This window comes from Agrobacterium sp. LAD9, assembly GCF_003031125.1.
GTDB classification, from domain to species: Bacteria; Pseudomonadota; Alphaproteobacteria; order Rhizobiales; family Rhizobiaceae; genus Agrobacterium; species Agrobacterium radiobacter.
Genome location: NZ_PHGS01000025.1, coordinates 346029 through 461371, shown reverse-complemented (window position 1 = coordinate 461371; position 115343 = coordinate 346029). Strand labels below are relative to the sequence as shown.

At 59.7% G+C, this 115343-nt stretch carries 108 protein-coding genes (2 of these 108 cut by a window edge); 43 read left to right on the top strand and 65 right to left on the bottom strand.

Annotated elements, in window-relative coordinates; genetic code table 11:
• The 4 genes from DA915_RS23595 to DA915_RS23580 form a co-directional block, all read left to right on the top strand.
• Positions 1-431 carry the end of an LLM class flavin-dependent oxidoreductase gene (locus tag DA915_RS23595; RefSeq protein ID WP_107677468.1) on the top strand. It extends 898 nt beyond the left edge of the window, so only the last 431 of its 1329 coding nucleotides appear in the window; its start codon lies off the left edge, out of view; its stop codon occupies positions 429-431.
• Between the two features lie 149 nt (positions 432-580).
• Positions 581-1576 (top strand): aliphatic sulfonate ABC transporter substrate-binding protein, encoded by a 996-nt coding sequence (locus DA915_RS23590; RefSeq protein ID WP_020812836.1) that lies wholly within the window; start codon positions 581-583, stop codon positions 1574-1576.
• Entirely contained in the window at positions 1573-2442 is an 870-nt protein-coding gene (locus DA915_RS23585) for an ABC transporter permease (protein ID WP_107677467.1), read from the top strand. Before DA915_RS23590 ends, DA915_RS23585 begins: the two co-directional genes overlap by 4 nt.
• Positions 2439-3170, top strand: coding sequence for an ABC transporter ATP-binding protein (locus tag DA915_RS23580; RefSeq protein ID WP_107677466.1), 732 nt, complete (start codon positions 2439-2441; stop codon positions 3168-3170). Before DA915_RS23585 ends, DA915_RS23580 begins: the two co-directional genes overlap by 4 nt.
• 12 nt (positions 3171-3182) lie before the next feature.
• Here the strand turns inward: DA915_RS23580 and DA915_RS23575 are convergent, their stop codons facing one another.
• From DA915_RS23575 to DA915_RS23545, 7 genes are all read right to left on the bottom strand, one after another.
• Positions 3183-4010 carry a carbohydrate ABC transporter permease gene (locus DA915_RS23575; protein WP_003508186.1) on the bottom strand — a complete coding sequence of 276 codons (828 nt, stop codon included), beginning with the start codon at positions 4008-4010 and terminating at the stop codon, positions 3183-3185.
• Positions 4007-4891: a carbohydrate ABC transporter permease gene (locus DA915_RS23570; RefSeq protein WP_035213836.1), complete on the bottom strand. Its 885-nt coding sequence runs from the start codon at positions 4889-4891 to the stop codon at positions 4007-4009. Before DA915_RS23570 ends, DA915_RS23575 begins: the two co-directional genes overlap by 4 nt.
• A 64-nt stretch (positions 4892-4955) precedes the next feature.
• Complete coding sequence (locus tag DA915_RS23565) at positions 4956-6230, bottom strand: extracellular solute-binding protein (RefSeq protein WP_080864974.1); 1275 nt, start codon at positions 6228-6230, stop codon at positions 4956-4958.
• 75 nt (positions 6231-6305) lie between these two features.
• Positions 6306-7379, bottom strand: coding sequence for an ABC transporter ATP-binding protein (locus tag DA915_RS23560; RefSeq protein WP_107677465.1), 1074 nt, complete (start codon positions 7377-7379; stop codon positions 6306-6308).
• A gap of 7 nt (positions 7380-7386) precedes the next feature.
• Positions 7387-8898: an alpha-N-arabinofuranosidase gene (locus DA915_RS23555; RefSeq protein WP_107677464.1), complete on the bottom strand. Its 1512-nt coding sequence runs from the start codon at positions 8896-8898 to the stop codon at positions 7387-7389.
• 121 nt (positions 8899-9019) lie between these two features.
• Positions 9020-9949: a transcriptional regulator gene (locus DA915_RS23550; protein ID WP_020812829.1), complete on the bottom strand. Its 930-nt coding sequence runs from the start codon at positions 9947-9949 to the stop codon at positions 9020-9022.
• Positions 9950-10129: 180 nt separating this feature from the next.
• On the bottom strand, positions 10130-11422 hold the full coding sequence (locus DA915_RS23545) for an ABC transporter substrate-binding protein (RefSeq protein ID WP_003508176.1): 1293 nt from the start codon (positions 11420-11422) through the stop codon (positions 10130-10132).
• 112 nt (positions 11423-11534) lie between these two features.
• Between DA915_RS23545 and DA915_RS23540 the strand changes: the two genes are divergently transcribed.
• From DA915_RS23540 to DA915_RS23515, 6 genes are all read left to right on the top strand, one after another.
• Positions 11535-12599 carry a LacI family DNA-binding transcriptional regulator gene (locus tag DA915_RS23540; protein ID WP_003508175.1) on the top strand — a complete coding sequence of 355 codons (1065 nt, stop codon included), beginning with the start codon at positions 11535-11537 and terminating at the stop codon, positions 12597-12599.
• A complete protein-coding gene (locus DA915_RS23535; RefSeq protein WP_107677463.1) occupies positions 12592-14469 on the top strand; it encodes a DUF2264 domain-containing protein in 1878 nt (625 codons plus the stop codon). The genes DA915_RS23540 and DA915_RS23535 overlap by 8 nt, the downstream gene beginning before the upstream one ends.
• The gene (locus DA915_RS23530; RefSeq protein WP_107677462.1) at positions 14466-15482 is read left to right on the top strand and encodes a hydroxyacid dehydrogenase; all 1017 of its coding nucleotides are present in this window, start codon (positions 14466-14468) and stop codon (positions 15480-15482) included. The genes DA915_RS23535 and DA915_RS23530 overlap by 4 nt, the downstream gene beginning before the upstream one ends.
• Complete coding sequence (locus tag DA915_RS23525; protein ID WP_107677461.1) at positions 15479-16255, top strand: sugar phosphate isomerase/epimerase; 777 nt, start codon at positions 15479-15481, stop codon at positions 16253-16255. Before DA915_RS23530 ends, DA915_RS23525 begins: the two co-directional genes overlap by 4 nt.
• 94 nt (positions 16256-16349) lie before the next feature.
• Complete coding sequence (locus DA915_RS23520; RefSeq protein ID WP_107677460.1) at positions 16350-16610, top strand: DUF4160 domain-containing protein; 261 nt, start codon at positions 16350-16352, stop codon at positions 16608-16610.
• Positions 16607-17086, top strand: coding sequence for a DNA-binding transcriptional regulator (locus DA915_RS23515; protein WP_020810286.1), 480 nt, complete (start codon positions 16607-16609; stop codon positions 17084-17086). Before DA915_RS23520 ends, DA915_RS23515 begins: the two co-directional genes overlap by 4 nt.
• 41 nt (positions 17087-17127) lie before the next feature.
• Here DA915_RS23515 and DA915_RS23510 read toward each other — a convergent pair whose 3' ends face one another.
• From DA915_RS23510 to DA915_RS23495, 4 genes are all read right to left on the bottom strand, one after another.
• Entirely contained in the window at positions 17128-18201 is a 1074-nt protein-coding gene (locus DA915_RS23510; RefSeq protein WP_107677459.1) for an ABC transporter ATP-binding protein, read from the bottom strand.
• 86 nt (positions 18202-18287) lie between these two features.
• Complete coding sequence (locus DA915_RS23505) at positions 18288-19163, bottom strand: carbohydrate ABC transporter permease (protein ID WP_020810285.1); 876 nt, start codon at positions 19161-19163, stop codon at positions 18288-18290.
• A complete protein-coding gene (locus DA915_RS23500) occupies positions 19156-20109 on the bottom strand; it encodes a carbohydrate ABC transporter permease (protein ID WP_003508157.1) in 954 nt (317 codons plus the stop codon). The genes DA915_RS23505 and DA915_RS23500 overlap by 8 nt, the downstream gene beginning before the upstream one ends.
• Before the next feature lie 6 nt (positions 20110-20115).
• Entirely contained in the window at positions 20116-21405 is a 1290-nt protein-coding gene (locus DA915_RS23495; protein ID WP_035213205.1) for an ABC transporter substrate-binding protein, read from the bottom strand.
• Between the two features lie 117 nt (positions 21406-21522).
• Between DA915_RS23495 and DA915_RS23490 the strand changes: the two genes are divergently transcribed.
• The 12 genes from DA915_RS23490 to DA915_RS23445 all read left to right on the top strand — a co-directional run bounded on the left by DA915_RS23490 (position 21523) and on the right by DA915_RS23445 (position 29873).
• Entirely contained in the window at positions 21523-22221 is a 699-nt protein-coding gene (locus DA915_RS23490; RefSeq protein WP_107677458.1) for a TetR/AcrR family transcriptional regulator, read from the top strand.
• Positions 22222-22467: 246 nt separating this feature from the next.
• A complete protein-coding gene (locus DA915_RS23485) occupies positions 22468-23610 on the top strand; it encodes a Gfo/Idh/MocA family protein (RefSeq protein ID WP_162687302.1) in 1143 nt (380 codons plus the stop codon).
• Between the two features lie 10 nt (positions 23611-23620).
• Entirely contained in the window at positions 23621-24784 is a 1164-nt protein-coding gene (locus tag DA915_RS23480; RefSeq protein WP_107677457.1) for a dihydrodipicolinate synthase family protein, read from the top strand.
• A 24-nt stretch (positions 24785-24808) separates the two neighbouring features.
• Positions 24809-25630 (top strand): sugar phosphate isomerase/epimerase, encoded by an 822-nt coding sequence (locus DA915_RS23475; protein ID WP_107677456.1) that lies wholly within the window; start codon positions 24809-24811, stop codon positions 25628-25630.
• A 19-nt stretch (positions 25631-25649) separates the two neighbouring features.
• The gene (locus DA915_RS23470; protein WP_107677455.1) at positions 25650-26885 is read left to right on the top strand and encodes a Gfo/Idh/MocA family protein; all 1236 of its coding nucleotides are present in this window, start codon (positions 25650-25652) and stop codon (positions 26883-26885) included.
• 337 nt (positions 26886-27222) lie between these two features.
• Positions 27223-27393 (top strand): hypothetical protein, encoded by a 171-nt coding sequence (locus tag DA915_RS29030; protein ID WP_003508147.1) that lies wholly within the window; start codon positions 27223-27225, stop codon positions 27391-27393.
• A gap of 281 nt (positions 27394-27674) precedes the next feature.
• Positions 27675-27884, top strand: a complete 210-nt coding sequence (locus DA915_RS23465) for a cold-shock protein (RefSeq protein WP_003508146.1) — start codon at positions 27675-27677, stop codon at positions 27882-27884.
• Between the two features lie 109 nt (positions 27885-27993).
• Complete coding sequence (locus tag DA915_RS23460; RefSeq protein ID WP_003508143.1) at positions 27994-28284, top strand: hypothetical protein; 291 nt, start codon at positions 27994-27996, stop codon at positions 28282-28284.
• A gap of 28 nt (positions 28285-28312) precedes the next feature.
• Positions 28313-28549 carry a 30S ribosomal protein S21 gene (rpsU, locus tag DA915_RS23455; RefSeq protein ID WP_020810479.1) on the top strand — a complete coding sequence of 79 codons (237 nt, stop codon included), beginning with the start codon at positions 28313-28315 and terminating at the stop codon, positions 28547-28549.
• A 35-nt stretch (positions 28550-28584) separates the two neighbouring features.
• Positions 28585-28800, top strand: a complete 216-nt coding sequence (locus DA915_RS23450) for a hypothetical protein (protein ID WP_003508141.1) — start codon at positions 28585-28587, stop codon at positions 28798-28800.
• A 96-nt stretch (positions 28801-28896) separates the two neighbouring features.
• Positions 28897-29037, top strand: coding sequence for a hypothetical protein (locus DA915_RS29025; RefSeq protein ID WP_003508140.1), 141 nt, complete (start codon positions 28897-28899; stop codon positions 29035-29037).
• Between the two features lie 548 nt (positions 29038-29585).
• Positions 29586-29873 (top strand): hypothetical protein, encoded by a 288-nt coding sequence (locus tag DA915_RS23445; protein ID WP_020810478.1) that lies wholly within the window; start codon positions 29586-29588, stop codon positions 29871-29873.
• 380 nt (positions 29874-30253) lie between these two features.
• On the opposite strand, the gene DA915_RS23440 is transcribed toward DA915_RS23445, so the two are convergent.
• A complete protein-coding gene (locus DA915_RS23440) occupies positions 30254-31351 on the bottom strand; it encodes an acyltransferase (RefSeq protein WP_107677454.1) in 1098 nt (365 codons plus the stop codon).
• Positions 31352-31661: 310 nt separating this feature from the next.
• On the opposite strand from DA915_RS23440, the gene DA915_RS23435 reads away from it, so the two are divergent.
• On the top strand, positions 31662-31898 hold the full coding sequence (locus DA915_RS23435) for an acyl carrier protein (protein ID WP_020810476.1): 237 nt from the start codon (positions 31662-31664) through the stop codon (positions 31896-31898).
• Between the two features lie 13 nt (positions 31899-31911).
• On the opposite strand, the gene DA915_RS23430 is transcribed toward DA915_RS23435, so the two are convergent.
• From DA915_RS23430 to DA915_RS23405, 6 genes are all read right to left on the bottom strand, one after another.
• The gene (locus tag DA915_RS23430) at positions 31912-33048 is read right to left on the bottom strand and encodes a glycoside hydrolase family 105 protein (protein WP_107677453.1); all 1137 of its coding nucleotides are present in this window, start codon (positions 33046-33048) and stop codon (positions 31912-31914) included.
• Between the two features lie 8 nt (positions 33049-33056).
• Positions 33057-34610 (bottom strand): glycoside hydrolase family 28 protein, encoded by a 1554-nt coding sequence (locus DA915_RS23425; protein ID WP_107677544.1) that lies wholly within the window; start codon positions 34608-34610, stop codon positions 33057-33059.
• Positions 34611-34723: 113 nt separating this feature from the next.
• Positions 34724-35992 (bottom strand): ABC transporter substrate-binding protein, encoded by a 1269-nt coding sequence (locus DA915_RS23420; RefSeq protein WP_107677452.1) that lies wholly within the window; start codon positions 35990-35992, stop codon positions 34724-34726.
• A 43-nt stretch (positions 35993-36035) separates the two neighbouring features.
• Positions 36036-37136, bottom strand: coding sequence for an ABC transporter ATP-binding protein (locus DA915_RS23415; protein ID WP_107677451.1), 1101 nt, complete (start codon positions 37134-37136; stop codon positions 36036-36038).
• A 2-nt stretch (positions 37137-37138) separates the two neighbouring features.
• Entirely contained in the window at positions 37139-38023 is an 885-nt protein-coding gene (locus DA915_RS23410) for a carbohydrate ABC transporter permease (RefSeq protein WP_003508131.1), read from the bottom strand.
• Between the two features lie 4 nt (positions 38024-38027).
• A complete protein-coding gene (locus DA915_RS23405; RefSeq protein ID WP_004444977.1) occupies positions 38028-38909 on the bottom strand; it encodes a carbohydrate ABC transporter permease in 882 nt (293 codons plus the stop codon).
• 212 nt (positions 38910-39121) lie between these two features.
• On the opposite strand from DA915_RS23405, the gene DA915_RS23400 reads away from it, so the two are divergent.
• A complete protein-coding gene (locus tag DA915_RS23400) occupies positions 39122-40048 on the top strand; it encodes an AraC family transcriptional regulator (RefSeq protein WP_107677450.1) in 927 nt (308 codons plus the stop codon).
• A gap of 50 nt (positions 40049-40098) precedes the next feature.
• Here the strand turns inward: DA915_RS23400 and DA915_RS23395 are convergent, their stop codons facing one another.
• The 5 genes from DA915_RS23395 to kduI form a co-directional block, all read right to left on the bottom strand.
• Positions 40099-40977 carry an amidohydrolase family protein gene (locus DA915_RS23395; RefSeq protein WP_107677449.1) on the bottom strand — a complete coding sequence of 293 codons (879 nt, stop codon included), beginning with the start codon at positions 40975-40977 and terminating at the stop codon, positions 40099-40101.
• Entirely contained in the window at positions 40974-42110 is a 1137-nt protein-coding gene (locus DA915_RS23390) for a D-galactarolactone cycloisomerase (protein ID WP_107677448.1), read from the bottom strand. The genes DA915_RS23395 and DA915_RS23390 overlap by 4 nt, the downstream gene beginning before the upstream one ends.
• Positions 42111-42146: 36 nt before the next feature.
• Positions 42147-43058 carry a 5-dehydro-4-deoxyglucarate dehydratase gene (gene kdgD / locus DA915_RS23385; RefSeq protein WP_080867429.1) on the bottom strand — a complete coding sequence of 304 codons (912 nt, stop codon included), beginning with the start codon at positions 43056-43058 and terminating at the stop codon, positions 42147-42149.
• 114 nt (positions 43059-43172) lie between these two features.
• On the bottom strand, positions 43173-43916 hold the full coding sequence (kduD, locus tag DA915_RS23380) for a 2-dehydro-3-deoxy-D-gluconate 5-dehydrogenase KduD (protein ID WP_020812566.1): 744 nt from the start codon (positions 43914-43916) through the stop codon (positions 43173-43175).
• A complete protein-coding gene (gene kduI, locus DA915_RS23375) occupies positions 43913-44737 on the bottom strand; it encodes a 5-dehydro-4-deoxy-D-glucuronate isomerase (RefSeq protein WP_020812567.1) in 825 nt (274 codons plus the stop codon). The genes kduD and kduI overlap by 4 nt, the downstream gene beginning before the upstream one ends.
• Before the next feature lie 139 nt (positions 44738-44876).
• On the opposite strand from kduI, the gene DA915_RS23370 reads away from it, so the two are divergent.
• The 3 genes from DA915_RS23370 (at position 44877) to DA915_RS23360 (ending at position 46878) form a co-directional block, all read left to right on the top strand.
• Positions 44877-45674, top strand: coding sequence for an NAD(P)-dependent oxidoreductase (locus DA915_RS23370; protein ID WP_107677447.1), 798 nt, complete (start codon positions 44877-44879; stop codon positions 45672-45674).
• 110 nt (positions 45675-45784) lie between these two features.
• Positions 45785-46522, top strand: coding sequence for a FadR/GntR family transcriptional regulator (locus tag DA915_RS23365; protein WP_003508113.1), 738 nt, complete (start codon positions 45785-45787; stop codon positions 46520-46522).
• A gap of 38 nt (positions 46523-46560) precedes the next feature.
• Positions 46561-46878 carry a cupin domain-containing protein gene (locus DA915_RS23360; RefSeq protein ID WP_003499912.1) on the top strand — a complete coding sequence of 106 codons (318 nt, stop codon included), beginning with the start codon at positions 46561-46563 and terminating at the stop codon, positions 46876-46878.
• Positions 46879-46900: 22 nt separating this feature from the next.
• Here the strand turns inward: DA915_RS23360 and DA915_RS23355 are convergent, their stop codons facing one another.
• From DA915_RS23355 to DA915_RS23330, 6 genes are all read right to left on the bottom strand, one after another.
• Positions 46901-48133: a Xaa-Pro peptidase family protein gene (locus tag DA915_RS23355; protein ID WP_107677446.1), complete on the bottom strand. Its 1233-nt coding sequence runs from the start codon at positions 48131-48133 to the stop codon at positions 46901-46903.
• Between the two features lie 230 nt (positions 48134-48363).
• Entirely contained in the window at positions 48364-50367 is a 2004-nt protein-coding gene (locus DA915_RS23350; RefSeq protein WP_107677445.1) for an aldo/keto reductase, read from the bottom strand.
• A gap of 36 nt (positions 50368-50403) precedes the next feature.
• Positions 50404-51489, bottom strand: a complete 1086-nt coding sequence (locus DA915_RS23345; RefSeq protein ID WP_003510391.1) for an ABC transporter ATP-binding protein — start codon at positions 51487-51489, stop codon at positions 50404-50406.
• Positions 51490-51500: 11 nt separating this feature from the next.
• Positions 51501-52337 carry a carbohydrate ABC transporter permease gene (locus DA915_RS23340; RefSeq protein WP_026372464.1) on the bottom strand — a complete coding sequence of 279 codons (837 nt, stop codon included), beginning with the start codon at positions 52335-52337 and terminating at the stop codon, positions 51501-51503.
• Positions 52334-53194 (bottom strand): carbohydrate ABC transporter permease, encoded by an 861-nt coding sequence (locus tag DA915_RS23335; RefSeq protein WP_003523586.1) that lies wholly within the window; start codon positions 53192-53194, stop codon positions 52334-52336. The genes DA915_RS23340 and DA915_RS23335 overlap by 4 nt, the downstream gene beginning before the upstream one ends.
• Before the next feature lie 260 nt (positions 53195-53454).
• Positions 53455-54726, bottom strand: a complete 1272-nt coding sequence (locus tag DA915_RS23330; protein WP_065695348.1) for a sugar ABC transporter substrate-binding protein — start codon at positions 54724-54726, stop codon at positions 53455-53457.
• 92 nt (positions 54727-54818) lie between these two features.
• Here DA915_RS23330 and DA915_RS23325 point away from each other — a divergent pair, with 92 nt between their 5' ends.
• Positions 54819-55709 carry a helix-turn-helix domain-containing protein gene (locus DA915_RS23325; protein WP_003510385.1) on the top strand — a complete coding sequence of 297 codons (891 nt, stop codon included), beginning with the start codon at positions 54819-54821 and terminating at the stop codon, positions 55707-55709.
• A gap of 137 nt (positions 55710-55846) precedes the next feature.
• On the opposite strand, the gene DA915_RS23315 is transcribed toward DA915_RS23325, so the two are convergent.
• Positions 55847-56701, bottom strand: a complete 855-nt coding sequence (locus tag DA915_RS23315) for a helix-turn-helix domain-containing protein (RefSeq protein WP_107677444.1) — start codon at positions 56699-56701, stop codon at positions 55847-55849.
• Between the two features lie 124 nt (positions 56702-56825).
• Here DA915_RS23315 and DA915_RS23310 point away from each other — a divergent pair, with 124 nt between their 5' ends.
• Positions 56826-58022 (top strand): MFS transporter, encoded by a 1197-nt coding sequence (locus DA915_RS23310; RefSeq protein WP_107677443.1) that lies wholly within the window; start codon positions 56826-56828, stop codon positions 58020-58022.
• 99 nt (positions 58023-58121) lie between these two features.
• Here the strand turns inward: DA915_RS23310 and DA915_RS23305 are convergent, their stop codons facing one another.
• The 4 genes from DA915_RS23305 to DA915_RS23285 all read right to left on the bottom strand — a co-directional run bounded on the left by DA915_RS23305 (position 58122) and on the right by DA915_RS23285 (position 62623).
• On the bottom strand, positions 58122-59135 hold the full coding sequence (locus tag DA915_RS23305; protein WP_003510378.1) for a LacI family DNA-binding transcriptional regulator: 1014 nt from the start codon (positions 59133-59135) through the stop codon (positions 58122-58124).
• 116 nt (positions 59136-59251) lie between these two features.
• Positions 59252-60262 (bottom strand): D-altritol 5-dehydrogenase, encoded by a 1011-nt coding sequence (locus tag DA915_RS23300; protein ID WP_107677543.1) that lies wholly within the window; start codon positions 60260-60262, stop codon positions 59252-59254.
• A 16-nt stretch (positions 60263-60278) separates the two neighbouring features.
• Positions 60279-61049, bottom strand: coding sequence for a galactitol 2-dehydrogenase (locus tag DA915_RS23295; RefSeq protein WP_107677442.1), 771 nt, complete (start codon positions 61047-61049; stop codon positions 60279-60281).
• Positions 61050-61309: 260 nt separating this feature from the next.
• A complete protein-coding gene (locus DA915_RS23285) occupies positions 61310-62623 on the bottom strand; it encodes a sugar ABC transporter substrate-binding protein (protein WP_107677441.1) in 1314 nt (437 codons plus the stop codon).
• A 328-nt stretch (positions 62624-62951) separates the two neighbouring features.
• Here DA915_RS23285 and DA915_RS23275 point away from each other — a divergent pair, with 328 nt between their 5' ends.
• From DA915_RS23275 to DA915_RS23255, 5 genes are read left to right on the top strand one after another with little or no spacing between them, the layout of a single operon-like run.
• A complete protein-coding gene (locus tag DA915_RS23275; protein WP_107677440.1) occupies positions 62952-63941 on the top strand; it encodes a sugar kinase in 990 nt (329 codons plus the stop codon).
• Positions 63938-65215, top strand: coding sequence for a D-tagatose-bisphosphate aldolase, class II, non-catalytic subunit (locus tag DA915_RS23270; RefSeq protein WP_107677439.1), 1278 nt, complete (start codon positions 63938-63940; stop codon positions 65213-65215). Before DA915_RS23275 ends, DA915_RS23270 begins: the two co-directional genes overlap by 4 nt.
• Before the next feature lie 54 nt (positions 65216-65269).
• Positions 65270-66142 carry a carbohydrate ABC transporter permease gene (locus DA915_RS23265; protein WP_107676923.1) on the top strand — a complete coding sequence of 291 codons (873 nt, stop codon included), beginning with the start codon at positions 65270-65272 and terminating at the stop codon, positions 66140-66142.
• Positions 66143-66154: 12 nt separating this feature from the next.
• Positions 66155-66979, top strand: coding sequence for a carbohydrate ABC transporter permease (locus DA915_RS23260; RefSeq protein ID WP_107676922.1), 825 nt, complete (start codon positions 66155-66157; stop codon positions 66977-66979).
• A gap of 12 nt (positions 66980-66991) precedes the next feature.
• Positions 66992-67990 (top strand): ABC transporter ATP-binding protein, encoded by a 999-nt coding sequence (locus tag DA915_RS23255; protein ID WP_107677438.1) that lies wholly within the window; start codon positions 66992-66994, stop codon positions 67988-67990.
• A 10-nt stretch (positions 67991-68000) separates the two neighbouring features.
• Here the strand turns inward: DA915_RS23255 and DA915_RS23250 are convergent, their stop codons facing one another.
• The 7 genes from DA915_RS23250 to DA915_RS23220 form a co-directional block, all read right to left on the bottom strand.
• Positions 68001-69077: an ABC transporter ATP-binding protein gene (locus DA915_RS23250; RefSeq protein ID WP_107677437.1), complete on the bottom strand. Its 1077-nt coding sequence runs from the start codon at positions 69075-69077 to the stop codon at positions 68001-68003.
• Positions 69078-69081: 4 nt separating this feature from the next.
• Complete coding sequence (locus DA915_RS23245) at positions 69082-69912, bottom strand: carbohydrate ABC transporter permease (RefSeq protein ID WP_107677436.1); 831 nt, start codon at positions 69910-69912, stop codon at positions 69082-69084.
• A gap of 3 nt (positions 69913-69915) precedes the next feature.
• Entirely contained in the window at positions 69916-70860 is a 945-nt protein-coding gene (locus DA915_RS23240; protein ID WP_107677435.1) for a carbohydrate ABC transporter permease, read from the bottom strand.
• Positions 70861-71007: 147 nt separating this feature from the next.
• Positions 71008-72267: a sugar ABC transporter substrate-binding protein gene (locus DA915_RS23235; protein ID WP_107677434.1), complete on the bottom strand. Its 1260-nt coding sequence runs from the start codon at positions 72265-72267 to the stop codon at positions 71008-71010.
• Between the two features lie 38 nt (positions 72268-72305).
• Positions 72306-73478: a PLP-dependent transferase gene (locus DA915_RS23230; protein ID WP_107677433.1), complete on the bottom strand. Its 1173-nt coding sequence runs from the start codon at positions 73476-73478 to the stop codon at positions 72306-72308.
• On the bottom strand, positions 73475-74167 hold the full coding sequence (locus DA915_RS23225; RefSeq protein WP_162686919.1) for a FadR/GntR family transcriptional regulator: 693 nt from the start codon (positions 74165-74167) through the stop codon (positions 73475-73477). Before DA915_RS23225 ends, DA915_RS23230 begins: the two co-directional genes overlap by 4 nt.
• A gap of 309 nt (positions 74168-74476) precedes the next feature.
• Positions 74477-74950 carry a ribonuclease H gene (locus DA915_RS23220; protein WP_107677541.1) on the bottom strand — a complete coding sequence of 158 codons (474 nt, stop codon included), beginning with the start codon at positions 74948-74950 and terminating at the stop codon, positions 74477-74479.
• 200 nt (positions 74951-75150) lie between these two features.
• On the opposite strand from DA915_RS23220, the gene DA915_RS23215 reads away from it, so the two are divergent.
• The gene (locus DA915_RS23215; RefSeq protein WP_003510404.1) at positions 75151-75573 is read left to right on the top strand and encodes a GNAT family N-acetyltransferase; all 423 of its coding nucleotides are present in this window, start codon (positions 75151-75153) and stop codon (positions 75571-75573) included.
• A 129-nt stretch (positions 75574-75702) separates the two neighbouring features.
• Here the strand turns inward: DA915_RS23215 and aztC are convergent, their stop codons facing one another.
• From aztC to aztA, 3 genes are read right to left on the bottom strand one after another with little or no spacing between them, the layout of a single operon-like run.
• Positions 75703-76728 carry a zinc ABC transporter substrate-binding protein AztC gene (gene aztC / locus DA915_RS23210; protein ID WP_003510406.1) on the bottom strand — a complete coding sequence of 342 codons (1026 nt, stop codon included), beginning with the start codon at positions 76726-76728 and terminating at the stop codon, positions 75703-75705.
• Positions 76729-76757: 29 nt separating this feature from the next.
• Positions 76758-77624: a zinc ABC transporter permease AztB gene (gene aztB / locus DA915_RS23205; protein ID WP_077998654.1), complete on the bottom strand. Its 867-nt coding sequence runs from the start codon at positions 77622-77624 to the stop codon at positions 76758-76760.
• Positions 77617-78444, bottom strand: a complete 828-nt coding sequence (gene aztA / locus DA915_RS23200) for a zinc ABC transporter ATP-binding protein AztA (RefSeq protein ID WP_107677432.1) — start codon at positions 78442-78444, stop codon at positions 77617-77619. Before aztA ends, aztB begins: the two co-directional genes overlap by 8 nt.
• A gap of 299 nt (positions 78445-78743) precedes the next feature.
• Between aztA and zigA the strand changes: the two genes are divergently transcribed.
• Positions 78744-79949 (top strand): zinc metallochaperone GTPase ZigA, encoded by a 1206-nt coding sequence (zigA, locus tag DA915_RS23195; RefSeq protein WP_107677431.1) that lies wholly within the window; start codon positions 78744-78746, stop codon positions 79947-79949.
• A 204-nt stretch (positions 79950-80153) separates the two neighbouring features.
• On the opposite strand, the gene DA915_RS23190 is transcribed toward zigA, so the two are convergent.
• The 3 genes from DA915_RS23190 to DA915_RS23180 form a co-directional block, all read right to left on the bottom strand.
• A complete protein-coding gene (locus tag DA915_RS23190) occupies positions 80154-80591 on the bottom strand; it encodes a YqaA family protein (protein ID WP_107677430.1) in 438 nt (145 codons plus the stop codon).
• Positions 80592-80682: 91 nt separating this feature from the next.
• On the bottom strand, positions 80683-80961 hold the full coding sequence (locus tag DA915_RS23185; RefSeq protein WP_020813361.1) for a hypothetical protein: 279 nt from the start codon (positions 80959-80961) through the stop codon (positions 80683-80685).
• Positions 80958-82094 (bottom strand): GTP-binding protein, encoded by a 1137-nt coding sequence (locus DA915_RS23180; RefSeq protein ID WP_192886642.1) that lies wholly within the window; start codon positions 82092-82094, stop codon positions 80958-80960. The genes DA915_RS23185 and DA915_RS23180 overlap by 4 nt, the downstream gene beginning before the upstream one ends.
• Before the next feature lie 333 nt (positions 82095-82427).
• Here DA915_RS23180 and ugpB point away from each other — a divergent pair, with 333 nt between their 5' ends.
• The 4 genes from ugpB (at position 82428) to DA915_RS23160 (ending at position 86607) form a co-directional block, all read left to right on the top strand.
• Positions 82428-83738, top strand: a complete 1311-nt coding sequence (gene ugpB / locus DA915_RS23175) for a sn-glycerol-3-phosphate ABC transporter substrate-binding protein UgpB (protein WP_174014776.1) — start codon at positions 82428-82430, stop codon at positions 83736-83738.
• Between the two features lie 68 nt (positions 83739-83806).
• Positions 83807-84688, top strand: a complete 882-nt coding sequence (gene ugpA, locus DA915_RS23170; protein WP_003506735.1) for a sn-glycerol-3-phosphate ABC transporter permease UgpA — start codon at positions 83807-83809, stop codon at positions 84686-84688.
• A gap of 9 nt (positions 84689-84697) precedes the next feature.
• Positions 84698-85546, top strand: coding sequence for a sn-glycerol-3-phosphate ABC transporter permease UgpE (ugpE, locus tag DA915_RS23165; RefSeq protein ID WP_003506733.1), 849 nt, complete (start codon positions 84698-84700; stop codon positions 85544-85546).
• A complete protein-coding gene (locus tag DA915_RS23160; RefSeq protein WP_107677429.1) occupies positions 85546-86607 on the top strand; it encodes a sn-glycerol-3-phosphate import ATP-binding protein UgpC in 1062 nt (353 codons plus the stop codon). Before ugpE ends, DA915_RS23160 begins: the two co-directional genes overlap by 1 nt.
• 64 nt (positions 86608-86671) lie before the next feature.
• On the opposite strand, the gene DA915_RS23155 is transcribed toward DA915_RS23160, so the two are convergent.
• From DA915_RS23155 to odc2, 7 genes are all read right to left on the bottom strand, one after another.
• Positions 86672-87775, bottom strand: a complete 1104-nt coding sequence (locus tag DA915_RS23155) for an acyltransferase (RefSeq protein WP_107677428.1) — start codon at positions 87773-87775, stop codon at positions 86672-86674.
• A gap of 218 nt (positions 87776-87993) precedes the next feature.
• Positions 87994-88437 (bottom strand): glyoxalase superfamily protein, encoded by a 444-nt coding sequence (locus DA915_RS23150; RefSeq protein WP_020813365.1) that lies wholly within the window; start codon positions 88435-88437, stop codon positions 87994-87996.
• A gap of 209 nt (positions 88438-88646) precedes the next feature.
• Positions 88647-89345 carry an OmpW family protein gene (locus DA915_RS23145; RefSeq protein ID WP_107677427.1) on the bottom strand — a complete coding sequence of 233 codons (699 nt, stop codon included), beginning with the start codon at positions 89343-89345 and terminating at the stop codon, positions 88647-88649.
• 309 nt (positions 89346-89654) lie between these two features.
• Positions 89655-90950 carry an MFS transporter gene (locus DA915_RS23140; RefSeq protein ID WP_020813367.1) on the bottom strand — a complete coding sequence of 432 codons (1296 nt, stop codon included), beginning with the start codon at positions 90948-90950 and terminating at the stop codon, positions 89655-89657.
• An 87-nt stretch (positions 90951-91037) separates the two neighbouring features.
• Positions 91038-91439: a MarR family winged helix-turn-helix transcriptional regulator gene (locus DA915_RS23135; RefSeq protein ID WP_020813368.1), complete on the bottom strand. Its 402-nt coding sequence runs from the start codon at positions 91437-91439 to the stop codon at positions 91038-91040.
• Between the two features lie 141 nt (positions 91440-91580).
• Entirely contained in the window at positions 91581-92150 is a 570-nt protein-coding gene (locus tag DA915_RS23130) for a GNAT family N-acetyltransferase (protein WP_107677426.1), read from the bottom strand.
• A 193-nt stretch (positions 92151-92343) separates the two neighbouring features.
• Positions 92344-93477: an ornithine/lysine decarboxylase gene (gene odc2 / locus DA915_RS23125; protein WP_003506594.1), complete on the bottom strand. Its 1134-nt coding sequence runs from the start codon at positions 93475-93477 to the stop codon at positions 92344-92346.
• 537 nt (positions 93478-94014) lie between these two features.
• Here odc2 and DA915_RS23120 point away from each other — a divergent pair.
• Positions 94015-94908, top strand: coding sequence for a LysR family transcriptional regulator (locus DA915_RS23120; protein ID WP_003506591.1), 894 nt, complete (start codon positions 94015-94017; stop codon positions 94906-94908).
• A gap of 56 nt (positions 94909-94964) precedes the next feature.
• Here the strand turns inward: DA915_RS23120 and DA915_RS23115 are convergent, their stop codons facing one another.
• From DA915_RS23115 to DA915_RS23075, 9 genes are all read right to left on the bottom strand, one after another.
• Positions 94965-95918: a substrate-binding domain-containing protein gene (locus tag DA915_RS23115; RefSeq protein ID WP_020011756.1), complete on the bottom strand. Its 954-nt coding sequence runs from the start codon at positions 95916-95918 to the stop codon at positions 94965-94967.
• A gap of 72 nt (positions 95919-95990) precedes the next feature.
• Positions 95991-96992 (bottom strand): ABC transporter permease, encoded by a 1002-nt coding sequence (locus DA915_RS23110; protein ID WP_003506587.1) that lies wholly within the window; start codon positions 96990-96992, stop codon positions 95991-95993.
• A gap of 49 nt (positions 96993-97041) precedes the next feature.
• Positions 97042-98565 carry a sugar ABC transporter ATP-binding protein gene (locus DA915_RS23105; RefSeq protein ID WP_003506585.1) on the bottom strand — a complete coding sequence of 508 codons (1524 nt, stop codon included), beginning with the start codon at positions 98563-98565 and terminating at the stop codon, positions 97042-97044.
• Positions 98566-98766: 201 nt separating this feature from the next.
• Positions 98767-99390 carry a TetR family transcriptional regulator gene (locus DA915_RS23100; protein ID WP_031234023.1) on the bottom strand — a complete coding sequence of 208 codons (624 nt, stop codon included), beginning with the start codon at positions 99388-99390 and terminating at the stop codon, positions 98767-98769.
• Between the two features lie 118 nt (positions 99391-99508).
• Positions 99509-102643: an efflux RND transporter permease subunit gene (locus DA915_RS23095; RefSeq protein ID WP_107677425.1), complete on the bottom strand. Its 3135-nt coding sequence runs from the start codon at positions 102641-102643 to the stop codon at positions 99509-99511.
• Positions 102644-102654: 11 nt separating this feature from the next.
• Positions 102655-103845: an efflux RND transporter periplasmic adaptor subunit gene (locus DA915_RS23090; RefSeq protein WP_003506580.1), complete on the bottom strand. Its 1191-nt coding sequence runs from the start codon at positions 103843-103845 to the stop codon at positions 102655-102657.
• A 279-nt stretch (positions 103846-104124) separates the two neighbouring features.
• The gene (locus DA915_RS23085) at positions 104125-105627 is read right to left on the bottom strand and encodes a sensor domain-containing diguanylate cyclase (RefSeq protein WP_107677539.1); all 1503 of its coding nucleotides are present in this window, start codon (positions 105625-105627) and stop codon (positions 104125-104127) included.
• Between the two features lie 168 nt (positions 105628-105795).
• Positions 105796-106620, bottom strand: coding sequence for a bifunctional allantoicase/(S)-ureidoglycine aminohydrolase (locus tag DA915_RS23080; RefSeq protein ID WP_035213010.1), 825 nt, complete (start codon positions 106618-106620; stop codon positions 105796-105798).
• A gap of 91 nt (positions 106621-106711) precedes the next feature.
• Positions 106712-107758 (bottom strand): class I SAM-dependent methyltransferase, encoded by a 1047-nt coding sequence (locus DA915_RS23075; protein ID WP_161974198.1) that lies wholly within the window; start codon positions 107756-107758, stop codon positions 106712-106714.
• 316 nt (positions 107759-108074) lie between these two features.
• On the opposite strand from DA915_RS23075, the gene DA915_RS23070 reads away from it, so the two are divergent.
• Complete coding sequence (locus tag DA915_RS23070) at positions 108075-110069, top strand: bifunctional diguanylate cyclase/phosphodiesterase (RefSeq protein WP_107677424.1); 1995 nt, start codon at positions 108075-108077, stop codon at positions 110067-110069.
• A gap of 34 nt (positions 110070-110103) precedes the next feature.
• Here the strand turns inward: DA915_RS23070 and DA915_RS23065 are convergent, their stop codons facing one another.
• Together DA915_RS23065 and DA915_RS23060 are read right to left on the bottom strand one after the other, a co-directional pair.
• Positions 110104-111180: an Ldh family oxidoreductase gene (locus DA915_RS23065; RefSeq protein WP_060724698.1), complete on the bottom strand. Its 1077-nt coding sequence runs from the start codon at positions 111178-111180 to the stop codon at positions 110104-110106.
• 91 nt (positions 111181-111271) lie between these two features.
• Positions 111272-113974 (bottom strand): DNA translocase FtsK, encoded by a 2703-nt coding sequence (locus tag DA915_RS23060; protein WP_107677423.1) that lies wholly within the window; start codon positions 113972-113974, stop codon positions 111272-111274.
• A 375-nt stretch (positions 113975-114349) separates the two neighbouring features.
• Between DA915_RS23060 and DA915_RS23055 the strand changes: the two genes are divergently transcribed.
• Positions 114350-115343, top strand: partial view of an ABC transporter substrate-binding protein gene (locus DA915_RS23055; protein WP_060726856.1) — the 5' portion only. 617 nt of this gene lie beyond the right edge of the window; the window shows 994 of its 1611 coding nt (coding positions 1-994); its start codon is at positions 114350-114352; the stop codon falls past the right edge of the window.

The following is a 115343-nucleotide window of genomic DNA, read 5'->3' as shown; positions in this document are numbered from 1 at the left end:
ATGACAGCGCAATCGCCTCGCTTTCCATTGCGCTCGGCCACGATGTTTCGGGTTTCGATCCCGATAGCCCCCTGCCTGATATTCCCGAGACCAATGCCAGCAAATCCAGCCGCGAAAGGGTCATCGAGCTTGCCCGAAGCGAAGCCCTGACGGTGCGCCAGCTCGCCCAACGGCTGGGCGGCTATGCGGGTCTTGCCTTTGTCGGCACGCCAAAGACCATCGCCGACGAAATGGAGCAATGGCTCCACGAAGAGGGCTCGGACGGTTTCAATGTCACCTTCCCCTTCCTGCCAGCCGGCCTTGACGACTTCACGACGCAGGTGGTGCCGGAGTTGCAAAGGCGCGGGCTGTTCCGCAAGGACTATGAGGGGCCGACATTGCGCGACCATCTTGGCCTGCAACGACCGGCCAATCGTTTTTTTCCTGAATAACGCGCCATCGCGCCAATCGCACTCGCGGTAGGGAGATTTTCCACGCCGCTCGCAAAGTTTGGCATGGGGTTCCAGAACGGCGGATTGACCTTAAAAACACCCGCCCATACCCTTTAAGTACACAAATTACATAAACTAGGTAGATTAATATGAAAGCCGAACATTCCCGCCGCCAGATCCTCAAATTCGGTATTGCAGGCGCGCTCGCAGCACCACTTGTCACGGGCAATGCCCTGGCCCAGAGTTCGCCGGAATTTCCTGCGGAGCTGAAGCTGGACTGGGGGTTTTACTCCTCCCACACGCTGCTGATAAAGAACAAGGGCTGGCTTGAGGAGGCTTTCAAGGATGTGGGCACCAAGATCACCTGGGTGCAATCCCGCGGCAGCAACAATTCGCTCGAATTCCTGAAAGTCGGCTCGACGGATTTTGCCGGCTCGGCCGCACTATCAGCCTTTCTCGCCCGCGCCAACGGCGTGCCGCTGAAGGTGATCTATGTCGCGAGCTGGGGCGGTTCCTCCATCATTCAGGTGCGCCCGGACTCGCCGGTCAAGACCGTCGCCGATCTCAAGGGCAAGACCATTGCGGTGACCAAGGGCACCGCGCCCTATTTCACCCTCGTCCGCGCGCTAGACCAGAACAAGCTGTCCATCGACGACCTCAAGGTCGTGAACCTGCAGCATCCGGAAGGTTTCAACGCGCTTCAGCAGGGTCAGGTGGATGCCTGGGTCGGCATCGATCCGCATACCTCCCAGGCCGAGCTTGCGGGCGACCGGGCGATTTTCGATGAGCGCAGCTGGCGCGACGGCAGCGTCTTCAGCGTTTCCGAGGAGTTTCTGGCGAAGCACCCGAAAGCGGTCGACAGGCTTCTCGGCGTCTGGGTGCAGACGCAGAAATGGATTCGTGAAAACAAGGGCGAATTCATCGATTTTGTCACGCAGGTCACCGGCAACGATCCCAAGATCACCAAGCTGACGATCGAGAAGCGCGACTGGAAGGATCCCGTTCCCGGTGAGGAATTGCTGAACTCGATCCGCATCGTCACGCCGCTCTTGGGCGACGACGTCCTGCGCCCGGGCGTCAATGTCGACACTGTCCTGTCATCGCTGATCGATCCGGCACCGGCGAAAAAGGCACTTGGCGCATGAATTCCCATCCGCGCGAATTCCAGCGCGTGAAACAGACTGCGAAACAATTCCCTTCCCGGTTGCCACTTGCGCAAAGGGTGGGGAATTTCCTTGGCCGCTTTGATCTGCGCGGCGCAATCGTGCCGGTCGGGTCACTGCTGCTGCTCGAGCTTTTTGTCCGCCTCGACTGGGTCAGCCCCTATGTGCTGCCGCCGCCCTCCGAACTTTACGACACCTTCCTGCGGCTTGCGGAAGGTCCCCTGTGGACGAATGTTGCGGCCAGTACCGCGCGCGTCTTCGTCGGCTTCGTCATCGGCTCCCTGCTCGCCATCGTGGTCGGTTCGCTGGTGGGGCTGGTGATCGCCGCCGAGCGTTATCTCGAGCCGACATTTCAGGCGCTGCGGGCGGTCCCAAGCCTTGCATGGGTGCCGCTGCTGATGATCTGGTTCGGCATCGGCGAAACCTCGAAAATCGTACTCATCGCCAAAAGCGCTTTTTTTCCCGTTTACCTCAATCTTTTTTCCGGCATCCGAAATGTTGACCGCAAGCTGGTGGAGGTTGGCGAGATGTATCGTCAGCCGCTGCCCGTGCTGGTTTGGCGGATTTTCATTCCCGCCTCCCTGCCGCATCTCTTCACGGGCCTGCGTTACGGGCTGTCGCTTGCCTGGCTGAGCGTCGTCGCGGCCGAGCTTCTGGCCGCGTCCGAAGGTATCGGCTACATGCTGTCCGACGGGCGGGAGCTTTCCCGGCCTGATCTCGTCATGATCGCCATCATCTGCCTTGCGGTGCTGGGCAAGATTTCCGACAGCCTCTTCAAGATTGTCGAAGACCGCTGCCTGCGCTGGCGCGACAGCTATCCCCTTCAGCAGGAAGGACGCCTGCGATGAGTTTGCTCAATGTCGATGTGCGCGAAAAGGCTTACGGCGACACGGTGATCCTTCAGGATATCCAGCTCACGCTGGGTGATGGCGAAGCGGCGGTTCTCCTTGGCCCCAGCGGTTGCGGAAAGAGCACGCTGCTGCGCATCGCCGCCGGCCTCGACCGGCGTTTTTCAGGCGCTGTCAGAGTTCAGCAAGACGAGGAGAAGGCATCGGACTCACCGCCCATCGCCTTTGTCTTCCAGGAGCCCCGCCTGATGCCGTGGCTGACGGTTGCCGAAAACATCGGTTATGCGGCCGGCAGGAAATATGATGTCGAGCGCGTGAAGGGGCTGATTGACGATGTCGGTTTGAGCGGCCATGGCGGCGCGCTGCCGAAGGCCCTTTCGGGCGGCATGGCGCAACGTGTGGCGATCGCAAGAGCGCTCTATACAGAACCGCGCATCCTGCTGCTCGATGAACCCTTCAGTGCGGTCGATGCTTTCACCCGGATGAAGTTGCAGGACCTTGTGCTGAAACTCGTCGAACAGCGCGGCATTTCCTTCCTGCTCGTCACCCACGATATCGACGAGGCGCTCTATCTCGGCAACCGGATCTACATGATGGGCGCCCATGACGGCCGTATCCAGCAGCGGATAGAGGTGGACGTGCCGCGCCCGCGCGACCGGCGGTCTCCTGAGCTCGCACACCTCAAGAACGAGGTGCTGACCGCCCTACACAATGCCCACGTCATCTGAGCAGCGCCGGCCTCACCCTTTCACACCGGACGAGATCATGATCGCTTCCGTCACGCGCCGCTGAAAGATGACATAGGCGATGATGACCGGCAGGGCCGCCAGCATGGCGATGGCCATCAGGCGCGCATAAACAATGCCGAAAGTGTCGTTGACCTGGGTAATGCCGACGGGGATCGTCATCATGTTTTCAGAGGTGACGACCAGGAAGGGCCAGAAGAATGCGTTCCACACCGTAATGAAGGTCACGATCGCCATCGCCGTGGTGATCCCCCAGTTCAGCGGCAGATAGACCTTGAACAGGATCGTATATTCGCCGCCGCCATCCAGAACCACCGCTTCGCGCATCTCCTTCGGCACGCTGTCGAAGAACTGCTTGTAAACGATGATGACGATGGGCGTGATGAGCTGCGGCAGGATGATGCCCGCCCAGGTGTTGATGAGGTTGAGGTTCTTCATCAGGATGAACTGAGTGACGACGAGCGTCTGCGCCGGCACCATGAAACTCGCAAGCACGATGCCATAAAGCAGACGCCGTCCCGGAAAGCGGATCTGCGACAGGGCATAGGCGCACAGCATCGAAATCAGCAGCACGGAGACAGTGACGATTGCGGCGGTGCCGATTGAATTTACGTACCAGGTCAACAGCCGCGTGTTGAAGAGGGCGTTCACGTAAGCCCCCAGCTGAAACTCATCTGGCAGCAGTGACATGTTGCCGGCAACATTATTGTCCGAACGCAGCGACGTCACGAAACCCCAGTAGAGCGGAAAGATCCACACGAGCGCCGCTGAAAATGTCAGCAGGGTCAGAACGACGTTTTCTAGTCTTTTCGTGAAGCTCATGAGTTCCTCCGGATGCGCAGCAACTGGAACTGGAGAATGGAAACGGTGACGATCAGCAGGAAGAGCACGGTGGCCACGGCGGAAGCGTAACCGCCATTGTTCAGCTGGAACGCCTCGCGATAGACCTTGAGCAGAAGCACGAAGCTGGAATTGAAGGGCCCGCCGCCGCTCAGGAGATAGATCTGGTCGAATATCTTCAGCTGCAGGATCAGTTGCAGTGTGAGAATGAGCGCGGTGACGGGCCAGAGAAGCGGCCATGTAACCCGCCAGAAGCGCTGCCACGTCGTTGCGCCGTCAAGTGAGGCCGCCTCGTAAAGCTCCGCCGGAATATTGCGCAAACCGGCGATGAACAGCAGCACGTTGAAACCGTTCGTCCACCAGATGGTGACGACGGCGACCATTGGCATGACCCAGTAGGGGTTCTTGAAAACCGCGACCGGCTTGCCGGCAATCAGCGAAATCACCGGCTGGAGAATGCCGAACTGCAGATCGAGCATCCACGCCCAGATTTCCGTGACGACCGAAACCGGCAGCACATAGGGCAGGAAAAACAGGCTCATGGCGATCGTCTGCTTCACGCCCGAAAGGCGGCTGACGGCGAGAGCGATCATCAGGGCGATAACGGTCGTCGGCACGACGGTCAGAAGCACGAAATAGCCGTTGTTTTTCAGCGACGTGACGAAAAGGCGGTCGCTCAGCAGCTTTGCGTAGTTCGCGAACCCCACCCAGTCACCGTCGCCGATCAGCGGCGCATCGGTGAAACTGATGCGGACCATCTCGATCAGCGGGTAAAGGAAGAAGGTGACGAAGACCACGATGAACGGCGTCACCATCGACAGCGCGATCAGCGATTTCTTGCGCCGGTTTTCAATCATAGCCATGGAATGTCTCCGGGACCTTGCATTGCGTGCTGCCCTCCGGCCAGAAACCGGAGGGCAGGTTCTGTTACTTCAGCTTGCTTTGCAGCTCTTCCCTGATCTGCTCCACCGCATCCGTGCCGCTCATGAAGCCCTGAATGGCCGGGGCGATGACGTTGAGAGCCGCATCATAGGCGGGCGAAGCGACACCGGTGATCGTCGTCTTCGGATCGAACACCGCCGCTTCCGCCAGCGATGCATAGGTGGCGTTCGGCTGCATCGCCTTGTATTCGCTGCTTTCGGTGATCGATTTATAGGCCGGAATATGGCCGGCATCGGCCCAGCTGATGGCGTGTTTTTCCATCCAGCCGATCACCTTCATCACGGCGGCGCGCTTCTCGCCGGAAACGGTCTTGTCGCCCTGATTGGGGATGGCGAAAGCGTGCGAATCCGCCCAGGTGGCGCGTTTGCCCATGAAGGGCGGAACCTCGACCGCGCTCCACTTGAAGCCCAGCTTGCCGTTTTTCTCCAGGTCCTTGTAGGTCGGCACTTCCCAGACACCGTTCAGCTGGAAGGCGGATTTTCCGGCGGAGAAGAGCGCGACGGAGGCAGGATACTCAGCCTGTTCCGGCGCCCAGCCGTTTTCGCGCCATTTCGACATGGTGTCGATTGCCTTGGCGGCCTTTTCGGCATTGTCGCCGGCCAGCACCTCACCATTGGTGACGAGTTCGCCACCCTGTTGCGAGAACAAAGTGTAAAAGACGCGCCAGACACCGGCTTCGCCGCCGGACTGATAGGTGACCGGCGTTTGGACACCCTTTTCCTTCGCCCAGGCCAGCGCCTTTTCGAAATCATCCATCGTCTGGATGCCGGTCAACTTGCCTTCGGCATCGAGGTAGGGCGAGCCTTTCAGGAGATCGGCATTGTAATAAAGAACAAGCGCGTGAATATCGAAGGGCACGGCATAAAGCTTGCCGTCATGGGTCGCCGCTTCAAGCGGCGCGCCGAAGAAATCGTCTTTCTTCAGGCCGGCCTCCTCGAGATCCTTGTCGGTAATCTCGCTCAGCACCTTTTCCTGCAGGGCGAGCGGCGCACGCGACAGGTGGTAGGTCATGACATCAGGCCCCTCCCCGACGGCAGAGGCGGTCCGCACCTTGGTATAGAAGGGAACGCCCCATTCCAGCGTCGTCCCCTTGACCTGGATATCCGGGTGTTCCTTGTTGAAGGCATCGATCAGCGCCTTCATGCGCACGCCGTCACCGCCGGACAGAAAGTCCCACCAGACGATATCCTGTTTGGCCAGCGCCGGCAGGGCGGTCAAACCCAGAACCGTGCCAACAAGCAATGTCTTGATCAATCGCATCGTTCACTCCTCCCGTTTATGTGGAAACACCCCTTGAAGAGGCGGTCTACTGCATCGAAAGACGCCTCCTCGCGCCTATCGCAACCTTTTGCCATCCGTGTCGAAAACCAGAATATGGTCGGGCGAGGCGCTCAGCGACACGGACCGGCCGTCCAGACTTTCGCGCGAACCCTGCCGCTGCACGATGATTTCCTTGCCTGACGACGCGCGGGTATAGAGGTAGGAGACATCTCCCAGCTCCTCCGCCACCTCGACATTGACAGGCAGGGCACCGTCTTGCGAAATCATCAGATGTTCGGGCCGAACGCCTATTTCGACCCGCTGGCCGGCGGAAACAGGCTGCGAAAGCCGCGCTTCGAGATGTCTCTGGCCGCCATCGAGCGAAAGCGTCACCACGCCGTTTGCCTGCTCCACAATTTCCGCCTGCAGGAAGTTCATCGCCGGCGAGCCGATGAAACCCGCCACGAAACGGTTATCCGGATCGTCATAAAGGGTAAGCGGTGCACCGGCCTGCTGCACCACACCCCCCTTCAGCACGAAGATCTTGTCCGCAAGCGTCATGGCTTCCACCTGGTCATGCGTGACATAGATCATCGTGGCACCGAGCTTGCGATGAAGCCGGGTCAGCTCCAGACGCATCTGGACACGCAGTTCCGCATCGAGGTTCGACAGCGGCTCATCGAAGAGGAAAACCTTCGGCTGCCGCACGATCGCGCGGCCGATCGCCACACGCTGCCGCTGGCCGCCGGAAAGCTGCGAAGGCTTTTTATGCAGATGGTCTTCGAGCTGCAGGATGCGGGCAGCCTCGCCCACCCTCTCATTCACCTCCGCTTTCGGGCGGCGCGCGAGACGCAGGCTGAAGGCCATGTTCTCGAACACGCTGAGATGCGGATAAAGCGCATAGTTCTGGAACACCATCGCGACACCGCGATCGGCCGGTTCGACGGCCGTGACATCGCGGTCGTCGATGGCGATATGCCCGCCGCTGGTCTCCTCAAGACCAGCGATCATGCGCAGCAGCGTGGATTTTCCGCAGCCGGAAGGCCCGACGAAGACCGCAAAACTGCCGGTCGGGATTTCCATCGAGACATCCCGGATCGCAGCGAAGGAGCCGAAGGACTTGGCGATATTGTTGAGACGGACACCCATGGCCGCCTCACTGAACCTTCAGCCGCAGCACATGGTATGACAGCGCCGGCAGGGAACCCTTCAGCGCCCCGTCCTCAACGCCGACGCCGCTGCCCGGCACCGGCACGACGCGATCCGGCTGATCCGGACCGTTGCCGACACGCAGGTCATAGCCCGCCATGGCCAGATGCAGATCGAGCGTGGCCGAGGAGAACCCGGTGAGGCTGACATTGATCTCTGCCGCCTCGGTCAGATGACGATTGAGCACGAACAGCGTCACAATGCCTTGCGCCTCGTCATAGACACCGGCGACATCGAGATATTTGACGTCATCGGCCGCGTTGCAATCATAAGTCGGGCAATCGACCGCAACGTTCAGCGCAACGCCACGGCCATAAAGCGAGGCGAACTGATAGGGATAATAGATCGTCTGACGCCAGGCCGGCCCGTTCTTTTCCGCGCGGATGGGGGCGATGACGTTGACGAGCTGGGCGATGCAGGCGATGCGCACGCGGTCCGAACGGCGGATGAACTCGTTGAGCAGACCAGCGACAAAAAGCGCATCTTCGAAGTTGTATGTCTCTTCCAGAAGTGCCGGCGCTTCCGGCCAGTCCCAGCTCTTGATGCGTTTGCCGTCTTCTTCGCGGATGTGATACCAGACGTTCCATTCGTCGAAGCAGATGGAAACATCGTTCTTGGCGCGCTTCTTCGCTTTCACATAATCGATGACACCGGCGATGGTCTGGATGTAACGCCCGGTTTCCTCGATCTTGCCGAAATAATTCAGCGTGTCGCGGCTGTTATTGCCGAAATATTTGTGCAGCGAGATGTGATCGACATTCTCGTAGCATTCCTCCAGCACCTCGCGTTCCCATTCGGGATAGGTCGGCATGCCGTCATTGGAACTGCCGCAGACGATTGCTTCAATCGTCGGATCGAAGCCCTTGAAAGCCTTGGCGGTTTCGTTCGCCAGGCGGCCATATTCCACCGCGGTCTTGTGGCCGATCTGCCAGGGGCCGTCCATCTCGTTGCCGAGGCACCACATTTTCACGTCGTGGGGTTTTTCCGTGCCGTGGCTGCGGCGCAGATCGCTAAGCGCGGTGCCGCCCGGAAAATTCACATATTCAAGGAAATTACGGGCGTCATCCAGACCACGAGAACCAAGATTGACGGCGAGCATCATCTCGATACCAGCCATCTGCGCCCAGTCGGCGAACTCGTTGATGCCGATCTGGTTGCTTTCCTTGGAGCGCCATGCGAGGTCGAGGCGGATGGGGCGCTGGTCGCGCGGCCCGATGCCGTCTTCCCAGCGATAGGCCGAAACGAAGTTGCCGCCGGGATAACGGATAGCCGGAATTTTCAGGTCCTGAACAAATTTCAGGACGTCCTTGCGGAAGCCGTTCGCGTCCGCCTGCGGATGGCCGGGCTCATAAATCCCGCCATAGATCGCACGCCCCATATGCTCGATGAAGGCGGAATACAGACGATCGTCGATACGCCCAATCCGGAAGTCCCGGTGGACTGAAACCCGCGCTTTCATAGGCTCTCCTCCCTGCGCATTTATATCTTAAAATATGATATGAACCATATTTGATAATATAGTTGCCGAGGGAATCTGCGCCTGTCAACCGCGAAAATCATACTTTTGAAAATTGGCTGGATCAGTCAGCGGTGCGCAGGCGCAGGACGATGTCCTGATCGTAATTTCCGAAGCCGCGGCCAAAGATATTCAGCCCGCCCGGATGTTTTGCATCAGCCTTGACCTCGATGCGCAACCGGATGGAGCGGTGGCTGGCCAGATCGATATCCGCCAGCGTCACATCCGAAATCCGGGTTCCGTCGACATAGGTTCCCTGCGCGGTGATGCGCCAGGTCTTGAGCATGCCGTATTGGGAACCGGAGAGTTTCCACCAGTCTGGCGTAAATACGCCCCGCTTGTCGCCGAAGTCGCCGGGCGAGGTCCACACACCGATTTCCCTGCCGTTGACGGACAGCGTGATATCGGACGGCCAGTCACTGTGCGTTCCCGGCACCTCGGAACTGACCTCCATCGAAAACTCTATTTCCTCGACGCTACGCCCTTGAATCTTGGCATTATTGGGGAATTGATACTCCACAAAACCCGATGTCAACCACAGCAGCGCCGTCTTCATCCGGTCTGGATCCATGAAAGTATCGGGCACATCAAGAAGGCCGATAATGCCCTCCGGCGAGCAGATACCGCAGGGCGCAGTGACCGAACTCTGGGTATAAAGGCCGAGCGGCATGGCGACCGCGATGTAATTTGATGCCGCCGGCGCCTCGGGTTTGCGGAAGGAAACGATGAGTTCATCACAGGTGGCAAAGCAGATTTTCTGGTTGCCCTTGCGCGCCTTGCGCGTCTCGGTTCGCAGCAGCCCCGCCTCCTCGAGAACGGCCACGCCGGCGGAAACTGTGGACTGCGGCAAATCCAGCCTCTGCGCAATTTCGTTGACATTGAGGCCGCTCGCCTCGTGCAGCAGCTTCAATATCTGCACGCGGATCAGCGACGCCGCCGCTTTCAGGACATCAAACTCTTTTTCAGCATCAACGAGAAGGAAATTGGGCGCCATTTTCTAATCTTCAGATTTATCGATCCAGATCAGAATTTCTGGCTTAAATGCCATGCACTTGTCCAGCACTGTTTGTCGGACAGACAATTTTCAAAGGCGGGAAGCGCCATTCACCCTAGGCATGCCATAAAAAGCACCGCCACACGGCTTCGATTCCGTGTGGCGGCGCCCGTTTCGTCGTCAGCCGCGCTTGCGCAGGGTCCGCGTGCCGGTGTCGACGAGGTTTTGCGCCGCTTCATCCACGCTGGCGCGGCCGAAGGCAAGCGAATCGGCGATGGGACGCATCACGCCACGGTCAAACTCGTTGGCGCCGATCGGGGCGGGTTCCGGATAGGAATCGAGCTTGCCCGACAGGCTTTCGATATAATCCACCGTCTTGCGCTCGGTCTCGTTGAGGCTCGGCAACAATGCTTCCCGCACGACCTTGGCCGGCGGCACGCCACGCTCGACGCCGAGCACCTTGCCCGCCTCGAGATCATTGACGAAGAAGTTGATGAATTTCGCCGCCGCCTCCGCATTGGTCGAGGTGGACGAAATGGACCAGATAAGGCCCGGCCGGTAATAGTGCCCGGTCGGCTTGCCCGCCCCCTCACCCGGCAGCATACCGATGGACAGCGTCTGTTTATTGAGCTTCTGATAACCGACCAGCTGGTTGGAATAGGCAAAACCAATGGCCGAATTGCCAAGCGTCAGGGCGTTGGATTCGATGGTATTGTCGTCACGCGTCTGGATATCGGCGGAAACGCAGAGTTTGTTCTCGCGCAGGTCCTCCCAATAGGCGAACCATTCCTTCGCATCTTCCTTGTTGAAGCCGATGGTGCCGTCCTGAAACAGAAGCTTGCCGCGCTGGCGCAGCCAGACATCGAAAACATAATGATAACGCGCACCATAGGGCACAGCCCAATAGTTTCGTTTTGCCGGGCCGTTCTTCTTGAAATCACGCGCCAGTTCCGCCAGCGCCTTCCAGGTGATCTGATCCTGCGGCACGGAAACGCCGGCTTCCTTCAGCGTATCTGCGTCATACATCATGCAGAAGGAATTCAGCCCGAGGCCGATGCCGTAAAGCTTGCCATCGATACGGCAGAGATCGACCTCGCTTTTGCCGAAGGTGGAAAGATCAAGCGATTTGCCGACGAACTGGTCCAGCTCCATGCAGGCGCCACGGCCGGAATAATCGGCAATGGTGGAAGGTTCGAGCTGGAAGATGTCGGCGACGTTCCGTCCCGCCATCGATGTCGCGAGCTTGGTCCAGTAATCGGAACCGGCGATCATTTCACCGCTGATCTCCGTCTGCGGATTCGCCTTCTGGTAAAGGGCGATCACGTCATTGGTGCGCTTGCTGCGGTCGGCAGATCCCCACCATACGCAGCGAAGCCGGGTTTCGGCCGCAGCCGCGCGAAAACCGCCCGCCGCCACGCCGAGACCGGCCAGCGCCGCCGTCACCAAAAATCCACGTCTGTCGATAGTTTGCATCTGCTCCTCCCGCGTTTTGCAAATTTTTCACTGACTACTTAAATTCTTGCAAATTTTCTTAGTTTGCAATATTTGCATCATAATAGATTTTTTTGCAAGCGCAGGAGACGATATGAACGATACGCCCGACATCAGCCGCCCGCGCCAGTCGGATATCGCCCAGCGCGCCGGCGTTTCCATCAGCACCGTTTCGCGGGTTCTCGCAGGGGAAAAGGGTATCAGCGCATCCATCCAGACCAAGGTTCTGGGGGTGGCGGCGGAGCTTGGTTATCCATTGCGACCAGTCACGACCCAGACCGGGGGCGTGCCGCTGGAGGGCAAGAAAATCCTTGCGCTCATGTCCGCCGAAAGGGCGACCGGCGATATCGGCGCTTTTTATCACGATATTTTCGACATGCTGCGCAGCCTTGCCCAGACGGATGGCTTCGAACTCGATATCAGGCTTCTGCACCAGAAGCAGATCGACGACGCCCTGACCCAGCGGGTCTGCGAGGTGGACGGTCTTCTCGCCATCGGTCTCGATCCCGAGGACGAAATCATCCACCGCATCACGCAGGGTGTGCTGCAACCGGTTCTGGTCAACAGCGCCGATCCCTCGATGATGCTGGATTGCGTCTCGCCTTCCAATTTTTACGGCGGTGCGCTGGCGGCGCGGCGGCTTCTGGAACTCGGCCATCGCAAGGTCGCCTATATCGGCCCGCATCATCGCCACACCATAAGGGAGCGTATGCGCGGCTTTCGCCATACGATCCTCGAGGAAGAGGGCGCGACCTATGAGGAGTTTCTGCTTTCGACGGCGGATAGCGGTTTCGGACAGGCAGGCGATGCGGTTCGTCAGCTATTGGCCAAAAACCCTGAACTCACCGGCATTTTCTGCATGAATGACGCGATTGCGCTGGGTGCGCTTGGGGCGGCGCAGGAGCTTGGGCTCGGCGTGCCGGATGATCTTTCCATCATCGGCTTCGACGACCTGCCCTTTGCCGAACTCTCCACGCCCCGTCTCAGCACAATCCGGGTCGACCGTCGCGAAATCGCGCGCGAGGCGGTGGAACTGATGCGCCGCCGGCTGACGGAACCTTCCGCCAATGCCCGCCAGGTGCAGCTTGGCGTGCAGCTGGTGGAAGGACAGACGGCCGGCAAGGCGAAAAAGACGGGAAAGGCGACACGCGATGCATGACACCATGACCAGGCTCAATATGGCCAGATTTAATCCGCTGCATGGTAATCCGCTCAAAACCCGCGCCGATGTCCGGCGGGCGCTGGATGACAGTTTCGCGCCGCTTCTTCCCTATTTTTCGCAGGGCGGCGCAAGAGTGACGCTCAGCGGGGCCGCCGCGCATTTCGACCGGGCGGCGGCGGATCTGGAAGGTTTCGCCCGGCCGCTCTGGGGCATCGCCCCGCTTGCGCTCAGCGGCGATCATTTCGACCATTGGCCGCTTCTGGCGCAGGGAATAGCCAACGGCACCGATCCCTCCCATCCCGAATACTGGGGCGACGTGCGCCAGAAGGACCAGCGGTTGGTGGAGCTTGCCGCGATCGGGTTTGCGCTGCGGCTTGCGCCTCAACACCTGTGGGAACCGCTGTCCGACGTGCAGAAAGAAAATGTGCGCCGTTATCTGCTGACGGCGCGCGAGCGCAATTACGCCGATAATAACTGGAAGTTTTTCCGGGTGATGGTCGATATGGCCCTTGATCATCTCGGCATCGATTTCGACCGCAGCCGGACCGAGACATTCCAGAAGGAACTGGACGAATTTTATATCGCTGACGGCTGGTATCGCGATGGCAACTACCGCCGCATCGATCACTACATCGCCTTCGCGATGCATTTTTACGGCCTGATCTACGCGAAGCTCAGCAAGCCTGATGATGCCTATGCCGAACGCTACCGCGAGCGCGCTCGCCTCTTCGCCGGCGATTTCGCCAGCTGGTTCGATGAGGATGGCGGCACACTCGCCTTCGGGCGCTCCATGACCTATCGTTTCGCCTGCGGCGGCTTCTGGGCAGGTCTGGCCTTTGCCGAGGAGGAGGCATTGCCCTGGGGCGAGATCAAGGGGCTTTATCTGCAGCATCTGCGCTGGTGGGCGAAAAAGCCGATTGCCGACCGCGACGGCGTGCTCTCCATCGGTTACGCCTATCCGCAGCTCACCATGTCTGAGAGCTATAATTCGACGGGTTCGCCCTATTGGGCCTTTAAGGCCTTTCTGCCGCTGGCCCTGCCGGAAAGCCACCCCTTCTGGCTGGTGGAGGAAAAGCGGCCTGAAACATCCGCAAACCCAAAGCCGCTCGCGCATCCCGGCATGGTGATGATGCGGGCCGCCGGCAATGTCACGGCGCTTTCCAGCGGCCAGGAAAACCTTTCCATGCGTGGCGGGCCGGAAAAATATGCCAAATTCGCCTATTCCTCGCGTTATGGTTTCGGCGTGGAAGTGGATGAGCGCGGCTTCCGCACCAATGGTTTCGACAATATGCTGGCCTTTTCCGAAGACGGCCTGCATTACCGCGTGCGCGAGACCAACGAAAAGGTTCTGCTGGCGGGAGAAAGCCTGCGGGCGACATGGAAGCCGTTCCCCGATGTCGACGTTGAAACCACGCTGGTTGCGGCCGGTGACTGGCATGTCAGGCTGCACCGGATCACGTCGACCCGCCCCCTTTCGGTGACCGAAGGCGGCTTCGCCATCAACCGCAACGACGGCGACCGTGATGCCGTGAGCGAAGAGACCGGCCGGGCGACAGCCGATTGCGGCACCGACATATCCGCCATCATCGATCTCGGCTCCAGCATGACCCGTCACGGCGTGGCGCTGAAGGCGCTGCCCAACACCAATCTCATCAACGCCAAGACCACGGTGCCGCAATTGCGGGGCGAGATTCCGGCAGGCGAAACCCTGCTTGCCTGCGCGGTCTTTGCCGGGGTGGCCGGGCCAGAAAGCGAAAAAGCGCTGGCGATGGTTCCGGCACTTCCGGATATGGGGGCGCTCGACCGCCTGTTTGCGGAACAGGGTGTTCCGGTCAGCAGCATGGCGGCCACGGGAGAGCCGCAATGACGAGCCCGCTTCCGCGTCTCAGCCTCGCCATGGACCCGGAGCGAACCCAGCATGTGCTGACACCGCAGGCGTTCGAAAGGCTGTCACAGAGCGTCGAGATTCTCGACACAGGGCGAATCTGCGATTTCCACGCCGCTTCAGTAAAGGAGCAGCTGGCGCGGACGGATATTCTTCTGACCGGCTGGGGCTGTCCGGATATCGGCGCGCGGGAACTGGCGCTGATGCCGCGTCTCAGGCTGATTTCCCATGCCGCCGGCACGGTCAAATATTTCCTGTCGCAAGCGGTGTTCGATCGTGGCATTACCGTGTGCAGCGCGGCGGAGGCGAATGCGCAGCCGGTGGCCGAATTTTCGCTGGCAATGATCCTGCTGGCCGGCAAGCGCACTTTCGGCTTCCGACGTCTTTATCTGGAGCATCGCGACCGCGCGCCTGTCGAGCGATTGCAGGCGCAGGCCATCGGCAATCTCGGCCTGACGGTCGGCATCGTCGGCGCATCGCGCATCGGACGCCGCGTCATCAATCTGTTGAAACCGTTCGATCTCAACCTCATCCTTTTCGATCCGCTCCTGAGCGTCGCGGAGGCGGAAAAGCTCGGTGTGCGTCTTGTCTCGCTCGAGGAACTGATGGCGGTGAGTGATGTCATCTCCCTGCATGCGCCCTCCCTGCCGCAGACACGGCATATGATCGGCGCGGCAGCGCTTGCCCGCATGAAGGACGGCGCAACCCTGATCAACACGGCGCGCGGCGCACTGGTGGATGAAGACGCGCTTCTGGCCGAACTGAAAACCGGACGCATCGAAGCCGTCATCGACGTCACCGACCCGGAAGTGCCGCCACCGGAGTCACCCTTTTACAGCTTGCCGAACGTCTTTCTGACGCCGCATATCGCCGGTGCCACCGGCCTTGAACGTGCAAGGCTCGGCGACATGGCGATTGCCGAAATCGAACGCTTCTGCCGCGCAGCGCCATTGCAACAGCAGGTGCGGCCGGAACATCTGGAACTGATCGCATGAGAATGTTTGAGCCGGGCCTCTGCTCCGTCACCTTCCGCTCCCTGTCGGTGCAGGCCGTCATCGACCTTGCCGCCGCAAATGGCATCAGGGCAATCGAATGGGGGGCGGATATCCATGTGCCGTCAGGCGACCTTGCCAATGCAAGGGATGTGGCGGCGCGGACGGCGAAAGCGGGCCTCGTCGTCTCTTCCTACGGCTCCTACATTTTCGCACCCGATTTTTCGCCCGAGGACATGACCGCCGTGCTGGAAACAGCAAAGGCGCTCGGCACCGGCCATATCCGCATCTGGCCGGGCCAGCGCAAACGCCCCTCCACGGATTATTCGCCCTCGGAACGCCGCGCGGCAACGGAGGCGCTGGCGTCAATCGCCCGCCGGGCGGAAGACTATGGCATGACGATCGGCCTCGAATATCACCCCAATTCGCTGACCGACACCCTGCCCTCGGCCCTGCAACTGGCGCAGGATTTGGCCGCACCCAACCTTTTCTTCTACTGGCAACCCGCACCCGGCCTGCCGCTGGACGATGCACTTGCGGAAATATCCGCACTCGGCTCGCGCATCTGCCATCTTCACGTCTTCGCCTGGCTTGCCGACGCCAGCCGCCTGCCGCTTGCCGAGCGCACGGACTACTGGCGGGCCTGCATTGATGCGCTGCCGGAAAGCGCTTGGACAAAACCGACTTTCGCAATGCTGGAATTTGTCAAAGGTGACGATATCGATCAGTTCGCAGAAGATGCCATGATTCTCAGAGACATTCTTTATAGAACATAGAGCCCGCCTTCTGCCTGGCCAGAAATATGCTCCACTCCCACCCTTCACATAGTGAAATTTATGCACTATGTTTTATTGATGCCGTGGGGGCTGCATGGGCAAATTAATTCAAATCGGGAACATCATCATACGCGTCTATGCGAACGATCATTTGCCGCCGCACTTTCACATCATAACACCGGATGCTGATGCTCTTGTCGACATCGAAACTCTGGAAATCCTGCGCGGCAAGCTATCTCGCAGGTCTGAAGCCGAAGCTTTGGCATGGGCGAGAGCCAATGGGAACCTGATTGTCGATGAATGGAATCGGACGAACCCGCGCTTTCCCATTGTAGGAAAGGGAACAAAGTCATGACACCACGCATCAAAGCCATTCTTCCCAATCCACCTGGAACGCTTACCATCGACTGGGCCGATGGAAGCCGATCAACCGCCGATCTGACCGGATGGATAGCGACCGGAGGAGAGTTGCTCAATCCACTCTATTCGGCAGATATCTGGAAGACCGCGACAGTCGCCGACTATGGTGCGAGTGTGGAATGGGACGGAGACGACTTGGCGATCGATGCCTATCACCTCTACCAGATCGCAGAGGACCAGCGGGACTTCGATGTGGAGGATTTGCGCAAATGGCAGGAGGAAATCGGCCTTTCCAATAATGAGGCGGCGGATTTTCTCGGCGTCACTTTACGGACGTGGAACAACTATCGTGCAGGCACGCCTGTAAGCCACGCGGTAAAGATGCTGCTGCGGGTCACCCAACGTGACCCGCTTCTGATGCATGCGCATTTCCGGCCACGCCGTCCCGGACGCCCCAAACACGCCGCCTAAGAGCACGTCGCCCGGTTAACAAAACCACGACGGGCAACGGGCTATATCCGCCGCCCATCCGCCCCGAACAGATGCGTCTTCGAAAGATCAAAGGCAAAGGGAATTGTCTCGCCGATGCGGATTTGGCGCTGGCCGTCCAGCAGCACGGTGGCGGGCTGGCCGTCGGGGGTGCTGGTGTAAACCACCGTCGAACCGCCGAGATGTTCCACGAGTTGGATAGAAGCTTCGCCGAGCGAGGATTGCGCCTGCGGATTCACATGTTCGGGACGCACGCCGAAGGTAAGCGGTTCGCCCTGTTGCGCCGCCACCGGCGTTTCCAGCACGATGCGCTGGCCGGCCACCTCGATGGTGCGGTTGGAACTGTCCCCTGCAGCCACTTTTGCGGAGAGGAAATTCATCTTCGGCGAACCGATGAAGCCGGCCACGAACTGATTGGCCGGATTATTGTAGAGATCGAGCGGTCGGCCGACCTGCATGATGCGGCCGTCACGCAGCACCACGATCTTGTCGGCCATGGTCATGGCCTCCACCTGGTCATGCGTCACATAGATCATGGTACTGCCCAGCGTCTGGTGCAGCTTGGCGATTTCGACGCGCATCTGCACGCGCAGTTCGGCATCGAGGTTGGACAAAGGCTCGTCGAAGAGGAAGATTTTCGGCTCGCGCACGATGGCGCGGCCGATGGCCACACGCTGGCGCTGACCGCCCGAAAGCGCCTTCGGCTTGCGCTGCAACAGCGGGCCGATCTGCAGGATATCGGCGGCCTTCTGCACCCGCGCCTCGACTTCCGGTTTCTTGTAGCCTGCCGTTTCGAGACCGAAGGCGAGGTTCTTGTAGACGCTCATATGCGGATAGAGCGCATAGGACTGGAAGACCATGGCGATGCCGCGCTTGGAGGCGGCTGTTTCGTTGACCCTTTCGCCGTCGATACGAAGATCACCTTCCGAGATTTCCTCCAGACCGGCGATCATGCGCAGAAGCGTGGACTTGCCGCAGCCCGAGGGGCCGACGAAGACGGTGAACTCACCCGGCTCGATCTTGAGGTCGATGCCGTGAACGACCGGAAAGGCGCCGAACCGCTTGACGATTTTTTCCAGAGTAATGCTGCTTGCCATGCTGTTTCTCCCGACTGCCGCGCCGCATTCAGCGCGGCAGCGACAGTGTTGATTGTCTTAAAATGCGTTCCCGATCTCGGTTCCGTTCAGCGTTTCATGCCCGTGGTGGCGATGCCTTCGATGAGCAGCCTCTGGAAGAACAGGAAGAACAGGAAGACCGGCACCAGTGACAGGTTGGACATGGCGAAAAGCGAGGTCCAGTCCGAGCTGCCGGTGGAATCCACGAAGGATCTGAGACCGAGCTGCACGGTGTAGGTGTTGATGTCGTTCAGATAGATCAGCGGCCCGAAGAAATCGTCCCAGGTCCAGATGAAGGAAAAGATGGCGGCGGTGGCCAGCACCGGCAGCGACAAAGGCAGCATGATCTTCCAGTAGATGCGGAAGGGTGAGCAACCGTCCATGACAGCCGCCTCATCCAGCTCACGCGGGATGCCACGGAAGAACTGCACCATCAGGAAAATGAAGAAGGCGTCCGTCGCCAGATATTTCGGCACGATCAGCGGCAGCGAGGTGTTCACCCAGCCCATTTCCAGAAACAGGATATATTGCGGGATGAGCACGACGTGATAGGGCAGCATAAGCGTGCCGAGCATAAGCGCGAACCAGAAATTGCGCCCGCCGAAGCGGAGGCGGGCGAAAGCGAAGGCGGCAAGCGAGCAGCCGACGACATTACCGATGGTGGCGAGTATCGAGATGAAGAAGGAGTTCCAGAAGAACTGCCCGAAGCTCACCTGCAGCCCCGTCCAGCCGCGAATATAACCGCCGAAATCGACTGCCGAGGGAATGAGCGAGGAAGAGCCGAAAAGCTCGTCCTGCGGCCGGAAGGAACCTGATATCATCCACAGGATCGGATAGAGCATCGCGAAGGACGCGATGATCAGAGCCGTGTGGAGCATCACCGATTTCAGCGGTGAACGTTGCGGGCCTTGTCCCGGCCGGGGGGCGGTAACAGCATCAGTCATCGTAGTGCACCCAGTATTTCGCGCTGAGGAACGAGAAGGCCGTGAACAGCGAGATGATGATCACCAAAATCCAGGCAAGCGCCGAGGCATAACCCATGCGGAAGAAACCGAAGGCTTCCTGGTAGAGATAAAGTGTATAAAACAGCGTCGAGTTGATCGGCCCGCCGGTGCCTTCGGAAATGATGAAGGCGGGGGTGAAGGCCTTGAAGGCGTCGATCGTCTGGATGACCGCGTTAAAGAAGATGACAGGCGTCAAAAGCGGCAGCGTAATGCGGAAGAATTGCCGCACCTTGCTCGCACCGTCGATTTCGGCGGCCTCGTACATATCCTGCGGGATTTGTCTCAGACCCGCGAGGAAGATGATCATCGGAGAACCGAACTGCCAGACGGACAGGATGACCAGCGTGTAGATCGAGTAATCCGGATTGGAAATCCAGCTCGGCCCTTCATAACCGAAAGCCTGCCACAGGATCATGTTGACGAGACCATCAGAGGCGAAAAGCTGGCGCCAGAGCACGGCAATAGCGACGCTGGAACCGAGCAGCGACGGCAGATAGAAGATCGCCCGATAAAGCGTCAGGCCCTTGATGCCGCGATTGAAGGCGAGCGCCACCAGAAGCGCGAAGATCAGCTTCAGCGGCACCGACAGCAGCACGTAGGTAAAGGTGACCTGCATGGCGGCGGCGAATTTGGGGTCGGCGGTAGCGATGCGCACATAATTGGCCGCCCCCACCCAGTCCGGCGACTGCAACAGGTCGTAATTGGTGAACGACAGATAAAGCGACGCGAGCGCGGGGCCGAGGGTGAGGCCGAAGAAGCCAATCAGCCAGGGCAGGAGAAACAGATAGGCGTGAACGTTGCGGTCGAAAATCCGCTTCACACCGCCCCGTTTCGGGAGAGCCGCGCCACGGCTCTCCTCTACAAGAGTTTCAGATCGAAAGGCCATAAACCATCACTTCCGTTTGATAACGGTTTCGGATTCCTTGACGAGGCGGTCACCGCCCTCTTCCGGCGTGATCTTGCCGAAACCGACTTCCTCCGCCGTGCGTTTGAGGACAAAGGCGAATTCGCCCGCGCCCGGAGGCGGTGCCGGCGGCAGATCGCCGACGCCGGGGGTAATCTCGGCGATATAGTCCACCATGATCTTGCTGACCTCGTCGAGCTTGCTGCTCAGCTGGTTGCGCATGGATTCCGATGCCGGAACGCCGCGCTCGACGCCGAGAATGTCGATACCCTGTGGTTCCGCAACGAGGAAATTGATGAAGCCGACCGCCTGTTCGATGCCGGCACTGCCGTTTGCGACACTGATAAGCATGGAAGGTTTGAGGTAATGGCCGGAAGGGCCATCCTTCGTGCTCTTCGGATAGGAGCTTATGGCAAGCTTGGACTTGTTGAGCTTCTGATAACCGACGAACTGGTTGGAATGGGCAAATGCGGTTGCCGCCTTGCCCGTCGTCAGCGGGTTCGTTTCGATGTTGAGCTGGTCAAGCGCCTGCACATCGGCGGGCACACAGGCGCCGCTCTTGCGCAGATCCGCCCACAGGGTGAACCACTTGGTCGCATCGGTCGGATCAAAGCCGATGCCGCCATCCTGCGTGTAGAGCGACTTGCCGTTCTGGCGCAGCCAGTTTTCAAAGCTCGGCTCCACGCCGCTAGCGTCGGCCGTCGCGTAATAACCGGGCTTCGGCTTGTTCTTGCTGAGCTTGGCGGCGTTTTCGGCAAACTCTTCCCAGGTCTGGCCGATCGCCGGCGGCGTTGCGCCTGATTTTTCCCAGGCTGCCTTATCGAAGAAGACGGCGCTGGAATTGACCCCGAGATTGATGCCGTAGAGCTTCCCATCGACCCGGCCGGAATCGATGTTCATCTTGCCGAAATCTTCGATCTTCAGGCCCTTGCCGATATAGTCATCGAGCGGAGCAAGCGCGCCGCGGCGGCCATATTCGAAGATGTAGCGATAATCCATCTGGATCAGGTCAGGCGCATTGCGGCCGGCAACCTGCGTTGCAAGGCGCGGCCAGTAATCGCTCCAGCCCGCGAATTCACCGGCAATGTCGAGATCCGGCTTGACCTGCTTATAGGCTGCTATCGCCTTGTTGGTGCGATCGGCGCGCTCCTGCGAACCCCACCACAACATGCGAAGGCGCGCGGCCTGAGCCTGCGCCGAACCCCCTCCCAATGTTGCAAGCGACAGGGCCGCAAGCCCTGCTGAAAGCACACCTCTCCTCTGAAGCATCACGGGCATTGGCAACTCCTCCCTATTGACTGCCAATTGATGATGAACGTAAACGACACTTGCCGTTTTATAACTAATTGGTTACATGGGAACACTGATCGCAAACATTGTCAAGCGGGTGCTGAAATGGAAGAAACGACAAAAAACCAGCCGCTCGATCCGGCCGCGGAGAACACACCGTCCCCCAAGCGCAAACGCGCGACGGCACAGGTGCGAAACCCGGAAAGAACGCGCGCCGCCATTCTCGAAGCCGCCCGCCGTGAGGTGGCCGCCAAGGGGCTGGCAGGGGCGCGAATCGATGTTGTCGCCCGGCGCGCCGGCACCAACAAGCGGATGATCTACCATTATTTCGGCGACAAGGATGCGCTTTATCTCGCCGTTCTGGAAGACGCCTATCGCCATATCCGCCATACCGAAAGACGGCTTGACCTGACCCGCAAGGCCCCGTCGGAGGGCTTGCGGGAGCTTGCGCTTTTCACCTGGCACTACTTCCTCGACCATCCCGAATTCCTGAGCATCCTCGCCACGGAAAACCTCAATAAAGCCCGCTATCTCAGGCAATCTCCGACAATTGCGGCGATGCATTCGAATTTTATTTCGGAACTCGAGGACGTGCTGCGGCGGGGCAGCGACGTGGGCGAATTTCGTGATGGCCTCGATCCGATCGACGTCTATCTGACGATCGCCTCGCTCGGCGCCTTTTACCTGTCGAACCGTTTCACGCTGTCGACGATCTTCCAGCGCGATCTCACCGACCCTGCCGAGCTGGAACGCTGGGGCCAGCATATCGTCGATACCCTGCTTGCTGCAGTGCGGCCGGTCTGAGTCGGACGAACCGAATTCCTCTTTAACAACAGCGACGACGCGCCATTCGCATCCGCGAAGCGCGTCGTTTTCTTTTGCGGCGCGGTGGCGATACGTAAACGAGACAGTTCGCACAAGACGAATTTTTCCTGTCGAAAACACCTTGACAGATCGCATCCTTCACGACCACAAATAACCAAATGGTTACAAATTGCCATGTTTGACGGAAGCGGTTTTTCGGGAGAAGGCCGCCTTGGGAGGAAATTCATGAAACGTATCGGCGTCATCATGCACGGCATCACCGGCCGTATGGGTTACAACCAGCATCTCGTGCGCTCCGTTCTCGCCATTCGCGATCAGGGCGGCGTGCTTTTGAAGAACGGTGAAAGGGTCATGCTCGACCCCATTCTGGTCGGCCGCAACGGCGCAAAGATCGAAGAAATCGCCAAAAAGCACAATGTCGCGCGCTGGACGACCGACATCGACGCTGCACTCGCAAACCCCGATGACACACTGTTCTTCGATGCCGGCACGACGCAGATGCGCGGCAGCCTGCTGGAGAAGGCCATCAAGGCCGGCAAGAATGTCTATTGCGAAAAACCGATTTCCGACACGATGGAAGAGGCATTGGCCATTGCCCGGCTCGCCGAAAGCGCTGGCATCAAACATGGAGTGGTGCAGGACAAGCTGTTCCTGCCCGGCCTGCGCAAGCTCGCCATGCTGCGCGACAGCGGCTTTTTCGGCAAAATCCTCTCGGTGCGCGGCGAATTCGGCTACTGGGTTTTTGAAGGCGACTGGCAGCCGGCGCAGCGGCCCTCCTGGAATTACCGTCTGAAAGATGGCGGCGGCATCATTCTCGATATGCTGTGCCACTGGCGTTATGTGCTCGACAATCTGTTCGGGCCGGTGAAGTCCGTAAGCTGCCTCGGCGCCACCCATATCCCTGAACGTTTCGATGAGCAGGGCCGCGCCTATAAGGCAGATGCGGACGATGCCGCTTATGCGACCTTCGAGCTGGAAGGCGGCGCCATTGCCCATATCAACTCCTCATGGGCGGTGCGGGTACGCCGCGACGACCTCGTCACCTTCCAGGTGGACGGCACCCATGGTTCGGCGGTGGCGGGCCTGACCAAATGCTTTACCCAGCACCGCACCAATACGCCGAAGCCGGTGTGGAACCCGGACCAGCCGCAGACCATCGATTTCTATAAGACCTGGCAGGAAGTGCCGGACAATGTTGTCTACGACAACGGCTTCAAGGCGCAGTGGGAAATGTTCGTGCGCCACCTCGTCGACAATGATCCTTGGCCCTATGGCCTCATGGAAGGCGTGAAGGGCGTGCAGCTTGCCGAACTTGGGCTGAGATCGTGGAAGGAACGCCGCTGGCTCGACGTTCCCGCCCTTTCCTGAGGAGGCTGATGTGAGCGAGCTCAAGCTTCCGAAAGACGACCGCAGCATCGAGGTCTACAAACTCTCAGGCACGCCGGTCGCCGTTGAAAAACGAAGTGCTGCGGATTTCAACCGCGTCGCTTTCGCCGCCGCCCATGTGGTGGCCGATCCGCTTGCCGATAATGATCCGTGGCTTACCCCCGCCATCGACTGGGACGCCACGCTGCGCTTCCGTCACCGCCTGTGGGACCTCGGTCTCGGTGTCGCCGAGGCGATGGATACGGCGCAGCGCGGCATGGGGCTGGCGTGGCCACAGGCGCAGGAACTCATCTCCCGTTCGCTGAAGGAAGCCGCCAGCCGCAAGGATGCGCTGATTGCCTGCGGGGTGGGCACCGACCATCTCAATGGCAGTGGTTACGACCTCAACAAGATTGTCGACTCTTACCTCGAACAGCTTGATTTTGTTCAGGGAGAAGGCGGTCGTGTGATCCTGATGGCCAGCCGTGCGCTGGCCGCTGCCGCCCGCTCGCCGGATGATTATCTGAGGGCTTATGCCAGGGTTCTCTCCCGTGTGGAAGGAAAAGTGGTGATCCACTGGCTGGGCGAAATGTTCGACCCGGCGCTGGAGGGCTATTGGGGTTCGGGCGACCATATGACGGCCATGGAAACCTGCCTTGCCATGATCGAGGAGAATGCCGACAAGATCGACGGCATCAAGATTTCGCTTCTTTCCAAGGAAAAGGAAATCGTCATGCGCCGTCGCCTGCCAGCTGGCGTGCGCATGTATACCGGCGACGATTTCAACTATGCCGAACTGATCGCCGGCGACGAACAGGGCCATTCGGATGCGCTGCTCGGCATTTTCGACGCCATTGCGCCGGCCGCCTCCAAAGCGCTGGCCAGCCTGAAGCGTGGCGCGGACAATGAATTCTTCGACATTCTGGAGCCGACGGTGGCGCTTTCGCGCCATATCTTCAAGGCCCCGACCCGCTTCTACAAGACCGGTGTAGTGTTTCTCGCCTACCTCAACGGGTTACAGGACCATTTCACCATGGTTGGCGGCCAGGAAAGCACCCGCTCCACGCAGCATTTCGCCGAGCTTTTCCGGCTGGCGGACAAGGCCAATGTGCTTGCAGAGCCGGATCTGGCGACGCAGCGCATGAAGGCGTTTCTCGCCGTCCGGGGTATCAGCTGAAACAGAACGAGGGGAGATACCGACATGAGCCTTGAAGGCCTTTCCATCAATTTCGCCACCGTGCGACAGGGTGGCGATTTCGGCGCTATTGTCGATGCCTGCCTTGCGCACGGCATCACCGCCATCTCGCCCTGGCGCGAGCAGGTGCACGGTGTCGGGCTTGCCGAAGCCGCCCGCATCGTCGAACGGAACGGGCTGCGTCTCAGCGGCCATTGCCGTGGCGGCTTTTTCCCCGCCCACGATGCCGAAGGCCGCCGCATCGCCATTGAGGACAATAAACGCGCCGTCGATGAAGCCGCCGCAATGAAAGCCGATTGCCTTGTGCTTGTCGTGGGCGGCCTGCCCGCCGGCTCGCGTGATCTGAAAGGTGCGCGGCAGATGGTGGAGGACGGCATGGCCGAACTGCTCCCCTATGCCCGCGCCGCCGGCGTCCCGCTCGCCATCGAACCGCTGCATCCCTTTTATGCCGCTGACCGCGCCTGCTTCAACACGCTGAAACAGTCGCTCGATCTCTGCGACAGGTTGGGTTCGGGAACAGGCGTCGCCATCGATGTCTACCACGTCTGGTGGGACCCTGAACTGGAGGAGCAAGTGGCGCGTGCGGGAAGGAACGAGCAAATTCTGGCGCATCACATCTGCGACTGGCTGGTGCCTACCACCGATCCGCTCAATGATCGCGGCATGATGGGCGACGGCGTGATTGACCTTAAGGCATTTCGCGCCATGATCGAGGCAGCCGGCTTCCACGGCCCGCAGGAAGTGGAAATCTTTTCGCATCGCTGGCAGGCGCGGCCGGTGGACGAGGTCCTCGCCACCGTGGTGGAGCGTTTCAAGACTGTTTGTTGATATATCCGGGAGAGAGCAAATGCCTGAAAAGGTGAAACGCAAACGCTATGCGCTGGTCGGCACCGGCAATCGCGGCACCACCATGTGGGGCCGCGAATTGCTGGCCGGCTGGAGCGACTATGTCGAACTGGTCGGCATTTGCGACCTGAACCTGATGCGCGCCGAACGCGCCCGCGCCATGATGGGATCGAGCGCGCCGCTTTACGACGATTTCGACTGGATGATGGAAGAGCAGCGCCCGGAACTCGTCATCGTCTGCACGCCTGACGATACTCACGACGACATCATCATCCGCGCGCTGGAAGGCGGGGCCGATGTCATCAGCGAAAAGCCCATGACCACCACCCCGGAAAAGATTGACCGTATTCGCGCCGCGGAGGCGAAAAGCGGCCGCCGTGTGGATGTCTCCTTCAACTATCGTTTTTCTCCCACCGCCGCACGCATCAAGGAGCTGATCGATGAGGGTGCAATCGGCACCGTCACCTCGGTCGATTTTCACTGGTATCTCGATAACCAGCACGGCGCGGATTATTTCCGCCGCTGGCACGCCTTCACCGAACATTCCGGTAGCCTGTTCGTGCACAAGGCCACGCACCATTTCGATCTTCTGAACTGGTATCTCGATTCCGATCCCGTGGAGGTAAAGGGGTTCGGACAGTTGCTGCATTATGGCAAGAACGGCCCGTTCCGGGGAACACGCTGTCGCACCTGTCCACACAAAAGCGAGTGCGATTATTTCATGGACCTCAGCGCCGATCCTTTCCTCGATGCACTCTATGAGGACCCTTCGGCGGTGGACGGCTATATGCGCGATGCCTGCGTCTTCCGCGAGGAAATCGACATTCCCGACACCATGAGCGCCTCGATCCGCTATGCCAGCGGCGTGCAGGTCTCCTATTCGCTCAACACCTATATGCCGATCGAGGGCCACCATATTGCTTTCAACGGCCATAAAGGCCGTATCGAAATGCGCCAATATGAAAAGCAGCCCTGGACGGAGCCGCCGGCGGACGAAATCCTGCTGGTGAAAAGCTTCGGCGGCGGTGTTGAACGCATATGGGTGCCGCATGAGCCGGGCGGCCACTATGGCGGCGACAACCGCATGCGCGACATGATCTTCAAGCCGGGCTCGAACGACCGGCTGCGGCAGCGGGCGGGTTCGCGCGCCGGCGCCATGTCCGTTCTGACAGGCGTGGCCGCGCTGAAAAGCGCCCGTGAGGGCGGCACAGCGGCGGTGAAATCGCTGCCAGTTTAGCCGCGACAGCCTGCGGCCTCGTCGACAGATGGGCCGCAGACGGCAATTACCAAAAAAGAACGGACGATATTCCGCAGATTACGCGCTTCTTCCCTGCCGATAAAATGATCGCCGGGGGAAGAAAGAGTGAGTCATGTCCAGTTTTGAATCCTTCGTTCCGCTCATCATCATCGGCGTCAGCCTCGTCGTATTCTTCAAATGGGTGGGGCGAGATATGAACCGGGAAGAGAAAAAACCGCGTTCCCGCCGCTGATGGCGGAAAAACGCGCCCGCGCGGCGTGGAGGCGGAACCAGTACCTTTTCTCCGGCGTTTTCCCTGCAAGAAGGAGGACGCGATATGACGAAGAAAAAGAAATCGAAAACCGTTGAAAAAGGGCCTTCCAGCCCGAACGACATTCCCCCCGCCGGCCCGCATGCCAAACCCTCCCTCACCGACTATGACAAGACGCCGGGCGCGGGCAGCCTGCCGGATGACCGTGAGAAAGACGTGTCTCCCGGCGCGGGTTGATGCGCACGGGACGGAGGGCCGCGCCAAGCCCGAAGGACTCTGCGGCGATCGGGAAATAGTGTCCTGAACCAGATACTTACCCGCTGGGCAGTGGCTCGCCGGTGCTTTTTTGTTCTCCGCCCATTGCAAAATCAAAAATTGAGCCTATATTTTGGATATCGACCATTGCTTGTGACGTCGTTCTGGAACAGACTGTTCCCCGTCGGATTTCCTCTCAAATAATCGATCTTATCCCGCAAGGTATCGCGGGAACCACAACGATTCTACGAAAGGAAATCGTTATGAACACTGGTACTGTAAAGTGGTTCAACGCCACCAAGGGCTTCGGCTTCATTCAGCCTGACAACGGCGGCACGGACGTTTTCGTTCACATTTCCGCTGTTGAGCGCGCTGGCATGCGTTCGCTGAACGACGGCCAGAAGATCAGCTACGAGATCGTCCAGGACCGTCGGTCCGGCAAGAGCTCGGCTGACAACCTTCAGGCAGCTTGATATTCGTCATTTGACCCCGCAGACCACGGATGTACTGGCTGCAGGTTTAAGTGATTGTGAGAGGTCGGGTCAAAGCCCGGCCTTTTGTTTTTGGGCCATGGAGGTCCTCATGCGTAAAAATCCCTACCGATGCGGCGATGCCATATTCTTGAAGCCAGGCGTGCTGGGCAACAACCAGCCCGACGGTCCTGGCAGGGTCGTATCGATCCTGCCCGAAGCGCAGGGAACTGTTCGCTACAGGGTGCGTTTCCAGCATGAAAATTTCGAGCGCAACATCGCACTCGATGAAATAAGTGCGCCCACCTCGGCGCCATCGCCGTCGCGCAACAGCGAAAGTCCATCGGCGCGCGAAACGGGATCGAGCTGGATCAATCCGGACAGGATTAAAATCAGAAAATAGCAGCTGCGGCTGCATAAAGGAGATATTCGTGCAGGTACTCGTTCGAGACAATAATATAGAGCAGGCCCTTCGCGTTCTGAAAAAGAGAATGCAGCGTGAGGGCATTTTCCGCGAGATGCGGGCCCGGCAGTCCTATGAAAAGCCCTCGGAAAAGCGCGTCCGCGAAGAAGCAGAGGCCGTGCGCCGCCACCGCAAGCTGGCGAAGAAAAAAATGCAGCGCGAAGGGCTGTTGCCCGCCCCCAAAAAGGTTGCCCGCCCCCGCTAGCCGTTCGATACTGCTCTTCCGTAAAGGAGAATGCCATGGCTGCGACAAAAGAAGCTTTTTTCAAACCCGGCAAACTATCCGCGCAGGACAAGGCGTCACTGACGGATAGCGCCGCAAAGCAGATCATAAACGCCGAGGCCGCTCAGCGCGCCCGCAAAACGGAACGCCTTCGCCAGCTTCGCGAAGCCCAGGAAGCGACGATCATAACCGACACGCCCGTTTCCGCAAAAAAACGATCCGGCAAGAAATAGCCGGACGGGATTTCCAGCATCGACGATCGAACGGGTCTTGAACGGATTATCTCATACCCGCTCAAGGCCCCATCAATCCAACAGGAGGAGGACACCATGGCCAAGGGTCAATTGCGCAGTAACAAGGAAGTCCGTAAACCGAAGAAGGACAAGACGGCGAAAGTAGCTGCAGCGCCGCCAGCCGGTTCGCAGGTCAAGTTCGCAAATGCCACGACAGCGGACGGCAAAAAGAAGTAGTGCGACGCGCAGCCGGCAAGCCACGACGAATAAAAACATCGCGATAGGCGCCGGACTTGTTTTGGCCACATTGCCAGTTTAAATAGCTCTCATGGCAACTGCTGGTGAGCGCGAATGAAATCGATGTTCGCAGTTGTTTTAGTCGCTTCGGACTTTTGACCACGGATGTACTGGCACTGGTGTTGAGAGCGATATGAGGAAGGTCGGTGCAATATTGCCCCGGCCTTTTTTGTTGCCTGCGGCAGCGAATGCTGCATCTTCCCTGCGGTAACGGAATTAACTTGCCTATTCCCCATAAACGGCGCACGCTTCTTCATCGGTAATTAAAGGGCGTTGCCACCGTCAGGCCTGCTGCATTTCCAGCCCTGTACCGCCTGCTGACCACCAGGGAAGCGATTCGGAATTCACGCGACATGCATGACGCCACGGGCCGGCAACGGTTCCCCTGGCGCTGCCCGCGTCTCAAGGCGTTGAAGCGTCCTCGCACCATCTCCGGATGGCAGCGCGACGCTCCGGCTTTTGTGAACCTCACAAGAAAGGAGGACGCCATGTCTTCCGCATATGAAAATTGCATCATCACATCGCAGGACCTCAAAATGCTCCAGTCCGTGCTGGAAGGTCTCGGTTATGATCGCCACACCATGGATGACGAAATCGTTCTCTACAACAATGCCGCCCGCAAGGTGATCCAGCTCTTTCAGGATGGCTTGACCGACCCCGCCGATATCTCGGAGGAAATGCTGTTTCTGTTCGGCGTTCACAAACATGAACGCGTAAGACCGTGGAGACCGCTGCCGCGTTATGCCATTCAGGGTCTGCCGCCTCTTTACCGGTGATGCTGTTGCCGCCCTTTTCGTTGCAACCACGCGAAGCGGCCTTCAAAATCACCGATGAAAATAACGGCTTGGCAAAAGCCGTATATCAGGCAACACTGAAATTGAGCGTCCCGCGCGCGATCAGGCGCATCCGGGAAGCTTGGGTATGGAATGTGCATCAGGTGAGTTGCGGGACCATGACCGGCCCGCGCCGGGTCCTGACTGTCCCCATGCCGGTAAGTTTTGCGTCTGCGTGGAGGTGAGTATGACGTATGACTGGAGCGGCCGCAAAATGCGCCGCATGCGAGCGGCGAAACTGACGATCATCAGCCTCGTCGCAGCTTTCGTGCTGACAGCCCCGATTTTCGCCCATTATTGAGGTTCGCAGCCGCAAGGCAGGATCATACCGGCTGGCGGATTTCACTCCGCTTTCTCAACCGGTTCTTCAACCATTTCTGAACGGGCTGGTCATAATAGACCGTCAGCCACCATGACAGGCACGTCGTGGCGATGAGAAAAACAATGCCCGCCGGCAGAGCGAGATTTTCCCTGTGCCCCGCCGGGATCAGAAACTCCGTCCAGGCCAGAAGCGGAATATGCAGCACATAGACCGCATAGGACGCCGTGCCGAGAAACACCGACACCATTCCCACCCCGCGCCCCGGAACCGTCTTGCTGGCCACGAATAGCAGCAGCGGCCAGACAAACAGGACAACCGCAAGATCGAAGAACGGCCGAAGCTCGCGCGACATGGGCACAGCCAGAATGAAACAGACCAGCAGAAGGCAAAGTGCCGCCTGAAAGGGTTTCAACTGCGGTACGCGATTGCGGAAACGGTAAATCAGCACGCCGGCAAAAAACGAGAAGAACACCCGGCCCATGCCCGCATACATTTCGTGCCAGCGAAACCCCGCATGCAAACGGCCGAACTCGGTGGCCGCCACCATCAGCACAAGCGCGCTGACGGTGAGCACCACAGCGGTCTGTCTCGTCGTCGCCCGAACACCCCAGCGGGCATAAAACGCATTCACCACCAGTTCGTTGAAAAGCGACCATGCAGGGCTGACGAGAAACAACGCGCCGTTCAGGGTCAGCGTAAAGGGCGCCGGCAAAAACAGCAGCCCCGTGAAAAGAGCAAAAGCGAGCTCGCCGGGATCGACCAGACGATGCAGATCGTCGATCGGCGTCGGCACGCCCAGCACATAGAGGCAGATGAAATAAGCCGCCATCAACGCCAGCGCCAGCGCATAAAGAGGGTAAAGACGCGCAAAGCGCGCCTTCAAAAAAAAGCCCGGTGTAATCGCCCCTTCGCTCAGCTTCCGGCTATAGGCATGCGCCAACACGAAACCGCTGAGCGCAAAGAACAAATCCACGGCGAGATAGCTCGAAGCCGTGCTTTTCCCGAACAGATCCTCGGCATGGCGGTGGACGATGAAAAGGGCAGCCACTCCCCTTATGCCGTCGAGCAATATGAAGCGTTCCGGGGACGACTGGACCATGGCGTGAGGCTCGGTGTGGCTGGCGGATTTAAAAGTTCACAAGCAACGAGCTTTAGCGCGTAGCGGTTTGCCGCTGCCAGTCACAAACTGGTTAACGTGGCAAACATCCCGTATTATTATAGGGTACTAAAGGGTGATCGACACCCTTTCGCGGCTGCGAAAGGCGTGCTACGTCCGGATGTCATCGATCTTTTGACCCTTTGACTCTGCGGCCTGTCCTTTTGAATTCAGCTTGATTTCGCTTGGATATCTTCGGCGCAAATTCAGATCGGGCGGGTTCGGCGGCAAGCAACTTTCTCGGAGTCTCACCATGTCCACCATTGCAGAACGTATCAGAAAAATCATCGTGGACCAGCTTGGCGCCGACCCCGCCAATGTGGTGGACGATGCCAATTTTGCTGACGATCTCGGTGCGGATTCCCTGGAGACGGTTCAGATCGTCATGGAAATCGAGGAGGAATTCGGAGTGGAAATTCCAGATTCCGCCGCAAGCACGATCCTGACCGTCGGCGACGCCATCCGTTTCATCGAAAAAAACAAGGCGTGACCGACGGGGGAATTTACCCCGCAGATGACGCCGCTGAAACAGCCTGCGCCTGCGGCTTGGCCAGAAGCAGGCTTTCGGCATAGGCCATCATCAACGGCCCGACACCCTTGGCATCGTCGGACACCACCGGTTCGGTCAGATAATATTCCGGCGTTCCATCGCGATAATTGCCCTCGAAGCCGCCAAGGCCCGCGACATGCACGATGCCGGTGAGGCGCATCACGCCCTCTTCATCGGCTTTCAGCCGCGTTTCCAGAAGCGTCTCAAGCGCGCGGCAGCCCGCCGAAAGGGCAGCAGTCGCCTCTTCGCCCTGCACAAGCTTCAGCCGCACTGCGTGCAGCAAGGCATAGGCAAACATCGCCGAGGCGGATGTTTCCTCATAATTGCCCGCAAGGCCCGGATTGTCGAGAACCTGCATCCAGAGGCCCGTCTTAGTCTGCCGTGCGATGATGCCCGCCAGAAGACGCCGTGTGCTCTCCCGAAGCTCCGCCGTCGCTCCATCCTCAGGCAGGATGGTCAGTGCGTCCACCAGCGCCATGGCGAGCCAGCCCACCGCACGCGCCCATATGGCGGGAGACTTGCCGCTCTGAGGATCGGCCCAACGCTGGCTGCGGCTGTCGTCGTAACCATGGGCATAAAGCCCGCCACTATCCGCCGTGGCCGCGAGCGCCGCTGAAAACTGCCGCAGCGCATCGTCGATCAGTTCTGTTCGGCCCGTCGCCTGCGCATATTCGATCTGGAAAGGAAGTCCCATATAAAGCCCGTCCAGCCAGACCTGGTGCGGATAACGCTTCTTGTGCCAGTAATTCCCGGAGGCAATACGCGGATGGCTGCGGAGTTGTCCCGCCAGATGTTCCGCCGCAGCGAGGTAACGCGGATCATCCGTTTCCACCGCAAGGGGAAAGAGAATGCGGCCGGCGAGAATATGGTCGATATTATATTCCTGCGGATCGTAACCGGCGAGCGTTCCGTCAGCCGCTATCTGTGCATCGGCCAGACGGTGCAGATGGTCATTCCAGCGCGCCTCTCCGGTCGCCTCGAACAGCTGCTGCAAGCCGCGATAGAGACATCCATCCTCGTAACACCAGCTTCCGCCCTTGTAGTAGCGATAGCGGCTCGAGAATTGATCAAAATATTCAGTGGCTTTCATGGAGTTTCTCAATCGAAATCTGACACAATGGAAACGGAAGCGTCGCTCAGCAGGGCGGGATTATCGCAGACTATATGCGCCTGCTCGAAAACAATCGCCTCATGGCGCATGGGGCGCACCCGGTCGGCCATGATCGGCGGCGTTGCGATGGCCGACGGATCGCGCGAGACGATGGTGAGATTGCGGATGGTGACGTTGCGGATGGGCGCTTCGGCAAGACCGAGAAACGCGCCGGCAGCATGGGAGAGATTGCGGATTTCGACATCCTCCACGGTAATGCCGTCGATAAAGGGCGTGACGCCATCGACCGGTACGGGGTTTCGCGACTGCACCCAGTCATCATGTCCATCGGCGTCGCAATGGTAGTGGGCATTGGCGGAAAGCGCGGTCTTCACGCCATCCAGCAGCACTCGGCGCATGGCGATGTTGCTGACGGTGCCGCCCCGCCCGCGCCGTGTCTTGAGGCGCAGGCCGCGATCCGTGCCGATCATGTCGCAATCCTCAACCGCCACGTCATGCACGCCGCCGGACATTTCCGAACCGATCACCAGCCCGCCATGGCCGCGCTCCATCAGGCAATGACCTACACGCACGCCGCGTGTTTCCGCAAGATGATCGTCCTCGCCGTCAGGGCCTCGCTTTCCCGCCTTCACCGCGATGCAATCGTCTCCGACGGAGAAGCGCACGCCTGATATCGTGACGTTGCGGCAGCTTTCTGGATTGAAACCATCGGTGTTCGGGCTGTCATGCGGCGCGACGATGCTGAGACCGGCGGCGATCAACTCTTCACAGCCCTGCGGATGGATCGTCCATGAGGCGGCGTTTCGGATGGTGAAACCGAGCAGATTTGTCTTCCGGCAGGAGACGAGGTGAAGGCCGCGCGGTCGGCGCGCGCCATCGCGGGTTTCTTTCGGCCAGCGCCACCAGTCGCCCTTGTCGCCGGAGCCATCAAGAATGCCCCTGCCCTCGATGACGAGATTATCTACCCCGATGGCATGAACCGGCGCGGTAAAGCAGGCATCCGGCAATCCTTCCCAGCTGCCCAGCATGCGGCCGGCCTCATCGCGTGCGGGCAATATCGGCCATCCCCTGCGGGTGGAAGGTGCGCGCAGTACGGCTCCCTGCGCAAGGTGAAAGGTCATGTTGCTTTTGAGGCGCACGGGAAAGGCGGTCCAGACACCGGCTGCAAGTCGCAACGTGCCGCCCTGGGGCACGGCGGCAACCGCCCTTTCCAGCGCCTGCGCATTGGCGCGCGCGCCCTCTTCATCATCAAGCGCAATATCCGGCAACAATTGAAATGCCGCGGCATCGACAAGCCCGGCACAGGAAACGGTTCTGAACTCCAGCCTTCCGAACCCTTCCGCTTCGAAGATATAGCGCGTATCCGGGGAGAGATCATGCAGCAGCGTCACCACGGTCGCGGTTTCGCCACTCCGTTCATCGCCATCCGCCGACGTCAGACGCCATTCCGTTTTGGACGGCAGATAATATCGAGCGCCGGGCGCGGCAAGGCAAAGCGCTGCCGTTCGCGCCGAAGACGCGATGACAAGGGGTTCGTTCATGCTCTCGTCTCGTCTTTCGTGAATGGCCGGCAAACCCTTGGCGGACATGCTTCATATCATCCGGCGGCCGGATAAAGGGCCCGCCACTATCCAGAGGCGGCGGGCCATTGTCGTCAATCGAACTTGGCAAGAACATCGTTGGTGGTATCGATGATCTGCTCGGCCGCCTGTTCCGCCGTCAGCTGGCCATAGGCATATTCCTCCAGCGTATCGATGAAGCCCGAGCGGATTTCAGGATGTTCGTTGAAGGGTGAAACCACCGGTCCCGATGCCGCCATGACGATGGCGTTGGCGGCGCGCACTTCCGGCTCGCCCTTGTCACCCAGACGCGCCGCCGCAGCCTTCGAAGCGGGCAGGCCGCGCGAGGTGCCGAGCGCATCGACGCCCTCCGGCTCGTTAAGCAGGCAATTCAGAATCTGCGCAGCCGCTTCCGGATTTTTGGAGTTTTTCGAGATCGAAAACACCATGGAGGGCTTGCGATAAACGCCTTCCGTCACGGCATCGGCAAGCTTCAGCATCGGCACCGGTTTCAGAACCTGTCCCTCCTTCAGGGGATCGGCATATTTCGAATAGGTCGAGTCCCATTCATAGGAGCCGGCGATGCGGCCTTCGGACCAGGACGGCTTTTCATAGAGATTGACGTTGCCATCGGCCGCTTCCTCTTTCTGGGAGCGGATGGAGCCGGTTTCGACCAGCTTGCCGACGAAGGAGATCCCCTCTGCCAGCTCCTCCGGCGTCCAGGACACGCGGTTGGTCTTGGGGTCGACCAGATCCTTGCCGGTCTTCTGCACGATGGCCAGCGTTACGAGCAGCTGGGCGGTCTCTTTCACGGCATTGAAGGTGTAATAGTCCTTGCCGAGCTTTTCCTTGATGGTCTTGGTTGCCGCAAAGAACTCATCCCAAGTCTTGGGGATTTCAACACCCGCCTTTTCGAAGGTGGTGGCATTGAAGAAAAAGACGCGGCCGGTGGTGGAGACGGAAAGCCCCTGCAACACGCCGTTCATCGAACCAGCGTCCAGATCGCTCTCTGCCCATTGCGAAAGATCGAGCGGTTTCAGCTGGCGCAGATCGGCAAAACCTTCACCGTTCTTGGAAAACAGCGGCAGCCATGGCCAGTTGACCTGAACGATATCGGCTTCCGTCTTGCCGGCCATCTGCGTGGTCAGCTTTTCCAGATAGCCATCGAAGCCGGTGAATTCCCCCTTCACCGTGTGGCCGTATTTCTCGCCGCAAGCGGCAATGGCCTTCTGGGTGGCGACATGGCGGCTTTCGCCGCCCCACCACGACATGCGCAGTTCCGTAGCACCCGCCGCGGAGACCGCCGCCATGGCGACATAGGCGGCACCGGCGAGCATCGCCATCATTCTTGTCATCATCTTCATTGTTCTTCTCCTCCTCGAAAAATCAGGCACGCGCGTCCCCTCCTCACAGCGAGACGTTGCGGCCATCGGCCTTGTCGAAAATATGCAGCTTCTCCGGGTCCGGCTTCAGCCGTAGGATACCGTCGCGTCCGAGCGCTTCGAACTCCGCCGCCCCCACCACGCTCACCAGCTTCTGGCCGCCGAGATCGGCGTGCAGATAGACCTCATGACCCATGAATTCCGCGTTGGTCAGCTTCGCCTGCAAGACCGGACCATCAGCCTCGCCTGCCAGCGAGAGATGCTGCGGGCGAATGCCGATGACGGCATCTACCGGCTTTGCTGAAAGACGCCTTTCAAGATGTTCGCCGATTGGCAGGCGCTGCCCGCCAATGACGAATTCCGCACCGTCGATGGTCACATCCACGAGGTTCATTTCCGGCATACCGATAAAACCGGCCACGAACAGATTGGCGGGATGGTTGTAGAGCTCCTTCGGCGTCGCGACCTGCATGATGCGCCCGGCCTGCATCACGCAGATGCGGTCCCCCATGGTCATGGCTTCCGTCTGGTCATGCGTAACGTAAATGACGGTCGAGGACAGGCCTTCCGCCTTCAGCTGGCGGTGCAGATCGGTGATGCGTACCCGCATGGAGGCGCGCAGCTTGGCATCGAGATTGGACAGCGGCTCATCGAACAGGAACACGCCAGGTTTCTTGATGAGCGCGCGACCCAGCGCCACACGCTGCGCCTGTCCGCCGGAAAGCTGCTTCGGCAACCGGTCGAGCAGCGGCTCGATTTCGAGAATGCGCGCGACATTGTCGATCGCCTTTTCGATCTCAGGCTTGGCGACACCGGCGATCTTCAGGCCGAAGGCGAGATTGCCGCGCACCTTCATATGCGGATAAAGCGCGTAGTTCTGAAACACCATGGCGATGGAGCGCTTGCCGGGCGGCAGGTCGTTGACACGCTGGTCACCGATGAGGATTTCGCCGCCGGTGATTTCCTCCAGCCCCGCCACCATGCGCAGCGTCGTGGATTTGGCGCAGCCGGAGGGGCCGACAAACACCATGAACTCACCATCCTCGACGTCGAGATTGATGCCATGCACGGCCTTGAAGCTGCCGCCATAGATTTTTTCGAGATTTTTAAGTTGAACGCTTGCCATTTTCAGCCCTTGACCCCGCCAGACGAGATCCCTTCAATGAAATACCGTTGCGCCGCGAAGAACACGATCAGCGCAGGCGCGATCGTCAGCACCGACATCGCCAGGATGCGGTTCCATTCAAAGGCTTCGGTGGTGTCGATGGAGAGTTTGAGCGCGAGGCTCACCGGATATTTGTCGACGGAGGACAGGTAGATCAGCGGCCCGAGGAAATCGTTCATCGTCCACATGAACTGGAACAGGCAGACCGAGATCAGCGCCGGCGCCAGCATCGGCACGACGATATAGATGAGCGTCTGCAGGCTGTTGGCGCCATCCACGCGGGCGGCCTCTTCCATGTCCGATGGCAGCGAGCGCAGGAACTGCACCAGCATGAAGACGAAGAAGGCATCACCGGCGAAAGCCGAGGGAACCCAGAGCGGCAGGAAACTATCCAGCCAGCCGAGATCACGGAACAGAATATATTGCGGAATGCGGGTGACGACATTCGGCAGGAGCAGGATGGCGATGACCGAGCCGAACAGGATTTTCTTCAGCGGAAAATCGAAGCGGGCAAAGGCATAGGCCGCCATGGTGCAGGAAATCGCCGTGCCGATGACCTTCGGCAGGATGATCAGGAACGAATTCCAGAAGAACCGGCCGAACGTATAGGGCGTCGAGGTTTCCCAGCCGCGGATATAGCCATCCAGCGTCGGGTTTTCCGGGATGAAGCCGGCGCCGGAGAAGATTTCCGAATTGGTCTTGAAGCTTGCGCCCACCAGCCAGATCAGCGGGTAAAGCATGACGAGGCCGACGGCGAACAGCAGCACGTAGCGGACGGAGGTGGAGAGCAGCCTGAGCCGTGCCCGGCGGGCCGCCTGCATGTCGTTTAGGGTTGCGATATCGGTCATGGCATCAATTCCGCTTGTCGCCGGCGTAATAGACCCACTTCTTCGAGGACCAGAAGGCCACGAGGGTCAGCACGGTGATGATGGTGAAAAGCACCCAGGCGATGGCGGAGGCATAGCCCATGTTGAACTTCTTGAAGGCCTCGTCGTAGATGTAAAGTGGCAGGAGGTAAGTGGACTTCAGCGGCCCGCCCTGGGTGATGATGTATGGTCCGTTGAACTCCTGGAATGCCTGCACCATCTGCATGATGAGGTTGAAGAAGATCACGGGTGTCAAAAGCGGCAGCGTGATGAAGAAGAAGGTCCTGACCTTGCCCGCGCCATCGATGGCGGCCGCCTCGTAAAGCGATTTGTCGATGGATTGCAGGGCGGCGAGAAAGATCACCATCGCCGAACCGAACTGCCAGCAGCGCAGCAGCGTGATGGTGAAAAGCGCGTTGCCGGGATCACCGAACCAATCAACCGGCGACAGGCCGACGGCCGCCAACGCCATATTGGCGAGCCCCTCGCTTGCAAAGATGTAGCGCCACAGCACCGCAATCGCGATCGAGCCGCCGAGGATGGACGGCACATAAAAGGCCGTGCGGAAGAAGTTGATGAATTGCAGCTTGTAATTGAGTATCGCCGCAATGAAGAGGGCGAAGGCAAGCTTCAGCGGCACCGTCAGAAACACGTAGAACAGGGTAACGTTCAGCGATTTCATGAAGGTGCGGTCGCGGGTGAACAGGCGCTCGTAATTCGCCAGCCCCGCCCAGCTTGGATCGCTCATCAGGTCGTAACGGGTGAAGCTGAGATAGAGTGAGCCAAGAAACGGGATCGCGGTAAAGACCAGCAGCCCGATGATATAAGGCGTCAGATATCCCAGCCCGAGGAAGCGCTGAGATTTCATGACGCACCTCCCCGCGCCCCAATGGAACGCGACTGACAGAATACAATTTCGTACAAGTGATTCTCCTGGAACGGCCGGCGGCGGACGCGTGATGGCGCAATTTCTCGCCGCGACCGATCTCCTCTCTCATTGATACGGCGCGTAAAAGCTATTTATGCGGTGACAAGACCAAATTTCCGCGCCAAGGTGAATTAACAAAGACGAGGAAAAAGATGGACGAAATCGAAGGTGGCATTCTGTCATCAGTTCCGCCTGCGGCGCTCAACCTCAACCTGACGCGCGCGACGATCAAGATGGAGCATTCGCGCACCTGGCAGATCGACAAATCCAATCAGGTGGACGATCTCATCATCTGCCTGGAAGGACGCGGGCACTATCTCGTCGATGGCGAGGCGCGGGTGCTCGAACCCGGTGACGCCATGCTGATTTTCCGGGGGCAGCGCTTTGTCGGCTGGAACGAGCAGGCCGTGACCTATCGCGGCGTGGCGCAGCATTTCACGCTCGACATTTACGGCCGCCACAACCTGATCGCGCAGATGGACCTGAAGCCGAAATTACGGCTGAGCCGCTGGCCGCTGCTGGAGCCGCTCGTGCGTCACTACCGGCAGAGCGCCCCGCCCTCTTCCGTGACACTCGGCCAGCACCATCTTTTCATGGTGCTTCTGATCGCCTTCATCGACGATGCCTTCCTCGGATGGGTTGACCGCCCGAGTTTCCAGCCGGAAGGCACGGAAGGCCTCGACCTTGCGGTGATGAAGGCGATCACCATGATTTCGGCCAATCCGCTGGACCCTGATATTGCCGGCAGGGCGACCGATGCGGCACCCTATAATCGAGATTATTTCCTGCGCGAATTCCAGAAACGGGTTGGCCGGACGCCGCGGAAATATCAGGAATTCAAGCGCATGGAACGCGCCATGCATTTTCTCGAGGCAGGGCTTTCAGTCTCGGCGGCCGCCGCCGAGGTGGGGTATGGCGACCCCTATTATTTCTCGCGCATGTTCAAACGCACGCTGGGGCTAAGTCCGCGCGAGCATATGAACCGCATACGCCGCAGCCGGCATGGCAACCTGATGGCGTTTGACGAGCATGAACAGCAGAGGCTGCTTGCCGCCGAAACGGAAAAGGCCCCGGCATAGCGGGGCCTTATTGCGACGGGGCCTGGAAGCTATCGGCCATCCGGTGTGAACTATGCCGTCGTAAATGGCCGCAGCTTGAACAGGGCCTCAGGGTTTTTCACCAGTGCACGATGACGGGCCGCCTCATCCGACAGCCAGCCGAGCGTCAGTTCAGCAAGGCGGGCATCGTCCGGATAGGCAGCCGTTTCGCGCACCGAATTATGCGGCCAGTTGGTGCCCCAGACGATGCGCTCCGGCGCATGGGCGGCGATCACCCGCGAAAAGGCGGCGACATCCTCATAGGGCCACTTCTCCCGCGAACTTTCATAGACGCCGGCGAACTTGAACCAGAGATTGCCGCGATCCATCAGCTTCAGAAGAACAGTCATTTCCGGACCGTCCGTTTTGATGCCCTTGAAGAACTTGCCGTGGTGATCGAACACCCAGCGTGAGCGGATTTTCTGAAGACGTGGCAGGTGGTCGAGAAGATCATTGCCGTCGAATTGCACCGCCACCATCCAGTCAGCCGCGTGCGCCCTCTCATCCACCGCCTCAAGCTCGGAAAGGTTCACCGCACCGCCAGGCAGATCCATGATGCGCGCGCCAACGGCGCCGGCGGCGGCAAGCTTTTCCATGTCCTTCTCGGTCGTACTCGCATCGATAATGACCACGGCGCGGGCCGCTTCGCCCATCTCAGCAACACAGGCGAGCGTGTTGCCATTATCGCGCTGATGGGCGTTGCCCTGAGTGATGATGACCCGGTCGATGCCGAGCCATTGCATGAGCTTGCGATAGTCCTCCGGTCCCGGCAGGGCGCCCGGCGGCAGGCCCGGCCCGCCCGGCAAGGCCGGATAACCGGGCAGATACATATGCATCTGCGTGTCGACGGCCCCTTTCGGGAAGGCGGGCCGAGGCGCTGTGCCGCTCAGTTTTCTGACGAGTTCGCTCACGGGTCTGGCATCCTGAATTCAAGCAATGCGTCGCGGTTGATCTCAATTCCAAGACCCGGACCATCGGGGATGGCGACAATGCCGTTTACCGCCTCGATCGGCTTGCTCAGCACGGCCTGGCGGAAGGGATTATAGGTGCGGTCGAACTCCATGATCGGCTCTATCGGATTGACGCGCACCGGATCGGGCGTCATCGCCGCCATGAATTGCAGGGCGGCGGCGATCTGCACGCCGGTCCCCCAGACATGCGGCACGATGCGCACGCCGTGCAGCGTGGCAAGCGTCGCAATCTTCTGGGTTTCGGAAAAGCCGCCGCAGCCGCATAGATCGGGCTGGAGAATATCCACAGCACCGGCGGAAAGCGCCTGCCACATGCCATAACGCCCATGCCAGGTCTCGCCGCCCGCAACCGGGATTGGCTGACCTGCCCGCACCCGGGCATAGGCATCAAGCTGTTCGGGAACCACCGGTTCCTCAAACCAGTCGATACCATAATCGGCAGCGCGATTGCCGAGCGTGATGGCTTCGGTGACGGTATAACCGTGATTGGCGTCGATCATCAGCCGCATATCCGGCCCGATGGCTTCCCGCACCGCAGCGATGACCCTGAGGTCTTCCTCGATACCGAAACCGATCTTGATCTTGCAGGCGTGAAAACCCTCTGCCCGGCGTTCCGCCATCTCCAAGGGATTGTCGGAGACGCGGTCAACGCCATCGCGCTTGAAACTGCCGGTCGCATAGGCGCGCACGCTTTCACGCCAGCGCCCGCCGAGCAGCATCGAGATGGAAGCACCATAGTGCTTGCCCTTGATGTCCCAGAGCGCAATGTCGATGCCGGACAAGGCAGTGAGGCTGAGGCCGCGCTGGCCCTGATCGCGCAGGGCATTATAAAGCACGGCCCAGATTTTTTCGGTCTGGCGCGGGTCCTGGCCGATAAGCCAGCCCGCATAAGCCTGAACCACGGCGGCATTCGGCCGTGCCGGGCCGAGGCATTCACCCCAGCCGACGGTCCCGTCGTCACATTCGATCTCAACCAGAATATGGGCGCGTCGATCAAAGCGCATGGATGCGCTTTCAAACGGCGTGTCCAGCCGGTGCTCGAGCAGATGCGTGCGCACCGCCGTGATTTTCATGGCTCCCCTCCCGCTTGTCTCGACCAGGCCCCCTAATCAGGCTTTGCGCTTATGCGTGCCGATCAGGGCATCGAGCATGCCGATTTCCTCATTCGTCAGGTCCTTCAGCGGCGCACGCACCGGACCGGCGTTGAAGCCCTGCAGGCGCACGCCGGCCTTGACGGCGGAGACGGCGTAACCCTTGGCACGGTTGCGGATCGCCATGAACGGATAGAAGAACTCCGTCAGGATGCGCTCGCAGGTGGCGCGCTCACCGGCACGCAGCGCCGCATAGAACTCATTGGCAAGGCCCGGCACGAAGTTGAAGACAGCCGAGGAATAGGTGGTGAAGCCGGCGCCGAGATAGGCTTCGGCAAACAGTTCCGCCGTCGGCATGCCGCCAAGATACATCAGGCGGTCACCCATCTTGGCGGTGATCTGGCGCACAAGGCCGATATCGCCGGTGCCGTCCTTGAAACCGACGAGGTTCGGGCATTCGTCGCAGAGACGCGCCAGCGTATCGGCCTGCAGCACGGAATTGTCACGGTTATAGACCATGACGCCGATGCCGACCGACTGACACACCTTCTTGATATGAGCGTATAGCCCTTCCTGCGGCGCATCGATGAGGTAATGCGGCAGAAGCAGGATACCGTCAGCACCGACCTTTTCGACAGAGCGGGCAATATCAACGGCGATCTCGGTGCCGTAACCGCAGCCGGAAACAATGGCGGTTTCGCCGGCAACTTCCTTGGCGGCGGAGACGATGGTGGGGATCTCATCCGGCTTCAGCGAAAAGAACTCACCCGTGCCGCCGGCGGCAAACAGCACCGGCGCCTTGTATCCGGCGAGCCATTCGACATGGGCCCTGTAGCTATCGGCCGCAAAACGACCCTCGGCATCGAAATGGGTGACCGGGAAAGACAACAGACCGGAGCCAAGCGCCGTCTTGATTTGTTCAGGGTTCATCATCGAAATTCCTCTGCAAGTTCACTGACTGAAAGCCACCTAAGCCGCTTGCCGCATCTTTGTCAACAACTCATCATACATCTTGTATGATGAATTTCGAAAATCTGTCACAGATCAACGCGCCAGCCAGCCGCCATCGACATTGAGAATGGCGCCATGCACGTAATCCGCCGCCGGCGAAGCCAGAAAGACCGCTGCACCGGCGATATCTTCGGAATGACCCCAACGGCCGGCCGGAATACGCTCGAGAATGGCTTTGTTGCGGGCGGCATCCGCGCGCAACGCCTCGGTATTGTTGGTTTCGATGTAACCGGGCGCGATGGCATTCACATTGATGCCCTTCGCAGCCCACTCATTCGCCAGAAGCTTGGTGAGACCGGCAACGCCATGTTTCGCCGCCGTGTAGGACGGGACGCGAATGCCGCCCTGAAACGACAGGAGCGAGGCGATATTGACCACCTTGCCGGGCCGACCTTTTGCCAACAGCTCTTTCGCAAAGGCCTGCGTGGTAAAAAACAGCGCCTTGAGATTGACGTCCATAACCTCGTCCCAGTCGAGTTCGGAAAACTCGACTGAATCGGCACGGCGGATGATGCCGGCATTGTTGACGAGAATATCGAAGCCGGCATCGACGAAACTGTCCTTCGCCGCCAGCGGATCGGCGAAATCGATCGACAGGGCGCTCGCCTTGCCGCCATCCTTCGCGATGATATCAAGCGTTTCATCCGGTGCGCGGCGCGCGGCGCAGACCACCTCCGCACCGGCTGCGGCGAGCCCCACCGCAATCGCCTGGCCAAGACCGGTATTCGCGCCTGTCACGAGCGCCTTACGCCCTTGAAGCGAAAAGGGATTTCTCATTTCAGATCCCCCGGCTGGATGAAGTCCATGTCGGTATAGTCAACATTGTCGCCCGCCATCGCCCAGATGAAGGTGTAAGAACCGATGCCGGCACCGGAATGGATGGACCAGGGCGGCGAAATCGCGCCTTCTTCGTTCGAAATGAACAGATGGCGGGTCTCCTGCGGCTCGCCCATCAGATGCAGGACGCGCGACTTTTCATCCATGCCGAAATAGAGATAGGCCTCCATGCGGCGGTCATGAATATGCGAGGGAATGGTGTTCCAGACGGAGCCGTCCTCAAGCATCGTATAACCCAGCACCAGCTGGCAGCTTTCCATGACCAGCGGATGGATGAACTGGTTGATGGTGCGCTTGTTGGAAGTTTCGGTCGCGCCAAGCTTGACCTCCTTGCTGTCGGCAAGGCTGACGAGCTTTGCCGGCAGGCTGCGATGCGCCGGGCAAGACGTGATGTAGAATCGGCCAGCACCATCAAACGTTACCGCGCCGCTGCCCGCACCGAGATAAAGCACGTCACCGCGATTGAGCGTGTAGGTCTCGCCGCCGGCGCTGACGGTGCCCGCCTCGCCGATATTGACGATGCCCATTTCACGCCGGTCGAGGAAGGACGGCGTCTTGGTTTCTTCCACCTTGTCCAGCGTCAGCGGCGCACCATTTGGCACCGCGCCGCCCATGACGAAACGGTCGTAATGGGTATAGATCAGCCTGATTTCACCGGAACGGAACATGTCGTTGGCGAGGAAATGCCGGCGGAGCCCTTCGGTATCCAGCGTTTTTGCATATTCCGGGTTCACGGCCTGCCTTGTTTCGACGGTCAGCATCAAACTCATCCTTCATGATTGTTGCGTATGGCACATAATATATGTTATCCGCTTTTTGTACGATCTGTATGACAAGGTCAAGAGGTGCCGGCATATCTCGACCACGCTGCGGACGTGGAACAGGCTTGGGAGAATTGCAATGAAACGGCTTCTTGTTACCGGTGCGGCGGGCCAGCTTGGCCGCGTGATGCGTGAACGCCTTGCACCGATGGCCGGGATATTGCGTCTTGCCGATCTCGCCCCGCTCAACCCGGCAGGGCCGAACGAGGAATGCGTGCAATGCGACCTTGCGGATGCGAATGCCGTGGATGCCATGGTCGCCGGTTGCGACGGCATTGTTCATCTGGGCGGCATATCGGTGGAGAAGCCCTTCGAACAAATCCTTCAGGGCAATATCATCGGGCTTTATAATCTCTACGAGGCCGCCCGCGCCCATGGCCGGCCGCGCATCGTCTTTGCCAGCTCAAACCATACAATTGGCTATTATTCCCAGACCGAGAGGCTCGGTCCCGACGTGCCCGTCCGGCCGGACGGGCTTTACGGCGTTTCCAAATGTTTCGGCGAAAGCCTTGCCCGCATGTATTTCGAGAAGTTCGGGCAGGAGACGGCGCTGGTGCGCATCGGCTCCTGCACACCGGAACCCACCAATTACCGCATGCTTTCCACATGGTTCTCATACGATGATTTTGTGTCGCTGATCGAAGCGGTGTTTCGCGCACCGGTGCTCGGCTGCCCGGTCGTCTGGGGCGCATCGGCCAATGATGCCGGCTGGTGGGACAATTCGCATCTCGGTTATCTCGGCTGGAAACCGAAGGACAATGCCGAGACCTTCCGGCAGCATATATCAGCGACAACGCCGAAGCCTGCCCCTGAGGATGCGCTGGTGCGGTTTCAGGGTGGCGTGTTCGTCGACAATCCGATCTTCAGGGAAAGCTGAGATGCCGCATGAAACATTCCCGGCGCAAGCGGCGGGATTGCAAGCCGGGCAGCGAATGACGTATCGAGGACCGGTGCACGCAACCGACATTTTTTAGAACGGCGACCAAGATGACAAAAGCGACAACCTCCGAACCGGGCGCTCCACAGGGCAGAACGCTTGTGGTGAAGGTTTCGGAGGAACTCCGCAGCCAGATCGCCAAGGGCCGTTACAAGACGGGCGACCGCCTGCCCTCCGAAGCGCAGATGACGCAGGAATTCGGCGTCAGCCGCACGGTGGTGCGCGAGGCTATCGCTTCGCTGCGATCCGACGGTCTGGTCGAACCCCGTCAGGGCGCCGGCGTCTTCGTGCTGGAGCCCGCACCTGCGGAGCGGCGGCCCTTCCACAATGTTGATCTCGCACGCGTCTCCTCGCTGATCGAGATGCTGGAGCTACGCACGGCCGTGGAAGGCGATGCCGCCGGCCTTGCCGCCATTCGCCGTTCACCGGCGCAGGAAGAAAAGATCATCGAGGCCTTCGATGCCTTCCGCGCCAGCGCCGCCAAGGGCAGCCCGACGGCCGAAGCCGATTTCGCCTTTCATCTCGCCGTGGCCGAGGCGACCAACAATCCCCGCTTCAGCGAGTTCCTGCAGGTGCTGGGGCCGACCGTCATTCCACGCCGCGCCGTGGCCGAAAACGGCTCAGAAACCGTGCTTTCACCTGCCGATCTCAGCCGCCTCGTCGGCGAACACGAAGCGATCCTGATCGCCATACAGGACGGCAACGAGGATGCGGCGCGAAGCGCCATGCGCAACCACCTGAAAAGCAGCCAGACGCGGTATCGCGCCATGCTGCGCGCGCCGCGCTGAAACTGCCTAAACCGCATTACATGATTGAGGAGAACGACATGCAGCAGCTACCGACATTCCCCACCGTTTCACCCGACGATGGTGTCGAACGCACCGTGCTTTCCGAAGCGCCGGAGCTGATGGTGGTTTCGTTCCGTTTCAAAACCGGTGCCGAAGGCAAGCTGCACAGCCATCCGCATGTGCAATCCACCTATGTCGCCAGCGGCAGTTTCCGTTTTTACCGCGATGGTGAAGCCTATGACTTGCAGAAGGGCGACAGCCTTGTTGTGCCCGGCCATATCGAGCATGGTTGCCTGTGTCTCGAAGAGGGCGAGCTGATCGACTGCTTCACCCCGCGCCGCGACGATTTCCTCTGAGGCAGAGCACGGCGGCAGGTCGTCACTCCAGTGACAAATCCCGCAGGGTGCGTGGGAGGCTGTTCATGCACTCCACTCCAGATGATGTAACGAGAAACTGGTCCTCGATCATCAAAGCCCCCAGCCCTTCGCCATAAAAGGGCGCTTCGAGCGCAACCACCATGCCCCGAAGAATGATTTCCGGATTGTCATGGGAAAAGAACGGCCATTCCTCGATGCCCACGCCACCGCCGACGGAATGGCCGAAATGGCCGCGATAATATTCGCTGAAACCATCCTTACGCATCGAGGCGAGCATCGCGGCGTGCACCGCACCGAAGCTGTTGCCGGGGCGAAGCGCTTCCAGCCCGCAGGCGAAGGCTGCTTCCAGCGCCTTGAAGATATCGGACGCCAAAGGCGAGACCGGCCCCCATGAAAAGGTTCTTGCACCATCCGACGAATAACCGTCGACCAGCGTACCGACATCTGCCTTGATCAGCGCACCCGGTGTCACAACCGCCGCCATATCCGACAAGGCAGGCCCCACGGATATGTAATCCCAATGCCCGCTCAGTGAAAAACCGGATTTCATGGCATGCGCCTGCACGCCGGCCTTCCAGGCGGCAGAAAGTCCGCCGAGCGCTGCTCCGGGCCTCACGGCCGCCGCCATTGCGACCAGCCCGGCCTCAGCCGCCGCTGCCGCGCCCCGCAGAAGCCCGATCTCGCGTTCGGATTTCACCGCGCGCAGGCGGCGCAACACCGTCGAACCGTCGATCCAGTTCACATCTGGAAGCGCCTGACGCAGCGCCAGAAAATCGGCAGCGGGCATGAATTCGAGATCGGCGCCGATGCGCGCGCCCGATAGTCCACGCTCCTGCAGCAGGTCAGCCAACAGACCGAAACAGGCCGTGCGATCGAATGTCTCCGGCCTCGGGCCGCCGGCATTATGGCGGCGATAGGCATCGTCCACCTGCCCGATGGCCTCAGTACCGGACAGATCGACCATATCGATCCAGATGCGATGGCAGCGCAGATCGATATCCGGCGCGGCCTTTCTGACGAGCGGGGCGGCATGATCGCTGACGACAGCAGCAAGCCCTGCACCAGCATCGGCGGGCACCAGCGCAATCACTGAGCCCGCCCTGCCCCACATCGTCGCGACACCGGCATGAGCACCGACCGCATAGCGGAAAGCTTCCGGCTGGAACAACACCAGCGCGTCGATATCAGCCTCCTGCATCAATTGTTGCGCACGGATTCGGTCGATATCGCTCATGGGGACCCCGGTAGATCGTTTGCGCGCGGTGCTGGGCCGCACGGTTTATGAACCTACGCTTTAGCAGTCGCCGGGAGAGGAATGAAGGTGGAAGATGTCCGTACGCGGAGGATCGAGCATTGGATGAGCGGATACCGCTTGTTTCTTCTCCACGGTGGAGAGAAGAAACATGCCGCAAAGCCTTCTCTATCCCAATGAGGCGGCGGATAAATCCGCCGCCTCATTGTCTTTCACGCCTCCAGCCACTTCACCTGCTCGGCCGTCAGCTTGATATCCAGCGCCGAAAGACTGTCCTCCAGTTCAGCGATGGTGCGCGGTCCGATCAGCGGGATGACCGGGAAAGGCTGGGCGATGACATAAGCGAGCGCGATATGGATCGGGTGCCGCCCAAGTTTCTGCGCAAGTTCGATCGCCCTGTCGCGGCGGACGAAATTGCGGTCGGAATACCAGACGCGGACGATTTCCTCATCATCCTGCTTGTCGCGCCCTGCCCGGTCGGTGAAGAAACCGCGCCCCTGGCTGGACCAGGCAAAATTGGGGATCTGGCGGGATTTCAGCCATTCCTTCCACTCGTCATCCGATGCCGCCACGCATCCCGCCCAGATCGGATCGAGCATTTCGGCGAGCGAGAAATTGTTTGAAAGCGCGCCCGGGGCCTGTTTGCCGTTCTTCTGAGCATAGGCGGCCGCCTCGTCCATGCGCTCGCGCGTCCAGTTCGAACCACCGAAAATGCCGCGAATGCGGCCGCGCCGAACCTCGGCATCCATGGCATCGACGAACTCACCGACCGGAATATCCAGATTATCGCGATGCATGAAATAGGCATCGACATAATCCGTCTTCAGACGTTCCAGCGACTGGTCGAGTTGCTTGGCGATCATATCAGGATAGCAGAGCGGCGAATGCGCACCCTTGCCGATCAGCACGATCTCCTCGCGCGGCACATTGCGGCTGGTGTGCCAGTCACCGAAAATCGCCTCGGTCCTGCCGGCGCCATAGACATAGGCCGTATCGAACAGATTGCCGCCCGCCTCGTAAAAAGCATCGAGCGTCAGCGATGCAGAAGCAAAATTGGGGAAAAATTCGAAACCGAGCGCGACCACGGAAGCGGGCTTGGCAAGGCCCGGCACCTGCCGTTTCGGAACCGTGTTTCCAGCCACGACCTTGCCGCCGGTAATATTGGCAACGCGCGAGGTTGCCTTTTCGACGCTGTATTCAAGGCCGACCGAGGCGCGCCATTGATCCATGACACGCAGATTGCCGAGGCTGTCGGCCCAGCCCATGCCCGGTGCATCGAATTCCTTTTTGCTCTCACGGATCGCCTCACCCGCTGCATCGACCTCAAAGGAATAAAGCCAACGATCCTCCGGCAGCTCGATGGTTTCCACCTTGTCGCCCCTGAAGATATCAATCCGGCCGGTGCCGCCCTTGTGGCCCGCGGCATACCAGAAGTCCTTGACCTCGATCCGCCCTTCCGAGCCGATGATACGCAGCACATTGTCCTGCCCCGCCATAATGGAGCAGGACACTTCGGCGACGATGCCATTGGAAAATTTCAGCACGGCCGAGGCCCATTCGTCGACACCCGACTGGCCGAGATGGGCAGCGCCCGCCACCTTTTCCGGCTCGGCAAAGGGTTTGCCATCCACCGCGCCGGCAATCAGCCGCACCATCGAGACCGGATAGCCGCCGACATCGAGAATGCCGCCGCCCGCCATCTCATTGGCGAAGAGCCGGTGATCGGCCCGGAACGAACCCATGTTGAAACCGAAGCTGGAACGGATGATGCGGATATCGCCAACCGCGCGGCTCTTGACCAGTTCGAGCAATTTCGCCGTCTGCGGGTGCAGGCGATACATATAGGCCTCGCCGGCAAAGACGCCTGCCTTTCTCGCCTCGTGGAAAATGGCGTCGGCATCGTAGGCGGAAAGCGCAATCGGTTTCTCCACCAATACATTCTTGCCGGCGCGGATGGCCTTGATCGCCCATTCGGCATGGCCGGTATGGGGTGTGGCGATATAGACGGCATCGATATCGGGATCGGAAAGCAGCGCATCGTACCCATGGATGATGCGCGCACCGGCGAAGGCCTCGGCCAGGCCGGGCTTGTCCGGATTGCGGGTGGCGATGGCCTCTAACCTGCCGGTACGGGAATGGGCGATGCCGTCAGCGAATGTTTTCGCGATAGTACCCGGGCCGATGATGCCCCAGCGGATCGGTTGTTCGGTCGTCATGAAATCCTCGTCTTATGTAGGTGCTTGGGAAAAGGTTCAGCGCAGGCGTTCGCCCTTGCTGTCGAAAAGGAAGGCCCGGCGGGCGGAAAGACCGACCGTCAGCCGGTCGCGATTGCCGACGTCGCGCGATTCCGGCCTCTCGATGATGAGCTGCTCGCCGCCTTCGGTACGGGCATAAACGTAGCTGGTATTGCCGAGATGTTCGGCGACATCGACATGCACGGTGAGATCGGCATCGCCCTGCCCCGCATCGGAAAAATGTTCGGGCCGGATGCCGAGCGAAACACGGGCTCCGTCGTTCAAGCGGGCCTTTGTCGGCAGGGTCAGCCGCACCGCAGGATCGCTGTCGAGCGAGAGCGTCACGCTCTCCGCGCCGCTGCCGATGATGGTCGCGTCGAGAAAATTCATCTTCGGCGAACCGACGAAACCGGCAACGAAGCGGTTGGCGGGATCATCGTAAAGATCGAGCGGCGCGCCGACCTGTTCGATATTGCCCGCACGCAGCACGACGATCTTGTCGGCCAGCGTCATCGCCTCGGTCTGGTCATGGGTCACATAGATCATCGTTGTCCCGAGCTGCTTGTGCAGCCGCGATATCTCGACGCGCATCTGCACCCGCAGCTCCGCATCGAGGTTGGAGAGCGGCTCGTCGAACAGGAAAACCTGCGGTTCACGCACGATGGCGCGGCCGATGGCGACACGCTGCCTCTGGCCGCCGGAAAGTTGCTTCGGCCGGCGCTCCATCAACTCGTTGATCTGCAGGATTTCGGCGGCGCGGTTGACCCGCTTTTGCGTATCGGCCTTGGGATTGCCATTCATTCGAAGGCCGAAGGACAGGTTTTCGGCAACCGTCATATGCGGATAAAGCGCATAGGACTGGAACACCATGGCGATGCCGCGATCCGCCGGATCGGCATCATTGACCGTCCTGCCGCCGATGCTGACATCGCCATCCGATATGTCTTCCAGCCCGGCGATCATGCGCAGCAGCGTGGATTTGCCGCATCCGGAGGGGCCGACGAAGACGACGAATTCGCCGTCGGCAATATCGAGGTCGGCGCCATGGATGACTTCGAGCGCGCCGTAACGCTTGACCACGTTCTTGAGCGAAAGTTCCGCCATACGGCCTCCCCTTACTTGACTGCCCCGGCGGAAATGCCGGCGATGAAGTGACGCTGCAATGCCACGAAAACCACGAGGATGGGTGCGGTGAGCAGCACCGCGCCGGCCATAATGCCGCCCCATGACACTTTGGTGAGCCCGATGAGGGTGCCAAGCGCCACGGGTGCGGTCATCATTCCTGGGCGGGAATTGATGAGAAGCGGCCAGAGATAGTTGTTCCACGAGGCCAGAAACAGGATGATCGACAGCGCCGCCATGGTGGGACGCGCCAGCGGCAGGGCGATGCGCAGAAATATCTGCCACTCCTTGACGCCCTCCACCCGTGCCGCATCGAAGAGTTCCGTCGGCATCATCGAGAAGGATTGCCGCATGAACAGCACGCCGAGCGAATTGAACAGCGGCGGCACGATCAGCGCCACCCAGGTATTGGCGAGCTTGAATTCGCGCGCCACCATGATGAACTGCGGAATGACGACGACCGCAAAAGGCAGGGTGATGGTGCCGAGAATGATGGCGATCACCACCCCGCGTCCCGCAAAGCGGTACCGCGCCAACGCCCAGCCCGCCATCGAGGTCAGGAACACCGAAAGGACAGTGTAGATGACAGCGACGGTGATCGAGATGAACATGGCCCGCAGGAAATTCGTATCCGCCTGAAGGTTCTCGAAATTCTCGATGAAGTTGGTGGATGGCACCAGAACAATGTCCGGACTGAAAATGCCGTAATCCGGCATCGTCGAGAATACGAACATCATCCACAGCGGAAACAGCCAGATGATGGCAAGCGGCGTCAGCGCCGCATGCAGCGCGATCTTCTGCCAGAAAAGCGATCTCGATTTCGATCTCATTTCGGCTCCCTCCCGACCCATAGATTGAGCAGCGAAATGGCGATGGCGAGCGCCGCCATGGTGTAGGCAATGGCCGAGGCATAACCGAAATTGAGCGAGGTGAAGCCCTGCCGGTAAAGGAACAGCCCCAGCGTCTCCGTGCCGCCGCCCGGCCCGCCCCTGTTGGTGATGAGGAAGGGTTCGGCGAAAAGCTGCATGGTGCCGATGACCGACAGGACGACGCAGAAGAGGATGATGGGTTTGAGGAGCGGCAGGGTTATGTAGAAGAACTGCTGCCGTTTGCTCACCTTGTCCAGCGTCGCCGCCTCATAGACATCACCCGGGATGGATTGCAGCCCGGCCAGAATGATGATGGCGTTATACCCCGCCCAGCGCCAGGTAACCGCGATGATGACGAGCGCCATGGCGGCATTGGCATTGTCGAACCACGAAATGGGCGAAAGGCCGACGGAGGTGATGAGCTTGTTGATGATGCCAAAATCGGCACTGAACATCAGCCGGAAAACAGCTGCATAGGCAACCTCGCCGACAACAACAGGCGCGAAAAAGGCAAAACGGTAGAGTGGCCGCGCCTTTAAGAGCGGTGAATTCAAGAGCACCGCCATGACGGTGGCAAGCGCGATCATGACGGGCACCTGAATGACCAGAATGATCAGCGTATTGTAGAGCGCGTTATAAAAAGCCGGGTCGGAGACGAGCCGCCCCCAGTTCATGGAGGGCGCGAAGCGCCACGGATTGATGCGTGTGTTCTGGAACGACAGCATGAACGAGCTGATGATCGGCCAAACCCAGAAGGTGGCGAAAATCAGGAGATAGGGCGCAAGGAACGCATAAGCGATCCTGTTCCTTGACGGCATGACGACCTCCAGATGCCGGCGGTTTGGCCGGATAAATGGAAAAGCTTGGGAGAGGCTGCCCCCGTTTGAGGGCGAGGCCATGGCAAGGCGGTACCGCGCGTTTCTTCTCCCCGTGGGGGAGAAGGTGGCCCGAAGGGCCGGATGAGGGGGCTAGCTCGCGGTCTATCGCTGGCCTCGCCCCTCATCCCGCTGCCGCGGACTTCTCCCCCTCGGGGAGAAGAAACGCGCGGCACCCGCTCGGTCCATCAGCTACCGACTGTTTACTCCGCGGCCGGCAAACCTGTTGCCGTTTCGATCTGCTTGGCCGCATCATCCAGCGCGGCCTTCGCATCGGGGTACCCGCCCGCAAAGTACTTCGTCTGCGTCGCCTTGTAGATCGCATCGGCATCCGACTGGAACGCCGTGCCGCGGCTTGGCACAATCTTCGGCAGGGTGGCGAGAATATCGGTCCACACAGCCTGCCCGCCCCAATAGGCCTGCTTTTCCTTGACGAAAGGATCGTCAATGGCTGACAGCAGCGAGGGAACGAGGCCGAAGGATTTCAACATCGTCACCTGCCCTTCATTGGTGGTCAGCGCGTAATCGATATATTTCCAAGCGGCCTCCTTGTGCTGGGATGTCGAGCTGATTGCGAGTGACGAACCGCCGAGATTGGCCGCATGCGGGCCATCCGGCGTCAGGCTCGGCATCAGATAGACGCCCCATTTGCCGGAAAGATCAGGAGAGCCGGAACGCACCGTGCCTTCATACCAGGCGCCATACATCTGGCTTGCGGCCTTTCCTGCCGTATTGGCCTGGATCTTTTCATCCCAGATCGCGGCCGTGATGATGCCGGCGTCTTTCATCTCCTTGACCTTTTCAAGGGTCGCGACACAGGCGGGCTTGTTGATGGTGATGCTCTGGCCATCGGTCGAAAAGTAACCGCATCCCTGTTCATTGGCGATCATGCGGAACCATTCGCTGTCGCCGTTGAAATCGGCTTGCGCCATCACCGTGCCGGGATTGGCAGCCATGACCTTTTTGCCCGCAGCGATGAAATCATCCCAGCTTTTGATGGTGGCGGGATCTACACCCGCCTTTTCATAGAAGTCGCGGCGATAGAACACCGCCACCGGACCCGAGTCCCACGGAACCGCATAGGCGACGCCGTCAACCTCTAGTTCCGTGCGCTTGAAATCAGGGAAAAGCGCCTGTTTCTCAGGCGTGTAGCCAAGCTCGGTCAGATTGGCGAAACAATCGGGGAAGCGGCTCCAGAACAGCTCCGCCTCGAAATTCTCTATGGTGACAATGTCCGGAAGACCATCACCACCGGCTGCGCAGGCGGCAAGCGTCTTGTCAAAAACCTGATTGTTTCCAAGGTCTTCAACGACGATCTTGATATCTGGATTCTGTTTATTGAAACCTTCCACCGTGGATTTCAGCGCGGAAGCCGCGACATTCCAGCTCCAGATGGTGACGGTCTCGGTTTGCGCGAAAGCCGGGGCTGCTAGAAGCAGCATAGCGGTAGACGCGCCTAGAAATTTCAAGCACATTGAAAACCTCCCTTTTTCAATTGCCGTTCTTAAGCGAACATGGGCACATTAGCGGCGGCAGGAAATCTGTCTCGTAAAAAGGGAACACCGATTTGGCGGAAAGTAAGATTGCCGAAAGAGCCTTCTACCAACCGGGTGCGAGCAGCATCGAAGGCATGCCGACAACGCTTCAGCTCTTTCATAATCACCCGCCCATCATGCTCCGCCCCCACTGGCACGCGCAGGTGGAGGTGAATTATGTGATGTCGGGATCGGTGCATTACCGCATGGGCGATCATGAACTCTCGCTCGAGGCCGGCCAGATGTGCATTTTCTGGGGTGGCCAGCCGCACCAGATGGACCGCTCCTCCGACGATTCCTTTTATGCGGGCGCGCATCTGCCGCTCGTGCATTTCTTCCGAATGCGCCTGCCTGCCGCCGTCTCCAGCCAGTTGATGGGTGGCGCCACAATGGTGAGCGCCGAAACTGACCTGGCGGATAAGGAGAATTTCGGCCGCTGGTTCCGCTATGTCGCCTCAGGCGATCCGGCCAGAGCGCAGCATGCGGTGGAGGAACTGCTGCTGCGGGTGGAACGGATGTTTCTCGAACCCTATTCCGTCGTATCGTCCGCCGCCGATGCAAAACACAGAGAGGATGAGGAAGGCATGGCGCCATCCATCGGCGTGGTGCGCATGTGCGATTTCATCGCCGCCAATTTCCTCGACGATATCGACGCGACCGATATTGCCCGCGCCGCATCATTGCATCCGAAATATGCGATGAACCTGTTCCGCAAGTCCACAGGCATGACGCTGATCAAATATCTGACCCTGCTACGCCTTTCGCGTGCACAGGCAATGCTGATGACCGGCAAGGACAATATTCTGCAGATCGCCATGGAAAGCGGCTTCGGCTCCGTCAGCGCCTTCAACAAGGCGTTTCGCCAGATCGCCGGCATGTCACCTTCCGATTTCCGCCGCGACATGCGGGCGACGGCGGCTTAGGGCACCTCCCTCATTCCTGTGCTTGTCACCGGAATCCAGTCGACGCGCGTCTACGCGGCGAGAGGACTCTTTTCAGCTCAAGACTTTGGCGGGCTGGATCCCTGTGACAAGCATAGGGATGAGGAGGAGCGTGAAGCCTAGTCCCCAATTTGTTCCGGTTTCGGAAAAGCTCCGCCGCGCTGCCGCGCCGCCTGCCGATAAGCCCGGGGCGAACTGCCGAGCATCCGCCGGAACATGGTGGTGAAGGCGGGAATGTTTTCATAACCGGCATCCAACGCCACATTGGTCACCGCCTCGCCGGCCGCCAGCCTCGGCAGTGAAGCGAAAATGCAGGCCTGCTGGCGCCATGTCACGAAACTCACCCCGAGTTCCCGGCGGAACAGGCGCGTGAAAGAGCGGCGGCTGATTCCCATGGCTGCCGCCCAGTCGTCGATCTCCACCCGTGCTACGGGCTTCTTGAGGAAATCGCGGCAGAGCGCAGCCAGACGCTGATTATCGGGAAAAGGCAATCCGAGCGGCCTTTCCGGCAGGCGGTTGACCTCGTCCAGCAAAAGCGCGCGCACGAGGCCCTGCCGATGAAATGCCGACGGCTGGTGTTCCTCAGCCAGCAGTTCCGAAATCAGGCTGGAGGCGAGATCGGTTATTTCCACCACCCGCGGCGCGCCGGCATGGAAGAGATCAGGATGAACGTAGATCGAGTGCATCTCCACCGTGGAAATGGTCTCGGCCTCGTGCTGCAGCCCGGCAGGAATGAGGAGCCCATGACCGGGCGGTATCATCCAGCGCCCATCGGCGGTGCTGACCAACACCACACCCTGACGGGCACACCAGATCTGTACCCGGCTGTGGCTGTGGGGCGGGGTTCGGTGCCCCGTGGGATAGACGCGGCAAAGCGCCAGCACCGGTTCATTGGTGCCGTCGATCAATTTCAGACTGCGTTCATGCTCGTCCTGCGTCAGCCCTGCAGGCGGCCGCGATTTGATTTTTGCCATTTGGCCCACTCACAAAGAAACTCGTCCAGAACACAAATGCAGGCCAGAAACAATATGAATAAAAGCGGGAAGAAATAAAGACACGTTTCCCGCCCTTCCATCGGGAATCTGGAGAGGATACACCATGGCCACCGTCACCAGCGCCGGGTTCAACCCGCAACGCACGGCGTTTTCAATCATCGCTGCCGCGAGCTTCTGCCATATGCTCAACGACATCATGCAATCGCTGCTGACGTCGCTTTACCCGCTGCTGAAGGCCAATTACGCGCTCGATTTCATGCAGATCGGGCTGCTGACCTTCGCCTTTCAGGTCACCGCATCGCTGTTGCAGCCGGTCGTCGGCATGGTGACCGATCGCTGGCCCATGCCCTTCTCCCTGCCCGTCGCCATGCTGTCCACCTGCGCCGGCCTCATCACGCTCGCCTTCGCCCACAGTTTCGAGGTTCTGGTGATCGGCGCCTGCCTCATCGGCATTGGCTCGGCGATCTTCCATCCGGAAGCCTCGCGCGTTGCGCGCCTGGCATCCGGCGGCCGTCATGGCCTTGCACAGTCCTTCTTCCAGGTCGGCGGCAATACCGGAACGGCCATCGGCCCGCTGCTCGCCGCTTTCATCGTCATACCGCTCGGCCAGTCGAGCCTCAGCTGGTTCTCGCTGATTGCGCTCGTCGGTTTTGGCGTGCTTTCGTGGGTCGGCGTCTGGTATACCCGCCATCGCCGCGCCACCGTCGGCAAGGCCCCTGTCAGCCGCGCCCTGCCGCTGGCACGCGGCACGGTTATGATGACGCTTCTCGTTCTGGTGGTCCTGACCGCAACCAAGAACGCCTATCTCGCCAGCCTGTCCAGCTACTTCACCTTCTACACGATCGACCGGTTCGGTCTTGGCGTGCAGGACGCGCAGGTTCTGCTGTTCCTCTTCCTCGGGGCTTCGGCGCTCGGTGTGTTCTTCGGCGGCCCGATCGGTGACCGTTTCGGCTCCCGCGTGGTCATCTGGTTCTCGATCCTCGGCGTCATTCCCTTCGCGCTGATGCTGCCCTATGCCAACCTGTTCTGGACGGCGGTTCTGGTCGTGGTGATCGGCTTCGTCTTCTCGTCGGCCTTCTCGGCCATCGTGGTGTTCGCACAGGAACTGGTGCCGGGCCGTGTCGGCCTCATCGCCGGCATGTTCTTCGGTTTCGCCTTCGGTTTCGGCGGTATCGGGGCGGCGGTTCTGGGCGTCTATGCGGACAAGGAAGGCATTGAATTCGTCTATCGCATCTGCTCCTACATGCCGCTGCTCGGCCTTTTGACAGTGTTGTTGCCGAAGCTGCCAAGCCACCGCTAAAAGCCTTGCGTTCAACGCTTTTCATCACGGCGGTCACCTGTGATACTCAGGTGATCGCCGTGATCCGTTAAGCGAAGACCGCACTCCGGCCAAAAACCGTCAGGCCGATTTACGCAACATCAGATCGGCGCTGAGGAGAATGCGCTCGCGCATCCGGGTTGCGTCGTCCGCCTCTTCATCCAGCTTCTGCAACAGAAGCTCGATCGAGAGCCTGCCGATCTCGTTATAGTTCTGCGCCACCGTGGTAATCGGCGGGCAGGCGTAACGCGACAGCGGATGATCATCATGGCCGGCGACCCGGAGATCGTAATCCGCACCGTGACCAACCTTGATCCCTTTCTGGAAGGCGGCGGCGATGACGCCGAAGGCGATACGGTCGTTGGCGCACAGAATGGTGCGCGATGGCAAAAGCCCTGCCCCATCAAGCAGCCGGGACGCTTCATCAAAGGCGAAACGTTCAAAATCCCAGGTGACGATATCAGGGACATCGATCACATGCGGCTCGAAACCGAGGCGCTGCATGGCCTCCACGTAAGCCGTGCGGCGGGTCGCGGCATTGGTGTTGACCTGCGGCATGTCGAAGAAACAGGGCGGCTCGCCCGAACGGCAGAGATAATCCACCATCAGCCCGACACTCTGGCGGTTGTCGGTGCCGACAAAGGCCGAGGTCTCATCGAGAGGCGAATCCACATAAACGATCGGAATACTGGCCGCGAGCTGCTCCAGCGTGGCGCGGTGGGATTTGACACCGAGCGGGGCGATGATGGCGCCCGCGACATTCATCGACTTGAAGGTGCGGATGGCGCGGTCTTCAATCTCCGCCTTGCCGTCTGATGACAGCACGAAGGCAAGGAACCCCGCCTCATTGGCGATGAGTTCTATACGGCTCGTCAGCGCCATATAGAACGGGTCCGTCGAGTTCGGGATGATGATGCCGATGATATTGGAGCGGCGGCGGTTGAGGTTCACGGCAAAGATATTGGGCCTGAAGCCCGATTTCTTCAGCGCGTCCTCAATGGCATCCCGGGTCTTCTTGCGGACCGAGGCCGGATCATTGAAGTATTTCGAAACGGTCGGGCGGGAAAGGCCGACGAATTCCGAAAACTCTTCCATCGTCCTGATAGATTTGGCCAAAGTGCTTGCCCCCATGAAATATTACATGTGGTACTCTATATCGACCGGCCTTCGCACGAAAAGCCGGTCGAATGTGGTTATCAACGGCCAAAAGATCATTCGGCCGCAAATTGCACTTTCATTGTAGCCGGATCGGACGGCTTTTTCGTAAAGAACGGCAGCATCTCCGAAAGCGGCAGTCGGTGCGACACCAGCCGCGCCATGACATCACCATCCGTCTCCAGAATAGCTAACGCCTGCGGAATGTTACGGTTCAGCGAATGTGAACCGACAAGCTTCAGCTGACGCCTGAAGATTTCGAAGGGCGAGACAGCAATGCGGGCATCCGGCGCGCAGACGCCGAAGAACAGCGCCGTACCGCCATCGGCAACCAGCGGGATCATCGCTTCCGCAACAGCGGCGATGCCGGTCGCATCGGCCACGAAATCGAACGATTTCTGTTGCCGCAGGAGCGCTTCCGAGCCGGAAACCGCCACCTCAAGCCCGAGATCCTCGGCGAAGGCCAGCCTGCTTTCATTGATGTCGGCAATCGTCACCGTCCTGATGCCGCGCGATTTCAGCGACAAGGCAAGCAGCAGGCCGATGGGGCCGGCACCAAAAACCAGCGCGTTTTCCGGTACGATACCACTCTCGCCGATGCCCGCGCTCTGCATGCCATTGACGACGCAGGCGAGCGGTTCTGCCAATGCCGCGACATGATAGGGCATGGAACCGATGCGGTGCAGGTGATCGGCATGCACCACGCTGAACTCCGCAAAGCCGCCATTATGGGAGACGCCATAGGCCTTCAGTGTGCTGCAGAGGTTGGTAAGCCCCTTCCTGCAACTCGCGCAGACGCCACAGGGCAGATTGGGATCGACCGCCACCCGTTCGCCAACCTTGATGCCAGTCACATCAGCGGCCACGGCCGCGACTTCACCGGCATATTCATGGCCCGGGATGACGGGAAAGGCACCGTCGCCATAACGTGCATGGAGTACATCGATATCGGTGTGGCAAAGCCCCGAAGCCTTGACCCGCACGAGGGCGTGGCCGGGCGGCAGATCGGCGACCGTAACCTCCGCCAGCACGGCGCGTCCCTTCTCGACGAATTGAATGGCATGCATGGTCATCTCCGGCTTTTCAGCTCATCCAGTTGCCGCCATCGACATTGTATGTCTGGGCGAGAATATAGTCGCTGTCGGAAGAGGCGAGGAAAACCGCCAGCCCCTTGATGTCGTCGGGCGTGGCAAAACGGCCGATCGGCACGGATTTCGCCACCGCCGCCTTCTTCTCCCCCGGCTTCAGGCCTTCCCATTTGGCAAAATGTGCATCGACCACTTCCCAGTGCTCACCATCCACGACACCGGGCGCGATGGCGTTGACATTGATGCCGTGCTTGACGAGCGCCAGCGCCGCCGATTGCGTGGCGGAAATGATCGCGGCCTTGGAGGCGCAATAAAGCGTGACGAGCGCCTCACCGCGACGGCCGGCCTGGCTCGCCATATTGATGATCTTGCCACCCCGTGCACGGGCAATCATGACATTGGAGACGGCCTTCATCATGAAAAGCGGTCCCTTGAGATTGATGTCGAAAACCCGCTCATAGCTCTCTTCGGTAATACCGTTGATCGGCGCCATATCGAAGATAGCGGCATTGTTGACAAGGATATCGATGCCGCCGAATTCCTCATCCACCACCTTCACCACCGCATCGATCTGACCAAGGTCAGTCACATCCAGCTTTACGGCCCTGGCGGAAGGACCGATGGCGGCGGCAGAGGCTGTTGCGCGGGCGATATCGATGTCAGCGATGATGACCTTTGCGCCTTCATCTGCAAAAGCCTGCGCAAAACCAAGGCCGATACCGCGGGCGGCGCCGGTAATCAGCGCGACCTTGTTGTTCAATCTCATGTCGATCTCCGTGATGCATGGCGGACAACTCGGCCATGCTCGCTTGTTGTTAGATGCAATTTTCTCACCCCCTCATCCCTGTGCTTGTCACAGGAATCCAGTCGACGTGGCTTTCACGCGGCTGAGAGAGTTCTTTCAGCCCAAGGACTTGGGCTGGCTGGATTCCTGTGACAAGCACAGGAATGAGGGCGACGGGTGTGGGGCCACCCATGCCGCCCGCCGCCAAAGAGGCGGACGGGCGGCACGCCGGGAGGACGCGGCTACTTGATGTAGCCCGCGCGGGTCATGTCACGCTCGACCTGTTTCTGTGCGACCTCAAGCGCCGCATCGACGGTCTGCTGGCCGGAAAGGGCTGCCGCGATCTGCTGGCCGACAACCGTGCCGATGGACTGGAATTCCGGTATGGCGACGAACTGCACGCCGGTATAGGGAACCGGATCCTTGGTCGGTTTCGACGGATCGGCCGACATGATGGCCTTCAGCACCGTATCCGCAAAGGGCGCCGCCTTCTTGTATTCCGGCAGCTCATAGGTGGATTTGCGCGTGCCTGGCGGCACGGCCACCCAGCCTTCGCTTTCACCGACCGTCTTCACATAGGACTTCGAGGTCGCCCATTTGACGAAGGACTTGGCGGTTTCGAGCTTCTTCGTGCTGTTCGGAATTGCAAGGTTCCACGACCAGGACCAGCTCGACCCGTTCGGCGTCGCCTCCACCGGAGCCCGCGTGAAAGCGGTCTTGTCGGCGACCTGGCTCTGTTTGGGATCATAGACCCGGCCTGCTGCCGAGGTGGCGTCGATCCACATGGCGCAGCGGCCGGATGAAAACAGCGTCTGATTCTCGTTAAAGCCGTTGGCTGCCGCACCGGGCGGGCCGTAAGAGGTCATCAGCGCGACGTAATCCGAGATCGCCTTTTTCCACGGCTCGCTCGTCAGCTGCGGCTTCCAGTCCATGTCGAACCAGCGTCCGCCATAGGTGTTGATCATGGTGCCGAGGAAAGCCATGTTCTCGCCCCAGCCCGGCTTGCCGCGCAGGCAAATGCCATATTGCTGTTTCGACTTGTCGGTCAACTTGGCGGCGAAGTCCTTGATCTGATCGTAGCTCGGATTATCAGGCATCTTCAGGCCGGCCGCGTCGAACAGGTCCTTGCGGTAAAGGGTGAACGAGCTTTCGGTATAAAACGGCACGGCGTAAAGCTTGCCGTCCACCGTCAGGCCCTTTTTGATCGGGTCGAGCAGATCGGCGTAATCGTAATCGTTGCCGAGATCATCGACAGGCGCCAGCCAGCCCTGCTTGCCCCAGATCGGCGCTTCATAACCGCCGATGGTCATGATGTCGAACTGGCCGCCATTGGTGGCGATATCGGTGGTGACACGCTCGCGCAGGACATTCTCTTCCAGCACGATCCAGTTGATCTTGTTGCCCGTTTCCTTCTCCCAGGCGCTGGAAAGCTTCTGCATAATGATCATGTCGCCATTGTTGACGGTGGCGATGTTGATTTCTTCCGCCTGCGCAAGACCGGCGAAAAGGCCGATGCCGACCACGGACGATGACAGAATTCCCATAAATTTGTTCATGATACCCGCTCCTCCTTTACGGATGTCCACGCATAACAATACATGCGTAAACTTTTTATCCTTCAAAATTCACTCCTTTGTCAACATACGAAAATAAAACCAATCACGGCCACGTCGCCGAAAATACCATAAATGATTGTTTTACCGCGAATAACATCTTCAAAAATTATTTCATCGAGCAGCCAACCCGCTGCGATGCAGCAAAATTTTTATCATCACATATATTGACGCGCGTAAATTTTTGAATGATATCCGAAAGCAAGAGTCCGCGAAATGGCGGGATTTTCCTCGCCCGAAAGGCCGGGACCGAATGCATGAGGAGTAGACGATGAGGCAGACATCCGCACTGGCGCCGCACACGAAAGGTCCGACCATCACGACAGGTGAAATCCTCGTGGAAATCATGGCGACGACGGTGGGCGACGGGTTTCTCGAACCGCAATCGCTGATCGGCCCCTTCCCGAGCGGCGCACCGGCCATCTTCACCGATCAGGTGGCGCGTTGCGGCGGAAGCGCCGGCATCATTGCCGCAGTTGGTGACGATGATTTCGGCCGTCTCAATGTCGAAAGGCTTCGCCGCGACGGCGTTGATGTCTCGGCCATCGCCACAATAGCCGACCGGCCGACGGGCAGCGCCTTCGTGCGTTACCGGGAAAATGGCGCACGGGACTTCGTTTTCAACATAGCCCATTCGGCGGCGCGCGAAACGCATATGACGGATGAAGCGCACGCCCTCATTGAAAAAGCCGGGCATGTGCATGTCATGGGATCGGCCTTCGCGATTGCCGGTATTGGCGAGATCATTCTGGAAGCGATCAAAAGCGTCAAGGCGCGCGGCGGCTCGGTGTCCTTCGATCCGAACATCCGCAAGGAACTGGCGCAGGACGATGCCGGCCGCAGGCTGATCGATGATCTCCTTGGCGTCACCGATCTTCTGCTGCCTTCCGGCGAAGAGCTTCAGGCCGCCTCAGGTCTGGATGACGAGGACGCAGCGATCGAAAAGCTGCTCGCGTCCGGGATCGGCGAGATCGTGCTGAAACGCGGTGCGGATGGCGCAAGCCATTTCAGCCGCACCCATGGACGTATCGACGCCCCCGGCCTGAGGGTTCGCGAAGTCGACCCGACCGGTGCCGGCGACTGTTTCGGCGCAACCTATCTCACCTGCCGCCGCCTCGGCATGCATCCACAAAAGGCGCTCGCCTACGCCAATGCCGCCGGCGCGCACAATGTCACCCGCCGCGGCCCGATGGAGGGCGCCGTCAGCCTTTCCGAACTCGACACCTTTCTGGCCGCGCAACTGTCGGAGGAAATCCTGTGACCGGCATACTCGAAAATCTCGCCGCCGCGCGCCGCTCCGGCAGGCCCGCTGGCATCACCTCAGTCTGCTCCGCCCATCCCGTGGTTTTGCGCGCCGCAATTCGCCGCGCCGCCGCCGGCAAAACACCGGTGCTGATCGAGGCCACCTGCAACCAGGTCAATCACCTCGGCGGTTATACCGGCATGACACCGCGGGACTTCGTCACCTTCGTCAACAGCATTGCCGAGGAAGAAGGATTGCCCCGCGAACTGGTGATCTTTGGCGGCGATCATCTCGGCCCCAATCCCTGGCGCAGGGAAAAGGCCGAAGATGCGCTGACAAAAGCCGCCGCGATGGTCGAGGCCTATGTGGCGGCGGGTTTTCGCAAGATCCATCTTGATGCATCGATGGGCTGCGACGGTGAGCCGGCAGCGCTGGACGACGTCACGATTGCCAACCGGGCCGCTAAACTCGCGGCCGTCGCCGAAAAGGCCGCCATCGAGTCCGGCTTGCCAAAACCGCTTTATATTCTCGGTACCGAAGTGCCGGTGCCGGGCGGCGCCGATCATGTGCTAGACACGGTTGCACCAACGGAGCCGCAGGCAGCGCGCCAGACAATCGAGCTTCACCGCGAAATCTTCGCACGGCATGGTCTTTCCGATGCGTTCGAACGGGTCATCGCCTTCGTCGTGCAGCCCGGCGTGGAATTCGGCAGCGACAATGTCGTCGCTTATGATCCGCAGGCAGCCATTGCCTTGAGCGCCGTACTGGATGCCGAACCGCAACTGGTTTTCGAGGCCCATTCCACCGATTACCAGACACAGGCCGCGCTCACGACACTGGTATGCGATGGATATCCCATCCTGAAAGTGGGTCCCGGCCTGACCTTCGCCTATCGCGAGGCGCTTTACGCTCTCGACATGATCGCATCCGAGATGGTGAGCGACTATGGCGATCGTCCCCTGGCGCGGACCATGGAGGAGCTGATGCTCTCCTCGCCCGGTGACTGGCGCGGACATTATCATGGCGATGACATCACGCTCCGATTGCAGCGCCACTACAGCTACAGCGACCGTATCCGCTATTACTGGACGCGGCCGGAGGCGCTTGCGGCCGTTTCCGCCTTGCACAAGGCACTGGATGGGAAGACAATTCCCGAGACCCTGCTGCGGCAGTATCTCGGCGAGCTACCGCTCGCGACGGTTGCAGGCAAGGATATGGAGGAGGTTCTGGTCGCGGCGGTGGATCAGGTACTGGCGACCTACCACGCAGCAACGGGCGAAGGTCGCCACTGAGACAATCATTAAATTCGGATGCCCCGGCGGGTGTCTTTCTGGGAGGGGACTATCATGGCAACACGAAACACGAGCGGTCTGGCGCGGGTGATGCTAGCGCCGTCGGTCCTGCTTTTGCTGGTATGGATGATCGTGCCTTTGGCGATGACTTTGTGGTTCTCGTTCCAGAACTACAATCTCCTCAACCCCGCCAATGTCAGCTTCGCCGGCCTGTTCAATTACCAGTATTTCTACACCGACCCGGCTTTCTTCCAGTCGATCTGGAATACGCTGCTGATCGTCGGCGGCGTGCTGCTTATCACGGTGGTTGGCGGCATCGCCATTGCGCTGCTGCTCGACAATGACATCTTCGGTCAGGGCATCGTGCGCATCATGATCATCTCGCCGTTCTTCGTCATGCCGCCTGTCGCAGCACTGGTGTGGAAGAACATGATCATGCATCCCGGTTACGGGGTGCTCGCCGATCTGTCGCGCTTCTTCGGCCTGCAGCCGGTCGACTGGTTCGCGCAGTTTCCGCTGCTTTCCATCGTCATCATCGTCGCCTGGCAATGGTTGCCCTTTGCAACGCTGATCCTCTTGACCGCCCTGCAATCGCTCGACGGAGAACAGAAGGAAGCGGCCGAGATGGATGGCGCCAACTTCATCAACCGCTTCGTCTACCTGACGCTGCCGCATCTGGCCCGCGCCATCACGGTCGTCATTTTGATCCAGACGATCTTCCTGCTCGGCGTTTATGCGGAAATCCTCGTCACCACCAATGGCGGCCCGGGTTATGCCTCGACCAACCTTGCCTTCCTCATCTATCGCACGGCGCTATTGGGTTACGACGTCGGCGGCGCATCGGCCGGTGGCATCATCGCCGTCGTGCTCGCCAATATCGTCGCCATCTTCCTGATGCGCGCCGTCGGCAAGAACCTCGACCGTTAAGGAGAAGCGATCATGGCCCGCAAGACAACCACACGCGCAAAGATCGGCTTTTCCATCGCGGCATGGGCCGTGGCGCTTCTGCTGTTCTTCCCGATCCTTTACGCCTTCCTCACCTCGCTCAAGACCGAGCCGGAGGCGATATCAGGCTTCAGCCTCATTCCGTCAGGCACGCTCGAAAACTACATCACCGTGCAGACCCAGCGTGATTACTTCAAGCCGTTCATGAACTCGGTGGTGCTGTCGCTCGGCTCGACGATCATCGCACTCATCATCGCCATTCCCGCCGCCTGGGCCATGGCGTTCTCGCCGACCAAGCGCACCAAGGACATTTTGATGTGGATGCTTTCCACCAAGATGATGCCGGCGGTTGCCGTGCTGGTGCCGATCTACCTGATCTTCCGCAATGCCGGCCTGCTCGATACCCGCATCGGCCTCACTGTCATGCTCACCTTCATCAACCTGCCGATCGTGGTGTGGATGCTTTACACCTACTTCCGCGAAATCCCCGGCGAGATTCTTGAGGCAGCCCGCATGGATGGCGCATCGCTGTGGAACGAGATCGTGCATGTGCTGACCCCGATGGCGGTTCCGGGCATTGCCTCGACGCTGCTTTTGAACGTCATCCTTGCCTGGAACGAATCCTTCTGGACGATCCGGCTGACGACCACCAATGCAGCACCGCTGACGGCCTTCATCGCCTCCTTCTCCTCGCCGCAGGGGCTGTTCTGGGCAAAACTTTCGGCCGCCTCGATGATGGCGATCGCCCCCATTCTCGTCATCGGCTGGTTCTCGCAGAAACAACTCGTGCGTGGCCTCACCTTCGGCGCCGTGAAATAAGGAACGACAATAATGGGCAGCATTTCCCTTCAGAACGTGTCCAAGCTCTTCGGCGAGGCAAAAGTCATCCCGTCGATCGATCTCGACATCCATGACGGCGAGTTCGTCGTCTTCGTCGGCCCATCCGGCTGCGGCAAGTCCACGCTGTTGCGCCTGATCGCCGGGCTGGAAGATGTCTCCGGCGGAAAGATCGTCATCGACGGCAAGGACGCCACCGAAAAGGCCCCGGCCGAACGCGGCCTTGCCATGGTGTTCCAGTCCTATGCGCTTTATCCGCATATGAGTGTCAGGAACAACATCGCCTTCCCGCTGAAGATGGCCAAGCTCGACAAGGCGGTGATCGACAGGAAGGTCGACGATGCCGCCCGCATCCTCAACCTTACCGATTATCTCGAACGCCGGCCCTCGCAACTGTCCGGCGGTCAGCGCCAGCGTGTCGCCATCGGCCGCGCCATCGTGCGCGAACCGAAGGCGTTCCTGTTCGACGAACCGCTCTCCAACCTCGATGCGGCGTTGCGCGGCACCATGCGGCTGGAAATCTCCGAGCTGCACAACACGCTGAAGACGACGATGATCTACGTCACCCACGACCAGGTGGAAGCGATGACCATGGCCGACAAGATCGTGGTGCTCAACCGCGGCAATATCGAGCAGGTCGGCTCGCCGATGGAGCTCTACAAGACACCGCGCAACCTCTTCGTCGCCGGTTTCATCGGTTCGCCGCGCATGAACCTGGTGACCGGCGATTACGCCCGGCAAAAGGGAGCGACTACCGCCGGCGTGCGGCCAGAGCATCTGGTGCTGTCGAAAGAAAGTGGGTTGTGGCAGGGCAAGGTGACCGTCGCCGAACATCTCGGCTCCGATACCTTCCTCCACCTCGACGTCCAGGGCATCGGCCCGATCACTGCAAGGACCGATGGTGAGTTCGAATGCAGGCATGGCGATACCGTGTTTATCACCCCCGATGATACCAAAATCCACAGGTTCGATGAAAAGGGCATCGCAATATGAGGCCTTAAGTTCAGGCCTCACCGATCCTGACACCGTCTCTGTCAAAGACATGAAGCCGTTCCTGCGGGAAACCGACCCGCAGGGACTTGCCCGGCTGCAACAGCGCCCGATCAGACGAAAACAGCTTGAAGGGCAATCCATGCACGGTCAGGTGCAGGATGATGCCGAGACCCGTCGGCTCGACGAGATCGACGGTCGCCTCGACAGCGCCATCCGCAGGCGAGACGGTGACATGTTCCGGCCGGATACCGAGTGTGACCGGCTCACCATCGGCAAGCTTCACATCGCGGCCGAGTTCAAGGCGCGTACCATCGCCGAGCACGACGAAACTGCCGCCATTCTCCCGTCCGATCCGTCCTTCCAGAAAATTCATGCCCGGCGAACCGATGAAACCGGCGACGAACAGATTGGCGGGGCGATCGTAAAGATCGAGCGGCGCACCGATCTGCTGCACATGGCCGGCATTCATCGCGACGATACGCGACGCGAGCGTCATCGCCTCGATCTGGTCATGGGTAACGTAAACCGAGGTGGCACCGAGATCGGCATGCATGCGCTTGATTTCGGCCCGCATCTGTTCACGAAGCCGCGCATCGAGGTTGGAGAGTGGCTCATCGAACAGAAAGGCCTTGGGCTGGCGCACGATGGCGCGGCCCATGGCGACGCGCTGGCGCTGGCCGCCGGAAAGTGCCTTCGGACGGCGCGCCAGATATGGATCGAGACCGAGTTTCGCCGAAGCACCGGCCACGGCGGCCGCAATGGTTTCCTTCGTGCTGCGGCGCAGGCGCAGGCTGTAGCTCATATTGTCGGCGACGCTCATATGCGGATAAAGCGCATAGGACTGGAACACCATGGCGATATCCCGGTCTTTCGGCCTGCGATCATTGACGCGCTCGCCGTCGATGGACAGGTCGCCGGACGAGATTTCTTCGAGACCGGCGATCATGCGCAGCAGCGTCGATTTTCCGCAGCCGGAGGGGCCGACGAGGACGATGAATTCGCCATCGTCAATCTTCAGATCGACGCCGTGCAGCACGGCGAGATCGCCATAGGTCTTGCTGACATTCTTCAGCTCGATGGAAGCCATGGGATTATCCTTTCACCGCGCCGGCCGTCAGGCCCTGCACGAGATAACGTTGAATGAGCAGGAAGAAGAGGCAGGCCGGAATGAGCGCAAGAACGCCCGCCGCCATCATCTGCCCGAAATCGACGGAAAATTTTGAAACGAAAGTCAAAAGCCCGACCGGGAACGTGGCGCTCTGGTTGCCCGAAATCAGCATCAGCGCAAACAGCAGCTCGCTCCACGCGGCGGTGAAGACAAAGCCCAGAGTGGCGGCAATACCCGGCAATGTCAGCGGCAGGATGATCTGACGGAAGGCCGTAAACCGGCTCGCCCCGTCGATCATTGCCGCCTCTTCCAGATCCTTCGGAATGCCGTCGAAGAAGGACTGCATCAGGAAGGTCGCAAAGGGCACATTGAAGGCGGCGTAGACGATCACGAGACCGGTCAGGCTGTTGGTGAGGCCGAGCGGCGACAGCATCTTGAAGATCGGCGCGACCAGCATGACCAGCGGAAACATCTGGGTGATCAGCATCAGGGCGACGATCCAGTATTTGCCCTTGAAACGGAAGCGTGACAGCGCGTAACCCGAGAGCGAAGAGAGTATCGTCACGGCAATTGCCGTGGAGCCCGCGACGATGACGCTGTTCTTAAAAAACGTCGGGAAGGCACTGTTTTCTATGACATATCGATAATGATCCAGCGTCGCGTGCGACGGCCACATTCGCACGCCTTCGCTATAAAGCAGGTCATTCGGCGTCACCGAAACCTTTAGCAGCCAGAACAGCGGGAACAGCGCAAAGGCGATGTATGCGAGGATCGCCAGACGATGGGCAAGGGTGAGAAATATCCTTGATGTCATCGGTCAGTCCTTCTCGATCAGGCGCTGGCGCAAGAGCACGATCAGCATGGAATAGGCCAGGAGCAGCACCAGAAGTACCAACGCGATAGCCGAGGCATAGCCGAAATCGAGACGCCGGAAGGCCTGGGTGAAGATATGGCTGGCGACGATCTGGGTGCGGTCTGCCGGTCCGCCATTGGTCATGACGATGATGAGATCGGCAAAATTGGCGATCCAGACGGTGCGCAGCAAAACGGTGATGGCGATGGTGGGCGCGAGAAACGGCAGCGTGATGGAGGTGAAACGTTGCAGCGGGTTTGCCCCGTCGATTTCCGCCGCCTCGTAAAGATCGCGCGGGATGGCCTGAAGTGCGGCAAGCAATGTGATGGCAAAGAAGGGAATGCCCCACCAGACATTGGCGATGATCGGCCCCCACATGGCGAGATGCGGATCGGCGAGAATATTGTTGGGTGCGGAGAGAAGCCCGAGCGAGACCATCCAGTGCGGCAGCGGCCCAATGACGGGGTTGAACAGCCATGCCCAGTTGAGACCGGCGAGGAACGTTGGCACCGCCCATGGCAGAAACACCAGCGCCTGCGCCAGCCCCCTGCCCGCGAAAGGCTTGTCCAGCAGCAGCGCTAGAATGAGGCCGAAGAAGAATTGCAGAAACACCGAAGCACCGGTCCACCACAGCGTATTTTTCAGCGCCCGGTAGAAGGCCGCATCCTGCGACAGCGCCTCCAGATGTTTCAGGCCGACGAAACCGCCGGAAAACGGATTGAGCAGCTGCACATCACGAAACGCATAGGAAAGGCCGAGTACCAGCGGCACCAGCATGACGGCGACGATGAGCACGAGCACCGGGGCGCTGTAAAGCCAGGGTTCGGCCCAGTCGGCAAACCTTCGCATCGCTGGTTTGCCAGCTGGTTTGCGCGCGGCCACCGGCCCGGCGCCATGGGCATAGGACATTGTATCGCTCCCTGATCGGACGACGGAACGGACATGTTTCCAGCCTCGCGCCGGCCGATCCGAAAATTTCAAGAATAGGCCCGCCGCAGCGAAGGCCCGGCAAGACCGCCGCACGGGCATCAACGCCCGCGCGGCCGACCCGTATCGTTACTTGGAGGCCAGGAACTTCTGCTGCGCCTTGGTCATGTAATCAGCCCATTGCTTGGCGAGGTCTTCCGGCGTGATATCGCCGAGCAGCGCTTCCTGCGATGTCTTGATGACAAGCGAATCCTTGAAGAAGGCGAATTCCTCAAGATAGGTCGGCATCGTCGTCGGTACGGCGTTCTTGTCCGCCAGCTCATCGAACCAGCCTTTGAACTGCTCGCTGGCATAGAAGGGGTCCTTCTCCGCCGACTTGTGCACCGGCAGCGCACCGGTCTTCTTGTTCCACTCGATATTGCCTTCCGGCCCTTCGAGAGTCTCGACCAGTTTCCACGAGAGGTCCTTGTTGGCGGAGGCAGACATGATCGACCAGCCGGCAAAACCGATGGTCGGGAAGGTCTTGCCATCAGGTCCCTTCGGCATGGTCATGACACCGAAATCTTCCGGCTTCATGCGCTGGGCAATGGCGATAAGGGCGTCCGGATCCTGATCGAGGAAGGCGCAGGTACCGGAATAAAAGCCCGCGACGATCTCGTTGAAGCCCCAGTTGACGCTGTCTTTCGGCGCCAACCCGTTCTTGTAGAGATCGATCACATAGGTCAGGCCCTTCACCCAGCCAGGGCTGTCAAAGGTGGAGGTGCCGTCCTTGGTGAAGAACTCGTTCGATCCCGCCATGGACGCGCCGAACATGACCCAGCCGTTAAGTCCGCCCGGCCCGCCACGCAGGCAATAACCGTATTTGCCGGGAAGTGCTGCGACCTTCTTGGAGGCATCGGCGAATTCGTCGAGCGTCTTCGGCGGCTCCTTCACACCGGCCTGTTCCAGCAGTTTCTTGTTGTAGAACATGGCCCGGAGATAAAAGCCGTAAGGCAGCATATAGGCCGTGTTCTTCACATCGCGGCCGAGTTCCAGCGTGCGCTCGCTCAGACCCTTGGTGTGTTCCCACTTGGCAAGATAGGGCTCAAGGCTCTCGAGCATGCCGTTATTGGCATAAAGCGAAAGCCAGGTGTCGGGCATTTCCATCACATCAGGCACATCGCCGGCCGAGACCATGGTTGCGAATTTCTGGAAGGCCTCGCTCCAGGGCAGAGAGATGATCTCCACCTTGGTGCCGGGATTGGCGCTTTCGAACTTCGAAACGATGCCCTTCAGCGTTTCCGTTCGCTCGGGACTTGTAATGACTTCGACCAGTTTCAAGGTCGTATCCGCCAGCGCCGTTCCGGTCATCAAGGCGGTGAAGATTGCTGCTGCTACCAGTTTTTTCATGTCGTTCTCCCCTTTTTTGTCGTCAGGTTTAAAATGCGTCAGGCGGCCGTGGCCGCCTTGATCGCGGGTTCGAGATCGTTCCAGAGCGCTTCCGTGCCCTCCAGTCCGACATGCAGGCGCACCGAACGCGCGCTGATGCCGAACGTGTGGGCGGAGTTCGGCTGCGCCTTCTGTTCGAGCACCACTTCGCCGGGGACGATCAGGCTTTCATGCCCGCCCCAGGAAACACCCAGTTTGAAAAGCTTGAGGCGGTCGGCAAAAGCGCGCACATCCACCCCTTCCTTGAAAATGAAGGAAAACAGGCCGGACGTGCCGTTGAGGCCGGGCGGCAAGCGGTTCGCCAGTCCCGGATGGCAGACCTTTTCCACCACATCGAGCGCCTGCAGGCGGGTTGCGATATCCAGCGCCGAGGCCTGATGCGCCTTCATGCGCAGCGGCAGGGTACGAAGCCCGCGAATGAGCAGCCACGCATCGAAAGGCGACATCTTGCCGCCAAGATAAGGATAGGTTTCTGCCCGGATGCGGTCGATCATCGCCTTGGAACCGGCAACCACGCCGGAGACCACATCGCTGTGCCCGCCGAGATATTTTGACGCCGAATGCACGACAAGATCGACACCGAGCGAGATCGGCTGCTGGAAGACAGGGCTTGCCCAGGAATTATCGATGACGGTGACGGCGCCATGGCGCTTGCCAATCGCGGCGAGCGCACCGACATCATGGGCCTCCATCACCCAACTGGTCGGGCTTTCCATGTAGAACAGCTTCGCGCCCGGCATAGCCTTTTCAACCGCCGCCTCGTCGCGGCCGTCGACATAGACCACCTCGATATTCATGCGCTGCATAAAGGTGCCAAACAGGCGGAACGCATCGGGATAGACATGGCGCACCGCGACGATGCGGTCGCCCGGCGAAACGAAGGAGAGAACGGTGGACGAAATGGCGGACATGCCGCTGGCGAAACCGAGTGCGTCTTCCGCGCCTTCGAGCTTTGCCAGCATTTCCTCAAACATCCTGACGGTCGGGTTCAGCCCGCGCGTATAGACCGGCCGCACCTTTTCGCCGCGATATGTGGAAACCATTTCGTCGTAGCTGGAAAAGGTGAAAAGCGAAGTCTGCACAAGGGGCGGCACCACGGCTTCGAAAGCGTGGGTCTCGTCATGGGCGACGATCAGGGAGGCGGGATCGAAGAGATCGTTGCCTTGGTTCATTTCGACATGTCCTTGATATCCTCCTCGACGACGGCGAGGATTTTCAGTGTTTCTTCACGGGCGGTCTCCGCATCGCCGGCGGCGATGGCGTTGAACAGCGTGCGGTGAAAGGGAAAAGAGCGACCTGCAAAATCCGGGCGGTCGAACGGCTTCGACCAGAAGCGTTCGAAGCCTTCGCGCATCTGCTCCAGAAGCTGCTTGAAAAGCGTGTTGTGGGTGGCGTCATAAATCGAAAGATGGAAGGCAAGGTCGGCCTTGCCGGAGGTTCCTTCGGCCAGATGCACCCGCTCCATCTCATCGAGCCGCGCTTCCATCGTCGCTATATCCTCGGCCGTCCGGCGGCGCGCGGCGGCCATGGAGGCCTCAACCTCAATGCCGCGACGCACTTCCAGCGTCATCAACAGCGCGTCGCGCAAGCTTTCGGCATCGATGGAAATCGGCATATGCACGGTGGCAGCGGAAATCGGCTTCAGCAGATAATTGCCGCTGCCCTTGCGGCTGTCGATGACACCCAGCGCCTGAAACTTGCGGATGACTTCGCGGATAGTGGATCGGCCTACGCCCAGCGCCGCCATCAGTTCCCGCTCCGCCGGCAGCCGGTCTCCCGCCTTCAGCCCTGCCCGCTCCACATAGTCGGAAAGAGCGGCCTCGACCTGGCGCACGCGGTCGCTCGGCGGAATCGGCTGCATGAGTTCCCGGCTGGATCTGTCCAAGACGCACCCTCTAAATTGGTCTGACATCTTACCATTTCAAAGGGTGGATGGATTGTCAACCGGCAAGGACGGATGCTGGTGGAGCCACTCCTTCACGATGTCCTGTTGTGCCTCCGAAATGGCACAAAATACCTGAAACGATTCAGGTCGCCGTGCGTGATTACGTGGGTTGACGTTGCGGTAAAAAAGTACCGCGCAACCGCCCGATACGGGAAAAGATCGAGACCGAAAGTGACTGGAGTTAAGAGCTTAGCGCACCGAATCTCGGCGACTGACGTCCGCCGGCTAAGCCACCGTCGCGCGGGCTACCCCACTCGCCAATGCATCGGCATACTCATTGCCGACAGTGCCGGAATGCCCTTTGCACCATTCCACGACCACATGGGGATGCCGCTCCAGCAGATTGTCGAGCTGCTGCCAGATTTCCCTGTCGGGGATCGGTCTTCGGCGGGTGCGCTGGTTAGGCGTGATCCGCTTCCAGCCGTTGGTGCGCCAGATGGCCCTATATCGGCGGCAGCCTTCAATGACATGAACAGCGTCCGTCCAGAGCGTGACTGCCCGTGTTGGCGCCTCGGCGGCGATCCAGGACATTGCGTTCAGGACGGCGAGGACCTCGAACGTATTGTTCGATGCGCCAACCGTCTTGCCCGAGGCGGAATGGACTTGATGGCCTGCTTCATGAACGACGAACGCCCATCCTCCGGATCGGGAGGCATTATCGAAGGAGCCGTCGGTGAAGATGTGAAGCGCATCAGCCATGAAGATGGTGTGTAGCACCGATATGGAAATCGCCAAACGAGCCGTTCCAGGGCCATTGCGAAGGGATTGTCGCTCTGATGCTGTCCCGCCTTCTCGCTCAACAGCAGACGACATGTTTGCGCCAGCAAGTGGGTGTGACAACAGTGCATTCATCAACTATCGAATACATTCCCAACGGTCAGTAATCTACGGAGATGGAAATGCCTCTCGTGACTATTCAGCGTGTTTTGGAGCCAGCGGAAGAGGATCGAAAGGCCATCCTCGAGCCTCTTCTTGCTTACAATCTCTCAAAAGCGGGAGATGAAAATTACAAGCCGCTGGCGCTCTTGCTCCGCGATAACGAAAATGAAGTTCGCGGCGGCTTGTGGGCGAAGCTCTATTACGACTGGCTTTTCATCGAGCTGCTGTTCGTTCCGGAAGCCATGCGTGGCGAAAATCTCGGATCAAGGTTACTTCGAGATGCGGAAGACTGGGCAAAAGGTGAAGGTTGCAAAGGGACCTGGCTCGATACCTTCGCATTTCAGGCTCCCGAATTTTACAAGAAGCAAGGCTACGAGGTCTTTGGCACCATTGAGAACTATCCCGGGCCGCACAGCCGGTTTTTCCTGCGCAAGGTTTTTTGATGACGCAGCGAAATCTCGACGGCTTCTGCGCCTGCGGTCGAACTGCATAAATATCTGCACGGGCAAACCACAAAAAGCAGAGAGGGCGGCGCATGCCACCCTCCCCAGCTCATAGCGAAACTGCCCGTTTTACTGGCTGAGAACGGCCGCCGTAATCGTCTCGATATTGTGGTTGATCATGTCGATATAGGTGGCAGCCGGGCCGTCGGCGGTCGAAAGCGCGTCGGAATAAAGCGTGCCGCCAACCTTGAGGCCGGTTTCGCTGGCGATCTGGTCGATCAGCCGCTTGTCGGTGATGTTTTCTACGAAGATTGCCGAAGCCTTGTCGTGCTTCACCTGATCCACCAGCTTGGCGACATCGGCAGCGGAGGCTTCAGATTCCGTCGATACGCCCTCCGGCGCGAGGAAGTTCAGGCCATAGGCATGTTCGAAATAACCGAAGGCGTCATGCGAGGTGATGATGACACGCTTTTCCGGCGGGATGGCGGCGATCTCGGTCTTCACCTTCTCGTTCAGAGCGGCAAGCTTGGCGATATAGGCATCCGAATTGGCGGTGTACGTGGCGCAACCGGCCTTGTCGACCTCGCAAAATGCGCCGGCAATGTTCTTCACGTAGATTTCGGCGTTCTTGATCGACTGCCAGGCATGCGGGTCGAACTCGCCGTGATGGTGATGTCCCTCATGGCCGTGATCGTGATCATGGGCCTCGGCCGCCTCGTGCTTGTGGCCGGCTTCTTCTGCCTTGTGATCGTGACCTTCCTCTTCTTCCGCTTCCGGATGGGCGTGACCGGCCGGCTCTTCGGAAAGCTTGAGCGGCTCCACGCCCTTGGTCAGTTCCACCACCGGCGCCTTTGTGCCGCTTGTGTCGATCAGCCGCTTCAGGAAGCCTTCGAATTCCAGACCATTGACCAGTACCACATCCGCCTTGCTGACGGCGACGGCATCGGCCGGGCGCGGCTCATAGACATGGGCATCGCCATCCGGCCCGACCAGCGTGGTGATTTCGACACGGTCACCGCCAACGTTTTTGGCGAAATCGGCAATGATCGAGAAGCTCGCCACGACCTTGAGTTCGGCGGCGGACGCCTGCGCCATCAGAACCGGGGAGAGGGAAAGAAGGCTGACGCCCGTTGCTAGACGGAGGGTTTTGAACATGAAGGTTCTCCTTTTTTCGAACGCTGTTTTCAGGCCGCTCTGTGACGGCCGGAACCGAGAAGATCGCTGAGCACGCCGCGCGTGCCGACGAGGATGGAGAGCGCATAGATGACGCCCGCGGAAAGGATGATCGCCGGGCCTGAAGGCAGCGACGCGTGATAGGACAAGAGCAGGCCCGCAAAGCAGGAAACCATGCCGATGCCGATGGAGATGAAGCACATGGGCGCGACGCGGTTGGACCAGAAGCGGCTGGCGGCGGCGGGCAGCATCATCAGGCCGACCGACAGCAGCGTTCCCAGCGCCTGGAAGCCGCCGACCAGATTGAGCACGACGATGGCGAGGAAGAGGAAATGCACCGGGCTGCCCCAGTTGCTGACCGAACGCAGGAACAGGGGATCGAGGCATTCCGCCAGCAGCGCCCGCCAGAAGGTGATCATCACCAGAAGCGTCACGATGCAGATGCCGCCGATCAGGCCGAGCGCCTCATTGTTCAGCGCCAGCACCGTGCCGAACAGCACATGCATGAGATCGACGCTCGAACCGCGCCACGATACAAGCAGCACGCCGAGCGCCAGTGAAATGAGATAGAAGGCGGCAAGCGAGGCGTCTTCCTTCTGGATAGTGAAGCGCGACACAGCGCCCGCGCCCAGCGCGACCAGTAGGCCTACGGCCAGCCCGCCGATGGTCATGGGCAGGATTTCCAGCCCGTAGAACAGAAACCCGACCGCCGCCCCCGGCAGGATGGCGTGGGACATGGCGTCGCCCGTCAGGCTCATGCGGCGCAGCATCAGAAACACCCCGACCGGGCCACAGCTGATGGCAAGGATCAAGGCACCGGCAAGCGCGCGCTGCATGAAGACATACTGGACGAAGGGTTGGATGAAGATATCAGCCATGGGCATTCAAATTCGCGTGTGAGTGGGCATGGGAATGGACGGATGCCGTTTGCGGACTTGCCCCGACTATTTGGGCCAAAGGCTCGTCGGCGGGCTCACACCAGGGTGCATTTTCCTCCCATGCCTCGTGGAAATGCCGCGCCTGCCGGATGTTCTCCGCCTTGAGGACATCAGCTGTCGTGCCCAGACCGACGAGCTTCCGGGCAAGGAACAGGGTCTGGGGAAAGTGCTGCCGCACCAATTGATGGTCATGAAGGACGGCCAGAACCGTGCGCCCCTCCGCCACCCATGATTTGATCAGCACCATAAGGTCGGCAACGGTGCGCTCGTCGACGGCGTTGAAGGGCTCGTCGAGCAGGATCAGCTGCGCATCCTGCAGCATGGCGCGGGCAAACAAAGCGCGCTGCATCTGGCCGCCGGACAACGAGTCGATATTGCGCCTCTCAAAACCGGAAAGCCCGACCGCTTCCATGACGCGGCCCATCGCCGCCCGGTCTGCGGGACGGTGGCGGCCGAGCAGGCCACGTTTCGGCCAGAGACCAAGTGCCACCAGATCCCGCACCTGCGCCGGAAAGGAGCGGTCGAGCTCCGATTGCTGTGGCAGATAGGCGACGGAAATACCTGAACTCACCCGGCATTCGCCGCCGAGCGGCTTCAGAATGCCGGCAATGCCTTTCATCAGCGTCGATTTTCCAGAACCATTGGCGCCGACCACCGCAGTGAGCGAGCCTTTGGCGATATCGCCATTCAGATGATGCACCGCCGCGCGGCCGGCATATCCAAGTGTCAGGTTTTTGAAGGCAAGGCACGGATCGTTCATCGATCCCTCCGGGGCAGGATGTCATTCGATGACCCCTAATATGTAATGTTATTACATTCGTCAAACGAATACGTAATGAAATAACATTAACTCTTGGAAAGATGACGTTGCGCTCTGCGCAAGCCACAGACCACCTCGCGTTGCGGGAGGTTTTTTTCTGTCGCCCGTTGACACGCAGTCGATATGTAATGTTATTACGTTACAGAATACGGACGGGGCAGCATTGAACCCGTCGTTTCCAGATCGTCCACGTGTCCGCCGTGAGGTCCACGCGAGCGTTGCTAAAGAACGAGGTCCACATGTCAAAAAAACTTCCCGTCACCGTGCTTTCCGGCTTTCTGGGCGCCGGCAAGACGACGCTTCTCAATCATATTCTCGCCAATCGCGATGGTCTGCGCGTCGCGTTGATCGTCAATGACATGAGCGAGATCAATATCGACGCCGCGCTGGTGCGCGATGGCGGCGCCAATCTCTCCCGTACGGAAGAGCAGTTGGTGGAAATGACCAATGGCTGCATCTGTTGCACGCTGCGCGACGACCTGTTGACCGAGGTGCGGGCGCTGGCGGAACAGGGCCGTTTCGATTACCTGCTGATCGAATCCACCGGCATCGCCGAACCTCTGCCGGTCGCAGCAACCTTCGATTTTCGCGATGAAAACGGCCGCAGCCTTTCCGATGTCGCGCGTCTGGACACCATGGTGACGGTGGTGGATGCCGCCAATCTTCTCAAGGATTACGGCTCGTCCGATTTTCTGGCCGACCGGGGCGAAACGGCGGGCGAAGGTGACAACCGCACCATCGTCGACCTTCTGGTGGAGCAGATCGAATTTGCCGATGTCGTCGTCCTCAACAAGATCGGCACCGCCACGCCGGATGAGAGGGATGCCGCACGCAAGATCATCGTCGGACTGAACCCGGATGCGAAACTCATCGAGGCCGATTTCGGCAAGGTAGCGCTGAAGGAGGTTCTGGGCACAGGCCGTTTCGATTTCGCCAGGGCCGAAGAACACCCCCTGTGGTTCAAGGAATTGCACGGCTTCAAGGATCACATTCCCGAAACCGAGGAATATGGCATCCGCTCCTTCGTCTATCGCGCCCAAAAGCCGTTTGACCCCGTACTGTTCCAGCGCTTCATCGACCGCGCCTGGCCGGGGGTGGTGCGTGCCAAAGGCTTCTTCTGGCTGGCAACGCGTCCGCGTTATGTCGGCGAGATCAGTCAGGCCGGCGCATTGGTCCGCACCGGCAGGATGGGCCTCTGGTGGTCCGCCATTCCTAAGGAGCAATGGCCGCGCGAAAAGCAGTTTCTGGATATGATGAAGCCCTATCTCGACCCGGTCTTCGGTGACCGGCGACAGGAAATCGTCTTCATCGGCTCCGATCCGATGAGCGAGGCGCGCATCCGCGCGCAGCTCGATGCCTGCCTTATCGATACCGAAGCATTCACGCCGGATGTATGGCGGCACCTGCCGGACCCCTTCGCCAGCTGGGACAGGCAGGCAGCCTGATTGACTCCACCGCCCGCATTTTAGCCGAGCGGATGCGTCTTTCGCCTTCTCCCCGCCGGGGAGAAGGTCGCGGCAGCGGGTTGTGGGGGCAAGCTCTTCGCAAATCTCTGCGCTTGCCCCCTCATCTGACCCTTCAGGCCATCTTCTCCCCGACGGGGAGAAGAAACAAGCACCACCGTTTCGCGAAAATGAGCGTACGAAACACTACAGAAAATTCAGCGTTACCAACGCCAGCACAAGATAGCGCCCGACCTTGGCGATGGTGACCAGCAGCAGGAAGACCGGTAGCCGCTCCTTCATGATGCCGGCGGCAACCGTTAGCGGATCACCGATCAGCGGCGCCCAGCTGAGCAGCAGGGACCATTTGCCATAACGACGATACCAGTTCTGCGCGCGCTCCAGCGCCGCCTCCCCGACCGGAAACCAGCGTTCACGCCGAAAGCGCTCAATGCCGCGGCCGAGCAGCCAGTTGGCAAAGGAGCCTGCAACATTGCCGGCGCTGGCCACGGCGACCAATAGCCAGACAGGCTGGGATTTAAGAAGGATGAGGCCCGCCAGTGCCGCCTCCGACTGCATGGGCAGAATGGTCGCCGCGATAAACGCCGTTACAAACAAACCCGCATATACTGCCAGATCGGCCATTGCCCGCCCTTCATCATCCGCGAATCTCACGGTCTTTGCCGAAGTGCCGGATGACGCCCCCGGCGTCAAGCGGGCTACATTTCACACGGCCTTACAGCACATCGGCGGCAATGGCCTGAACCACATCATGGCGGGCTACATCCAGCAGCGCCTTATGAACCGACAATTGCCGAGTCTTGCCCGATGCGGACAGAATGAGGATTACGGTTTCCTTCGGCGGGCAATTCGGCAGCGCGCAGGAAATCTCGTGGACGGAGACGATGTCGTCTTCTGAAAGGAACAGCAGTTCACGCGTCCAGTCCTTCATGATGCGGGCCTGCGAGACGATCGCGGAGCCGCTGCGCGCAAGCGGATTCGTTTTTACCGTCATCGAAATGCCTTCCGCCCCGCCTGCGAGGCCAATGTATCGAACAGATCGCGGATCGGCTGCTGCGGCATATCCATGCCGATCAGGACGATGCGCGTTGCGCGGTTGCCATCCGGCCAGCTTTCCAACCGGGTCAGTGGATAAAGCCGATGCTGCACCGCATGGGCGACAACCGGCCGCTCGGGGTCATCCGTCGCACCGAAAATTCCCTTGAGCCGCAACAGGCCGGAATGCACATTGCTGGTGACGAGTTCAAGAAAAGTGACAATCGCCTGCGGATCCAAAGCGCCGTCAAAGGTGAGATCGAAGGCCTCGACCCCGACACCATGGCGGTTGATATCGTGCTGATGGGCGGAATGAAGGCTCAGCCTGTCGGCCGCCAACCATCCCGGTGCATCCTCCGGCTTGCCGCGCAGCGAATAATCCGATGCCTTAAATAACGACATCAGGTCGAAGCCGGCCGCATTACGGTCATGAAACAACGCCGCAGGATTGAGATCGGCGATGCTTTCGCGGTCAATAGCCGCAGCATCCGCAAGATCGGTTTTCGTCAGGACGACGTGGTCGGCAAAGGCAAGCTGTTTCCAGCCCTCGATAAAACTGTCGAGCATCGCCGGGCCGGCGACAACGTCGAAAGCCGTCACCACGCCTGAAAGATGGAAATGCCGGGCGACAATGTGATCACGCAGGCCAAGCGCCGGCGTGCCGCCGGCGATCAGGCTGTTGATGATCGGTGCGGGATCGGCAAGGCCGGTGGTTTCGATAACGACGCGCGATACACCAGGCACCACCCCTTCCAGAAAGGCCTGATGCAGCTCGTAAAGCGAGGTGCGGATATCGCTGGTGGCGGTACAGCAGATGCAGCCCGTCGTCGTTCTGAAATATCGTTCAGAACCCGTCCGAACCAGACCGTGATCGATGGGCACCGCGCCGAATTCATTGACGATGACAGCGGCATCACCCATGGCCGGCTCAGCCAGAAGCTCGTTCAGCAACGTCGTCTTGCCCGCCCCCAGAAAACCCGTCAGCAGGGTGACCGGCACCGTGCTGACGGATGGCGCGACGGTTGGGTCGTCCCTGCGCTCCACCGCCCTCTTCCGCTTCATTCCGAACACGTCAGCACCTTCGCTATCCATAAAATTCACCGCACCATAATACGTAATGTAATAACATATCAATGACGATTACGGGATTTCCGGCGAGAGCAATTCCCTTATGCCGGATAAGAAAATGTCATGGCCACATGCTCCCAACTCTCGGGCGCATGAAAAAACCACGGAACGAAGGAAATGGAATAATAAATCCGTTTCCTTCACTTTCGTTTTAATCGTTCCACGTTCTCTTGCATTTTCGTTAGAGTTCGCTTTTAATCAGTAGTGCTAATACAGGAAAGATCACCCGCAGCCGGATCGAGGAGGATAGGCTGCAATTAAGGGGCTGTATCTTTTACTGTTTTCATAATGGGAGGAATCACCTTGAAAAAACTCAGCTACCGCCTCGCCGCGGCATCCGCGCTTTCGTTTTTTGTCACATCGAATGCATATGCAGTAACGGAAATCCAGTGGTGGCACGCCATGACCGGCGCCAATAACGAGGTCGTGGATACGCTGGCGAAAGAGTTCAACGAGAGCCAGAAAGATTACAAGATCACGCCCGTCTTCAAGGGCACCTATCCGGAAACCTTGAATGCCGGCATTGCCGCCTTCCGCGCCAAGCAGCCGCCCGCGATCATTCAGGTCTTCGACGCCGGCTCGGGTGTGATGATGGGTGCCGCCGGCGCCATCAAGCCGGTGGCGGATGTTCTGAAGGAAGGCGGTTATACCTTCAACAAGGACGAATATCTGGCCGGCATCGTCGCCTATTATTCCAAGCCTGACGGCACCATGCTGTCCTTCCCCTATAATTCGTCCTCGCCGATCCTCTATTACAACAAGGATGTCTTCCAGAAGGCCGGCCTCGATGCCGCCAACCCGCCGAAGACATGGCCGGAAGTTTTCGAAGCCGCCAAGAAGATCAAGACCAGCGGTGCCGCCCAATGCGGTTTCACCTCCACATGGCTCACCTGGATTCAGACTGAAAACTTCGCCGCGTGGAACAACGTTTCCTATGGCAGTAATGAAAACGGGCTTGGCAGCACCGATGTGAAGCTCGCAGTCAACGCGCCGCTCTTCGTCGAGCACTTCCAGGCGATTGCCGATCTGGCGAAAGACGGTGTCTTCCGTTATGGCGGCCGCACTTCGGAGGCCAAGCAGCTGTTCATGTCCGGAGAATGCGGCATCCTGACCGAATCATCCGGCGGCCTTGGCGATATCGTCAAGACCGGCATGAATTACGGCATCGGCCAGCTTCCCTATTATGAGGGCCATGGTCCGCAGAACACCATTCCGGGCGGCGCGAGCCTCTGGGTCTTCGGTGGCAAGAGCGATGCCGAATATAAGGGTGTGGCCGAATTCTTCCATTTCCTCTCCCAGACCAAGATCCAGGCACGCCTGCATCAGGTCTCCGGCTACATGCCGGTGACGATCGCGGCCTATGAGGAAACCAAGAAATCCGGCTTCTACGACAAGAACCCTGCCCGCGAAACGCCGCTTCTGCAGATGATGGGCAAGCCGCCGACGGAAAATTCCAAGGGCGTGCGCCTCGTGAATCTGCCGCAGGTGCGCGACATCATGAACGAGGAGTATGAGGCGATGCTGGCCGGCAAGCAGGACGCAAAAACGGCGCTCGACAAGATTGTCACGCGCGGTGATGCGGCCATCAAGCAGGCCATCGGCAACTAAACGATCCCTGCCCCCGCCCGCATCCTTATCCGGTGCGGGCGGCACTCCCATCTCATCAGGAGATCGCCGTGCAAAGCGTCGTATTCCCCAACAAGATCCTGCCCTATCTGCTGGTCGCACCGCAGATCATCCTCACGGTGATCTTTTTCTTCTGGCCTGCAAGCCAGGCGCTCTACCAGTCGACCATGCGCGAGGACGCCTTCGGGCTGAGCAGCAATTTCGTCGGGCTGGCCAATTTTTCCGCCGTACTTTCAGACGAGAGCTATCTGAACTCGCTGCAGGTCACGGTCATCTTCAGCATCCTGACCGCACTCGTCTCCATGGGGCTGGCGCTGCTTCTGGCGACAGCGGCGGACCGCGTGGTGCGCGGCAAGGGCTTTTACCGCACCATGATGATCATGCCTTACGCCGTCGCGCCCGCCGTGGCCGGCATGTTGTGGCTGTTCATGTTCAACCCGGCCATGGGAACCTTCTCCTATATCCTGCGCCGCAACGGCATCATGTGGGACCCGCTGCTCAACGGCAATCAGGCCATGCTGCTCGTCGTCGCCGCCGCGGCATGGAAGCAGATCAGTTACAATTTCCTGTTTTTTGTCGCAGGCTTACAGGCAATTCCTAAATCATTGCTGGAGGCGGCCTCCATTGACGGCGCGCGTGGTGCGCGACGCTTCTGGACCATCGTTTTCCCGCTGCTTGCGCCGACAACCTTCTTCCTGCTGGTCGTCAACACCGTCTACGCCTTCTTCGATACCTTCGGCATCATCCATGCCGTGACCGGCGGCGGGCCTGCAAAGGCCACGGAAACGCTGGTCTACAAGGTCTATAATGATGGCTTCGTGAACCTCAATCTCGGCTCTTCCGCCGCGCAATCCGTCATCCTGATGGTGATCGTCATCGCGCTCACCGCCTTCCAGTTCCGCTTCGTCGAGAAGCGCGTGCATTACGGCTGAGGATCTCCCATGATTGAAAATCGCCCCGTCGCACGCGTGATCGCCCATCTGATGCTGGTACTCGGCATCATCATCGTGGCCTTCCCGATCTATTACACCTTCGTCGCCTCCTCGATGACGTCGAACGACATCATCCGCCCGCCAATGTCGCTACTGCCCGGCGGCCATCTCGGTGAAAACTATACCGACGCCATGGTCGGAGGCGTCGAGCGTGTCGTCGGCGTCAGCCTCGAGCGGCTGCTGTTCAACAGCTTCGTCGTGGCGCTCGCCATCGCCATCGGCAAGATCGTCATCTCTTTCCTGTCGGCCTTCGCCATCGTCTTCTTCCGCTTTCCCTTCCGCATGGGCTTCTTCTGGATGATCTTCATCACGCTCATGCTGCCGGTGGAAGTCCGCATCCTGCCCACCTACAAGGTCATCGTCGATTTAGGCCTGATCGACACCTATGCGGGACTGACACTGCCGCTGATGGCCTCTGCGACGGCAACCTTTCTCTTCCGGCAGTTCTTCCTCACCATTCCCGGAGAAATGGTGGAGGCGGCGCGTATCGATAATGCCGGGCCGTTCCGCTTCATGCGCGATATCCTGCTGCCGCTGTCGAAAACCAATATTGCTGCCCTCTTCGTGATCCTGTTCATCTATGGCTGGACCCAATATCTCTGGCCGCTGCTCGTGACCAACGACGCCAAGATGAACACGATCATCATCGGCCTCAAGCGCATGGTGGATTTCACCGATGCCTCGACGCCCTGGAATTATGTGATGGTGACGGCGATCCTCGCCATCATCCCCCCTGTTATCGTTGTGGTGCTGATGCAGCGCTGGTTCGTCAAAGGTTTGGTGGAGACCGAGAAGTAATGGCAAAAATTGCGCTGAAAGACGTCCGCAAGGTTTATGGCGGCAATGTCGAGGCCATCAAGGGCGTATCGATGGACATCGCCGACGGCGAGATGATCGTGCTCGTCGGCCCCTCCGGCTGCGGAAAATCCACCCTGTTGCGCATGATTGCCGGACTGGAGGGCATTTCGGGCGGCCAGATCATAATCGGTGATCGCGTCGTCAACGATCTCGAACCGTCGGACCGAGACATCGCCATGGTGTTCCAGAATTATGCGCTTTATCCGCATATGACGGTGCGGCAGAACCTTGCCTACGGCCTGAAGAACCGCAACACGCCGAAGGACGAGATCGATCGGCGTATCACCGAGGCGGCCAAGGCGCTCGAAATCGAACAGTTCCTGGAGCGCAGGCCGCGCCAGCTTTCCGGCGGCCAGCGCCAGCGCGTCGCCATGGGCCGCGCCATCGTGCGCAAGCCGGCAGCCTTCCTGTTCGACGAGCCGCTCTCCAACCTCGACGCCAAGCTGCGCGTGCAGATGCGCGTCGAAATCCGCCGCCTGCAACGCTCGCTCGCCACCACCAGCGTCTACGTGACCCATGACCAGATGGAGGCCATGACGCTGGCAGACCGGCTGGTGGTGCTGAATGCCGGCCGCATCGAGCAGATGGGCACGCCGATCGAGCTTTACGAAAAACCGGCCACCACCTTCGTCGCCACCTTCATCGGCTCTCCCTCCATGAACCTGCTCAACCACGGCACGGCGACGGCCAACGGCTCTTCCGGTTGGTCGGTGCAGGGAGCCACCGCACTGCCACAGGGCGTCGCCACGCTCGGCATCCGCCCCGAAGATATCACCCTTGCCGATGAAGCCCCTGCGGATGCCGCCTTCACCGGCACCGTACAGGTGGACGCCGTGGAACTGGTGGGTGCGGAAAGTTATGTGCACGGATCCTTCGCCGATGGCACTGCGATCGTCTTCCGCGTCCACGGCCGTTCGCAGCTGCGCATCGGCGAGACGCTGAAAATCGCCGCACAGGCAAAGGACTTCCATCTGTTCGATGCGGCGGGGAAGAGGATTTAGGACGTTCGTGGCGGACTGGCGTCGGCCGGGCATCGCCGCCTATTGTGGCCATGCCCGGCTAATTTCAAGCAGATGACACGGCCGGAAGAGACTGTCGGGATGCCAGCTTCTTGCCGAATTTCTGTGAGGGCAACTCAACGAAGCGGTAGCTCAAATAGGCCATGATTACCGTCAAGGCACAGGTCAAGACGATAATGACATGTACGGGATAAGGAGCGAGCTGCCGGTAGGGCAGAACATATTCCACGACCGGCTGGGCGACCGGACCGAACAGATAGACGGAATAGCTTATCGCACCAAGCCAGACAAAAACCGGATGCGTGATATGGAGCTTGGTCGTGAAGAGTGCAAAAAATGCCATTCCGGCGTAATAGGCAATCGTATAGCGATACCAGGTCTCGCCGAAACCCATATCCACATTGTAGCTTAGAAGGCTGATGACAGGCACGGCCGCGACAACGAGAAGCGACGTCGCAAGAATAAGCCGCCGCAGATGCGGCTCGGCCTGCTCGCTGGCGCCATGGCGCCACAACAATCCCCAAAACATGACAGTCAGTCCAAGCGGAATGGCGACCGGTAGTTTGATGCCCACAACATAACGAGCTATTCCCATCGCGACTGCGCACAACAGGAAAAACACCACCGCACCGACCGCACCCTCCGGCTTATGCAGGAGTCTGACATAAAACAGCATGCCGCTGACAATGTAGAAGATGATCTCTATCTGTAGCGTCCAATAGACGCCGAGAATATTCTGCTGCCCCAGAAATTGCTGCAGCATCGTCGTATTGGCAATGATCTGCTTCAGCGTGAATACGTCTCCCCGCACCAGCGGAATAATCGCAAGAGCCAGGATCATCGACAGCCAATAGGCAGGATAAAGCCTGAAAAAACGCGAGATTGCGAAGCCGCGCAAAGGCGCATTGCCCGCTTTCAGCAAAGAGAAAGGAATAACAAAACCGGAAACCGCGAAGAACATGACAACAGCGATTTTTCCGAGATCGAAATATTCCGCAAAGAAGTAGAATAGATAATATTCGAGGGAATTGGAGGTAAATCCGTTCTTATGGGCTACTTCGGCGATATGAATATATATAACCGCCAAAGCCGCTATGCCCCGAATGGAATCGACGTAAATCCAACGCCCGGGATGGCGATCCGCGCTCATTAATACCTCACTAAAAATCGATTATAAAAATGTAATATTCGCAGTCTTCAGCAAACTATACTGCTGCCCAGCCATAAATTGCAACCAACCTTATTTTCGCCGGCTCCCACCTTTGCGAAAAACACATCCCGGCCTAAAGCCGGAATGTGGTGCGATAATTTCAACCAGGACTGCAAACTGTCGTCATTAGTGACGGCGAAGCGAGCGCTACCGATCTTCTACCAGACAAGTTCCACCTGCGGCCGACCGTTGGAGGTTTTCTCCACCGTCCGGCCGGATGTATCGACGTTGCAGTGAACCCGCTGCCGGAAGGCGGAAAAGCTTTCGAAGGTGACGACATCCACCGGGTCGTCAAGATGCAGGGTCAGCCGGTAGCGTTCGGGATCGCCGCCGAGCGCCTGCACGCCCAGAACGGAGGCCACGAAGGGCTGGCCTAGATAAAAGCCTTCCACCCTTGAGCCCAGAAGGTAGGGGTTGAAGGCGGGGCGGTTGCCGGCTGATGCGTGGAGGGTATTCCAGTCGCGGAAGCCATATTGCGCGGCGATGAGTTCCAGCGCCTTTGAATGGGTGATTGCCTGCCCCTCGCCTTCGAGAGCGGCGCGCAGGCGTTTCGCCTGTTCCTTCAGTCCCTCAAGTGCGGGAAGCGGTTTGGACACGTACATAACGGTTCTCCAACATGAGCATGCCGAATGTTCCGAAGGGGGTCCGCGTTGCCATCGACGACATGCAAAACATGGGGATGACCGTTATTCTGAAAAGAGCTTCACCAGGGGCGCAAACGCCTGCGGACGGCCGGGGCTCTTCTGCCCGTGGCCGTCCCTATAGCCGATATGACGCCGCCCGTCAAAGGCGGCGCAGCATCGAACCGTGATCAGAAGCGATAGGTAATACCCGCGCCGATCAGCCAGGGATCGAGCTTGGCCTTGCCGCTGATCGGCGTGCCACCCAATTCGGCGGTCCAGTCGGTCTTCAGGAAGATCTTCTTCACGTCGAAGTTCACGCCCCAATGCTCGTCCAGCATATAGTCGAAACCGACCTGCACGGCAGCACCAAGCTTGTTCTTGACGTCGAGATTGCTGAAACCGGGCTTTTCCGACTGGTTGTAGAACAGCGAATAGTTCACGCCCGCGCCGATATAGGGTTTGAAGGCGCCGAAATCGGTGAAGTGATATTGCAGCGTCAACGTCGGCGGCAGCAGCCATGTCTTGCCCACTGGCGTTCCGGCGAGCACGCCCTCGCCGTTGATCTTGGCGTAGGTGGTGCCAAGGATAAGCTCGGCGGCGATATTCGGGGTGAAGAAATAGCTGATGTCGAGTTCCGGGATCACGGTGTCCGAATAGGACAGGCCCGCGCCCGGCACACCGTCGACGCTGCCGCTGTCATTGGTGATGACGCCGAGGCCGCGCACGCGCAGCATCCACGGGCTTGCCGCGGCAATCGCCTCTTCGGCGGTGGGCGCCGGCGCTGCCGGGGCCAGATCGGCCGCCATGGCATTGGCGGATATCAGCGTGGCCGCAGCACCAGCCATGACACTGGCAAGCAAAGCGGTTTTTCTGTTTCTGTTCGTCATTCCATCTCTCCTATAGCGCACCGCAGCCGGGCAAGTCCCCGGAAACCGGCTGATGGCGGCGGGCCTGGCGAATCTTCGCTTGGCCGCAACCGCTTGGGAGCCAGTATGACAACGGGAAAGGCAGGCCGATTGAGATGGATCAAACCGGCGTGCCGATCACGCAAGGGAGCTGATAACCGGCACGCACCGTGACAATTGCGCAACAATACCGCTCAGCGATCGAGGATCGGTGCACGCCGCGCCCGGCACATGCTCGAAAAATACAAAAAAAGCCTGCATCAGCAGGCCTTTTTCAGTGCATCACCTTTCTCACGCGGTCTGGGGCGTGAGGCTCGCGGAACCGGGCTTGCGCAGAAGCAGAACCGAGACGGCCGCGATCATGCACATTAGACCGGCAATCTGCAGCGCGGGCATATAGGTGTCGAAGTCGCTCTTGAAGAAACCGGCGCCAAAGGCGGCGGTGGCGGCTCCCAGCTGGTGGCCGGCAAAGACCCAGCCGAAAACGAGACCGGCCTTTTCACGGCCGAAATTCTCGGCGGCAAGCTTCACCGTCGGCGGCACGGTCGCCACCCAGTCCAGCCCGTAGAAGACGGCAAAGACCGAAAGTTCCACGAAGCTGAACCCCGAGAATGAGAGATAGAGCAGGGACAGGCCGCGCAGACCGTAGAACCAGAACAGCAGGAAGCGATTGTCGAACCGGTCGGAAAGCCAGCCGGCGAAGATCGTGCCGAAGAAATCGAAGATGCCGATTACCGCCAGTGTGCCCGCCGCCGTCACCGCTGCCATGCCGAAATCACCGCAGATTGAAATCCAGTGTGTCTGGATAAGACCGTTGGTCGAAAGCCCGCAGACAAAAAATGTGCCGAAAAGCACCCAGAAGACCGGGTTGCCCGATACGCTCTTCAGCGTGACCAGCGGCGATAGCAATGTGGCCAGAAGATTGTGATCCTGCTTGACCGGCTTTGCCACCACTGTCTCGCCATAGGCCGGCAGGCCGACATCGGCAGGATGGTCGCGCATCAAAAGCAGGACGAGAACCATGGCCGTGGCAATTACCGCCACGGACAGGGTAAGGGCGGTTCGCCAGCCATAGGCTTCCGTCAGCGCCGCCAGCAGCGGCAGAAAGACCAGCTGGCCAGTGGCATTGCTCGCCGTCATGAGGCCGATCACCAATCCGCGACGCTTGGAAAACCAGCGAGCCGCCACGGTGGCGCCCAATACCAGGGCGGTCATGCCGGTGCCGACACCGATCACCACGCCCCAGAGCAGCAGCAATTGCCATACCTCGGTCATGAAAAAGGAGGCGACGATGCCGCCCATGATCAGGGCGAGCGCGGTGGACACCACCTGCCGGACGCCGAAATGATTCATGAAGGCGGCGGCAAAAGGCCCAAGCAGGCCGAAAAGCACCAGCCTGACGGCCATAGCGGAGGAAATATCGGCAATATCCCAGCCGAATTCCTGATGCAGCGGCTGGATCATCACCCCTGCAGATCCCATCGCACCGGCGGTGGCCAGCATGGTCAGAAAGGTGGTTGCGGCAACGAGCCAGCCATAATGCAGATTTCTGCTGGCCATCCAGCTGGCGAGGCGTGTGGAGAGCATGTTCAAATTCCCTTTCCAGCGGCCGTGGCCGATATTTTACGGGTATATACCCTATATTGCAGGCAGATACCCGCATATCCCCAGAAATTACAGGGCTGCGAGCAGTTCCTGCAATTGTGCTGTCTTTTCGGGCCCAAGCCGGGCCTCGATTTCATCCTGTACTCCATCCCAGAGCGGCGCACCCGCCTTCAGGATCGCGTGTCCTTCCGTCGTCACCGTCAGCATCGCTTCCCGCTGATCCTCGCCATGGCCGATGGCCACCAGACCCATACGAGCCAGCACCTTGGCATTGCGGCCAACGGTGGAGCGATCCAGTTCCACCCGCGCGGCCAGATCGGTCAGCGAGACGGGCGCTGTGCGGTTGATGTTCCGCAGCAGGCTGAACTGACCGATATTGACGCCAAGCGGCGCCAGGGCCTCGTCATAATAGGACGAGACCTTACGGGATGCTTTGCGCAACAGGATGCAGTGGCAACTATCGTTTGGCATTTGTATCGGGTATATACCCGTAAATTTTTACGCGCAAGAGGTGCTCGGGAATTATCGGCGGGCAACGCCCCCCTTGGTCATATAGCAGAAACAATAAACCCCGGCTTTGGGCCGGGGTTTGATATCAGCAGCGAGGTTCGTTCAGGCAGAGAGCCTGCGGCCGCTTGCCACCAGCAGACCGGCAGCGCCTTCCAGCCAGCCTGCTTTCAGTTCCAGCGCCAGGAAACGGCTGCGCTCGAACGGGCCGGGCATGATGAGATGCTGGGCCTTGTCGGCGAAGAAGCCGAAACGTTCGTAATAAGGGGCGTCGCCAACCAGAAGAACGGCGCCGTGGCCGCGCTTGGTGGCTTCGCCAATGGCGGCACGCATCAGCGCCGAGCCGATGCCCTTGCCCTCATGGGCGGCATCGACAGCCAGCGGGCCGAGCAGCAGCGCTTCGACGGCGCGACCTTCGCGGGAGATACCGGCCTCGACATTCCACAGGCGCACCGTGCCGATGACATGGCCATCCTCATCGCGGGCGACGAGTGCCAGACCTTCGGCCGGAACGCGACCGGCGCGCAGCTTCTCGGAAGACTTGCGGCGGCGGCCGGTGCCCATGGCGCGGTCCAGCAGGTTCTCACGGGCGACGACATCGCCCGGATTTTCCTGATCGACATGAAATGTCTGCGGTGTGAAAAATGCCCGTACCGAATTCAAAAGAGCGGCCATCCTTGGCCTCCCGTCACACTACCGCCCACACGCGGCCCTTGATAAAAAAATGGTGGAGCCGTTCCGGCCCGCCGACACGCTTTCCTCGGCTGGAAGAGGTGCAGCAAGCAGGGATTTGCGCATCAGCACAATCGGCAAAGCCGGAACGGAAGCTTGGTCGAGACGCCGCCCTGCTCAGCGGACGGCGTTCGGATCAGATGATGTAAGCCTTCAGCGGCTCGAAGCCATTAAAGGCAACGGCCGAATAGGTCGTCGTATAGGCGCCCGTGCCTTCGATCAGAACTTCGTCGCCGATGGTCAGCGAGACCGGCAGCGGGTACATGTTCTTTTCATACAGCACATCGGCGCTGTCGCAGGTCGGGCCGGCCAGAACGCAGGGCTCCATCTCGTCCTGATCGCGCTCGGTGCGGATCGGGTAACGGATAGCCTCATCCATCGTCTCGGCGAGACCGCCGAACTTGCCGATGTCGAGGAACACCCAGCGGTGGTTGTCGTTGTCGGACTTGCGCGACACGAGAACAACTTCCGCCTTGATGACGCCGGCATTGCCGACCATGCCGCGGCCCGGCTCGATGATCGTCTTCGGGATCTGGTTGCCGAAGTGCTTGCGCAGCGCCGTGTCGATCGCCTGGCCGTATTCTTCGGCAGCCGGAACGTCGCGCAGGTACTTGGTCGGGAAACCACCACCCATGTTGACCATCTGCAGGTGGATGCCCTGCTTGGCAAGCGAAGCGAAGACGCGCTTGGCATCGGCCAGCGCCGCATCCCATGCGTCGAGATTCATCATCTGAGAACCGACGTGGAAGGATACGCCGTAGGATTCGAGGCCGAGCTGATGTGCATAGACCAGAACGTCGACAGCCATCTGCGGCACGCAGCCGAACTTGCGCGACAGCGGCCATTCGGCGCCTTCGCCATCCGTCAGCACGCGGCAGAACACGCGTGCGCCGGGAGCGGCACGGGCAACCTTCTCGACTTCCTCGTGGCTATCAACGGCGAAGAGATCGATGCCGAGCGCATGAGCGCGTGCAACATCGCGTTCCTTCTTGATGGTGTTGCCGAAGGAGATACGGTCGGAAGTCGCACCCGCATCGAGCGCCATCTGGATTTCAGCCACGGAGGCGCAATCGAAGTTGGAGCCGAGCGAAGCGAGCAGCTTCAGGATTTCGGGAGCCGGGTTTGCCTTGACGGCGTAATAGATGGCGCTGTTCGGCAGGGAGTGCCGGAAAGCGTTGAAATTGTCGCGCACGACGTCGAGATCAACCACGAGGCAAGGGCCTTCGGGACGTCGGGTCTTGATGAAGTCGAGAATGCGTGCAGTCGTCATCGATATATTCCCTGTTAAACCGACTTCGGAAAAATCCGAAGGACAAAGGACGCTCGAGATATGCATACGAATCAGCCGGTGGAGGCGCAGACTCGATAGCATACGCTCAAGGCGCGAATATGAACGACGCCCTGCCAGAGCATCATTCGGCTTTGTCTGCCATCGATTGGAGGGAATGACCCGACCGCACTTCAGGCAATGATGGTGTGCCTCTTCAGTACCCCGGCTGATGGAAAGCCGGCAGAGAACCAGAAAGGCCCGCACCGTCGTTGCTTCATATGTCCTCGCATTTCCCGGTTGGCCGGAATAGCGACTGGAGGGGTTAGTTCCAGGTACCTTACCTAAATCCTCACCACATCGAGGACTCGGCGGACACACATGGGCACGTGCGACTTTGGGCAGCACGGGAGATAAGAATATTCGCAGTCATAATCAAGAGGAATTTTTCACCAAAGAGCGGATTTTTTCAGCAGTGAATTAAGGGTTGAACAGTGACTTGCGCACGTTCAATTATATGGAACGAACCGGAGGATTTTCATGGACACGCTGACCCGCATCCGCGCCTTTATCGATGTTGTCGAAGCTGAGGGGTTTTCCGCCGCGGCGCGCAAGACCGGGCGCTCCAAGGCGCTTCTGTCCAAATATGTGCGGGAGCTGGAAGATGATCTCGGCGCACTGCTCCTCAACCGCACCACCCGGCAGTTCTCGCTGACGGAAGCCGGACATACCTATTACCGCACCGCTTCCGATATTCTGAAGGAGATCGATAACCTCGCCGATCTGGTGCGTGAAAAGAATGCCGATCTGAAGGGGAAGCTCAAAATTTCCGTTCCCCGCACCTTCATCGATGCCGATGTCGGCCAGAGCCTGATCGATTTTGCCAAGGAAAATCCGGAACTGTCGCTGGAAATCGTTGCGGAAGACCGATTCGTTGACCTGATCGAGGAAGGTTTCGATCTCGCGGTTCGAATCACCCGACTGGAAGATTCGGGTCTGATCGCCCGCAAGCTTTCCGATTTCCGGGTCTATGCGGTGGCGACGGCGGATTTCGTGGCGCAACACGGGCCGCTAGACGGCCCGCAGGATTTCTCCCGCGTGCCTTTCATCATCGACACCAATACGCGTTTTCATAATACAGTGCGGTATCTGGAGCCGGATGGCGGCTCGAATTCGGTCACCATCAGCGGGCCGATCGAGGTCAATAGCCCGCAGGCGACGTTGCGCGCGGCGCGCGCCGGTCTCGGCATCGCCTTGGTGCCGGATTTCATCGCCAGACCCTACATCCAGTCCGGTGAGCTGGTGACGCTGTTCGACGATTATATTTCCAAGGACAGGGGCATTTATGCGGTCTATCCGCATCGCCGCTACCTGCCCGCCAAGGTGCGCAGCTTTGTCGATTATCTCTCGGCGTGGTTCAGGAAGAACGGGTAACCCATCAAATGAAACGCCCGCCTTGCGGCGGGCGTCGGTGTTGGCTGAAAGTCAGATCAGAACGGCGAATCCGGGAAGTAGAACTGCTCGGCATTGTCCTTGGTGATCAGGGTCGCATCGAGGATATACTCACCCGCAACCGGGACCTGATCGTAGAAATGCCCGGCCGTCAGCTGCATGGCTGTCGCCACCATTGCCGGCGGATAGAGCACGTCGACCGGCACCAGCTTGTCGCCGTCCATGACCTTCTTGATCATGTCCTTGGAACCGGCGCCCGCAACGATATACTTGATGTCGGTACGTTTCGCCTGCTGGATAGCCTCCAGCACGCCGATTGCCATGTCGTCATCCTGACACCAGACCACGTCGATCTTCTTGTACTTGGTCAGATAGTCCTGCATCACACGGAAGGCGTCGTCGCGGTTCCAGTTGCCATATTGCCGGTCGAGAACCTTGACGCTGGAACCGGCAATACCCTTGTCGAAACCATCCTGGCGCTGCTGGTCGATCGGGATCGGCAGGCCGCGAATGACCACGACTTCGGCATCCGGCGTCGTCTTCTTGATGTATTCGCCCGCCACCTGGCCAAGCGCGGGGTTGTTGCCGGCAACGTAGAGATCGCGGATCGAATTGTCGTTGACGCTCGGCGCGCGGTCGACGAGCGCGACGAAGGTGCCCTTGTCCTTGATCTCCTTGATGGCGTTGACGAGCGGATCCGGATCGGACGGCAGCACGACAAGTGCATCGAGCCCCTGCACGGCAAGGTCCTGAAGCGCATTCGCCTGATTGGCGGCATCCGGCGACGTCTTGACGATGATGTTGAGCCCCGGATGCTCCTGCATCAGCAGCTTCGCCACACGCTCGGCATGATAGACGACGCCTGCCGTCCAGCCATGGTCGGCCGCCGGAATGGACACGCCGATGGTGACCTTCTTGTCCTGTGCGTGTACTGAACCCGCAAGCACCGTGGCCAGCGCGGCAAAGGCCACGCCGATGAATTTACTACGCATAGTCTCTTTCCTCCCAAGACCGGGGCGTTCCTCCTTCAACCGCGCCTGCCCCACATGGCGCGGCGTGATACGTCACCTGCGGCTGAGCGAGCGCTGCACCAGCATGGCGATGATGATGATCGCGCCCTGAATGGCGCCGATCAGATATTCGCTGACGAAGTTCGACAGGATCATGATGTTGCCGACGATCTCCAGAATGAAGGCGCCGCAGATCGTACCCCAGATGCGCCCTACCCCGCCTCTCAGCGCCGTGCCGCCGACGACGACGGCGGTGATCGCCTGCAGCTCCCACAACATGCCTGTCGTGGCCGAGGTGGAGGCAAGACGCGGCACATAAAGCAGCACCGCAACGGCGACGCAGAGCCCCTGCACCACATAAGCGATGGTGCGGACCCGTGCGACCGAAATGCCGGAGTAACGCGCCACATCCTCACTGGAGCCGACGGCCGTGAGATGCCGGCCATAGCGCGTGCGATAGAGCACGAAGGCGGCTATTGCGGCGGTGACGAAGATGACGATGACAGGCACCGGCACACCAAAGACATTACCGAAATAGACCGGGCGATAAAGCGTCTGGATTTCCGGGTTGCGCAGCGTGATCGCGCCGCCCTGCGACAGCCACGTGGTCAAGCCGCGATAAATGCCCATGGTGCCGAGCGTGGCGATGAAAGGTTCGATGCGGCCGATGGTAGTGATGAGGCCGTTTGTCAGCCCGCAGGCAGCCCCGATGGCGAGCGCCAGCGCCATGGCGGTAAGCAGCATCAAAAGCGGACTGGCGATGACACCGCTATTCATGAACAGGATCATCAGGCTGGCGACAAATGCGACCATGGCGCCGACCGACAGATCAAGCCCGCCTGACGTGATGACATAGGTGGCCCCGAGCGCGATGATGGCGATGAAGGCGCTGCGGGTGACGACATTCAACAGATTGTCGATGCCGATGAAATTGGGATTGGCGATGGTGCCGAGAACCAGCAGCAGGGCCAGCGCCACGAAAGGCGCAACCGCTCGCAGGTCCCAGTCCTTCGAGGTCTTCGGCGTTTTGCCGTTATCAAATGCGGCCTCAGTCATGTTTTCCCTCAGTTTCTTTATCAGGCCATATTTCCCGCGACACGGGCGCTCAGGCAGGTTCCTGCGTATGAACGCCCGTCGCCAGCGCCACGATGTCGTTTTCGGTCATGCGCTCGCCCGTCACCTCACCGACGATCCGGCCCGAACGCATCACCAGAATGCGGTCGCAGATGCCGATCAGCTCCGGCATTTCCGAGGAAACAACGATGATCGAGCGCCCCTCATCCGCGAGCTTGGCGATAAAGCGGTAGATCTGCTCCTTGGTGCCGATGTCGATGCCCCGTGTCGGTTCGTCGATGATGACGATGGAGGGATCGAGCAGCATCATCTTGGCAAGCAGCAGCTTCTGCTGGTTGCCGCCGGAGAGCTGGCCCGCAAGCAAATCCTTGCGGCCAGTGCGAATATCGAAGTCGCGCACCGCATCATCGAGCGCCGCCGTTTCGCGCCGCGTGTCGATCTGGAACATCCGGCTGAATTTCTTGAGCGAGGCCAGTGTCAGGTTGATCCGCAGATCCTTGCCAAGCAGCAGCCCCTTGCCCTTGCGGTCCTCGCTCAGATAAACGATGCCGGCCTTCAGGCTGTCTTCCGCCTTTGCGAAATGCACCGGCCTGCCGTGATGCCGCACGGTTCCCCGACCGGCGCGCAGGCCGAGTATTCCTTCCATGAGTTCCGTTCTGCCGGCGCCAACGAGACCGGCAAAACCGAGAATTTCGCCCCTGCGCAGGCTGAAACCGGCATCCTCTGCATAACCCGGAACGGTAAAATGCTCCACCTGCAGAACCGGCTCGTGCTCGCCGCCGGCGGCGCGGTCCGGATAAAGCTTGGCTACGTCGCGCCCCACCATGAGCCGCGCCATATCGGCAGGCTCCAGCGCCGATGCCGGATGGGAGGCGATCAGCTTGCCGTCACGCAGAACCGTCACCCGGTCGGCAATCTCCTTCACTTCCGGCAGACGATGCGAAATGTAAAGCACGGCCACACCCTTTGCCCGGATGTCCCTGATGACATTCAGCAGTGCATCCGTTTCGATGGGCGTAAGGCTCGCCGTCGGCTCATCGAAAATGACCACGCGATGCGGCACGAGCAGAACGCGGGCGATCTGCACCAGCTGCCGCTGGGCAATCGACAGGCTGCCGACAATGGCGTCGGGATCGATCGTACCGCCAAGATCGGCGATCGCCTTGCGGGCGCCGGCGCGCATGGCGCGGTCGTCCACCATGGCGCCCCTGCGTACTTCGCGGCCGAGATAGATGTTCTGCGCCACCGTCAAATCAGGCGCCAGCAATATTTCCTGATGCACGAGAACAATGCCGCGATGTTCAGCATCCACGGGGCCGCTCAGCGCCACGGCTTCGCCATCGATGCGGATTTCCCCGCCCGACGGCTTTTCATTGCCGGCCAGAAGCTTCATCAGCGTCGACTTGCCCGCACCGTTCTCGCCTATGATCGCGTGGACCTCACCGGCACGCACCGCGATCTCGATATCCTTCAGAACCTGTACCGGCCCGAAAGACTTCGACAGCCCAACCGTCCGGATAAGGGCATGGTCTGGAGATTCGTCAGCAAAAGCCATGTGCCGTCACCGGTGTCCCGCAGGAACGGACGGCGCTTGCCCCTTAATTTTCTTTGAAATGACCATCTACGAACTCCTCCCAAAGCTCGAAGAAGAAGCTAGCGTCCGTTTTGAGGTACGTAAAGCAATTTTCGCTGGTGTTTTAGAATACACTCAAATTTGACCGTATGAACTGCAAGCCAGAAGGTCGTGAAAGTCCTGTCAGGATGCGGAGGAGCGCTGGAAACCCTTCATCAGACGGTGCACGGCTTCGGCGCCCTCCTTGGCCAGATCGAAACGCTTGCCGAACAGCAGCCAGTCGGAGCACATGCCTTTCAGTAGCCAGTAGAGCGCGTCGAGCGCAGAGTCCGCCGTCCAGTTGTCGTTGAATGCACCTTCCGCCTGCGCCCGCGCGAAAGCGCCCTCGAGCCGATCCTTGTGATACCGGTCCAGTTCCTCCTGCGCGTGCAGCACCGGGGCGAACTCATCCGAGTAATTGGTGCGCAGGCTGATGGTCATGATGCGCTGGCGTTGCTCATCTTTTGAAAGAAGCGTCAGCCACTTGCAGGCCGCTTCCTCGATCTTGGCCAGCAGAGCCAGCCCTTTGAGGTCGGGGTCGCCGAAATCGAGCAGATCCGATTCCGGCAGGGACACCGATTGATAGAGGCCGATAAAGAGATCGCTCTTGCTGGAAAAATGCCAGTAGATCGCTCCGCGCGTGACGCCGGCGGCAGCCGCCACCTCATCGAGAGAGCTGTTGGCAACACCCTTTTTGAAGAACACCCGCTCGGCAGCGGCAAGGATCGCCTGACGCGTCTCTTCTGCCTCGGCCTTGGTTCGGCGCATGCTCATATCTCCTTCCAATCGCGGCACGGCGCTTTCGCACCGTGCCTTCTTTGCAGTGCCGGGCTGTCAATCAGATGAACGCATTCACATGACTTTTGGCCCGGCCTTCACACCCGTTTTATTCCGCCGGCGATACGGCGTCAGCAGCAATCTCTTTCTCCTTCTTCCGATCCCCGAAAATCTTCATGACAAAGACGAAGAAGACGGGGACGAAGAAGATCGCGAGGATCGTCGCCGAGATCATGCCACCCAGAACGCCGGTGCCGATGGCATTCTGACTCGCCGCACTCGCACCGGAGGCGATCGCCATTGGCAGCACGCCGAGCGAGAAGGCAAGCGACGTCATCAGGATCGGCCGGAAGCGCAAGTGCGCCGCCTCCACCGTCGCATCATAGGTGGATTTTCCTTCCGCCCGCAAATCCTTGGCGAATTCGATGATCAGGATCGCGTTCTTTGCGGACAGGCCGATGATGGCGACGAGGCCCACCAGGAAGTAGACGTCGTTCGGCATGCCGCGCAGCATGACAGCCGCCACCGAGCCGATGACGCCAAGCGGCACCACCAGCATGACGGAGAGCGGAATGGACCAGCTTTCGTAAAGTGCTGCGAGCAGCAGGAAGACGAACAGAACGCTGAGCCCGATCAACGCCGGAGCCTGCGAACCGGACTGGATTTCCTGCAGCGACTGACCGGTCCATTCGAAACCGAAACCAGCAGGCAATTCGCTCGCCAGACGCTCCATTTCGGCAATGGCGTCACCGGAAGAATAACCCGGTGCGGACTGGCCACCGATACGGACAGCCGGATAGCCGTTATAACCGACCACTTGCGAGGGACCGCGCACCCATTCCACCGTGGCAAACGAACTCACCGGCACCATGCCGCCATTGGCATTGCGGACGTTGAGGTTCAAGAGATCCTCCGTCTTCATGCGCTGGCCCTGCTCCGCCTGCACCGTCACGCGCTGCATGCGGCCGGCATTGGGGAAGTCATTGACGTAGGACGAGCCCATATTGGCCGAGATGGTGGCGTTGATATCGCTGAAGGTGACGCCGAACGTATTGGCTTTCTCACGGTCGATGATCAGGTTGACCTGCGCCGCATCCGGCATGCCTTCAATGCGAAGGCCGGCAAGGATGGGGCTCTGACGGGCAGCGGCCATCAGTTGCGCACCGGCAGCGCTGAGAGCGGCCTGTCCCGCACCCGCGCGATCCTGCAGGCGGAAGGTGAAGCCGCTGGAATTGCCGAGGCCCTGGATTGGCGGCGGCGACAGCGCGAAGGACATGGCGTCCGGAAGACCCCACAGCTTGGCATTGACGCGCGCCGATATGGCGGCGGCGGAATCATTCGGTCCGCGTTCGCTCCAGTCCTTCAAGGTGGCGAAGGCCAGACCGGCATTCTGGCCGGAGCCGGAGAAGGAGAAACCCGAAACCGCAATCACACGATCCACCGCCGGCTCTTCCATGAAGATCTTTTCGATCTGCTGGATGGATTGCAGCGTACGATCACTGCTGGCTTCCGCCGGTGCCTGAATGTCAACAATCAGGTAGCCCTGATCTTCGTTCGGAAGGAACGAGCTCGGCAGTTGCATATACGCCCAGCCGAGGCCGACCAGCAACGCCGCATAGATGACCATGAAGCGGCCGGAGCGCTTGATGATGCTGCCGACTGACGAGGAATATTTGTGCGAGGCCTTGTCGAAGCCGCGGTTGAACCAGCCGAAGAAGCCTTTCTTCTCATGGTGCCCAGCCTTGATGGGCTTCAGGAACGACGCGCAGAGCGCCGGCGTGAGCGACAGGGCAAGGAAGCCGGAGAACAGAATTGACACCACCATGGTCAGGCTGAACTGCTGGTAGATGATGCCGACGGCGCCCGGGAAGAAGGCCATGGGCACGAACACGGCCGTCAGCACCAGCGTGATGCCGATGATCGCGCCGGAAATCTGGCCCATCGCTTTGCGGGTGGCCTCCTTGGGCGACAGATGCTCTTCCGCCATGATGCGCTCGACATTCTCAACGACGACGATCGCATCATCGACCAGAATGCCGATGGCGAGAACCATGGCGAACATGGTCAGAACGTTGATCGAGAAACCCGAGACATACATGATGGCGCAGGTGCCGAGCAGCGCCACGGGCACCACCAGTGTCGGAATGATCGTGTAGCGGATATTCTGCAGGAAGACGAACATCACCACGAAGACGAGGATGATCGCCTCCACCAGCGTGTTGATCACCTTTTGGATCGAGATTTTCACGAAGGGGCTGGTGTCATAGGGAACTTCATATTCCAGACCCGGCGGGAAATACCGCGACAGCTCCTCCATCGTGGCGCGAACGCCCTCGGAGGTCTGCAGCGCATTGCCGGTGGGCGAAAGCTGCACGCCAATGGCGGCGCTTGGCTTGCCGTTCAGGCGGCTCGAGAAGTTATAGCTTTCGCCGCCCACTTCCACGCGCGCGACGTCGCGCAGCCGGACGGATGAGCCGTCCGGATTGGCGCGCAGCACGATGGAGCCGAACTCTTCCGGCGAGGTGAGCTGACCCTGCACGTTGACGGTTGCGGAAATCTGCTGGCCGATAGGGTTTGGCGATGCGCCGATGCGGCCGGCGGCAACCTGCGAGTTCTGCGCCTGAATGGCGCCGATGACGTCGTTCGAGGTCAGGCTGAGGCCCAGCATCTTGTCCGGGTCCATCCAGATGCGCATGGAGCGCTGGGTGGCGAACAATTGCGCGCTGCCGACGCCGGGAACGCGGCGCAACTCACCCAGCACGTTGCGGCTGAGATAATCACCTAGACCGATGGCATCCGTGTTGCCGTCGACGGAGGTGAGCGCCACCATCATCAGGAACGACGTGCCTGCCTGCTCCACACGCAGACCCTGCTGCGTCACTGCCTGCGGAAGGCGGGGTTCGACGCGCGCAATGCGGTTTTGAACCTCCACCTGGGCTTCACCGATGTTGGAGCCCGGCGCAAAGGTGACGTTGATGGAAATGCGACCCGAGGATTCCGACGTCGATTCGAAGTAGATCAGCCCGGGAACGCCGTTCAGCTCTTCTTCGATGGGACGCGTGACGCTCTGGTAAATATCCTCCGGCGACGCGCCAGGATAGGTGGTCGAGACGGAGATCTGCGGCGGGGCGACATTCGGATATTGCGCAATCGGCAGCATGGGAATGGCAAGCAGGCCTGCCAGCATGATGAAGATGGCGACGACCCAGGCAAAAATGGGCCGATCGATGAAAAAACGTGCCATGAAATCGGTCCTTATTGCTTCGCAGCGGGAGCCGCGCTCTCACTGCCGGCGGCAGTGGCGACATCGGCCTCGTCAGACCATGGTTCCGGCTTCACCTTCGCGCCCGGAGCGGTCTTCTGGAAACCTTCGGCCACGACGCGGTCGCCATCCTTCAGGCCCTCGGAAATCACCCAGCGATCGCCGACGGAGCGGCCGACGCTGACGCGACGCTGCTCGACCGTGTCTTCGGCGTTAACGACAAGCACGCTGGCCTGACCGCCGGCATCGCGCTGAACCGCCTGCTGCGGCACGGCGAAGGCCGCTTTCTGGATACCCTGCTGAATCTGCACGCGGACATACATGCCCGGCAGCAGATCGCCGTTCGGGTTCGGGAATTCACCGCGCAGCGTCACCTGACCGGTGGTTTCATCCACCGCGGCTTCAGAAAACAGCAGGCGGCCCGGAACGGGGTAGCGGCTGCCGTCATCGAACAGCAGGTTGACTTCGGCTTCGTTCGGGCCGGTCATCAGCTTGCCATCCTGCAGGGCCTTGCGCAGCCGGATGAGATCGGCGGCCGGCTGGGTGAAGTCGGCATAGATCGGATCAAGCTGCTGGATCGTCGCCAGATTTTCCGAGCCGGTGGCGCTGACGAGTGCGCCTTCGGTAATACGTGCGCGACCAATCCGGCCGCCGATCGGGGCTTTGACATCGGCATATTGCAGATTGAGCTTCGCTTCCGCGACGCCGGCTTCGGCCACGGCTACCTCGGCATCGGCCTGCGCCAGCTGGGCGATGGCATTGTCGAATTCCTGCTGGGAACCAACATTGGACCGGCGCAGCTGCTGCTGCCTGTCGGCGGTCTGCCGCGCCTGAAGCTGCGCGGCCTGCGCCCGGCGCAACGTGCCTTCGGCGCTGTCGACACGCACCTGAAACGGCGCGGGATCGATCCGGTAGAGAACATCGCCTTCCTGCACCAGCGAGCCCTGTTCGAACACCCGCTCCACGATGATGCCGGAGACACGCGGACGCACTTCGGCAAGCCGCGTCGGCGCAATGCGTCCGGGCAATTCGTTGGTAATGGGAAGCTCTTCCTGCTTCACCGTCACGATCTTCACAGCACCGGGCGGCGGCGCGCCGGGCGCTGAGGCCTGCTCATCGCTACATCCGACCAAAACGATGCCCGTCAACAACACCGCCGCGATCTGCCTCAATCTCTTCGCCATACTGCGCTCCGAATCCATAAAAAAGGTCACATTTACATACATACTAAGACGTATGTAAAATTTCGGCAACGGAATTGTTGCAGCGCAAAAGCCGTCTCACGCGCTTGTGAAGGTGCGTGAGACGGTTTGGAAACGGGAATGGCGATTGCAGAAATCGGGAAGGAGGACCGCCCTTGCGGGAAGCGCCTGTGGCGGCAGTGAACCTGCGCGTGGCCATATCGCCAGAGCATCAAACGGAAATGGCGCAAACGGGACGGCAATGTGCCGTTTCCCGCCCGCTTAGAACAGACGCTTCAGCGAGGTGGCTTCCGGCGGACCGTTCTTCGTCGTGTCGCTATTATCGGCGGATCTGTTGCGCAGGGCCGCATAATAGGCGTTCTTCTGCTCGTACATATTCATATCGGCGCGGCGCACCAGCGATTCCATCGTCTCGCCGGCCTCGCTGGTCGCCACACCCAGCGACAGGCTGAGCGGCGCGCTGGAATAGAACTGGTTGTTGATCTTCAGCAACTCATAAACGGTTTCGACCATGGCGGCGGCAACCTGCTTGTCGGCGCCGGGAAGAAGGATGGCGAATTCGTCACCGCCGATGCGCGCGGCATGGTTCGGCGCGGTCACGACGCCGTTCAGCACCTCTCCCATGCGCCGCAACAAAGCGTCACCGGCATCGTGCCCCAGCTTGTCATTGGCGTCCTTCAGGCCATTGAGATCGATAACGATCGCAGAAACCGGCCTGAGCGCGCTGCGCTCCAGCCTGTTCAACTCATCCGAATAGAAGGCGCGGTTGTGCAGCTTGGTCAGCACATCGTGCTTGCCGAGATATTCGAGATAGGCTTCAGCCTTCTTGCGCGCGGTAATGTCCGTCAGCGCCACCTGCACCAGCGACCAGTCGTGCTCATGGCCCGGGAAAACGGAAAAATGCAGGAGAACGTGCCGCTCCGAACCGTCAAGCGCATAATTCACCACCTCGCGATGGTGGTTGAGATTGCCGTTCCAAAGCTCCATCAGCTGTTCGCGGAACGGCTTTTCCATCTCGCCGCGGAAAATATCGCCAAGCCGCTGCAACAGAACCTGCCGGTCCGGCGCGCAGAACAGGTCGAGCGTCGCGCGGTTGACGTCGATGACGCGAATTTCGCTCATGCATTGCCGCACGAATTCGGGATGAACATCCATGAACACGCGGAAATCGATGATGCCGCGCTCCCTGACCTCCTCGATCAATCGCCGCACCCGGCTGAAATCCTCCACCCACAGGGAAACGGGCGAATGTTTGAACATGCCTTCGGCATAACGGCGGTTGAGAAGTTCCTTGCGGCGGGCCTCCTCCCGCTCCGTCACATCCTCGGTGGTCAAAAGCAGCCGCCCGAGTGTTTCTTCGTGGCCGGGGATGACCGCACCGCGCAACTGAATATCCAGCCGCTTGCCGCCGATTGAATAATTGACCGCGTTGCTGGTGAATTCCGTCTTGCCCGCCCAGAGTTCGGAAAGCTCGTTCACATGGCTTTCCAGCATGTCGTCACGAAAAATCCGGTGCAGATTGTCAACGAGATGCGCCTGATCACGCGCCTCGAACAGCTCCAGCGTCCTGACGTTGACCTTGATCACACGGATTTTCTGGGAGCAGGCCGCAACCCTTGATAAATCTTCGAGAAGAAACGTCCTGATATCCTCGACGCCCTGCGACCGCCAGATATCGAACTGGCTTTTCACGTCGCTGAAATCTTCTATCCACATCGCCACGGGCGCAAGGTTGAAGATGTTGGTATCGATCGTCTCACTCATGCGGGCATTCTTCTTGAGGTAAATGCGGATGAAGGCCGAAAGGGTGCGGGGCGGCAATGGCCGCCCGCATCACCGGATTTATTAGAGATATTCGATTTAACGCAAGCATTTATCGCGCAAACCTTCGGATTGCGCGATAATTCCCGGGTTCTGTGACTATGATGCCCCTTACCAGAGCTTCACGTGCCGGTTCACATCCTTGTAGAGCAGGTAACGAAAGCGGCCCGGTCCACCCGCATAACAGGCCTGCGGGCAATAGGCGCGCAGCCACATGAAGTCACCCGCCTGCACTTCCACCCAATCCTCGTTCAGCCGGTAGACGGCCTTGCCTTCCAGCACATAAAGGCCATGTTCCATCACATGGGTTTCCATGAAGGGAATGGTCGCGCCCGGCTCGAAGGTGACGATGTTGAGGTGCATGTCGTAACGTACATCCTCCGGATCGATAAAGCGGGTCGTCGCCCATTTGCCGTCCGTGTCAGGCATGGGCGAGAGAGTGTTTTCATCTTCATGCGTGAAGATCACCGGCGGCGGCTCCAGACCCTCGACCGCCTGAAACGCCTTGCGGACCCAGTGGAACTTGACAGGCGCCTTGCCCGAATTGCGAAGCTGCCAGCGGGAGCCGGCAGGCAGGAAGGCAAAGGAACCCTCTCGCAGGCCATGCTGCACGCCTTCGAACTCCACGGTCATTTCGCCGTCAACGACGAAGATCGCCGCCTCGGCCCGTGCGTCCGGTTCCGGCCGGTCGCTGCCGCCGCCGGGCTGCACCTCAACGATATATTGCGCGAAAGTTTCGGAAAAACCCGTCATCGGCCGGGCGATGATCCAGGCCCGGGTGCCGGTCCAGTGCGGCAGCACACTTGTCACGATATCGGACATGACGGTTTTGGGGATGACCGCATAAGCGGTCTTGAACACCGCCTTGCTCGACAGAAGTTCCGTCTGTCCCGGCAGACCGCCCATATCCGAATAATATCTCTTCATTTCAGCCATTCCATCCTGCAACGCATTCGGCGCGGATTCTTAGGCCCGCGACGAGGTTTAAGCAAATAGTTATTGGCAAGCAGAGACTGGCCGAAGGATGTCACGCCTTCTTACGCATCGTTGCGTAAACGATATTGTGGTTCTCCCCGAAGAACACCTCCGCCTCGATGCTGGAAGGATCAGCGCTGGCATTGACGATCCGCCACATATCCGCCTTGGAGCGCAACAGCAGCGCCCAGTTCATGAAGGTCTCCATGTAACCGTCGACGACGATGTCTTCCGAGAAATTGGCGAAGAGGAACATGCCGCCGGGTTTCAGCATCTCCATGCAGCGCCGCGTGAGCTTGATCGCCACACGGTCGTTCAGATAATCGTAGAGACCGGCCGCATAGATTAGGTCGAAAGTGCCGAGTTCCTGCGTGCGCAGCACGATATCGCGCACGGAACCGTCGATCGCCTCGATGCAACTGCCGTTAAAATCCCGGGCGACGGAACCGACGCTCAAGGGATCCTGATCGAGCGCCACCCAGCGCTTGATCCCGCCCTCTTTCAACGCCATGGACGCATCCGCCTCGCGCAGATGGCCGGACGCGATGGTGAGGATTTCCGTCTCATTGCCGTGCCGGGCTGCGGCCTCGTCAACGAAGCGTGTCAGCAAATCGCGCCGCTCGCGCACGGCGACCGAGGAACTGGCATCCTTCGTATAATCGTAAAGGGCGGCACCTAGCGGCGTAGCCTTCTTCACCAGTTCGGCAACACTGTCGTGACCATAAATGAAATCGAGCAGCTGCGCATCGCCCGAATAACCCCGCGGCTTTTCGAAAGACCACCGCGTGAACGGGTCCTCCAGAAAATGGCTCGAAACGGGGTGATTCTGTACCAGCGGAATCAGTTCAGCCCACACGCTGGAGTGGAGATTTTCCCGCAGGCCATGAAGTGCGCCCGCCGTTCTATGTATTATCTCACGTGCCGAAACACGATTGTCGAATTGCTGTTGTGCCAATTCGAGAATGAGCGCCACCTCTGCTTTCGCAACTGCGAACTGCTCATCGAATGTTTCCGTCCTGCGTGCAAAAATCTCTTTTGCGACAGTATCCGGGGTAATCAGACTTGCCCCGTCAAGATTTTTCTTCTTTACCCGCACCACTTCAGCCTCCAGTATTAACACATTGTTAACTATACGTTTCTGGGAGACGGAAGGCCACTCGCTTTCGATTTTTGTGCGGTGTAGGGATACATTAGTAGATTAGCGTATTTTTTTGGTCACACTCGTGAGTACGGGAGAAAGCAGATACGCGATTTAGTGAAACTTAATGTTGCGAACGTATGATGCGTTCTTCCTTTCCATGGTCTCCGCCCACATCGGCAGAGATCGACGGGAACCCGCACTGGGTGCGACAGCACACGGAAAAGTGGAATAAGCAGTTACTTAATAAAGTATACGCAACACTATGGGAAAGTGCATGAAGCACACATTGGGAGAGGTGAGTGGACAGCAAGACTATCGGCGGCCGGACTCCCGGTTTTCTGATGAACTTCTTGCCCTTTACCAGCAGGAAGGTGAGCGCAGCCGCCGTGGTTCAATCCGACGGGGCCTGTGGACCGCTGTTTTCATCTATCTGCTGTTTGCCGCAACCGACATCATTCTGATACCCGATGTCGCATCTTACACCATTCTCGCACGCTTCGCCGTCGTCATCTCATCGCTGCTGACGCTGGAAATTCAGCTGCGCAATGGCGCCAGCACTGCGGCGCTTGATCTTACCTGCGCTACCGCTCTCGTCATGGGCTATATCGGCTGGCTGTTACCTTCGCTACTGACCGATAATACCGAAAACATGTCCTACTACATGGTTTTCGGGGCGATCTTCATGATGGGCGCCAATCTGTTTTTCACCTTCCGCTTCCACCTGTCGCTGGTGTCTTCAGGCATTATTCTCGTTACCTATTTTCTGGCGGCAACGCAGTTTCCCGAAGATAGCTTCTACAAGTTCGCCTTCGGCACCTTCTACATATCCTGCTTCGTCTTCACCTCTTACGTGAACTGGAACCTGAACCGGGAACGCTACCACGTCTTTGTGAACGGGCTGGAGGCAAAGGCCCAACAGAAGGCCGCGGACGAACGTGGCCAGGCGCTGCTGCGCCTTTCCAATACCGACTCACTGACCGGCCTGCAGAACCGCCGCGCCATTGATCATCATCTGCGCCTTCTGTGGGACAATTGGATCAGGAAGGAAGAGGGCTTTGCCGTTTTTCTGATCGACGTCGACTTCTTCAAGAAATACAACGACCGTTACGGCCATCAGGAAGGCGACAAATGCCTGATGACTGTTGGCACCGCCCTGCAGGATGCCATCACCGAACACGGCGCCTCAATCGGCCGCTATGGCGGTGAGGAATTCATCGTGCTGGCGCCGTTCAAGTCCAAGCAGCAGGTTGGCGAACTTGCCGAGACGATCCGCCACACCGTTGAAAACCTGTCGCTCGCCCATGACCAGCGCCGGGACGGTACCTTCATCGTCACTGTCAGCATCGGTGCGTCCTTCACCCGCCCCAATCCGGACGGCAAGCTGGAAAAGATCATCAATGAAGCCGACCGCGCGCTCTATATTGCCAAGGGCAACGGTCGCAACTGCATGAAGCTGTTCGATCCCGATGATCCGCAGACCAGCGACGAGACGGAGAACATTGCCGCGCTGCTGAAAATCGCCATTGCGGAAAACCTCGTTTCCCTCGTCTACCAGCCGATTCTCAACGTCTCGACCAATGAGACCGCAGGGGTCGAAGCGCTGATGCGGCTTCGCCTGCTGGACGGGAACCCTGTTGCACCCGGTATTTTTATTCCGATTGCCGAGCGCACCGGCACGATCATGGAACTGGGCCTGTGGACCATCAAGACCGTCTGCAAACAGATACTGGCCGATGACAAGGTGGCTGTCGTCAGCGTCAACGTCTCGCCGATGCAATTGAAAAATCCGGGTTTTGCCACCTCGGTCGCGGCCATTCTCGTGGAGGCAGGCATTGCCGGCAACAGGCTCGCCTTCGAAATCACCGAAGGCGTCGACATGGAAATGCATTCGGATGTGCTGCGGTGTCTGAACGACCTGAAGACGCTCGGCATCAATATCTGGCTGGATGATTTCGGAACGGGTTTTGCCGGCCTTTCGTGGCTGCGCATGACGGATTTCGATACCGTCAAGATCGACCGCTCCTTCCTGCATGACAGCAAGACCCCGCGTGGCCGGGCAATGCTGCAGGACATGATCCGCCTCATCCGCAACCGCGGCCACAGGATCCTGATCGAAGGCGTGGAGACCGAGGAACAGCTAAGACTGGTGCGGCAGATGGAGATCGATTACGCACAGGGTTATTATATCGGTCGCCCCGTCGTCGCCGAAAGGCTGTGCCCGGCCGCCGCCGCCTATCCGCACCCGAACATGCTGCTGCGCCCCGCCTGACCCCTGGGCTGAAGGCGGAAAGCCGCAGGCAGATTTAATGATAGGCGGGCGGGCTAACCGAGAATCTTGCCGCGAGCTCCGAGAACGCCTCCCGCGTGACGGGATCGACAGGAGCCCCTTCCCTCTCCCGTTTTGCGGCCACCGCCCACTCCCGGTCACCCGGCGCCATGACCTTGCAGTCTTCCCGCACGGGAGATTCCCTCAGGACCTCGAGATAACGTTTCATGCCCTCATCGAACGCCTCCCGCTCCAGGAAGGCTTCCGGCTTCAGCGCCAGAACGAAGGCCCCAAGCCCGCGCGGCGTGGCAAAATCCGGCCCGCCCATGGGAGCGATATCGAAGCTGAGTTTCATGCCTGTCAGCACAGCGCTGAAAATCTCCACCATTCCCGCAAGTGCCGCACCCTTGAACCCGAACTCGCCGCCGACCGGGGCAAGCATTTCAACGGCATGCGGATCGCGCGTATCGACGCCGTCTCCATCAGAGGCAACGCCTTGCGGCAGCTGCTGGCCGAGGCTCCGGTAAAGCAGAACGCGATTATAGGGCACCGCGCTGGTGGCCATGTCCAGCAGCCAGGGCATGTCATCCGCTGCCGGCACGCCTACGGCGATAGGGTTGGTGCCGTGGAAGCGCATGGCGCCATCATGCAGGCGCACGAAACTGTCCGAATTGCAGAAGGCGAGGCCGATATAACCCCGCCGCGCCGCTTCCAGCGCATAAGCACCGGCCGGGCCGAAATGTGAGGAATTCCTGATCGCCACCGCGCCGATGCCGAATTTTTCCGCAAGCGCCATGGCGCTGTCCATGGCCGCATAGGTGGCGCGGGCGCCATGGGCGTGGTCGGCGTCGATCGTTTCCACTGCGCCGAAGCCGGAAACACGGGCGATCTGCGGCCGCCGATTGAGACGCCCGCCTTCAAGCGCGGTGATATAATGGGCAAGCAGGCGAACACCATGGCTGTCCACACCGAGCCTCGTGCCATGCATCATGGCGCGCGTCGCCGCATCGGCCGTTTCGTCGTCGGTGCCAGCGGCAAGGAAAACGGCGCGGCAAAACCGCTCCAGCTCATCCAGCCTCGCCAGGACGGTGGCTTTTTCATTGCTGTGCGCCATGAGGGAATCCTCCCAATTCCAGAATCCATGCCGCACAAGCTATTCACGGGGCGCGTTTTTGCAATCGAATATCGCACGCCCGAAGGCTCAATCAGTCCTCCGCCCCCATGGCATCATAGGAAGAGCGTTCGCCGGCGATGATCGCGCGTTTGCCGACATGGTTGGCAGGCCCGACAATGCCTTCCTGCTCCATGCGCTCGACGAGCGAAGCGGCGCGGTTATAGCCCACGGACAGGCGGCGCTGGATATAGGATGTGGAGCACTTCTTGTCGCGCATCACCACCTTGACGGCCTTTTCATAGAGATCATCGCTGTCGTCCTCACCCATGGCGGACTTGTCGAAAACAGCGGTTTCCTCTTCCACCTCTTCGTCGGTCTCGTCGGCGTCTTCGGTAACGGTGCCGAGATATTCCGGACGTCCCTGCGTCTTCAGATGCGCGACCACCTTTTCCACTTCCTCGTCCGAAACGAAGGGGCCGTGGACACGCGCGATGCGGCCGCCGCCCATCATGTGCAGCATATCGCCCTGGCCGAGCAGATGCTCCGCGCCCTGTTCGCCAAGGATGGTGCGGCTGTCGATCTTCGACGTCACCTGGAAAGAGATGCGGGTCGGGAAGTTCGCCTTGATCGTGCCGGTGATGACATCAACCGACGGACGCTGTGTGGCCATGATGAGATGGATGCCGGCGGCGCGCGCCATCTGCGCCAGGCGCTGGATCGCACCTTCGATTTCCTTGCCCGCGACCATCATCAGGTCGGCCATCTCGTCGACGATGACGACAATATAAGGCATGGCCGTGAGGTCCATTTCCTCCTGCTCGTAGACCGCCTCGCCGGTGGCGCGGTCAAAGCCGGTCTGCACGTTGCAGAACACGGTCTCGCCCTTGGCGCGGGCAGCGGCGGCCCTTGCATTATAACCGTCGATATTGCGCACGCCGAGACGCGACATCTTGCGATAACGATCTTCCATTTCGCGCACGGCCCATTTCAGTGCCATGACTGCTTTTTTCGGATCGGTGACGACAGGGGTCAGAAGATGCGGGATGCCGTCATAGACCGAAAGCTCGAGCATCTTGGGATCGACCATGATCAGGCGGCACTCTTCCGGCTTCAGACGATAGAGCAGCGACAGGATCATGGTGTTGATGGCAACCGACTTGCCCGAGCCGGTGGTGCCGGCGACCAGAAGGTGCGGCATCTTCGCCAGCTCGGCGATGACAGGTTCGCCGCCGATGGTCTTGCCGAGGCAAAGCGCGAGCTTCTGGCGGGTCTCGGCGTAATCCGTCGCTTCGATCAGTTCGCGCAGATAAACCGTCTCACGCACGGGGTTCGGCAGTTCGATGCCGATGACATTGCGGCCGGGCACGACGGCGACACGCGCCGAAAGCGCCGACATAGAGCGGGCAATATCATCCGAGAGGCCGATGACGCGCGAGGACTTGACGCCAGGGGCGGGTTCGAACTCATACAGCGTGACGACCGGGCCGGGGCGGACATCGATGATCTCGCCCTTGATGCCGAAATCCTCCAGCACGCTTTCGAGAAGCCCGGCGCTCTGCTCCAGCGCTTCCGGCGTCATGGTCGTGGTCTGCTGGACGCGGGCTTCCTGCAGAAGATCGATGGAGGGGTATTCATATTCGCCGTCCGCAAAGACCGGCGCTTCCCGGAACATCGGCTGCGAGGCCTGGATGGGCGCGCGCGGCGTGAAGCGCGGCTCGGCCGCAATTTTCTCCACCGGCTGAACCTGCTCCACAGGTCTCTGCGTCTCGACCACCATCGGCGCCTCCACGACGGGCTGCGGCGCGATCTCCTGTTCAACGACCTGAATGGGGGCCGGGATGGCGGAATGATGCACACCGATTTCGCGGTAAAGCCTGATCGCGGAACCGCCGGGCACGGTGACAACAGGAGGCTCGGACGAAAGTACGATCGCAGCGGCGGCGGGCGATGCAAAGGCGACCGGCGCGACGACAGCAGATGCCGTGACCGAATTTGCAAGAACGGCACGCGCGGACGCAGAGACGCCCTCGCCGACACTGCCCGGCAGATCAAGCGTCATCACTTCCCAGAACAGCTCATCCGGCAGATGGGCGGCGAAAGCCGGAATGACGGCCTGCGGTGCGGTGGCCTGAACTGCACCGACAGCGGGCTCGACGGATTGCGGCTGAACCGGCGAGAATATCTGCTGCGCAGGCGCTTCTGCGGCTACGGAGATCTCCGTCTGAACCGGCATCCGGGCAGCGGCAGCCGCCTCTTCCGCCTGCTTGCGGGCAAGCTCCAGCCGCAATTTATAGGTCAGCGCCCTGGCACCCCGGGCATCCGGCGGCTGCGGCAGAAATGGCATGCGCGGCGGCATCATGCGCTGCTCCGCCGGCTTTACGTCCGGTTGGGAGACAGGAGCAACCTCCTGCTGCACAACCTGTTGCTGCTCCACCGCTTCCGGCTCCACTACTTCAGGCGGAGCCACAACCGGGACTTCCTCTTCCGGAATATTGGGTGTCTCGACCGGCATACGCCGGTTAAAGGCGCTCTCCGGCGTGCGGGTGAAACGCACATTCGGACCGAGAACAAAAGCATTCTGCCAGCCCGGCATTTCGGCACGGCCTTCTATGGCGTCGGCTGCGCTGACATCGGCATTCGGTCGGGGTGTCGCCCCCTTCATCGCCGCCGTCTGCTGACCGGCAACCGACTGGCCGCCGGCATGACGAGCCTTCTCGCTCCCCTCCCCTACGCTATTGGACGAATTCTGGAATCTGGATCGGGAGAAGCTCATGGCAGCGTGCACACTCATCATAAACGTACATATTTCGGTCTCCCTGAAATAAAAAATAAAGGTTAATTACCCCTTTCCAAACGAGGTCACCGAGGCAGATTTTCACTCCGTGCACAGGCGGTGCACCGCACACGTGACTGAGGGCGCGGCATTCCAACCATCTAATTTTATTGCGTTATATCAAATTTTCAGGGCGTCACCGAAGGCAAGAAGGTAAGGTGAGAAAAGCGCATTATCGCCGGAAAGCATATTGTTTCCGCAAAGGCCCGCGCAACGTAAAATCATTGCTGTAAAGCCCGCGAATTAACGTGGACACTGCCGAGGTTGCAGTCTTAAGATCGGCCGGCCGCGGACCAAGCGGAAAGGCCCGCCCAGCCCTCATTTCCGGAGTGAATCATGTCGCCTGTCCACCTGTCCCGCCGCTCGCTTCTCAAGACCTCGCTTCTTCTTGCCGCAACCACGGGGCTTGCGGGCATCGCCGCTGCACAGCAGGCGACGCCCGGCGGAAGGCTGATCGTCGCGGCCGATTCGGAGCCGAAAAACCTCAATCCGGCGATCGTCGCCTCAAACGGCGTGTTTTATATTGCCAGCAAGATCATCGAGCCATTGGCCGAGGCCTCCTTTAACGGCAAGGACGGCCTGGAACCGCGCCTCGCAACCGAATGGGCGGGATCGGATGACGGGTTAAGCGCCACCTTCAAGCTGCGCGAGGGCGTGACCTGGCACGATGGCAAACCCTTTACCTCCGCAGACGTGGCCTTTTCGGCGCTCTCCGTCTGGAAACCGTTGCAGAATCTCGGACGGCTGGTCTTTGCCAATCTCGAGAAGGTGGACACGCCGGATGACCACACGGCGATCTTCCGCTTCTCCAAGCCAACGCCGTTCCAGCTCATTCGCAACGCGCTGCCGGTCGTTACCAGCGTCGTGCCGAAACATCTTTATGAGGGCACCGATATCGCCACCAACCCGGCCAATACCAAGCCGGTCGGCACCGGGCCTTTCGTTTTTGCGGAATACAAGCCCGGCGAATATTATCGCCTGACCCGCAATCCCAATTATTGGGGCAAGAACCAGCCGCAGCTCGATGAGATCATCTATCGCGTTCTGCCAGACCGGGCGGGCGCCGCGTCTGCGCTCGAAGCAGAGGAAATCCAGCTCGCCGCCTTTTCCGCCGTGCCGCTGGCAGATCTCGACCGTATCTCGAAGGTGGCAGGCATCAAGGTCATAGCCGATGGTTACGAGGCGCTGACCTATCAGCTGGTGGTCGAAATCAACCATCGCCGCAAGGAACTCGCCGATCTCAAGGTCAGACAGGCCATCGCCCACGCCATCGACAAAAAATTCGTCATCGACAAGGTCTTCCTCGGTTACGCCACGGCGTCCACAGGCC

Coding starts and splice junctions, on each gene's coding strand:
- DA915_RS23590 (WP_020812836.1), top strand. CDS start 581: ATGAAAGCCGAACATTCCCGCCGCCAGATCCTCAAATTCGGTATTGCA.
- DA915_RS23585 (WP_107677467.1), top strand. CDS start 1,573: ATGAATTCCCATCCGCGCGAATTCCAGCGCGTGAAACAGACTGCGAAA.
- DA915_RS23580 (WP_107677466.1), top strand. CDS start 2,439: ATGAGTTTGCTCAATGTCGATGTGCGCGAAAAGGCTTACGGCGACACG.
- DA915_RS23575 (WP_003508186.1), bottom strand. CDS start 4,010: ATGAGCTTCACGAAAAGACTAGAAAACGTCGTTCTGACCCTGCTGACA.
- DA915_RS23570 (WP_035213836.1), bottom strand. CDS start 4,891: ATGGCTATGATTGAAAACCGGCGCAAGAAATCGCTGATCGCGCTGTCG.
- DA915_RS23565 (WP_080864974.1), bottom strand. CDS start 6,230: ATGCGATTGATCAAGACATTGCTTGTTGGCACGGTTCTGGGTTTGACC.
- DA915_RS23560 (WP_107677465.1), bottom strand. CDS start 7,379: ATGGGTGTCCGTCTCAACAATATCGCCAAGTCCTTCGGCTCCTTCGCT.
- DA915_RS23555 (WP_107677464.1), bottom strand. CDS start 8,898: ATGAAAGCGCGGGTTTCAGTCCACCGGGACTTCCGGATTGGGCGTATC.
- DA915_RS23550 (WP_020812829.1), bottom strand. CDS start 9,949: ATGGCGCCCAATTTCCTTCTCGTTGATGCTGAAAAAGAGTTTGATGTC.
- DA915_RS23545 (WP_003508176.1), bottom strand. CDS start 11,422: ATGCAAACTATCGACAGACGTGGATTTTTGGTGACGGCGGCGCTGGCC.
- DA915_RS23540 (WP_003508175.1), top strand. CDS start 11,535: ATGAACGATACGCCCGACATCAGCCGCCCGCGCCAGTCGGATATCGCC.
- DA915_RS23535 (WP_107677463.1), top strand. CDS start 12,592: ATGCATGACACCATGACCAGGCTCAATATGGCCAGATTTAATCCGCTG.
- DA915_RS23530 (WP_107677462.1), top strand. CDS start 14,466: ATGACGAGCCCGCTTCCGCGTCTCAGCCTCGCCATGGACCCGGAGCGA.
- DA915_RS23525 (WP_107677461.1), top strand. CDS start 15,479: ATGAGAATGTTTGAGCCGGGCCTCTGCTCCGTCACCTTCCGCTCCCTG.
- DA915_RS23520 (WP_107677460.1), top strand. CDS start 16,350: ATGGGCAAATTAATTCAAATCGGGAACATCATCATACGCGTCTATGCG.
- DA915_RS23515 (WP_020810286.1), top strand. CDS start 16,607: ATGACACCACGCATCAAAGCCATTCTTCCCAATCCACCTGGAACGCTT.
- DA915_RS23510 (WP_107677459.1), bottom strand. CDS start 18,201: ATGGCAAGCAGCATTACTCTGGAAAAAATCGTCAAGCGGTTCGGCGCC.
- DA915_RS23505 (WP_020810285.1), bottom strand. CDS start 19,163: ATGACTGATGCTGTTACCGCCCCCCGGCCGGGACAAGGCCCGCAACGT.
- DA915_RS23500 (WP_003508157.1), bottom strand. CDS start 20,109: ATGGCCTTTCGATCTGAAACTCTTGTAGAGGAGAGCCGTGGCGCGGCT.
- DA915_RS23495 (WP_035213205.1), bottom strand. CDS start 21,405: ATGCCCGTGATGCTTCAGAGGAGAGGTGTGCTTTCAGCAGGGCTTGCG.
- DA915_RS23490 (WP_107677458.1), top strand. CDS start 21,523: ATGGAAGAAACGACAAAAAACCAGCCGCTCGATCCGGCCGCGGAGAAC.
- DA915_RS23485 (WP_162687302.1), top strand. CDS start 22,468: ATGAAACGTATCGGCGTCATCATGCACGGCATCACCGGCCGTATGGGT.
- DA915_RS23475 (WP_107677456.1), top strand. CDS start 24,809: ATGAGCCTTGAAGGCCTTTCCATCAATTTCGCCACCGTGCGACAGGGT.
- DA915_RS23470 (WP_107677455.1), top strand. CDS start 25,650: ATGCCTGAAAAGGTGAAACGCAAACGCTATGCGCTGGTCGGCACCGGC.
- DA915_RS29030 (WP_003508147.1), top strand. CDS start 27,223: ATGACGAAGAAAAAGAAATCGAAAACCGTTGAAAAAGGGCCTTCCAGC.
- DA915_RS23465 (WP_003508146.1), top strand. CDS start 27,675: ATGAACACTGGTACTGTAAAGTGGTTCAACGCCACCAAGGGCTTCGGC.
- DA915_RS23460 (WP_003508143.1), top strand. CDS start 27,994: ATGCGTAAAAATCCCTACCGATGCGGCGATGCCATATTCTTGAAGCCA.
- DA915_RS23450 (WP_003508141.1), top strand. CDS start 28,585: ATGGCTGCGACAAAAGAAGCTTTTTTCAAACCCGGCAAACTATCCGCG.
- DA915_RS29025 (WP_003508140.1), top strand. CDS start 28,897: ATGGCCAAGGGTCAATTGCGCAGTAACAAGGAAGTCCGTAAACCGAAG.
- DA915_RS23445 (WP_020810478.1), top strand. CDS start 29,586: ATGTCTTCCGCATATGAAAATTGCATCATCACATCGCAGGACCTCAAA.
- DA915_RS23440 (WP_107677454.1), bottom strand. CDS start 31,351: ATGGTCCAGTCGTCCCCGGAACGCTTCATATTGCTCGACGGCATAAGG.
- DA915_RS23435 (WP_020810476.1), top strand. CDS start 31,662: ATGTCCACCATTGCAGAACGTATCAGAAAAATCATCGTGGACCAGCTT.
- DA915_RS23430 (WP_107677453.1), bottom strand. CDS start 33,048: ATGAAAGCCACTGAATATTTTGATCAATTCTCGAGCCGCTATCGCTAC.
- DA915_RS23425 (WP_107677544.1), bottom strand. CDS start 34,610: ATGAACGAACCCCTTGTCATCGCGTCTTCGGCGCGAACGGCAGCGCTT.
- DA915_RS23420 (WP_107677452.1), bottom strand. CDS start 35,992: ATGAAGATGATGACAAGAATGATGGCGATGCTCGCCGGTGCCGCCTAT.
- DA915_RS23415 (WP_107677451.1), bottom strand. CDS start 37,136: ATGGCAAGCGTTCAACTTAAAAATCTCGAAAAAATCTATGGCGGCAGC.
- DA915_RS23410 (WP_003508131.1), bottom strand. CDS start 38,023: ATGACCGATATCGCAACCCTAAACGACATGCAGGCGGCCCGCCGGGCA.
- DA915_RS23405 (WP_004444977.1), bottom strand. CDS start 38,909: ATGAAATCTCAGCGCTTCCTCGGGCTGGGATATCTGACGCCTTATATC.
- DA915_RS23400 (WP_107677450.1), top strand. CDS start 39,122: ATGGACGAAATCGAAGGTGGCATTCTGTCATCAGTTCCGCCTGCGGCG.
- DA915_RS23390 (WP_107677448.1), bottom strand. CDS start 42,110: ATGAAAATCACGGCGGTGCGCACGCATCTGCTCGAGCACCGGCTGGAC.
- kdgD (WP_080867429.1), bottom strand. CDS start 43,058: ATGAACCCTGAACAAATCAAGACGGCGCTTGGCTCCGGTCTGTTGTCT.
- kduD (WP_020812566.1), bottom strand. CDS start 43,916: ATGAGAAATCCCTTTTCGCTTCAAGGGCGTAAGGCGCTCGTGACAGGC.
- kduI (WP_020812567.1), bottom strand. CDS start 44,737: ATGCTGACCGTCGAAACAAGGCAGGCCGTGAACCCGGAATATGCAAAA.
- DA915_RS23370 (WP_107677447.1), top strand. CDS start 44,877: ATGAAACGGCTTCTTGTTACCGGTGCGGCGGGCCAGCTTGGCCGCGTG.
- DA915_RS23365 (WP_003508113.1), top strand. CDS start 45,785: ATGACAAAAGCGACAACCTCCGAACCGGGCGCTCCACAGGGCAGAACG.
- DA915_RS23360 (WP_003499912.1), top strand. CDS start 46,561: ATGCAGCAGCTACCGACATTCCCCACCGTTTCACCCGACGATGGTGTC.
- DA915_RS23355 (WP_107677446.1), bottom strand. CDS start 48,133: ATGAGCGATATCGACCGAATCCGTGCGCAACAATTGATGCAGGAGGCT.
- DA915_RS23350 (WP_107677445.1), bottom strand. CDS start 50,367: ATGACGACCGAACAACCGATCCGCTGGGGCATCATCGGCCCGGGTACT.
- DA915_RS23345 (WP_003510391.1), bottom strand. CDS start 51,489: ATGGCGGAACTTTCGCTCAAGAACGTGGTCAAGCGTTACGGCGCGCTC.
- DA915_RS23340 (WP_026372464.1), bottom strand. CDS start 52,337: ATGAGATCGAAATCGAGATCGCTTTTCTGGCAGAAGATCGCGCTGCAT.
- DA915_RS23335 (WP_003523586.1), bottom strand. CDS start 53,194: ATGCCGTCAAGGAACAGGATCGCTTATGCGTTCCTTGCGCCCTATCTC.
- DA915_RS23330 (WP_065695348.1), bottom strand. CDS start 54,726: ATGTGCTTGAAATTTCTAGGCGCGTCTACCGCTATGCTGCTTCTAGCA.
- DA915_RS23315 (WP_107677444.1), bottom strand. CDS start 56,701: ATGGCAAAAATCAAATCGCGGCCGCCTGCAGGGCTGACGCAGGACGAG.
- DA915_RS23310 (WP_107677443.1), top strand. CDS start 56,826: ATGGCCACCGTCACCAGCGCCGGGTTCAACCCGCAACGCACGGCGTTT.
- DA915_RS23305 (WP_003510378.1), bottom strand. CDS start 59,135: ATGGAAGAGTTTTCGGAATTCGTCGGCCTTTCCCGCCCGACCGTTTCG.
- DA915_RS23300 (WP_107677543.1), bottom strand. CDS start 60,262: ATGCATGCCATTCAATTCGTCGAGAAGGGACGCGCCGTGCTGGCGGAG.
- DA915_RS23295 (WP_107677442.1), bottom strand. CDS start 61,049: ATGAGATTGAACAACAAGGTCGCGCTGATTACCGGCGCCGCCCGCGGT.
- DA915_RS23285 (WP_107677441.1), bottom strand. CDS start 62,623: ATGAACAAATTTATGGGAATTCTGTCATCGTCCGTGGTCGGCATCGGC.
- DA915_RS23275 (WP_107677440.1), top strand. CDS start 62,952: ATGAGGCAGACATCCGCACTGGCGCCGCACACGAAAGGTCCGACCATC.
- DA915_RS23265 (WP_107676923.1), top strand. CDS start 65,270: ATGGCAACACGAAACACGAGCGGTCTGGCGCGGGTGATGCTAGCGCCG.
- DA915_RS23260 (WP_107676922.1), top strand. CDS start 66,155: ATGGCCCGCAAGACAACCACACGCGCAAAGATCGGCTTTTCCATCGCG.
- DA915_RS23255 (WP_107677438.1), top strand. CDS start 66,992: ATGGGCAGCATTTCCCTTCAGAACGTGTCCAAGCTCTTCGGCGAGGCA.
- DA915_RS23250 (WP_107677437.1), bottom strand. CDS start 69,077: ATGGCTTCCATCGAGCTGAAGAATGTCAGCAAGACCTATGGCGATCTC.
- DA915_RS23245 (WP_107677436.1), bottom strand. CDS start 69,912: ATGACATCAAGGATATTTCTCACCCTTGCCCATCGTCTGGCGATCCTC.
- DA915_RS23240 (WP_107677435.1), bottom strand. CDS start 70,860: ATGTCCTATGCCCATGGCGCCGGGCCGGTGGCCGCGCGCAAACCAGCT.
- DA915_RS23235 (WP_107677434.1), bottom strand. CDS start 72,267: ATGAAAAAACTGGTAGCAGCAGCAATCTTCACCGCCTTGATGACCGGA.
- DA915_RS23230 (WP_107677433.1), bottom strand. CDS start 73,478: ATGAACCAAGGCAACGATCTCTTCGATCCCGCCTCCCTGATCGTCGCC.
- DA915_RS23225 (WP_162686919.1), bottom strand. CDS start 74,167: ATGCAGCCGATTCCGCCGAGCGACCGCGTGCGCCAGGTCGAGGCCGCT.
- DA915_RS23220 (WP_107677541.1), bottom strand. CDS start 74,950: ATGGCTGATGCGCTTCACATCTTCACCGACGGCTCCTTCGATAATGCC.
- DA915_RS23215 (WP_003510404.1), top strand. CDS start 75,151: ATGCCTCTCGTGACTATTCAGCGTGTTTTGGAGCCAGCGGAAGAGGAT.
- aztC (WP_003510406.1), bottom strand. CDS start 76,728: ATGTTCAAAACCCTCCGTCTAGCAACGGGCGTCAGCCTTCTTTCCCTC.
- aztB (WP_077998654.1), bottom strand. CDS start 77,624: ATGGCTGATATCTTCATCCAACCCTTCGTCCAGTATGTCTTCATGCAG.
- aztA (WP_107677432.1), bottom strand. CDS start 78,444: ATGAACGATCCGTGCCTTGCCTTCAAAAACCTGACACTTGGATATGCC.
- zigA (WP_107677431.1), top strand. CDS start 78,744: ATGTCAAAAAAACTTCCCGTCACCGTGCTTTCCGGCTTTCTGGGCGCC.
- DA915_RS23190 (WP_107677430.1), bottom strand. CDS start 80,591: ATGGCCGATCTGGCAGTATATGCGGGTTTGTTTGTAACGGCGTTTATC.
- DA915_RS23185 (WP_020813361.1), bottom strand. CDS start 80,961: ATGACGGTAAAAACGAATCCGCTTGCGCGCAGCGGCTCCGCGATCGTC.
- DA915_RS23180 (WP_192886642.1), bottom strand. CDS start 82,094: ATGGATAGCGAAGGTGCTGACGTGTTCGGAATGAAGCGGAAGAGGGCG.
- ugpE (WP_003506733.1), top strand. CDS start 84,698: ATGATTGAAAATCGCCCCGTCGCACGCGTGATCGCCCATCTGATGCTG.
- DA915_RS23160 (WP_107677429.1), top strand. CDS start 85,546: ATGGCAAAAATTGCGCTGAAAGACGTCCGCAAGGTTTATGGCGGCAAT.
- DA915_RS23155 (WP_107677428.1), bottom strand. CDS start 87,775: ATGAGCGCGGATCGCCATCCCGGGCGTTGGATTTACGTCGATTCCATT.
- DA915_RS23150 (WP_020813365.1), bottom strand. CDS start 88,437: ATGTACGTGTCCAAACCGCTTCCCGCACTTGAGGGACTGAAGGAACAG.
- DA915_RS23145 (WP_107677427.1), bottom strand. CDS start 89,345: ATGACGAACAGAAACAGAAAAACCGCTTTGCTTGCCAGTGTCATGGCT.
- DA915_RS23140 (WP_020813367.1), bottom strand. CDS start 90,950: ATGCTCTCCACACGCCTCGCCAGCTGGATGGCCAGCAGAAATCTGCAT.
- DA915_RS23135 (WP_020813368.1), bottom strand. CDS start 91,439: ATGCCAAACGATAGTTGCCACTGCATCCTGTTGCGCAAAGCATCCCGT.
- DA915_RS23130 (WP_107677426.1), bottom strand. CDS start 92,150: ATGGCCGCTCTTTTGAATTCGGTACGGGCATTTTTCACACCGCAGACA.
- odc2 (WP_003506594.1), bottom strand. CDS start 93,477: ATGACGACTGCACGCATTCTCGACTTCATCAAGACCCGACGTCCCGAA.
- DA915_RS23120 (WP_003506591.1), top strand. CDS start 94,015: ATGGACACGCTGACCCGCATCCGCGCCTTTATCGATGTTGTCGAAGCT.
- DA915_RS23115 (WP_020011756.1), bottom strand. CDS start 95,918: ATGCGTAGTAAATTCATCGGCGTGGCCTTTGCCGCGCTGGCCACGGTG.
- DA915_RS23110 (WP_003506587.1), bottom strand. CDS start 96,992: ATGACTGAGGCCGCATTTGATAACGGCAAAACGCCGAAGACCTCGAAG.
- DA915_RS23105 (WP_003506585.1), bottom strand. CDS start 98,565: ATGGCTTTTGCTGACGAATCTCCAGACCATGCCCTTATCCGGACGGTT.
- DA915_RS23100 (WP_031234023.1), bottom strand. CDS start 99,390: ATGCGCCGAACCAAGGCCGAGGCAGAAGAGACGCGTCAGGCGATCCTT.
- DA915_RS23095 (WP_107677425.1), bottom strand. CDS start 102,643: ATGGCACGTTTTTTCATCGATCGGCCCATTTTTGCCTGGGTCGTCGCC.
- DA915_RS23090 (WP_003506580.1), bottom strand. CDS start 103,845: ATGGCGAAGAGATTGAGGCAGATCGCGGCGGTGTTGTTGACGGGCATC.
- DA915_RS23085 (WP_107677539.1), bottom strand. CDS start 105,627: ATGAGTGAGACGATCGATACCAACATCTTCAACCTTGCGCCCGTGGCG.
- DA915_RS23080 (WP_035213010.1), bottom strand. CDS start 106,620: ATGGCTGAAATGAAGAGATATTATTCGGATATGGGCGGTCTGCCGGGA.
- DA915_RS23070 (WP_107677424.1), top strand. CDS start 108,075: ATGAAGCACACATTGGGAGAGGTGAGTGGACAGCAAGACTATCGGCGG.
- DA915_RS23065 (WP_060724698.1), bottom strand. CDS start 111,180: ATGGCGCACAGCAATGAAAAAGCCACCGTCCTGGCGAGGCTGGATGAG.
- DA915_RS23060 (WP_107677423.1), bottom strand. CDS start 113,974: ATGATGAGTGTGCACGCTGCCATGAGCTTCTCCCGATCCAGATTCCAG.